Below are 112,301 nucleotides of genomic sequence, written 5' to 3' on the forward strand. Positions count from 1 at the left end.
CTTCCAATCGGTTATTAGGATATTGAGAAATACAATCAATAGTAAAGAAGTCGTTCACCCCATCTCTGTTTGGCGAAAACTCATTGTAAATCGTTAAACAATTAGGTGTCACCGAAGCTTCCGCTCTATCGTTATCTGGATTGGTATCTATTTGATCTAAAAATGCCAAGGTCACTACGTTCACATAATCGTTTACATCTACTACTTCAGCAGTAATCGTTAACGTTTCCGAAGAATTTCCTACAAATGTTGGAATACTCCAAACACCAACACTTTCATCATAATTTCCTGTGGATGTTGCCGCGCTTACAAATTCGTAACCACTCGGAAGAATCTCTTCAATACCCACATTGGTGGCATCTGCGACGCCAAGATTGGAAGCAGTGATGGTAAAGACTACGTTTCTACCAATGGTTGGACTAGTATTATCTACTGTTTTTTCCAAACCAATATCCAATACGACCCTTGGTAATATCTGTGCTTGATCTTGATCATCTTCGTTCGGATTTCCATTGCCAGGTGTAGAATCCACATCGGTTTCATTGGCAGCTGAAACTTCAGCAATGTTTACATAACTTCCGGACGGATTTACTGTTGCCGTAATTTCAAGTGTTTTCGATTCGTTATCGCCAAGTTCTCCGACGTCCCATATTCCCGTAGCGGCGTCGTACAGTCCGAATACATTATCTGAAACATAGGTGTAACCCGCTGGGAGCATATCCATCACTTGAACACCAGTTGCCGTACTCGGACCAGCATTACTTATAACAATAGTAAAAACGACCTCATCACCCGTGTCTGGACGAAGGAGATTAACTGTTTTAGTCAATGATAGATCAATTAAGGAAGCCGGTGTTACCGCAACTTCCGCATAATCGTCTTCTGTTGTAACTCCGTTTCCAGGTGTAGAATCGGGATCATTATTGTTAGCCACTGTAATTTCCGTAGTATTCAAATACTCATTTGCTGTTCCAGTAGCCGCATTTACACGGGCAACAATGGTAATACTTTGTGTACTGCCTGGTAGCATTGGGGCGCTTAAATCCCAAACTCCAGTGGAGGCATTATAAACACCATCTGTGGGGACTGCTCCAACAAAAGTAAAGCCAGAGGGCAGATATTCGGTAACCTCCATTCCCGTGGCAATACCCGGACCATCGTTGTTAATTGTAATTATAAATTGTACGTTTTCTCCCGTGTTTGGGGTAGGATTGTTTACCGTTTTAGTCAGTGATAAATCTGCAGCACTTGATGGCATTATGGTAATCGTTGATTGATCATCTTCTCCTGCTACGCCGTTTCCGGGAGTAGAGTCTGGATCCTCATTATCAGAAGCAATTAATTCTGCTGTGTTTACATAATTTCCAATAGCCCTAACGGTTGCAGTTATTGTTAAGGTAGCCGTAGCACCATTTGCTAAATCGCCAAGATCCCAAGTGCCTACATTTTCATCGTACGTTCCAGTTGATGCAACTGCCTCTACAAAATTGAGTCCGCTTGGCAAAATATCTCTCACTGCCAATCCTGTAGCGTCACTTACATTTGTTCCTCCATTGGAATTATTTAAAACTGAAATGGTATACGTAATTTCATCTCCTATTCCCGGCGTTTCGTTATCGACAACTTTTTCAACTTCAATATCCACTGGACGCTTCGGAAGAATGGCAATTCTATCATAATCATCCTCATTTACGTTTCCATTGTTCGGTGTAGAATTTATATCTTCTTGATCGGCCGCAGTAACTTCAGCAATATTCAAATACGTTCCAGCGTCGTTAACAGTTGCATTTATTTGTAAGAATATCGTTTCATCAACCCCAATTGTTGGAGCATTCCAAACCCCTGTAGCATCATTGTAAGCAATAGGTGCTGAAGAGGAAACAAAAGTGTATCCGCTTGGTAACAAATCGGTTACTTCTACTCCTGTGGCCTCACTCGGACCATCATTGGTGAGTGAAAGCGTAAAAGAAATCGTTTCTCCAATCTCCGGTTGAAGCTTGCTCACTACTTTATCTAACGAAAGATCGATAATAGCGTTTGGTATGATTTCAGCATCGTCTTGATTATTACTTAAATCAGGATCTGTTTGGTCTGCAGCTGTTATTTCAGCAACATTTAGGTAATTTCCTGTAGCATTTACACGTGCTACAATGGTTCCATTTACAGTTTCCCCAACGGTGATAGGTTGATTTAATAACCATATTCCAGTAGTTTCATCATAAATTCCTGTTCCGGTAGCTCCTACAAAGGTGTACCCGTCCGGTAATAAATCGGTCACCTCAACGCCTGTAGCGATGGCCGGGCCATTGTTGGTAACGTTGATAGAGAAATTAACCACGCTTCCTACTTCCGGTGTACCATTGTTAACCGATTTTTCGATTTGTAGATCCGCAGGAAAGATTGGCGTAAGGTTAATCGAACTATAATCATCTTCTGATGGGTCGTTGTTTGCTGGTACGGACTCTCCTATTTGGTCCTGATCAGTTACTTGCGCAGTGTTCACATACGAACCTACTTGCTGAACGGTAGCCGTGATAGTTAAAGTTTCCGTTACTCCTACAGGAACATCGCCTACATTCCAAGCTCCAGAGGCTGGCTCATAATCACCTACGGAAGTAGTATGGGTAACATACCCAAAACCAGGCTCGTTCAATTTATCCGTTACTATAACACCCGAAGCATCTTGCGGACCATCATTCGTAACAGTAACAGAAAACACAACCTCATCTCCAACAGTTGGGCTAAAATTATCAGGAGTTTTCACTACCACTAAATCTATTCTGGTTGGATTAGGTGTTATTTGCTCCTGGTCATAGTCATTTTCAGTGTTTGGTCCATTATTTGGTGTGGAATTTATATCTTCTTCATTTGCTGAAAAAACTTCAGCTACGTTAAGATAATCATCCAACGGGATAGGCTGTGAATCGTCATACAACAGAACTTTCGCTGAAATAGTTAACGTTTCTGAAGCTGAAACTGCCAAATCGCCAATATCCCAGATACCAGTTGCAGTATCGTAGCTTCCTCCAGCGTCATCACTTACATATTCAAGCTTCGCAGGAAGTAAATCTTTTACAGTAACTCCCGTAGCATCACTCGGACCATTATTAATAACTTGCACGGTAAATACTATTTCGTCCCCAATATCTGTATTATTGATATCTACATCCTTAATTAGTTCCAAATCAATCAATGGAATAGGCGTTACTTCTACTTCAGCAAAATCGTCTTCTGAATTTGGCCCGTTGTTTGGGGTAGAATCAGGATCTGGATTATCTGAAGCTGTAACCTCCGCTTGGTTTACATAATCCCCAGTTGGATTTACGGTTGCTATAATTTGAAGATTTTCAGATTCTCCAACACCTAAATTAGTATCAAGTGTCCAAACTCCCGTTGCGGAGACATAGCTCCCATCGGTTACTGTAAAACTTGAGAACGTATAACCGTTCGGTAGAATATCCGTGATTTCAACACCGGTTGCTGTGGAAGGTCCGTCATTTAAAACCGTAATTGAGAAAGTTACTTCACTACCAACAGTTTGTTCAGTTAAATCTACAGTTTTGGTTAAACTTAAATCTGAAGATAAAACAGCGCTTAAATCAACTTCATCTTGGTCATCCTCCGTGAGTAGGTTATTTCCGGGGGTAGAATCGGAATCGGTTTGTGTTAATCCGGTTAATTCTGCGACGTTTAAATATTCGTCGGGTACAGCATTACCATTGATTTGGGCAGTTATCGTGATTGAAATATCATCCCCTGCAGCAAGATTTCCAATATTCCATAACCCTTCATTTGTTCCCGTGTTAAATGTAAAACTGGTCCCAGTTGGAGCTGTATTAGATTGGTAATCTAAATTATCTCCCATTCTATCTTGTACTAATACCCCCGTAGCATCACTCGGACCATTATTGGAAACTTGAACCGTGAATGTTACAACATCGCCAGTAGTTACTGTTTGGATATCTGAAACTTTTGTTACCCCAATGTCTACTAAGTTTTGAGGAACTACATTAGCCACCGCTTGATCATCTTCGGTGGGTCTGTTATTGTTTGGAGTTGAATTAGGATCAAATTGATCGCTAGCGGTAACTTGCGCAGTATTGGTGTGAGACAATAAAGTACCATTTCCTTGTATCACTGTAGCCTCATACGTTAAAACTACGTTCGCTCCGTTAGCAATGGAAAGGTTATTCCAAGTCGCTGTGTTTCCGCTTGCGAATCCACCATTATTAACTGTTTGAAGTGTATATCCCGAAGGAAGAACATCTACAATACTTACTCCTGTAGCATTATTTGGGCCATCATTGGTTACTGTAACGGTAAAAGTTACATTGTCTCCCAATATAGGATTGAGTATACTTACCGTTTTGGTAAGGCTTAAATCTGCCACTTGAGGAGTAACCGAAATACTGGTTTCATCATCTTCACTTTGGTCACCGTCATCATTATCTGGCGAACTGTCGCTATCCAACTGATCCATTTCAGTAACTTGGGCCACGTTTAAGTATTCGTCTATAGTTCCCTTTGGCGCCAACACCTCCATAGTAACGACTGCCGTAAGGGAAGTTTGTGCAGGAATGTTAAATCCAGTCCATCGAATTGTATTTCCAGAACGTATTCCGTTGTTATTAATCGTAAGAATTCTGTAACCTGCAGGAACATAATCTTCTACGGTTACATTTGTAGCATCTACATTACTTTCATTTGTTAACGTAAGTGTGAAAGTTACCGTTTCGCCTACATTTGGATTGGCGTTGTCTACAACCTTTTCCAAAGAAAGGTCTGTTTGTGCCACGGGAACTGTTAATTCAGTTTCATCATTATCTGGAATTCCATCATTTAAATCATCTTCATCGGTGCTCACATTTGGATCACTATTCGGGTCTAAATTATTAGAGGATGTAATTTCAGCCACATTGGTATAATCCGTCCCTGTTGCATTGGGGAATGCTCGATAGGTCAATGTGCGGGTAAATCCACCGTTAAGCACTATCCCGCTCCACGTAATACTTTTATCACCTGGGTTATAAACGCCATTATTGTTTGCGGATCCATTTACAAAAGTGTATCCACTTGGAATGGTATCTTTTACTGAAATATCCGCCGCTCCTCCCGGACCATTATTTACCAAGTCTAAACGGAATATCACCTCTTCATTAATATTTGCTGAAGAAGCATTGGCAGATTTTGTAAGTTCTAAATCAGCTGGCTCCACAAGAACTACAGCTGAATCTTCATCGTCATCGGCAATGCCATCGTTCAAATCGTCATCATTGAAACCTGAATTTGGATCACTATCAGGATCCCTTTGGTCCGAAGCAATGATTAACGCCCTATTTTCAAAATTCCCTTCTTTTTTTACGGTTGCTTCAAATGAAAGGCTTTTTGTTTCTCCCAATGCTATCGATAAATCTTCCCAAACAATAGCTGAATTTCCAGAGTAATAAATTCCATTATCGGAAATGGTATTGTTGATAATCGTATATCCGTTAGGTAAAAGATCGGCAACAGTAACTCCAGTAGCATCTGAAGTTCCAGTAATATTGTTATTGAAAACTTCGATTGTAAAAGTAACTATATCCCCAGGAGATACCACGTTTGGTGTAAAGCGTTGTACACTAGCCGTTTTAGTAAGTTCTAAATCGGCACTTCCTATTACCTCAATTTTTACCACGTCGGATGAAACATCACAAACTCCATTTTCTATGGTCCAAGCAAAATAATAAGTACCCTTGATTATATCATTCACCGAAGTTTGTGGATTATTCGGGTTTGTAAATCTAGCAGGAGTTGGGCCATCCAACTGAGACCATGTTCCTGTACCCGTTGTAGGTGTATTTCCAGCCAAAATTAACGGCGTAAATTCTGCAATGGTTTGATTAGGTCCGGCATCTGCAGTAGTTGGTGATGCAAAAACTGTAACTTTCATTGAATCTTCATCAGTACAGCCTCCTTTTTCAGTGGTCCATAAAAACTCGTATTCCCCAGCTACTAAATTTAGAACAGCCGTATTTGGATTATTTGCATTGGCAAAATTAGGCGTATTTGGGCCACTTACCACCGTCCAAGTACCAATAGTTGGGTCTCCGCTAGGAAAATCCTCAGCATCTAAGGTAGTCGTTAAATTGGGAGCTGGCGCTATTAAACAAAGCTCTTGATCAGGGCCGGCATTCGCCTCAAATGGAGGCTCATCCGTAAAGGTAATATTCACGGTGTCTTCTTTGGGCGTACAAGCAGAAGGCGCCGGAAAAGGGCCTGTTGAAACCGTCCAAGTGAGCGTATAGGTTCCCAAAGCTGTTATATTTGAAATAGTAGTTGTAGGTGAATTTGGACTATCGATAATGGCATCTCCGTTGGAAGGATCCGTGGCAAATGTCCAGGTTCCCACTCCAGCCGTTGGTACAACGGCATTCATTTGTGCAGAAAGAACACAAGCATTATCCTGATCAGGCCCCGCATCGGGATCTGAAGGTTCTTGGAATACTGTGAGTCTAAACACATCTGATTCCGTAGTACAATTTCCAACGCTAAAATTCCATTCTAAAATATAAAATCCGGGTACTGTTAAATTTGTTACAGTCGTGGTTGGATTTGAAGGATCGGTGATAGCAGCAGCAGCACCGTTTGGTTGATCTGCAATTCTCCATTCGGCAGTTGCACCAGTCGGAGGAGCATTTCCATTTAAAGTATATGTATTGGTTGGATTTAAATCTGCTTGGCAAACCTGATCATCACTTCCCGCATTTGGAGGAAACTCTGGCAAACCACTATTGTTAATTGCTACGTCATCAGAAGTAATACAACCCGGCGTATCCGTCGTAAATCGAAATACGTAATCGGTTCCTGGTTCAATCTGTGCATTCGCTAGGTTTGAATTCCCACTTTGACTAATTACCGCATTGTTTCCAGTGGTAGATACTTGAGACCAAGTTCCTGTTGATCCTTCTTCTGCTTGAAGCGAAACATTAGTGGCATTACATAAATTTTTATCATTCCCTGCATTAGCGGGAGTAGAAATGGTAACAAGGGTTTCATCTGAACTGGCCGGGCAATTGGGATCTCCCTTAATAGACCAGATAAAAGTGTATTCTCCCGTTAGCAAACCCGTAACCGTAGTATTTGGATCATTAGGATCTGTAATTGTTGGTGTACTTCTTGCTCCTTCCGCCACACTCCAAGTTCCCGTTTCGGTATTTGGATCAAAATCGTTTGCTGAAAGTGTAACTGTGTTTCCGCCGTTACAAACTGTTTGGTCGGGTCCCGCAACGGCTTGTGTTGGAGGCAAACCAACGTTAATGGTAACTTGATCTGAATCAGTGGAACATTCCCCAGCGGAAACAGTCCATTCAAAAACATAAGAACCTGAAAAAGTAAATGTAATTTCGGTGTTAGGACTATTAGGATCTACGATGGTAAATCCTCCCGGTCCTAAAACTTGTGTCCACTCACCTCTCCCATTAGAGGAGTTCGCGGCCATGATAAATGAATTGGAGCAATCTGTTTGGTCCGGTCCGGCATCTGCCTCTGCCTCATCTTCAATCACAATCAAAACATCGTCTGAAGTATCTTCACAACCATTAGGGGAAGAAATGGTCCAGGTAAAAGTATATTCCCCGTCCCCTGGAATAGTTACCGATGTACTGGGATCATTAATGTCTGCAATCACTGGTCCGGAAGGGACTACCGTCCACGTTCCTCTCTCAATTAGTCTTGGTTCATTTCCTTGAAGGGAAATATCAATTGTTCCAGAAGGATAACATCTATCATCGCCAGCTTGGGCAGGTGTAGGTCCTTCGGTATCAGAAGTTGTAATTACCACTTGATCTACACTTGAGGTAATACAACTAGCGCTTTCACTGGTGATTAACCACTCGAGCGTATAACTTTGGTTTTCAACATCAAATCCGGTTGCTGTTGTATTGGGATCGTTTGCATCTGCAAAAACGACAGTTTGTGGCGTTCCATCGGGAACTTGTTGCCACGTCCCAACTTGACCAGGCTTTAAGTTATTTCCGGCCAATTGCACCTCGATGCCTCTACATATACCATTTTGGTCTGGTCCGGCATCCGATTCATCAGTTCTAATATTTTCTGAAACCACTACCAACACATCAGATTGTGTTGTTTCTGACGATACACAAGCACCTCCAGCGGCAGTTACCAAATAGCGAAAAACGTAATTACCAGGAACTAATCCTGAAACCTCTGTAACCCTAGCATACGGATCAATAAAAGTAGCATTGCTCGGCCCTGAAATTTGCGCCCATAGAGAAGTTCCTGATTCCACTTCGTTTCCTGTAAGCTCAGTAGTCGTTACACCACATTCCAATACTTGATTGGTTCCTCCGTTGGCTGGTGTCGGCGCTACAGCAACGGTTACGTTTATAGATGAAGTAGCCACATCACATTCCGAGAGAATATCTCCTGTTACCCTCCTTCTCAATGCAACATTATATGTTCCAGATTTCTCAAACATTAACAATAATGGTGATGTGTTTTCAAATGATTGGTATGGCGTAGGATAGGTAAATGCACCTGCAGGTCCACTAACTATACTGTATTCATTGACACCATTACCAGTGGTAGTAAACGGAATTTCTATATTTAATTCTCCACATTCCGCAATAATATCCATTCCATTATTAGCTTCAATTGATAAATTATTATCACTGTAGCTTACCGTAACATTCGTTCTAGTGGAACATCCCGTGTTTTGATTGGTTATTGTATAATCGAATTTGTAAGTATTGTTGTAGGATAAACCAGTCACTTCCGTAGTAGAACTATTTGGATTGGTAATATTGGCAGGAGGGCCACTTGTTTGTCTCCATAATACAGTTTCCCCAGCAAATTCTGGTTCATTTCCAACTAAGGTTGTTTGTGTAACGGATGGATTACAAAAAACTTGGTTATTATCAGCAACAGATGCTTTAGTCACATCTTGTGTGGCCTCATCAACTGTAATTGTTACCGTGTCGGAACCCGTAACGCAAGGACCCGAAACGTTCCATCGAAATACATAAACCCCTTCATAAAGCCCGTTAACTTGGGTGGTATTGTTATTTGGATCTACAATATTAGGTTGCCTCGGACCACTTACAAATTCCCACGTTCCTTGCTGACCTCCAGTACCATTTCCAGCGAAACTACCATCTAATTGAGTAGATTGAGAAACTGTGTAGCAACTGTTTAACGTTTTGTCGGGACCCGCATCCACGGGCTCTTCTCCCCCGTAATTTGTAATGGTTATTTCATCAAAGGTTTGGCAACGTTCGCCAGGAGCATATTCTGGACCGGTAATCGTCCATCGTAGGGTTGTTGTTCCTGCAGAAGTTTCAGAAAGATCTATGGTGGTGCTGTTCGAACTTGGATTATTTATGGTAACCCCTGCTCCATTTCCTCCCACTATGCTCCATTCCCCAACTTCTCCAGGGAAACTTGGAGGGTTTCCTGTTATTAAAGTTCCACCAGAGCTATCGGGGCAAGTTTCTATATCACTTCCCGCGTTCGCAACGGTAATATTTTGAACTGTTATTTCTACATCTTGGAATACGGCTACACCATCTTCGCAACCAGCTGTAAGTCTAAAACCATATGTGTTTCCACCAACAATTCCAGTAATTTCTGTATTTAAATTAGACGGATCGGCAATGGTAACTGATGGCCCTGAAATTTGACTCCAACTAGGTGCTGTGGTAATGTTTCCTGCGGAAGAACCAGAAAGATTAAATGTGGTTACATCTCCGCAAATAGTTTCATCTATACCCGCATTAACACTACAGTTTTGGGCTTGTAATTGGTAAATCCCGATACAAAAGAAAATAACTAAAAAAAAAGAGGATCTATAAAGAGGTGAACCAAAAAAGGGCTTTCTTGTTTTGAATAAAAAAAACAAAGAATAGTAAAATTTAGCCATGTAAAGTCGATTGATTTGTTAGTTAGATTTTAAATCAATGGCTGGGGGAAGTGTTAAGTAAATTTAAAAAAAATATTTTATAATCCGGTTTTAATAATAAACTCTTTTTGAATCGCTTTTAAAGTAAGGTCTTACCAGATTTAACAAGTTATTAAGCTTTGCGAACCAAAAGTATTACACATCCTTAGTATATTTGAAAATTCTATAACGCTAATTTTAACTCTACAAATGAAAAAAATTCTATACGCAGGACTTGTTTTTGCCGTAGCTTGCAATAGCGCTCAACAAAATAACAGTACGACTGTTACTAACAATTCATCTGATGATACTAATCGAATCGATTATGCGAAAACTATCACCGAAGAAGAATTAAAAGAGCATTTGTATACGTATGCATCCGACGAGTTTGAAGGTAGAAATACCGGTGAACCTGGTCAGAAAAAAGCTGTTGAATATTTAAAAGCTGAATATGAAGCGCTGGGAATCCCCGCAGCAAAAGGAGGTAACGATTATTTCCAAAAAGTTCCTTTGGAAATCAGCGGTGTTCCAACTGGGCAAATAAAAATTAATGGTCAGGAGTTTTCAATGGGTGAAGGTGTAATAAGCTTTTCTTCCGTAGCCAATAAAACTTTTGATATTGTTTACGCAGGTTATGGTATTGATACCGAGAAATATTCCGATTACAACAACATTGATGTGAAAGGAAAATACGTGCTTGTTAAAATTGGAGAGCCAAAAACAGACTATGGCAGCTACATACTTACGGGGACTAAAACTCCTTCCGTTTGGTCTAACTGGCGTGAAACACTTACAAAAAGAGTAGAAATTGCTCAAGAAAAAGGGGCGGAAGGTTTTATTTATTACGATGAAGATTTCTACAATCGTGCAAAAAGAAGATACGACCATTATGCTGAAAGAAAAGATGACGGACAAATATCTTTGAAAACGGATGAAAAGAAAATAGCAAACTTAATGGTAAACCAAAAAGTTGCCGAAGCATTGTTCAATGATATTGACACTGATAATAAGGCGAAGGAATTAGATGCTACCATTAGCTTAAACTTGCAAAACACAAACAGAGAGGTAGATTCCGAAAATGTAGTAGCCATTATCGAAGGGAAAAGCAAACCTGAAGAATATGTAGTTATTTCTGCGCATTTAGACCATGTTGGCGTAGATCCTAGTGGAGATGTTTACAATGGTGCTGATGACGACGGAAGTGGTACTGTTGCTATTTTAGAAATTGCTGAGGCTTTTAAAAAAGCTGCTGAAGATGGTAACGGCCCTGAACGCTCCATTGTGTTTCTACACGTTACGGGAGAAGAAAAAGGATTGTTAGGATCTGAATATTACTCGGAAAACCCTATTTTTCCCATGGAACAAACCGTGGCAGATTTAAATATCGATATGATTGGTAGAATCGACCCAAAAAGAGATGGTAATCGTAATTATATCTATTTAATCGGTTCTGATAAATTGAGTACAGACCTTCACGAACTTTCAGAAAAAGTAAATGAAAAATATACGCAAATTGAATTGGATTACACTTACAATGATGAAAACGACCCAAACCGTTTTTATTACCGAAGTGACCATTACAACTTTGCAAAGCACAATGTGCCGATTATCTTTTATTTTAACGGGACACACGACGACTACCACAAGGTAACCGACACTCCGGATAAAATTAATTACGACTTGCTAAAAAACCGAACCGATTTGGTATTCCACACCGCTTGGGAAATAGCCAACAGGCCGGAACGTTTGGTAGTAGATAAAGCTGTGAGTGAAAACTAGTACAAATATTCTTAACATAAAAGCCGAGTCCTTCGTTAATGAGTCGGCTTTTTTTTGTTTTGTAGCGATATTATAATGAATGATTTGACTTTATAAAATCAATTGAAAAAGATATAAAAAAAGCTGTCCCAAATAATGAGACAGCTTCTTTCATAGATCAATTGGTTAGTTGAGTTCTTTTATTTCAATTCAAACTCTGTTGATCCTAATTCTTTTAAATTTTGATCGTAAACTACAACACTGTATTTTCCTTCAGCAAAATCTTCCCCTTCTTTGTTTATAAAGTCACAAACGTCCAATACTGTATTTTCGTAGTAAAAACTGGAAGCTTTACTGTACGTTATGCTAATAGATTCGGAACTACCGTCTCCTTCTTTAGCAGCAACAGCACGTTCTCCAAGAATCACTCCTGCAGGATTTGTTACTTGAATATAGAACTGCTTCGCTCCAGGCTTTGTAATTTTATTTGCACCAACTGTATAACAAATCTTCAATTTATCTGCTCTTCGGTTATTATTAACAGAAACTATTTTTCCACTGTTACGCTCTTTTACCGCTTCAGCAGAAAACTTAGATAAACCTAAAGCTGCACCAGTTTCTACTACTTTAGAAAGCTGCGTGTTTTGCATAATCAAAGAATCGGTAAACATAGATTGCTCTTGTAAAGCAGTTTGCGTACTGTCTCTTTGCATAGCCAATAAAGTATTGGAAGCACGTAAAGAGTCATTTTGAGCTAACAAAAACTCGCGCTCTTTGGTAAGTTGTTGTACTTGTCTTCTGTACCGGGAAAGCGAACTAATATCTGCTTTCATAGTTTGTACAGAATCTATATAAGTGGCAATTTTATTTCTAGCTTCAACCAATTCTGCATTGGCAGATTCACTTTCAGAAATTGCTCTGTCGTAATCAGACTTTAAGTTATTTAAGTCTTCAATTACTAGGTTTTTCTCTTTGTTTAACTTCTCTGTCGTTTCTTTTTTACTACTGTAAAGGCTTGCAGTGTAAATAAGCGTACCTATTAAGGCGGCAGCCAATAAACCGGCAATCACCTTTAATCCATTATTAGATTTTGTTTCTGTCATAAGTTTGTTTTTTTTAAAATTTGGTTCAGCAATTTAACCAATCTTTTTTTAAATTGCCTTACAAATCTATATACGATTGAAAAACAAATTTAGATTATTTACATTTAACAGACAGTAAACTTTATTTCAACTGTTTGTAAAATCTTACTATTTTAATTAAACAAATTTCGCTTACATGGCAACAAATTTGGTTGTTTACGACCTTAAAAAAATAACTCCCTTAATAACGCCTAGAAAAGGCGAAGAAAAACTAGGAGAACACATCCAACTCCTACAAACCGATGAGCCTTTAAAAAATCAGCTTCAAAGTTCGGATGCGAAATACGTTTTATTGGGCATTCCAGAACATATAGGTGTAATTGGTAATTTGGGGAAACCTGGAACTGCGAATGCTTGGCAAGCATCTCTTTCTTTTATTCTTAATATTCAACATAATAAATTTACCAAAGGTTCTAAAATTTTACTGCTGGGTCATCTCGATTTCAGTAAAGACTTAAAAAGAATTGAATCTCTTGAAGGGGAAGAAAAAGTGGAAGAAGCTCGTAAGACCACAGCATCAATAGACAAGGAAGTGGCAAACCTTATCTATACTATTGTTTTCAACGGTAAAAAACCGATTGTTATTGGCGGCGGTCATAATAATGCCTACGGAATGATTAAAGGAACTTCTCTGGCGGATGGAAATGCGATTAACTGTTTGAATATTGATGCGCATACGGACTTTAGAAAAAGGGAAGGACGCCATAGCGGAAATGGATTTTCTTATGCGTACCACGAAGGTTTTCTAAAGAATTATTTTGCCTTCGGAATTCATGAAAACTATACTTCTAAAAAGGTTTTCAAAAAAATGGACAAGAATCCGGATATACAATACAACACTTTTGAAGAATTGTTCGTCCGAAAGGAAAAAGGACTGGATTTTGAATTAAAAGAAGCAATAGACTTTGTAAAATCTAGCAAATTCGGACTCGAAATCGATATGGACGCCATTGAAAATATGCCGAGCAGCGCCATGACCAGTTCGGGTTTGTCTCTCAACACCGTTCGAGAATTAGTTTTTTCAGCAAAAAAATCGAAAAACATTGCCTATTTGCATGTCTGCGAAGCAGCTCCAAATATTGATAATCCCCGGGAAATAACTCAGGTTGGGAAGGCAATTGCTTATTTAGTATCAGATTTTATTCGGAAGTAAATGCACGTGGAGATTATTCCTTTTCAGTCAAAATACGCGACTATCTTTAGAGATTTAAATGTGGCTTGGCTGGAAAAATACTTTGTAGTGGAACCGCATGATAAAGAGGTATTAAGCCGTTGCGAAGAAACGATTATAAACCCTGGTGGATATATTTATTTTGCTAAAGTTGATAATACCATTGTCGGGTGTTTTGCTTTAATGAAAATGTCCGATGGCGTTTTTGAACTTACCAAAATGGCGGTTTCCCCGGCATATCAGGGCAAAAAAATCGGTCAGGAATTATTAAAGTTCACTATTGAAACCGCTAAAAAAGAAAAGTTTAAACAACTTCTACTCTACTCCAACCGAAAATTGGAAAATGCTATTTACCTCTACAGAAAATATGGTTTTGAAGAAGTGACCTTAGAAAAGAACAATCCATACCAAAGGGCCGATATTAAAATGGTTTACAAAGGTATTTAGAAAAGAAAAGAGACTATCTAAAAAAGCAAATTATAATATTTTTACTGTTTTTATTCCTGAATACCTTGGACATACTGAAGCTATGTTCAGCACAGGCGCTCAGGTTGACAGCAGAGTTTTTAGCTTTATTGATAGTCTCTTTTATGAATTGAAATTGAATCTAATCCCGAATCAACTTTTTATACTTAATACGTTTTGGTGTTACATCAGCACCTAAACGTTTGCGTTTGTTCTCTTCATAATCAGAGAAGCTTCCTTCAAAGAAATATACTTCAGAGTTTCCTTCAAAAGCAAGGATGTGGGTACAGATTCTATCTAGGAACCAACGGTCGTGGGAAATAACCACCGCACAGCCAGCAAAGTTCTCCAAACCTTCCTCCAATGCACGAAGTGTGTTTACATCCAAATCGTTGGTAGGCTCATCCAACAGCAGCACGTTTCCTTCCTCTTTTAGCGTCATTGCTAAATGCAATCGGTTACGTTCCCCACCGGATAAAGCTTCTACTTTCTTATTTTGTTCGCTTCCGGCAAAGTTGAATCTGCTTAAATAAGCTCTGGAATTCACCTGTTTACCACCCATCATCACCAATTCTTGTCCGTCTGAGAAATTCTCATAAATAGACTTCGACGGGTCGATATTAGAATGCGACTGATCTACATAAGCTATTTTGGCAGTTTCACCAACTTCAAAAGAACCTTTATCGGGTTCTTGTTCGCCCATGATCATCTTAAAAATGGTGGTTTTACCCGCTCCATTCGGACCAATAATTCCAACAATACCTGCCTGAGGAAGTTTGAAATTCAAGTTTTCATACAAAAGCTTATCTCCAAAAGCTTTAGAAACCCCTTTTGCCTCAATAACGTTTGTTCCCAAACGAGGTCCGTTAGGGATATAAATCTCAAGCTTTTCATCCAACTTGTTTTGGTCTTCGTTAAGCAACTTATCGTAATTGTTCAAACGGGCTTTTTGTTTTGCCTGTCTCCCTTTTGGAGCCATACGTACCCATTCCAACTCGCGTTCCAAAGTTTTTTGACGTTTAGAAGCTTGTTTTTGCTCCTGTGCCAAACGCTTGGATTTTTGATCTAACCAAGAAGAGTAATTTCCTTTCCACGGAATCCCTTCTCCTCTATCCAATTCTAAAATCCATCCTGCAACATTATCCAAGAAATAACGGTCGTGCGTTACGGCAATTACGGTTCCGCTATACTGTTGTAAGTGTTGTTCCAACCACAATACCGATTCAGCATCCAAGTGGTTGGTAGGCTCATCTAGTAATAAAACATCGGGTTGTTGTAAAAGTAATCTACACAAAGCTACACGTCTGCGTTCCCCACCCGACAGTACGCTAATTGGCGTATCTGGTTCTGGCGTACGAAGCGCATCCATTGCTATTTCCAGCTTGGTATCGAGTTCCCAAGCATTGGTAGCATCTATTTTATCCTGAAGCTCCGCCTGTTTGTCCATAAGCTTCTGCATTTTATCTGCATCTTCATAGACTTCAGGCAAGCCGAACATATCGTTAATCTTGTTATATTCATCTAAAATAGAAACAGTTTCTGCAACCCCTTCCTTTACGATTTCAATAACTGTTTTAGATTCATCCAATTTTGGCTCCTGTGGTAAATACCCAACAGAATATCCATGCGAGAAAACGACATCCCCTTGATAATTCTTTTCTTCACCTGCAATAATGCGAAGTAAAGTGGATTTACCAGAACCATTAAGACCTAAAATACCAATTTTAGCTCCGTAGAAAAAGCTTAAGTAAATATCCTTAAGCACCTGTTTGTTAGAACTTTGATAAGTTTTGGATACCCCCGACATGGAGAATATCACTTTTTTATCGTCAGACATAAATTATGTTTTTATTTTTAATGTATTAAAATGATAACCTAAACTCTTCCTTTAAGGGCGTTAAAAACCCATGCAATCGCAAAAAATCCGACTCCTACGGCCGCAAAACCATAACCAGCAACTTCTCTGTATTTAAAGGCACCCAACGCTATTAACCCGAGTCCAACAATAATCATTATCCAAGTTGCCCAAGCCAATACTGTATTTTTGTTCATTCCCATTAGTATACTTTTTATTATTAAGGGTTCTCAATTTGCGACGGCAAATATCGCACAATTTAAGGAATTATTAGGCAATTAAATAACTCCTGATTTTGTATTTTAGCCAAAAAAGCAGGCCTTTTTAGTATATTTTTTTATTTTCAAAAGAAAGAAACGCTAATACAAAGCTTTTAATCATTTTCAAACAAGGGCATTCCATGGATATAAAATTCAATCAAAACGAAGATCATAACAGACTTTCTGTTTCGAGTTTAAAACAAAAACTGGCTAAAATTCATTTAGGTGGCGGTGAAAAACGTATTGAAAAACTTCACAGTCAAGGAAAAATGACCGCTAGGGAACGTATTGATTATTTATTGGATAAAAACACCAAAAGTATTGAAATTGGAGCCTTTGCGGGAGATGGTATGTACGAAGAACACGGTGGTTGTCCTTCTGGAGGAGTTGTTGTTAAGATTGGTTATGTAAATGGAAAACAATGTATTGTGGTTGCCAACGATGCTACAGTTAAAGCAGGCGCTTGGTTCCCGATTACCGGAAAGAAAAACCTTCGGGCTCAGGAAATCGCTATGGAAAACCGCTTGCCCATTATTTATTTAGTGGATAGCGCTGGGGTATACTTGCCCATGCAAGATGAAATTTTCCCTGATAAAGAACACTTCGGACGTATTTTTAGAAACAACGCCATGATGAGCAGCATGGGCATAACCCAAATTGCGGCGGTAATGGGCAGTTGTGTAGCCGGCGGGGCTTATTTACCCATTATGAGCGACGAAGCGCTAATTGTAGACAAAACAGGAAGCATCTTTCTTGCAGGAAGCTATTTGGTAAAAGCAGCAATTGGGGAAAGTATTGATAATGAAACATTGGGTGGCGCCACTACCCATTCTGAAATAAGCGGCGTTACCGATTACAAAGCCAAAGACGACAAAGATGCTTTGGATACCATAAGAAATATCGTGGATAAAATCGGTGATTTTGATACAGCAGGTTATAACCGAAAGAAAGCTGTAAAGCCTCTCAAGGACGAAAAAGATATCTACGGAATTATCCCAAAAAACAGAACCGAACAATACGACATGCAAGAAATCATCGACCGTTTGGTGGATGCCAATACATTTGAAGCGTATAAAGACGGTTTTGGAAAGACCATTATAACTGGCTACGCCCGAATTGATGGTTGGGCCGTTGGTATTGTTGCCAACCAACGAAAAGTGGTGAAAACCAAGAAAGGGGAATTGCAATTCGGCGGTGTTATTTATTCTGATTCTGCGGATAAAGCCACCCGTTTTATTGCTAATTGCAACCAGAAGAAAATTCCGTTGGTTTTTCTGCAAGACGTAACCGGATTCATGGTAGGAAGTAAGTCGGAGCATGGAGGAATTATTAAAGACGGCGCTAAAATGGTAAATGCAGTGAGCAACTCTGTAGTGCCAAAATTTACCGTGGTAGTTGGTAATTCCTACGGTGCTGGAAATTATGCCATGTGTGGCAAGGCGTACGAGCCAAGACTAATTTTTGCATGGCCAAGTGCCGAGTTAGCCGTTATGGGCGGCGCACAAGCAGCAAAAGTATTATTACAAATTGAAACCGCTTCTTTAAAGAAAAAAGGAGAAGAAATTACAAAAGAAAAGGAAGAGGAATTGTTCAACCAGATAAAGTCCAAATACGATGAGCAAGTTTCTCCTTACTACGCAGCAGCAAGGTTGTGGACAGACGCCATTATAGACCCACTCGACACCCGAACATGGATTAGCATGGGAATAGAAGCCGCCAACCACTCCCCTATTGAAAAGCCCTTCAACATGGGTGTTTTGCAGACTTGATTTGGGAGATATAAAGAGGTATAAAAGCGTGGAGGATAACATGAAAAAGCTCATTCTTGTCATTTTAGTAATTACTTTTACCTCATGTAGTCCATTTGAGGAAAAAGGAGTTTTGGATTATAAAGCAGAACTGACCGATTTGACTTCAAAACTTAATGATTATGACAATGGAATTTTTGACAGAGACTCTATGGATGAATTTATCATTGAAGAAGTTCGTAATTTGAACATTGATTTAATTATAAAAAATATTGGACAGAAAAACCTGAGCTATTCTGGATTTGTAGAGGAAAGCGACAGTCTAGTAATTTTCGTGAATAGGTCTGGCAGTATATTTAAGACAGAGAAACGAATAATTTATGATTTCAATAAGAGACCAAGGAATTTTGGAAATGATACTATTGTTGGTGCATCATACAGAATCGTACAATTAGACGAAAGATGGTATTACTCGGAAATTGGATTTGATTAAGAAATACTATGCACAACGATGATATAAATATTTGCTCGTCCTCAACTATTTCTAATACATGAAGCTTCTGGATTCACGGATTTTCTATTTTGGCTTATTTATTAAATTAGTGGTTTAAACACGGTTCTAATCATATACAAGCACGTTAGGCACAAACACAAGACCTTATGAAAAACATCTGCTATCTATTCTACTTTTTAATAATTTTTTATTCTTGCAAAGATACAAAAGACTCTTCTGATTATACTGTTCTTAAAGGAGGTACAGTGTTCATAGGTAATGGCAATTCTATTTCTGATGGGATAATTATCATCAAAAATGGAAAAATAGAAAACATTGGGAATAACAAAACTTCAATACCTGATAACGCAAATATTATTGATGTAACTGGAAAATTTATTACACCTGGTTTGATTGACTCCCATGTTCATTTCTTTCAAACCGGTTTTTTCGATTCTAGACCTGACGCTCTCGATTTAAGGGATAGCATAAACTATGAAAAAACACAAGATTATGTAAAAAACAATCCGGAAAGGTATTATGAAGCATATTTAAGATCCGGCGTCACAGGAGTATATGATGTCGGTGGGTTCTCCTGGAGCATTGAATTACAAAACTCAGCAGAAAACAACCTCTATGCTCCTCATATAGCAGCCTCAGGTATTCTTCTTACACCGGCATCAAAAGAAAGAGTAAAGTCATTTAACACAGCTAACGATAGTGTTTTAGTTCATCTTGAATCAGCTGAACACGGTAAAAGTGTAGTTAGACTCAATGATAGTCTTGGTTCAACTGGAATTAAAATACACCAATTATACCTTAATGACACAACCTTTATGAAAAATATGGTTGCTGTAAAAGAAGAAATAGCCAAGAGAGGGAATAAAATGATTGTTCATGCCACTACACTTGAGCAGGCAAAAGAAGCTTTAAAACTGTATGCAAAAGTTCTAGTGCACAGTGTTGAAGACAAAGAAATAGACGAAGAATTTATTAAACTAGCAAAAGCAAAAAGTATTATTTATTGTCCTACTCTAATTGTATCCAGAGGTTATTATAATGCTTACAGAGCAATTAATTATGATTTTAATATCCACGACCCTAATAATGTCGTTGATGCTAAAACGAAGAATTTGTTAATGACGGCAAATAGATTCTCCGAAATTGTGCCTGACGTTTTAAAATCTGATGAGTTTATTGAAAATTTTTATAAGCGTATTACAGAGGCAGAAAAAATAATGTCTATAAATCTAAAAAAAGTATACGAGGCACAAATTCCTATTGCGGTTGCAACAGATGCCGGAAATCCAGGAACCCTACACGGAATTTCAATATATAAGGAAATGGAAGCAATGCAAGAAGCTGGAATCCCAGCAAAAGATATTATTACAATGGCCACGCAAAATGGAGCCATCGCAATGGAAAGAGATGACGACATTGGTACCTTGGAAAAAGGAAAATTAGCTGATTTGGTTATCCTGAATAAAAACCCATCTGTGGACATTTCAAATATGAGGTCTATAACACACGTTATGAGAGGAGGGTTTCTTCATCCCGTAGAAAAACCATTTGAAGAAAATATGTTTGAATGAAACAACTGTCGCTTAGTGTATAGTCCATTGTTTTTCAATTTCTTACTGAAAATTCAACTCGTTTTGCTAAATTAGTTACGGCAGCGAAAAACCCTCACACACTTTTCAGCAACGAGCCATAAACAAAACAGTAATATTCAATTTGAGAAAATTAAGAATCATATCGATTTTAATTCTACTTTTTAGCTGTAAAGAAGAAGAGGAAAAAGTAATATCGGAATTCACCGAGCAAGATGCATATGAAATTATCAACACTCATTTTATTGGACAACTAAATAAATATGATGCAGACTCTACGATATATTGGAACAACAGACAATTAAGAAGTCCGGAATTCGAGCATACATTTATAGAATCTGATAGAATTTTAAATTTTACCGAAGTGCAAGCACCTTATCCAATTTTCACTTCTGAATATTGGAAAACGGAAAAAATAAAAGGTATTACCGTAGTGAAATGGAGAGAATACGATTTTTTCTTTAAAAAAAATGATTCTATTGATTTAGAAAAATTATGGCATTCCAAATTTAACTGAGAGTATATTCACAATGTTTCTTTTCCAATATATAATTCTGAAACTAAAATTGCGGTTATCAAAGATTTTGATTATCAACCATTTCTAATTTGTGGAACTGGATTAGTAAACTTTTATTACTATAAAAAAACAGAAAATGGATGGACGATTCTAAAGTAAAAAACTATTGCCTTCACTCTATTACCATAATTACCATGCCGATATTCATCCAAAAACTTCCCCAAAATCAATTCTAAAATTCAGCAATGCTCATTTAAAATACAACAATATCCACATTAAGTCCAACAATATGCTCTTTGTGTATTGCAAGGCCCATTTGAAATACAACAATATCCAATTAACGGGCAACAATACCCACTTAGTACACAACAATACTCACTTCATGTAAAGCAAGACCCGCTCGGTGGACAACAACACCCACTCCATGTAAAGCAATACCCACTTCGGGTACAACAATACCCACTTCATGTAAAGCAAGGCCCACTCAGAGGACTGCAATACCCGCTCCGCTCATTGCATAAACTGTTAAAATGTGTTAAATTAAATCCAATAGAAACGGAGCCTACCCCAAAAATGCCTTTTTTCAGAATTAATTAGCGCATCGCCTTGTAAACACTGGCTTCACGAATGATTTTACCATTATCGGTTTCTACAAAAGCATCTGTAAAGTAGATTTCTTTTGGCTGTTCATTCTTCTCCAGTTCCGAAGTTTTAGCAATTTTTTCTGCTAAACTTTTATCCACTTCACCTTCAACTACCAAAACCAACTTCTCCCCTAGTTCTTTGTCCTCAATTCCGTATACAAAATAGCGTTTGGAAATAGCCGTGCTTAGCTTTTTTTCAATCTGTTCTGGAATTAGTTTTAGTCCGCCAGAATTAATCACATTATCGTAGCGCCCTTTCCAATCGAATTGGTTTTCATCAATCAAATCCACAATATCGTTAGTAACAATAGTTTCTTCAGCAATAAAAGGAGCATCAATCACCAAACAATCCCTATCATCCAACGATATTTTTACATTCGGCATTATTTTAAAATGGGCATTTTCAATATCTTCTGTAGTCCTAAAATTATTAATCTGCTTGGCTGCAACATGAGTAACCGTTTCCGTCATTCCATAGGTTTCAAAAACCAATGTATTTTTCTGCTGAACGCTTTCAATCAATTCCTTTTTAACAGCTGCTCCACCTACAATTAATTGTTTTATTTGGTTGAGCTTATCTAATGAATTATACACCTGCAACGGAATCATAGCGGCAAAATCATAGTCCTTTTCCACCTCTTTCATCGGATGGAGTGTGGGCGGCACCAAATCAATTTCCAAACCGAGTATCATAGCCCTTACCAACATCATTTTACCTGCAATAAATTCCGCAGGCAAACAATGTAATGCTGAATCACCCACCGCTATATTGAAAAAATCTCCAGAAGCAATGGCTGAATTTACCATGAACTGTTTTTGCAATCGTATGGTTTTTGGAGCGCCGGTGGACCCGGACGTCTTAACAAAAAGATGGTCTTTTGGATTGAGCCAGTCCATTAAAAAATCTCCGATGGACTGTTCAAAAGGCTCTCCTTCCTTTATAAAGCTATAGGCTACTTCCATTAAGTCTTCCCGACTGTAATAGGTGCCATTTAGTTTAAAGCGTAGATGAACTTTATCAAAAGAAGGTATATTTTCCATACTAATTGTTTTAAAATCTCTTTTCGACGCTAAAATTAACACGGAATTGGTTGATAAAAAAGTTTACATGGAAATTGTTTCTTCCATTTTATCAACAGGCGTTGGTTTTTCTATGGTACCCGTTAATCGCTCTTTCCAATTGTTCCATTTGTAAATTTTAGCAAATAGTAGCAACAACAACGGGAAGATTATTAAAACCGGCACAAATACATCCCAGCCCAGTTCGGGGGAAGAAACGTCTTTATAGATAGAGTGGGTTTGAAAGGCGGTCCAATTGGCGGTAACCAACAAAGCGGTAATTAAATTATTCGCGGCGTGGAACCCAAGACTTAGCTCCATACCGTCGTCCATTAAGGTGATAATCCCCAAAAACAAACCTGTACCAATGTAATAGACCATTATTCCGTAGCCCAATTTGGAAACTTCTGGGTTGAACAAATGCAAACCACCAAAAATAAGCGATGTAAGCAATAATGGCGCCCATTTATTTAAGAACAATGCACCGAATCCTTGCATTAAATACCCCCTAAAAACATACTCTTCTAAACTGGTCTGTAAAGGAACCATGAGTACGGCAATTAAAAAAAGTATTAAGAAAGGGATTGGTTTAAAATTAAAAACATAATCTTCTTGGGAAACAAAATTTATATCGATGAGTGTTATCAATATCGTAAAACCGCCCCAAAGAAAGAAAGAAAATAATATGCGTTTCCAATCTACTTTTCTTCGTCCTGTGGTAAGTGAACGTAGCGACTGGTTATGCACTTTTTGCACTATAAAGAACAATATGGGCAGGCAAACGGCAAAAGGTAACAACAGCAAAAATAAATTGAGGTTTGGCTCTAGAGCTCCCATTATTTTAGTGTAATCGCCAGATGCAAGTACTTCTGTCTTGCCTTCAAACACAATGGCCAATGCAAAAGGTATTTGCATAAGCTGACTCATAATTATAAGTACAAAAGACCCCACTATGTACCTCCAAAAATCATATTTATAATTAAATACCTGTTCTATATACTTCAAAGTTCTATATGTTTAAAGGACGTACATCCCAGTTTTTATCAGTTTTATATTGAATGGTTCCGTTGGTTACTTCCAGCGGACTTTCAATATTGTTGGTATATAAACTACCTGTTCCTAAGCCTTGCGGCATTTTACTTTTCAAGGTAAATGTCCATTGGGCAATAGCATTCAAACCAATATTACTTTCCAACGCGCTGGTAATCCACCAACCAATATTTAATTCTTCGCAGAGGGTTATCCACTCTTGGGAGCCTCTAAAGCCGCCCACCAAACTTGGTTTTAAGATGATGTATTGCGGTTGTATTGTTTGTAGTAATTCCCGCTTTTTTGTTACAGAAAATACACCAATTAATTCTTCATCCAACGCTATGGGTAAGGGTGTGTTGGCACAAAGTTGCGCCATTTCCTTCCAATTCCCTTGTTTTATGGGCTGCTCGATGGAATGTATTTGTAATGCTGAAAGTCGTTCTAATTTCCTTTTTGCTTCGGAAGGGGAAAATGCTCCGTTTGCATCTACACGAAGTTCTATTTCTTCGGAAGAATAGTTTTTTCTGATGGAAGTGAGAATGGCCAACTCCTGTTCAAAATCAATCGCTCCAATCTTCATTTTTATGCAGCGGAAGCCTTCCTGAAGCTTTGCACTAAGCTGCTCCTTCATAAAAGAATCATCCCCCATCCAAATAAGTCCGTTGATGGGTATTGACGATTCCTCCTTTGCAAACTCCGAAGGAAATAAAACAAAGGGATTTTCACTTTGCAAGGATAAAAAAGCCTGTTCTACCCCAAACTGAATCGAGGGAAACTCCATAAGTGCTTCCCAAAGTTGGTCTTTGCCCAAGTGGATGTTGTTACACGTCCACTGCAACTTTTCTTCGTAATCGTCGCGGTCGTCTATACTTAAAGACCGGAGGATTCCGCACTCCCCGATCCCTAGCTTATTTTTATCCTTTACAATTATAAACCAAGTTTCCTTAGTTTTAAGAATGCCACGGGAAGTACCGCTGGGACGTTTAAATTCCAGTATGTATTTTTGATATGTTGCTTCCATTTACAGCTCTATACTTTCTCCAATTTCTAAAAGCATAAGGTCTTTATTGGCATCGTAGAATTGTTTTTTAGCCTCTTCGTGGTCTATTTCTATGTAACCAAAAGTATCAAAATGATAGCCCAACACTTTGTCGCATTTCACAAAATCGGAGGCGTGGATGGCTTCTTCGACACCCATGGTAAAGTTATCACCAATAGGGAGAATAGCTAGGTCGAGTTTGGTAAACAACGGAATCAATTTCATATCCATGGTGAGTCCGGTATCCCCTGCTATGTAAATATTCTTGTGCTCGCCTTCTATTACAAATCCGCCGGGCTGGCCGCCATACGTGCCATCTCCAAAAGAAGAAGAATGAGTAGCGTTTACATATTTTACCAATCCAAATTCAAAATCCCAACTTCCGCCGTGATTCATTGGGTGGGTTTCTATATCTTTTTCAGCGTAATAACTGGCAATTTCGGCATTAGAGATTACCACCGCACCAGTTCTTTTTGCTATTTTTTCAACGTCTAAAGTATGATCTTCGTGTGCATGGGTCACCAAAATATAATCGGCCTTTATGGCATCAATATCGATATGGGAAGCTTTTTCGTTTCCAGAAATAAAAGGATCTACCAAAATATGCACATCCTCTACTTGAATCCCGAGACATGCGTGTCCGTAAAATGTAATTTTCATGAAGCTGTTTTTTTAATCAATTAGTAATTCTTTCGGACTCTTTATGCAAAAGTCCTTAAATAAGTCAAAAAACTACTGACTGTAATAACTAAATTAATGAAAATTAATCGAAATAAAACCAAAAACGAACACCTTCTGGTACCTCATCTATTGTAAGCTTGGAACGAAGTTGGTTTGCCAAGCGAGAAATAAGGTTCATTCCCATAGAACCGGAGGACTTAATATCAAAATCTTCGGGAAGACCACAGCCATCATCTTTGTACTCAAATAAATACTGCTCGCCCTCTTTATTTAAATTTATAAAGATATTGCCCTCTTTACTTTCCTTAAATGCATATTTAAAAGAATTGGAAATTAATTCATTAAGAATAAGACCAATAGGAATTGCCCGATCGACATCCAAATCGGCTGTTTCGGCATTTATATGAAGCTTTATTCTATATCCAGACTGCTTGTACACCGATTGGATACTTGCTGCCAAAGACTCTATATATTCCTGCATTTTAATCACAGAAAGGTCTTCATTTTGATATAGTTTTTGATGGATTAGCGCCATTGCCTTTACCCTACTCTTTCCCTCTTCCAAAGCAGTAATCGCTGACTTGCTCTTGGTATTTTTTGTTTGAATACTCAACAAACTAGAAACTACCTGCAAGTTGTTTTTTACTCGGTGATGGATTTCTTTTAAAAGTGAATCTTTTTCCGTCAAGGAATTTTCAATAATCCTTTTTTGGTTTTCTATAAGTCGCTTGTTCTTTACACTTTTTATGTACGCGACAATAAGTCCAATAACACAAACCATACAAAGAATAAGAGCTGAGACGCTTAAGTAAATGGTCTTTTCCCTTTCCAGAATTTCCGTTTTATTCTTCTCCAGGTTTAAGCGTTGCCGCTCAATGGTTTCTTTTTGGTTTTTAAGGTCGAACTGTACCAGCAAACTCAACAACTGTTTCTTACGACTGCTGTAGTCAATGGAATCTTTAAGCTTTACATACTTCTTAAAAAATAAAGAAGCAGAGTCCGGATTGCTATCCTTCAGAAAAAAATTGGCCCGTAACCTATTGTAATTAATGGTATTGGTTTTCACCATTTTTTGGTCCATTACAATACTGTCTAAATAAGCTTTGGCAATCCCCAACCGATTGAGCTCTAGGTAACATTCTGCCAAACTACCCCATAGTTCTACGGTTTCTTTAGAATACTTGCCTTCGTCGCTTAATTTGGCTGCAGAAACACCTGCTTCCAGATAAGGAATAGCCTCTTCATATTCATTCTGAAACATCTTGCATTTCCCCAAATTGCTTTCAATTTCCCCCTTTAAAAACACTGCTTTGTTAAAATCACTTACCGTAACATCTTTGGTATTATTTAGATATGCATTGATGTTTTTCTTGGCAAGCGATATATTCTTCAGCGCCGTATAAAGCGAGCCGTCTTTTAGTAAATAAGCACCTAAGTCGTTATAATATCTGGCTTTATAAAGTTTATTTTGGGTGGTATCGAGTTTACTTTTGTTGCTAATAATGTATTCCATCATTGCCTGTCGGTAAAGTCCTAACTCGGCATACACGTCGTAAAGCACTATATTTTCCCCTAAACTTTTAAGCTTTCTTCTCGCCTCTAATTGTTTATCGTATAAGTGAAGTTCCCGATAAGTTCTGTCGAGCGTTTTTAAAACACTCACTTTAACATCCCTATCCAATTTACTGTTATTTTCGTATAAAAGTTCTGCTGTTAAAGCACTTCTGTCGTAATCCCCTACGTCGTAATAGAGTCTGGCCAACATACTTTTATATTTAAAAATGCTTAGGGAATCCTTATTTTTTTCGGCAATAGCCATGGACTTATTGAGAGATTCTATCCAGGTATAAGCAGAGCTCATTCGGTAGCGATCGTCTTCATAGAAAAAGAAATCAAATTTCTCCTGCGTGGTCGATAATTGTAAGAAATCCCCTAGAGGATCGTCCGTGGAAGAAGATTTAGTTTGCTGTCCGAAAGATGCTAAGAAAGAAAACATCAACAGGAGCAAAAAGAGGGTATTATTTTTAGTTAATTTTAGCAAGGTAACCGGTACTCTATATTAATTTTTATGCTTTAAAAAAGCCTAAACATTACATTTAGGCTTTTCTTCAGATAACTTATATAATAATTAAACCTCCAAGCGTCATTATTATATTATTAACATCTTAACAGCGGTGTAAACATACAGCTATTAAACCGAAATATTAAAATTTTGTTGTATAAGGATATAATTTTGTGGTAAAAAAAGTCTTACATTTAAAAGAATCCCTCTTTTACCAAAAGAAGTCTCTTTCTCTTTGGAAGTATTTTATTTTTATAAAAACGCCGATTTAAGGTATTGAAAATCTCTTATTTTGTTCGCTTCATTTTTAAAGGATTTTGCCGAGTATCAAAAACATCGTTAATTTCAACCCTGTTTTCCTGTTCGTTAATCCAGTATATTATCTTATAATTTTTATAAACTAAATATCTAAATTCTTGTTCTCTATCTTTTAGGAGCTCTTCTTCTTGTCCGATTCTCGGCTGGTACTTTAACTTTAAGGTTTCATCGATAATTCCATTAACGAGATGCTTAGCAATTGAGATTCCCATCTTTATATGGTAATACTCATAAATTTTTTCAAGTTCCCTTTGAGCAAAATCAGTCCAAAACAACTTTAATTCCATTTGTCAATCTTAGCCTTTAATTCTTCTGCTTCAATCATTCGACCATTTTTTGAATCTGCCATAGATTGATCAATTCGAGAATTAAACTCTTCAATAGACATTGGTTTTATATCTTCGTTATCCGAAATTTTGTTTCCTTGCTTCAATACTTTTTCTAAAAGCGCAATAACATCCTCACTTTCGATTCTTAAAAATTCTTTTATGAGCTCCAATTTTCTCGTTTGCAAATCCATTTCTAGCTTTTTACCAAAGATACAAAATTATCAATTTAGCCGTTGCGCTTATCCCCTATCATACTGTCTTCTGACAGGTATCACCGAGCGGTTTATCCTAGAAGTCCATATATAATAAGGAAAACAGCCTTCAAAACACCGTTACACAAGTTTACGACTAGCATCATAAAAGGGCGTCATTTTTTTGAACATAAGTTTCCTCTTTTTAAAAGAAAGTTGTAATTTTTGAAGATAAAAATTGCGGTTGGTTATGTTCAAAATTCATTTGTCTGAAAATAAAAAGGAATATTATTTTAATTTATTGGCACAAAACGGTCAGGTTATCTTAACAAGTGAACTTTACACCAGTAAAAGTAATTGCCAAAACGGTATTGAGTCGGTAAAGAACAATGCCAGTATTATGTCCAGATTCGAAAGAAAAACGGCTTCCAATGGGAAGTTTTACTTCAACTTGAAAAGTTCAAACGGACAGGTAATCGGGAGTAGCCAGATGTACTCTTCTGAAGCGGGCATGGAAAACGGTATTAATTCCGTAATAAACAATGCTCCACAAGCAACTGTGGAAGATACTACCATTTAAAAACAGCTAAAACTTTATTTTCTGAAGTACCTCCAGCACCTTTTCATGCATTGCTTGGGTGTAATCCAAATGTGTTACCATTCGCAATTTTCCCTGCCCCATATTAATAATGGAGATATTATTCTTGTGAAGGGTTTCCATGAAAAGGGAAATGTTCACCGAATTCTTTAAATAAAAAATCACGATGTTCGTTTCCACAGGATCGATGGCTTCAATAAACGAAGCCTCTTCTAAAACTCCTGCTAGTTCTTTTGCTTTTCGGTGGTCTTCCGCCAATCGATCCACGTGATTATCCAAAGCATAGATTCCCGCTGCCGCCAAATAGCCAGCTTGTCGCATTCCTCCACCAAGAACCTTTCGCACTCGCAGCGCTTTTTCCATAAAAGCTTTACTTCCCGTTAAAACAGATCCCACAGGGCATCCCAAACCTTTGCTTAAACAAACGGAAATGGAATCGAACACGCGGCCGTATTGTTCTGGCGTCTCATTTTTTGCTACTAAAGCATTCCACAAACGAGCGCCGTCAAGATGGAGTCCGAGCTTGTTTTCATCACAAACTTTCCTGATTTTTACAATTTCATCGAAATTCCAACAAGCACCACCTCCCCTATTTGCCGTATTCTCTAGGCTTACCAAGGTAGAAAGTGGACTGTGGTAAAAATCGGGTGGATTGATATTTTGCATCACATCTTCCGCTGTAAATTGTCCGTTTTTTCCATTAATCAACTTGCAAGACACCCCACTGTTAAAACTCACGCCCCCGCCTTCGTAATTAAAAATATGTGCATCTTTATCGGTAATCAATTGATCGCCCGGTTGGGTGTGCACTTTTATGGCAGTTTGGTTGGCCATAGTACCACTAGGGAAAAACAATGCAGCTTCCTTCCCAAACAGATTGGCTATCTTTTCTTCCAAAGCATTTACCGCAGGGTCATCTTTAAAAACATCGTCCCCGACTTCTGCATTAATCATGGCCTCCAACATGCCCGGAGTGGGTTTTGTAACCGTATCGCTAATTAAATTTATCTTCATGTGTTCTCTAAAAATTATTTTCTTCCGAAGGAAAAAACCGTAAACAAGCCTGATATAAGCCTTGTCATTGATCGTCTACCGCGCAATAAATCTCACCTAGTAAGTAAAATTATAAAAATGGTTTTGAGATACACTAAAATTTAGATTGAAATTACAGTTTACCGATTGGGAATTCCACAAATATTAGGTTTAAATTTTAATGATTAATCATTTAACCAATTGAATATTAGCAAAATATTATAATCATTTTTTAACATTTTTAGTATATTAAGAAAAAACAGGAATATGTCAACCAACACAAACACTACACACCCTATTTTTTCTTCCTACGAGCGAAAAGAAGGCTTTTTTGATGAAATATTTGATGAAAAAGGAAACCCCAAGGAGATTTACAAAAAGTTGTTTGAAATATATGGCGGTCACTCAATTGAAGATTTCATCAATTTGAACAATAAAGCAAGAGCCTCTTTTTTCAACCAAGGAATCACTTTTCAAGTATATGGGGATAATCAGGTAAAAGAAAAAATTTTTCCCTTTGATTTATTTCCCCGAATAATTCATCCATCAGAATGGGAAATTATAGAAAAAGGGGCTATTCAACGGAGTAAAGCACTCAACCTCTTTCTGCACGACATTTATCACGATAAAAAAATTATAAAGCAGGGAATTGTTCCTGCGGAAATGATAAGCTCTTCTGAAAACTATTTACATCAAATGATGGATTTGGATCCGCCCGGCGGAATTTATAACCATGTTTCCGGAACCGACCTTATAAAACATTCTGACGGAAAGTATTACGTTTTGGAAGATAACATTAGATGTCCGTCTGGAGTTAGTTACGTAGTTTGTAACCGAACGGCTTTAAAAAGAGCGCTCTTTGGCGTTTTTAATCATTATAAGGCTCACACCGTTACCAATTACGCGGAAAACCTGCTGGAAATGATGGAAAGTGTGAAACCCCACGGGGTGGATATTCCAAATTGCGTGGTGCTAACACCAGGTATTTACAACTCTGCATACTATGAGCATTCTTATTTGGCGAAAGCAATGGGAGTTGAACTGGTTGAAGGACGGGATTTATTTGTGGAAAATAACTTTGTTTACATGAAGACTATTACTGGACCGGAACGCGTAGATGTTATCTACCGAAGAATTGACGATCAGTTTATAGATCCATTTGAATTCAAGTCAGATTCTTCCTTAGGAGTACCAGGGCTGTTTTCTGTTTACAAACAAGGAAATGTTTGTTTGGTAAATGCACCTGGAACTGGCGTAGCAGACGACAAAGCCATTTATACCTACATGCCCGATATTATAAAATATTACTTGGATGAAGAACCTATTTTGAATAATGTGCATACCTACCATTGTAGCCGCCCCGATGAGCTTAAATACGTTCTTGAAAATATAGACAAGCTGGTGGTAAAACCAGTAGATGAAGCGGGCGGATATGGTGTAACCATTGGTAACAGACTTACTAAAGAAGAAATTAAAAATGTTCAAGAGCAGATTAAAGCTTCACCGAGAAAATACATTGCCCAACCCATTATGTCTTTATCGTTACACGCCACTTACATAGACGATAGCAAGTCTTTTGAGCCAAGGCATATCGATTTGCGCACATTCACTCTGCTGGGCAAGGATACCGAGTTTGTACTTAAAGGCGGACTCACTAGAGTTGCACTTCAAAAAGGAAATCTTATTGTAAATTCTTCCCAAGGTGGTGGATCTAAAGACACTTGGGTATTAAAAAAATAATCAAAATATATGTTAGCTAGAGTTGCCAATAACCTGTTCTGGATGGGTCGTTATATAGAACGTTCTGAACACACTGCTAGATATTTAAATGTGAATTATTTCTCTTCACTGGACGCGCCAAACGAAGTCTCTCAATCCAGGCAATTTGTTTTGCGATCTATGTTGAATATGGTAGGAGACCCAGTTAGTAATCCAAATACGCATTTGGATGAAAAAGAAGTTCTACACAACATTTCGCTAAACCAAAATAATTATTACAGTATTATCGCTTCAGTAAAACATGCAAGGGAAAATGCCAATAGCGCTAGGGATTTAATTTCGACGGAATTGTATGAAGCCATTAATAAATCGTATCATTTCGTGCTTAATTATCCTTCTGATTTTCTCACGGAAAAAGGATTATACGATTTTACAGTTAACATAAATGAAATGATGGCGGTTCTCAAAACCAAAATAAAAGGCACGTTGCTTCAAGATGAGATTTACGCTATTATAATGATGGGTGTTACCCTAGAGCGGGCCATTCAAATAATTAGAATTATTAATGCCAAATACGACGATGCTCTGGAAGCAAAAGATGAGCATTCGGCAGTTACGAATAGCTTTGAGTGGATAACACTTTTAAAATGTGCAGAATCTTACGATATGATGCGTAGGCATTATAAAAAAACACCCAACAACATAAACACATTGGAGTTTCTAATACTGAATCCTAATTGTCCTCGATCGGTAATGAACAGTCTTAATGAGCTATATCACCACATCCAGCTCTTGGACCAAAACAAATACCACAACAAGGATTCTACTTCTTTCTTGGTTGGGAAAATACGCGCCGAATACGAATTTAAAGTTATTGAGGAAATTAGTGATCAATTAAAGGATTTTGTGGAGAATATCTTAAATCAGTTAATTAGCATAAGCACGAAAATGGAGAACGAATATTTTAACTATTAACGTAAAATTAATGACCAAATGTATGTTGGAATCCCGTAAATTTACCCTCACTATTTTTATATATGAACTTGGAATACACCGTTCGATACCATGCTAGAAACCAGTATGAAACCCTGGTAAAAAGTGCTGTTTGGCAATTTTTAATCCAACCCGAAAATAACGATAATCAAACAGTGTTAGACGCCCATTTCTCCAGCTCCGTCGACGGCAGGGTGGATCCAACAATTAACGGACTCGGTTTTGAGGCTATTCGTTATTCCGTAGATATCCCTTTTAACGAAATTAACTTTGAAGCTTCATATAAGGTTATCAAAGAACCCATTAATCCATTCGATTTACTTCATCAGGAAAGGAAAAAAGACATGGAGGTCTTCAATACTTTAAAGTTTAAAGCTGACTTTGAGCCTTATTTAAGGGTTACACCCCTTACTCAGATAAGCGATAAATCAACATTTACATTTAATGCAGAAACATCCACTTTCAACCAACTTCAAGAGTTAAATTCTTGGGTGTATAACTACATTGAATTTCAAGCAGGGGTTACATCGGTGCAAACAACAGCTTCCAAAGTACTTAGTCTGGGCCGTGGGGTTTGTCAAGATTTCACTCATTTATTTTGTGCTATTTGTCGGGCCAACGGCATCCCATCACGCTATGTATCTGGTTATCTTCATCAAGGATTGGGCTACTCGGGAGACGCCCAATTGCATGCTTGGGCAGAGAGTTACCTCCCAAAAGTAGGATGGGTAGGCTTCGACCCAACCAACAATTTGCTCACAAACCAAGATCATATAAAAATTTGCCACGGGAAAGATTACCAAGATTGCGCACCATTAAAGGGAGTAATTTATGCAGTTGGCAATGGGAACAACTCCACGGAGCATACCGTACAGGTTTCCGCACAGCAGTAAATATTATTCTTTCCCCAAAAAAATATTATATCATTTTTAAAAGTATAGTACTTTTGAAGAAAATTATTTTTTATGATTACTACCGATCAGGTAAAGAGTCTTGCTGAAAGAGTTGCAGGTTTAAAGAAGTATCTAAATATAGAGCAAAAGTTGATTGAAATTCAGAATGAAGAGGAAAAGACTTTTGCACCCGATTTTTGGGATAATCCCAAAGAAGCTGAAATCATTATGAAAGAACTTCGTACTCAGAAAAAGTGGGTAGAAGATTACAACAAAGCCAATACCTTGGTAAACGATTTGGATGTACTTCTTGAATTTTATAAAGAAGGAGAGGCTACAGAAGAGGATATTACCAATCAATATACAAAAGCAAAAGACCTTATTGAAAGCATGGAGTTTAAAAACATGCTTTCTGAAGAAGGTGACCAAATGAGCGCTGTTTTGCAAATTACTGCCGGAGCCGGCGGTACCGAAAGTTGCGATTGGGCCTCTATGCTTATGCGTATGTACTTAATGTGGGGAGAGAAACACGGATTTAAAATTAAAGAGCTTAACCATCAAGAAGGAGACGTTGCTGGTATAAAAACAGTTACGTTGGAATTTGAAGGAGATTTTGCCTTTGGTTGGCTAAAAGGAGAAAATGGAGTGCACCGCTTGGTTAGAATTTCCCCGTTTGATAGTAACGCTAAGCGGCATACGTCGTTTGCCTCCGTTTATGTTTATCCGCTAGCAGACGATTCCATTGAAATTGACATCAACCCTGCCGATATTTCTTGGGATTTTGCCCGCTCCAGTGGTGCCGGAGGACAGAACGTAAACAAGGTGGAAACGAAAGCCATTCTTACCCACCACCCTACCGGAATTATAATTCATAATTCGGAAACAAGATCGCAGTTGGAAAACCGTGAAAAAGCGATGCAAATGCTTAAATCGCAACTCTATGAGATTGAATTGAAGAAAAGACAGGCCGCTCGGGACGAAATTGAATCTTCTAAAATGAAAATTGAATGGGGATCACAAATAAGAAATTATGTGATGCATCCTTATAAATTGGTGAAAGATGTGCGTACCGCCCACGAAACTGGAAATGTAGATGCTGTAATGGATGGAGATATTGATGCCTTTCTAAAAGCCTATCTCATGATGATGGGACAACAAGAAGATGAGGCATTATAACCCGCAAAATCATTTTAAATTATCTAATCATAGAAAGTAGCAATACAAAAAAAGTGTTTTTTAGAGCTGTATAGTTCATTTTTGCAGACATAACAAATTCAAAAAAATCATGATTAAAATATACCACAATCCGAGATGTAGAAAATCAAGGGAAGGACTTCAAATAATAGAAGAATCAGGAAAAGAATATGAAGTTGTAAAATACTTAGAAGATGTCCCTTCAGAAAAAGAACTACGGAAAATTCTAAATTGTCTCGATATAAAACCTATCAACTTAGTTAGGAAAAATGAAGCCATCTGGAAAGAAAACTACAAAAACAGGTCCCTTTCTGACGATGAAATCATTGAAGCCATGTTGGAAAATCCAAAACTTATTGAACGACCTATCGTATTAAAAAACAATGTTGCTGTTATAGGTAGACCGCCTGAAAATATTAAGTCAATTTTATGATAAGTTTAACCTAGTGTAGTGCATGCATCGTCTATTTTTGGGAACATCCTAACCTCAGGTGTTAAACTACTACTAATACAACTTTTATGAGATTCAGACTTTTCTGCCTCACGGCAGCAATTTTATGTACTACCTTTTTATTTGCCCAACGACCAAATAAAAATCAACAACAAATAACGGTGTCCGGTAAAGCTATAGATGCTGAAACCGGTCAACCATTGGAATACGCAACGCTGGTTTTGGAAAGTCTTGATATTCCTGGTGATGTAACGGGAGGCGTAACCGATTTCGAAGGAAACTTTTCCGTAGATGCTCCGGTAGGAAAATACAATATAAAACTGGAATATATTTCTTACAAACCGTATGTTTTGAACAATCAAAACCTTACGGCGGATAGAGACCTTGGCACTGTAAAACTTACATTAAATGTTTCTGAACTGGATGCTGTGGAGGTAACTGGAGAGAAAACCACCGTTGAAATCCGTTTAGACAAAAAAGTGTATAACATTGGTAAAGACTTAACTACCAGTGGTGGAACAGTTTCCGATGCTTTGAACAACGTTCCTTCTGTTACTGTGGATGTTGAAGGCGCTATTGCCCTCCGCGGAAATGAAAATGTACGTATCCTTATCAATGGAAAACCTTCTGCTTTGGCAGGTTTTGGTTCTACCGAGGCGCTTCGCCAGCTTCCAGCTGATGCTATTGAAAAAGTAGAGGTAATTACCAGTCCGTCTGCTCGTTATGACGCCGAAGGTACCGCAGGTATTTTAAATATCATTTTAAAGAAAGAAAAAACGTTAGGCTTTAATGGTTCGGTAAATTTAAACACAGGATTTCCAATAAGCAGCCAGACAAACGTTAACTTAAATCTTCGTACGGATAAGTTCAATGTCTTCACCACATTGGGTCACTTTTACAGAGAACCTCCGGGGAATGCTTTTTTCGACAATACTTATTTCAACTCCAAGTTCGATCGCATAATAGAAGATCGTGACTATACAAGGCAAGATCAAGGATTCAATATCAATCTGGGAATGGAGTATTTCTTAACGGAAACTTCTTCCATTACCGGTAGTTTCTTTACTCGATTTTCTGATGAAAAGGATGCTACGGAAAATAACACTGTTCGATTCATAAATAGTTCAGTAGATAGTCGAACTTTTAGAGAAGAAATTGAAAATGAAGATGATCAAACGTATCAGTTTTCTTTGAATTACACCAACGATTTAGATGAAGATGGACAGCAATTAACAGCCGATCTACAATATTCTAGGGACAAAGAAGTGGTAAACACCGATATTGACGAGAATCAGTTTTTCCCTACGAATGAATTAATTAACCGAGAGAAGGTTTTTGAAGACGAAAGGGAAACCGAATTCTTAGCACAGGTAGATTATGTTTTACCTATGGGGGAAGCTCAGTTTGAAGCAGGTGGTAGAAGTACGTACGAAAAAAACGTAAACGATTATCAATTGGATGTTTTTAATCCAAATAGCAATGCTTTTGAAACCAATATCAATCTTACCAACGAATTTACATACATAGAAAATGTAAATGCCATTTATACCCAGTATGGAAATAAATTTGGTAAATTTTCTTTTCTAGCCGGTTTAAGGTTAGAAAACACCAGATTACGAGGTAAAGTAGTTTCAGAAATAGATGAAGAAGAACTTTCCGATACTTTGGGTATTGACTTTGATCCCGATTTTGACAAAAAATACTTAAACCTATTCCCTACTGTAAATCTTACATACGAAATACAGGAAAATGAAAACATAACCTTGGGTTACAATAGAAGGATTAATCGTCCGCGAGGATGGTTTGTTAATCCGTTTCCTTCACGTTCCAGTAGAGCTAATATTTTTCAAGGGAATCCAGATTTAAATCCGGCTTTTGCAGACGCTTTCGATTTAGGGTACTTAAAGCGCTGGGATAAACTTACGCTAACTTCTTCCGTTTATTACCAACGGGAAACAGACGCGTTTGAAAGAATTCAGCGTGAAACAGGTCAAGAAACCTCAGATGGGATAGAAATTGTGAGCTCTATACCTATCAACCTCGCTACCGAACAACGATACGGAGGAGAAGTTGGGGTTATGTACAGTGGTATAAAATGGCTTCGCCTTAACGGAAGTTTTAACTTTTTTAAATTTGAAAAGGAAGGAGAATACGATGGTATTGATTACGGGGCGAGCAACACCAGTTGGTTTTCCCGTTTGAGTGCCAAAGTAAACCTTCCTGCCAAAATTGATTGGCAAACCAACGGATTTTATATGGGGCCGCGTGAAAACTCCCAAACAAAAACCGAAGGTATGGTATCTATAGACATGGCTTTCAGTAAAGATATAATGGATGACAATGCAACCATTTCCTTAAATGTAAACGATATGTTTAATTCTCGTATTCGCCGCTCATTTACGGAAGCGTTTAACGATATGGGAGATTTAACCTTTACTTCGGATAGTGAATTCCAATGGAGACAACGACAGTTTACGGTTTCCTTTATTTATCGTTTCAACCAGCCTAAAAACCAACGCGAAGAGCGTAGAGGCAATGACGGCAATGGAGATGATGGCGGTGAGTACGGAGGCGCTTAAGAAGCTTCTTCTTAGAAAATATAAAATGGTTAATCGTTAATTTATTTTTCGATTAACCATTTCTTTTTACAACCTTCTTTAAATACGTTTCTTATGGATTTAAAAAAAGTTGATTTTATTTCTGAAAGGAAAGCTTATTTTTCAATGAAAAGTAGCCCCGCCAGGACTCGAACCTGGATCTAAAGTTTAGGAAACTTCTATTCTATCCCTTGAACTACGGGGCCTCAGGATGATCAAAAATAATACAAAAATCGAAATCGCAAAACTAGTTTCTTTCTTTCGTAAACAATCCAATGAAGCTCAAATTCTACTGAGAAAACAGATATTTGCCCATTTTCTAATTGAAAGTTGCTCCCTACATTTTTCCGCTAATTTAAAGAGCGGAAAACTATAAATAGTATATTTACCAAAATTTTGCAGATGGACAAGAAAGTTACACCTTACGGTGATTCATCCCTTGGAAAAAAGGAACAAGTAACCAAAATGTTTGATACCATTTCTGGGAAATACGACGGTCTAAACCGGGTTATTTCTTTCGGAATCGATGTTAAGTGGCGGGAAAAAGTGGTATCTATGATAAATAATACCCATCCAGAAAGTGTTTTGGATATCGCTACAGGTACGGGAGATTTAGCTATAAATATGGCATTGCAAACTAACGCCAATAAAATTGTAGGTCTCGACATTTCCCCAGGCATGTTAGAAGTTGGAAAGCAAAAAGTTTCCCAAAAAAAACTTTCAGAAAAAATTGAAATGGTACTTGGCGATAGTGAAGCTTTACCTTTTGAAGACAATTATTTTGATGCTGTGACCGTGGCTTTTGGAGTTCGTAATTTTGAAGACTTGGAAAAAGGATTATCAGAAATTTTCCGCGTACTAAAAAAAGGTGGAATTTTTGTGGTATTGGAAACATCTGTTCCTACAAAACCACCCTACAAACAAGGATACAACATTTACACTCGTGGAATTCTTCCATTAATTGGAAAGGTGTTTTCTAAAGACCGTTCTGCATATGCTTATTTATCCAAATCTGCTTCAGTTTTTCCTTTTGGGGAAGATTTCAACAATATTTTACGTAAAATTGGGTTTACTAATGTAAAAGACCGTCCACAAACATTTGGAGTGGCAACCATTTATGAAGCGTACAAATAAAAAATAACCTTGACTAACTTAACCTGTATAATGAAAAAAGCACTCTTTTTAGTATTGTTTTCCATGTGTGGATCGCTCACACTTTTCGCTCAGTTTAAAGAAGACCCCATTCTTAACTTAGAAAACGAGGACAAAAAGCGTCTTAATTGGGGGTATTTTTTAGGGCTTAATCAGTATGATTTTAAATTCGATTACAACGAATACGACCCTGCACAAAATAAAACAGATGTACTGGTTGCAAAAAATTTTGGTTTTAATGTAGGACTTATTGGAGAGCTAAGGCTTAACGATTACTTCGACCTTCGCTTAGAACCAGGCCTTTATTACACACAGCGGGATTTAGGTTTTCCTGGATTCTCAGATGAACGTGATTTTCTTCGTGAAGTAAAATCAACTTACATCCATGTGCCGCTTTTAATAAAAGCAAGTACCAAACGGTTAGGGAATTTCAAACCTTATGTAGTCGGTGGCGTTTCTGCATCATTAAATTTAAGCAGTAATCAAGACAATGCTGAAGATAATAGCACGGGTACTTTCAGAATGAAAAAAAGCACATATTACTATGAGCTTGGCTTCGGAATTGATTTCTATTTGTACTATTTTAAATTTTCGCCGTCCATCCGAGGTGTTTTTGCTTTAACCGATGAACTGGTGCAGGACAACAATCCCAACAGTCAGTGGACATCCAATATCAATGGAATGTATTCCAGGGCTGTATTTATAAACTTTACTTTTGAATAGTTTTATTGCTGAAGAAATTATTTTCTGACATTTCTTTTTTTGAGATTTCCTAACTTCAAGTTTTAATGTATTTAATAGCTTGATGGTTATGTAATTTAACGGATACAAACTCCATGATATTTGTTCTAGTTTCTTTGTGCTGCTCAATATAATTCTGAAATCTTAATTCTAATTCCCCAACGCCCTCTCGTCTATTCCGCTAGTAACTTCAGAAGAAACTAAGTATCTTTGAAATCTAATTTTTTCAGAAGAAATATCATGAAGAATAAACTAAGGATTGTATTTATGGGTACTCCTGATTTTGCAGTGGGAACCCTTCAAAATATTTTAGAAAACGGTTATGAAGTAGTAGGCCTCATCACCGCGCCAGACAGACCAGCAGGAAGAGGAAGAAAAGTGCAACAATCTGCCGTTAAACAGTTCGCCCTGGAAAGAAATTTACCTGTTTTACAGCCCACCAACTTAAAAGATGAAAATTTTTTAAATCAATTAAAAGAGTTAAATGCAAACCTTCAGGTAGTTGTTGCTTTTAGAATGTTACCCGAAGTAGTATGGAAAATGCCGTCGCTGGGCACTTTTAACCTTCATGCTTCATTGCTGCCAGATTATCGCGGTGCTGCACCCATAAATTGGGCGATTATCAACGGAGAAACTAAAACTGGGGTTACCACCTTTTTTATAGATGAAAAAATAGATACGGGAGCTATCATTGAACAAAAAGAAGTTTCCATTGAGGAGCATGAAGATGCTGGGAGTCTTCATGACAAATTAAAGGCCACTGGAGCCAATTTGGTTGTAGATACGCTAGAAAAAATTGAAAAAGGAAAAGTAGAACCGCAAGTTCAACCAAAGGAAGAAGGTTTAAAAACGGCTTACAAACTAAATAAAGAAAACACAAAAATTAACTGGAATCAAAGTACACAAGAGATTTACAATCTAATTAGAGGGCTCAGCCCCTATCCTACTGCTTGGAGTTACTTAAAAAATGGAGAAGCCGAACCGGTAAATGTGAAATTTTATGAGGTAGAGAAAGAAATTGGAACACCTAACAGCGATGTTGGAAGTATTTTAATAGAAAATAATACGGTTCGTGTTTCTACGCTAGACGGATTTATCATCCTGAAAACAATACAGTTACCCGGAAAACGAAAAATGTCTATTAAAGATGTTCTGAACGGATACAAGTTCGAGGAAAATTCGAAAATGCTGTGAAACCGCATTATAGTTGGGATTCAGGAATAATAATAAAAACAAGGGTACTTTATCAACAATAAGCGGAAGTTATTAACAAAATCCTCGATTTCCTTTGATATTCCTTGCGTGGGAAGTAAATCCGTATAATTTTGTGTATCAAATTAAATAAATGTTTAACCGTATATTCATTTAAAATCTTTAAATTATGAACAAAACAGAATTAATCGATGCAATGGCTGCTGATGCAGGAATTACAAAAGCAGCAGCAAAAAAAGCATTAGAATCTTTTTTAGGTAGTGTAGAAAGTACACTAAAAAAAGGTGGTAGAGTTTCCCTAGTTGGTTTTGGATCTTGGTCAGTATCTAAAAGATCTGCAAGAGAAGGAAGAAACCCTCAAACTGGAAAAACTATTAAAATTGCTGCTAAAAATGTAGTTAAATTTAAAGCAGGTGCAGAATTGGCCGGTGCTGTAAATTAATTAAACAAGCTCAAAATAGTTACTAAAAGCGTCTTAATGGCGCTTTTTTTGGCTCTTTGTCCAAAAAAACTTACATTAAAATTTGACTATTCCTCTTTTTTTTATAGATTTAAAAGAAAAATTCGTGAGCTTATGGTTGCTTTAACTCCAAAGAAAGGCCATTTGCTAATTGCCGAGCCCTCCATAATTGGCGATGTAGCTTTCAACAGGTCAGTAGTATTGCTCGCCGAGCACAATAGTGAGGGATCAATAGGTTTTATTTTAAATAAGCCCTTAGAATTTCGCCTTAACGAGCTTGTTCCCGAAATCAAGAAATCTTTAAAAGTCTATAATGGTGGCCCTGTAGAACAGGATAACCTGTATTTTATACATAAAATTCCTCATCTTATTTCTAACAGCATAGAAATATCCAACGGAATTTATTGGGGAGGAGATTTTGAAACCATTATCGATCTTATCAATCAAGGCGATATAAAAGATTCTGAAATTAAATTCTTCTTAGGCTATTCGGGTTGGGATATGTTCCAACTTGAGAAAGAGCTTACCAGTAACTCTTGGGTGGTTTCTGAAAATAAATACAAAAGTAATGTAATTAAAAAATCACCGATGGACTTCTGGAAAGAAAAAATGCTGGAACTAGGCGGTGATTACCTTATTTGGTCCAACGCACCGGAAAATCCTATTTTAAATTAACTTATATAGAATTAGGCTAATCGAGCTCTCGCATTCAGTTTTCCAATTAATTGTTTAGCCTTATCATTTCCATACGTTTTTTTGCGGTATTTGGTAATGGAAGTAATCCCAGAGATAACATTGGTAGTAAACAATTCGTCTGCTTTTTGAAGCTCAAATGGTGAAATAGATTCTTCTTTAAGTTCTAAATCATCCGATTTTTCAATGATTTCTATAAGTTGCTTGCGTAAAATTCCGTTTAAGCAACCTTCAGAAATTGGCGGGGTTTTAAGTATGTTGCCTTTTACTAGAAATAGATTGCCGTTAGTAGCTTCTATCACGTTCTTTTTCTCGTTCAGCAACAAACAGTTGTCATAATCATTTTCTTTGGCGAAAATTCCTGCCAGCACGTTTAAAATCTTGTTATTGCTCTTTAAGGAAGCTAATAAACCCGAATTCACATAATGATCTTTAAACAACTCCACTTCGCAAGAAGAATCCTTTAAAATATAAAAAGGGTGCTCTAGCTCGACAGCCTCAATGATGTAAGTAATTTCATTATTTTCGGGCGTATAGAAACCTCCTGTATTTCTATAAACCGTAATTCTAATGCGAGCAGGTTTACTTTCCAAGCCATTTTCTTGAATCGTTCTTTCAATTTCCTGCTGAAGAAACTCCATGGTAAAACTCATAGGAATTTCCATACGCATGATACGCATGGACGCCATTAAACGAAGGTAATGCGACTCCCAAAAGAAAATTTTGTTGTTCACTACGCGAATGGTTTCAAACAAAGCATCGCCATAACGTAATCCACGATTCTCTTCATTTAAAAAATGGGTTCCTGCCGCTAGTATTTCTCCGTTAAAATTTACCATAAAAAAATGCCTTGAAAATTCAAGGCACAAATATACTTTTTAAGATTGTGGATTCCTAAGCAGAACCCAATACTTGTTTAAGATCTGAAATTTGATTCTCCCACAACATTTTCGCTTCATCCACTTCATCTTCATCGGTAAAATCTGTAACTACCAACGAAACGTCTTTTGTAATTTCATCGACTACAATTTTAATTTCAAAGAAAGTATCTTCATCACCTTCTACCCATTTAAATTTTACCAGTTCTCCACTCTTTTTACGAACTAATTTTGCTTGCTCTTCGGATCCATCCCAAATAAACGTGAAAAGCTCACCACGTGAATTTACATTGTCTGCAAACCATTCTGATAATCCTGAAGGGGTTGAAATATATTGATACAATAATTGAGGCGAAGATTGTATAGGAAATTCCAATTCATATTTTACTTTCTCTTCCATACTTTAAAATCATAATTTATAAAGCGACAATATAATTATTTCTGACTAACTAGATCAATTTTATTTAAAAAAATATTTTTCGTGTTTGATTTGATTAAGATGAATTTGTTTTTATATTTGCACCCGCATTCACAAAGCGATTGCGAAATAAAAATGGCGAGGTAGCTCAGTTGGTTAGAGCGTCGGATTCATAACCCGGAGGTCACGAGTTCAAATCTCGTTCTCGCTACAAGAAAAGATAAGGCTTCACAGCAATGTGGGGCCTTTTTTGGTTTATTGAATTACTGAATTCTTTTTAGAAATGGAATGAGTTAAAAAGAAAAAGAGATAAGGTTTATTACTTTTCGATAATCACGAGATAGCTGAAACCTAAAACTCCTAAACTCTCAACATTCAGTTTCTATCTTTTAATTGTTGATTTGTTAAGTTGCTGTGTTGTCTAGTTGCAGAGGTTCAAAGGTGCAAAGTTTTTCGTTGTTAGTTGTTCGACTAAACTAGAAACTTTAAACTAAAAACTCTTTAGACTACTAAAGTCATATCGACCATAGGGAGATATCGCATCCAGTTATTCAAAAGAGTAATGTGATTTCTCTGTCTCACTTTCAGTCGACTTCGAAATGACTTGAAACTTCAAACCTCTAGCTTCCAGCATCCGACTTCCGTCTTCCCTCTTTTTAGTTATTTAATGAAGTTTTTAGCTTAAATGGTCTCCTTTTTAGGTTAAAGGATGAAATTTTTAGGTGGTACACCCAAACTTTTAGGTAGAAGAGCTAAACGTTTAGGTTGTTCTTTAAAACTTTTGGGTGTTTTGTCTAATGTTTTAGCCTCAAGACCTAAAATTTTAGGTTCAGGACCTAAAAATTTGGCTTTGGGACCTAAAAATTGCCCGATTTTGCCAAAAAACTCTGTTTCAAAAGCTAAAAAGAATGTAATATCACCTAAACAGGTGGTTTTTGAACCCAAATGGTTGATTGTTGAGGCGTAAAGTTGAGTACGTCTTAAAAGTTGCCGAGCGTCAAAGGTTTGAGGGTTTAAAGTTTTTTTGATCCTTTTATTTCTAACAGATACAGAAAATTCAAACCACAAATCCTTCTAACTTACAGTATCTAGCTTTCAGCTTCTGACTTCCAACTTCTATCTTCTGTCTTCAAACAACTTTACAGAAGGTTGTTTTCGGCTATCCTCAAAGGTTTTTTTGGATCCTTTAAGTTGAAAAATAGGGATACAAAAAAAGGCCCCTCTTACGAGAAGCCTCTTGCTTTGGGTGGAAGACCGGTTGCCGACGCTAACGGTCGGCATCAAGACATTGATTCCTTGAATCAATCGTCTTGATTCGAACTATATTTTACAATAAATGATTCCAATCTGGAGCGATTAAGGTTCTTAAGCTTGCGTTCCAAACTAAGGGCCTCTTTTTTAGTGGCTTTTTCAATGGTTAACATTAGTTTCCATGGAGCACCTTTGGAAGTGAAATTTTCCAATCCAGAATTATGTCGGTACAAACGATCATTCATATCACGAGTAAAACCCTTGTAATATTTATCTAATTTTTCAGAATAAAGAATATAAACGAAATACATCACGGGAAGATACAAAAAAGGCCTCTCTTACGAGAAGCCTCTTGCTTTGGGTGGAAGACCGGTTTCGAACCGGCGACCTCTAGAACCACAATCTAGCGCTCTAACCAGCTGAGCTACAACCACCGTTTAATTGCGGATGCAAATGTAATCGATTTTATTTCTTTTGCAAAGAAAAAAGTAAGTTTTTTACACTAAATTATCTAACTCATTCACGCCCAGCAATCTTTCTGCGGTAAATCCTTCCGCATGCTCCACACCTATCAACCTTCCTAGATCCCGAGCCCTGTAATCTAAACTGTCAAAAAAGTTTTTACTGGTAATGGGCGTTTCCGGTTCTTTGCTTTTTGGGTCGAAAAATTGTGAGCTATATGCTTTTATAGCTTCCATTTTTGTATCTATAAATCCGCTAACATCTACTACAAAATCGGGCTCTAAATTTTTCCATTGAATATAATGGTATACATATTTTGGGCGCCAAGCTTCCTGTTTTTTTCCGTCGTGGGCCGTTTCAATTTTCATCAAACCGCTTAGAAAACAAGCATCGCTTACCAATTTACTACCCTTTGCATGGTCAATATGCCTGTCGTCTATGGAATTGCACAAAACAATGTCGGGTTTGTACTTTCTAATCATTTTAATTACTTCCAGCTGATGCTCTTTATCATTTATAAAAAAACCATCGGCAAAACGTAAATTTTCACGAACTTCAACCCCTAGTATTTTAGCGGCTTTAGCAGCTTCTTTATCTCTCAATTCAGCAGAACCTCTTGTTCCTAACTCACCTCTTGTAAGGTCTATAATACCGGCAGATTTCCCAAACTTTATTTCTTTGGCGAGTGTTGCGCCACAGCCTAATTCAACATCATCGGGATGCGAACCAAAAGCTAATATATCTAGTTTCATTGTTTATTTTAATTTAATAATTTGTTTCTGATACTCCATGACAACATTAAAATAATTACGCGAGTTGTATGTCAGTTTCATTACTCAAGTGCAGAAACTTTTGGAATTTCAAGTATAAGAGCGCTCTTTCATTTCTTTTGCTCGCCCAAAAGAAACGAAACAAAGAAAAAGGCGCCTTATCCAAGGAATTTTTTCGACCATGAAGTCGAAAAACCGAAATCAAAACTCCGCGTCGCTCCGTTCCTACACTCCTGATCTCGGAGCTTTTGATTGCTATTCTCGGGATAAGGAGCTTAACTAAAGTTGACATTTGATATCTAGAATGAATTTATGAACTTAAAAAATATTGATTCAAAAATAAGGGAATCTAAACTTAAATCAATATACTCTTTGCTTTTACTTTGGAAACCGCTTGTTCAAAGTCGGCTATCAAGTCCCGTTTATCTTCAATACCAACGGAAAGTCTCAAAAGGTTTTCGCTTATCCCTTGCTTTTTTCTTTCTTCCTGGGATAGCAACGCATGAGACGTTTTCGCTGGGGAAACAATTGTACTCTCTACCCCTGCCAAACTCATGGAAGGTTTTATAATTTCCAATGAATTTACAAACTCAACGGAGTCAATATCAGATTTTAATTCAAAAGAAATCATCCCGCCAAACCCACGCATCTGTTCTTTTGCCAACTCGTAATCCGGATGTGTTTTGAGTCCGGGATAATACACCGTATCTATCGCTTCATTTTTACTGAAGTATTTTGCAAGTTTTTTGGCATTCCGGTTTTGTGCCTTTACACGAATACCCAGTGTTTTTATACTTCTTTCTAATAGCCAAACGGTGTAATCACTTAAACTTCCACCGAGATTTTTCCCCAATGAAAAGATTTTTTCTATGTTTTCTTCGGAAGAACAAACGGCACCGGCAAGAATATCGCTATGTCCACCCAAATATTTCGTGGCGCTGTGAATAACAACATCAATACCGAAGTCAATTGGATTCTGATTTACAGGTGAGGCAAAGGTATTATCAATCATTGTAATCAACTGATTCGTTTTTGCCAACTTGGCAATCATCGTTAAATCGGTAATGCTTAGAAGCGGATTGGAAGGCGTTTCAATGAAAATAACTTTGGTATTTGGTTTTATCTTCTCTTCAAAATCTTTTTCTGACAGTCCTTCCGTAAAGGAAAAATCAATGCCAAACCTTTTTAGTTCTTCCACAACAAAATTATACGTACCACCATAAAGTACTTTTTGCAACACCACATGGTCGCCCGCCTTTAAAAATGCTAAAAGACTGGTGCTTACCGCAGCCATCCCACTCCCAAAAATAAGTGCAGATTCTGCGTGTTCCAGGGCCGCCAATTTCTTCGCCAGACCTATTTGGTTAGGCGTATTGAAATAACGCGGGTATCGTTTTACATCAACATTTTCGTACGCATAGGAAGTAGCTGTATAAATAGGCGAAACAGCTCCTTTGTATTGGTTGTCTTTCACTTCACCTAAATGCGTGCAAATGGTATTTAACATCAAATTTTTAGAATTCATAATTTCTGAATTGATTAATGAACTTACGACAAATAAGTTCGGGTATAAAATTCCTATAAAAACAACAAAAGCTTCAACTCTCTAAGTTAAAGCTTTTGTTATTAATATGTTATATTTTTTATGAAGTACTTTTTAGAACACTATTTTATGCCTTTTTGTACATCTTTTGATAGCGCCAGTAGCTTACCCCACCTAAAATCAATACGAAAGCAACGGAATAATAAACAAAGTTTGGTGTAATTACTTTATCTCCACTAGCGTACGAGTGCAATCCAGCTAAGTAGAAATTCACCCCGAAATAGGTCATCATAATGCTGGCAAAAGCAACAATACTGGCAAAGTTAAAGCCCCATCTTCCACGAAGTCCTGGAACCAAACGCATGTGGATTACAAATGCATATACCATAATACTTATTAATGCCCAAGTTTCTTTAGGGTCCCATCCCCAGTAACGTCCCCAACTCTCGTTGGCCCATTGTCCTCCGAGGAAATTACCAATGGTAAGCATGACCAAGCCTACGGTTAAAGCCAATTCATTAATTATAGTTAATTCCTGTATGCTTAATTCCATTTTGGCCTTGTTCTTCTTGGTAGTAAAAATTATTAAGAACAATGTTACCATCCCAAGAATCATCCCCATGGTAAACGGACCGTAACTTCCTACAATAACCGCTACGTGAATCATTAACCAGTAGCTATCTAAAACGGGCTGTAAATTGGCAACGGCAGGGTCTAACCAGTTCATATGGGCTCCAAAGAGAATAATTGCCGTTACAAAGGCCGTAGCCGCCACAGTTAAGTCACTTTTTCGTGCAAACAAAAGTCCGAGTCCCATAGTACTCCACGCCACATACAAAACACTTTCATAAGCATCACTCCAAGGAGCATGTCCACTTATATACCAACGGAAGCCTAATCCAGCTGTTTGAAGGGCAAACATGACAAAAATGGCGATTTTGGAAGCAAAAATGATTCCGCGTACCACCTTATTATCATTAAATATTTGCACGATAATAGCAGTAAACATGATTATACCAATCACCAAATACCAGATTAAAAGCTCTTGAAAAATATTAACTTCGTTATATAAAATTTCAGCTTCAATTTTATTGTCTGAAGGCATTACTTCTGATCCATAATTCTTTTGGTTCTGTTTAAACGCATCTAGAATCTTATCTGCTTGCGTATAATCCCCCGTACTTTTGGCTTGCTGAAGTGCCATGAGGTAAAACGGCAATGACTTATTAATGAAATTGGCATACAAAGAATCTTTCACTTTGTAATCACCTTTTTCATAATCTGGAGCAGATATCCATTTATTGTTTTCGCTGTTTGGCAACGGATAAATACGAAGAATATCACCCCCCAGCGCTTGATTGATAAGTCCTAATTTTAAATCGAATTCCCTAAACCCCTTTTGAAAGGAGTTTGGAGTATTTGTTGCATACGCTTCTTCTAAATATGGCGCCAATTTATAGTTTACTCCATCGAAGAAATCAAGAGCTTTTACATATTCCTGATCTTTAGGCACATCGATTACCGTACGGATACTATCATTTTTTGAAGTGATGTAAATAAAATCCACATTGTACCACAATCCTGGATTCTGAAGCATGGAAAGCAACGCTTGGTTGGCATCCATACCTTCAAAAGAATCGGATTTTGTAAGCTTACGCATTAATTCCGAAGCAAAAGTATTAACAGGTTTCATTCGGCCTTCGCTATCCTGAATAACTAATGAACCAAATTTAGCTGCATGCTCCTTGTTTACCACGGTTGTTTTGAGCAGAGAATCAACCTGAGCTTTAGTTGGAGCCGCCACATGCATATGCTCCTCTTCTTCCACTTGTTGATGATCGTGATCTTTACGTTCACTATGCATCGGGATATTTTGAGCAAAACCGTTGAACAGCGTGAAAAATACCACTACTGCCGTTAATTTTGCTTTTTTAGCTTTTACTTTATCGAGCATTTCGCCAAGGCTTTTAAAACGTGTTTTTCCGAAGAACATAATACCCATAAGTCCGGCATACAAAAAGAAATAGCCGATGTAGGTTATCCAAGTTCCCCAAAAATCGTGATTTACGGATAGAATCGTCCCTTTTTCGTCTGGATCGAATCCAGATTGGAAGAAACGATATCCTTTATGATCCAATACGTGATTCATATAAATATGATAATCAAATGAGGGATCATCATTTACGGTTACTTTGCTTTCGAAAGAAGAATATCCCTTTTGAGTTCCTGGATATTTTTTGGCAATAAAATCGTTTAAGGTAATGCTAAAGGGCAATTCCTTACGAATAGATCCATAAGAAAGATGAAATTTCAATCCGCCCACCTCTACGGTTTTAGGCTGAATCAAATGTCCAACCCCTCCAAGTAATTTCACTTGTTTGGTTTCTCCGTTACTGGAAACATCCAAAATAATGGCATCGGTTTGGTCTTTAACTTTAGTCTCTGATTCAACAACGCCGTACTCCCCTTTTATAGCCTTGTCCGGAAATACAAATTGCATTCCCGCAGCATTGTAAAGCGATCGGTACATTAGCGGCTGAACGCTATCTTTTATTACTGTTCCCTGCAATTGATCTGCCATTCGCATGAAAGTTCCATCAAAAGGAGATTGTAAGGTGCTTATAGAATCGTTAACCGTAATATTGATGGCTCCTTCTGTTGGTTTATTGTAGGCAAATAAAATATTGTGAATACTAGATACTTCTCCCTCTTTAAGATAGTGGTCATGTCTACTTCCACCGCCCGCTTCCACTATTTTCAAATAGGTGTCACCATCGGGAGTTTCTATTAAGCCTTCTTCTGCACCTTCAATAAAACCAGCATACGAAACTGTGAATGGTTGCCCATTAAAGTCGGATTTCCAAGGAAGTGAAGATTTAATGGCCTCTTTGGTGACCATAATTTCATCTTGAAGCGCTTTTCGTTTCGGTTCGCCGTTTATTTCACCATCAACAAAAGCAGAAACATACTTTTTCTGTGTAAGAATATAATCAGTAGAAGCGCCTTCACGAATAGGCATTGCACCTTCGTAACCTATATAACGGGTTACAAACGCCCCGAAAATTATTAAAATGAAAGACAAGTGAAGCAAAAGAACTGGCCATTGCTCCTTTTTAAACAATCGGTAACGTTTTATATTTCCTAAGAAGTTAATCATGAAAAGCAACATAATCACTTCGAACCACCAGGTATTATAAATCCAAATTTTGGAGGTTTCGGTGCTGTACCAGCTTTCAATAAAAGTACCAAATGCCATAGCAGTTGCAAATACAACAAAAAGAATGGCCATTAAACGTGTAGAGAATAAAATCTTCTTTAGGGAATCTAACATCAGTATAAAGTGTAATTTACCAATTGAATTTCAGTGCGCAAAAATAAGGCGATTTTCTCATTTTTTACGTTAAATTAGGATAATATTAGAAAATCCATAACGTAACTTGTTGTAACTTAGTGGTAGATAATTTTAAATATAACAATCATGAAAAATTTAATGATTATTATCTGCTCTCTTTTCCTTTACAGTGCCCATGCACAGACCGAACAGGACATGGTAGGCACCTGGAAATTGGTGAAATTCACCAAGCCTAATGGAAAAGAAAAAAGCATCAAGAAAGAGTTTGGTACTGCGGAAGTGTATCAAGTTTTTGAAGAAAATCATGATTTTACAAGCAAGATAGGTAATGAAACCTACCCTGGAACGTGGAAATTAACCAAGGATAATAAAGAACTTCAAATTGATTCAGGTTCCGGTCCTTTAAAATTTAAAGTAGAACATCTAGATTCCGAGAAGCGGATTATCTCTAATGGAATGCTCGGTACTCTTGAATATATGAAAACGCAATAGTTTAGTCATTAATTACAATTTTCAGAATTGGTTTTTATTATCTCTTCTGAAATTATTTCTCATTCAAACGCACACGGAAATGAAACTTTTCTTTTTTGTGTGCTTTTTTTGTTTTCCTTCATTTTAAAACAACTTTTTCATTAATACTACAGGAATAAATCTTTTGAATCGATACTTTGAACTTTCCTCTTCATTTTGTAACATTACATTTTGAACTATCTTTGAGCGTTTTCTTGAGATTTTTCAAGTATTTCTAACATAATCCGATTCCTAACAGTCGGATTCTAAACCCTTCAGAAGGGCATCAAACATATTTAATGGAAGAAGAGAAAGTAATTCAGAATAAGGAGCTTAGCATTTGGGAAGCATTGATTCCAGTGATTGTTTTAGTAGGTTTATTGGCATTTAATGTTTTTGTTTTTGGAGATGACGCTCTCAGCGGATCAAATCAATTTATACTTTTAATTGGTGGTGCAGTTGCTGCTATTGTAGGAATAGCAAACAAGGTTTCTTACGACCGGATGCTCGAAGAAGTATCCAACAATATAAAATCTACTGCTGGCGCAATCCTAATTTTACTTTTTGTTGGAGCCCTCGCTGGAACATGGCTCATTAGCGGAGTAATTCCTTCCATGATTTATTACGGACTACAAATCTTAAATCCGACTTTCTTTTTAGCGGCTTGTGTAGTTATCTGTGCTATTATTTCTATTGCGACAGGAAGTAGTTGGACGACTTCGGCCACTGTGGGTATTGCCTTGGTTGGGATTGGAGGCGCTTTGGGAATTTCACCTGGAATGACAGCCGGTGCTGTAATATCAGGCGCTTATTTTGGCGATAAAATGTCTCCATTAAGTGATACTACCAACCTCGCTCCTGCTATGGCGGGAACCGATTTGTTCTCGCACATACGGTACATGGCACTCACTACGGTGCCAACAGTTATAGTTACACTTATTATTTTTACCATCATTGGTTTAAATTTGGATACTACCAAAGTTCCAGATACAGCTGCATTGCTTTCGTCCATTGAAGAGTCTTTTTTTATTACCCCATGGCTTTTTATCGTTCCCGTTGTTGTTATATTCTTAATCGTTAAAAAAGCTCCACCACTTTTGGCGTTATTGATTGGCACCTTACTGGGCGGTGTTTTCGCTATTATTTTTCAGCCAGAAATTGTGAAAAACATTACAGGAGCAGACGAACTTACCTTTATATCTGGTTACAAAGGTGTTATGAACGCTATTACCGTAGATACAGCGGTAGAAACAAGTAATGAAAAGCTCAACGACCTATTCTCTGCCGGAGGTATGGCCGGAATGTTGGGAACCATTTGGCTAATTATTTGTGCCATGGTTTTTGGAGGTATTATGGATGCTATTGGCGCTCTTTCTAGAATAAGCAAAGCGTTGCTAACCGCTTTCGATTCGGTATTCGGACTTTTTGCAAGTACGGTGGCGAGTTGCTTGGCACTCAATGTAACCGCATCCGACCAATATTTGGCTATTGTTGTTCCTGGTAAAATGTATGCACAGGCATACCGTGATAAAGGTCTGGCTCCTGAAAACTTGAGTAGAACTTTGGAAGATTCGGGAACAGTAACTTCAGTTTTGGTTCCGTGGAATACTTGTGGAGCCTATCAAAGTGGCGTTTTAGGTGTAGATACTACTGCTTATATCGGCTATGCCTTCTTCAATTATTTGAGTCCGTTTATGACATTGCTTTACGCTGCCTTTCATATCAAAATAAAACAGCTAAACGAAAAATAATTATTCCCTACCGAAAACGGTTATTTTTTGACGATTGCTTAAATTAAACACCTTTCTTTTTGATTATCAGTAAAATTGATTGTTCAGAAGGAAAAGTATTGTCATTTCTTATTCTTATATAAGTTAATATAATTTAAAAACTATGGTTTGCTCTAGCATACTTCTTAAATTTGCTTACGAAGTTTAACAATAAATAAATCATAATAGATATGGCATTAGTAGGAAAAAAATTTCCAAATATAGCAGTGGATGCTATGAATGAAATGGGCGACACTTTTAAAGTTAATGTGTTGGAAGAAGCTATCAAAAACAAGAAAAAAGTTATTCTTTTCTGGTACCCGAAAGATTTTACATTTGTATGTCCAACTGAATTACACGCTTTTCAATCTGCATTAGGAGAATTCGAAAAGAGAAATACCTTAGTTATCGGTGCTTCTTGTGATACTCCAGAAGTTCACTTTGCATGGTTAAACACTGCAAAAGACAACGGTGGTATTGAAGGTGTTACGTACCCGTTATTAGCAGATAGCAACAGAAACCTTGCTAACATGCTACGCATTTTGGATCTTTCTTCTGAAACGTATAACGAAGAAACTGATTCTTACGTTTACGAAGGTGATAACGTAACTTTTAGAGCTACTTTCCTAATTGATGAAGATGGAAAAGTATTTCACGAAAGTGTAAACGACATGCCTGTAGGAAGAAACGTAAACGAATACTTGCGCTTAATTGACGCTTACGCTCACGTACAGAAAAACGGTGAAGTTTGTCCTGCAAATTGGGAAGAAGGAAAAGAGGCTATGAACGCCGACAGAAAAGGAGTTGCAGCATATTTAAGTTCTAACTAATAATAGTATGTTAGTAGAATTAGAAAAAGATAATTTAGCTGAATTGGTTGCAGAAAACGAAATCGTTTTGGTTCAATATTCTGCCGGATGGTGTGGTAATTGCCGCATCATGAAGCCAAAATTCAAGAAATTTTCACAGGAAGCGGAAAATGCAACTTTCGTAATTGCAGATGCTGAGAAATTTCCTGAGTCCAGAAAGTTAGCCAATGTGGATAATTTACCAACATTTGCTGCTTTTAAAAATGGTGAGGTTGTAAACCAAATTCAGACTAATAAAACAGACGTTTTAAAATCTTTTATTGATGAAGCTACCGGTAATTAAACAATTATCAAGTTTTATAGAATCCAACGACGAAGACTATGTGTTAGAAGCGATAGAAACGTTGGAAGCTATTACTGAAGTACCTTCATTGAAAGATGAAGAACTTGATGTAATTGGAGAATTAATTTCCAATATGTACGGTGCTTTGGAAGTCAATAAAATGATTAAAGAAGACGGAATGAGCCAAAAAGAGGCAGTAAATGCCTTTATGAAAAGAGTTTTGGGATCTATTGATAAATAGTCCAGAACCTTGGATGGGAAAAAATTTGAAAAAGTGCTTAAAAGCTACCTGAAAGGTGGCTTTTTTGTTTCGTGGTTTAATTTATGTTTTGAATTAACTCATTTATTTTTAAAGCTCCTTATCCACAGAATAGCAAACAAAAGTTCCGAAAACAGGAGCGAAGGCACGAAGCGACGCGGAGTTTTGATTGCGGTTTTTCGACTTAATGGTCGAAAAAATTCCTTGGATAAGGCGCCTTTCCTGCCTGTTCACCGCAGGTAGGCAGGTTCTTTGTTTCGTTTCTTTTGGGCGAGCAAAAGAAATCGACGTAGGAGATTCATGAATACAATTAAAGATAAATGGAAATTTAATGAACTAAATGAAAGAAGTTTTAAGATTTATAAAATTTAAATTGAATATTTATAAGCTTGGAGGTAAACTAAAGTCATTTTATTAATACCTTTAAACCTATAAACTAAACAAATTTTAATCAACATCATGGCAACAGTTACTTTAAAAGGAAACACAATTCATACTTCAGGAGAACTTCCAGCAAAAGGAAACAAAGCTCCTGCATTTACTCTAATAAAAACAGACCTTTCCAACGCTAGTTTGGAAGATTTTAAAGGATCGAAATTGGTTCTTAATATTTTTCCAAGTATCGATACAGGAACATGTGCAGCCAGTGTACGAGAATTCAATAAAAAAGCTACTTCGCTAGACAACACAAAAGTATTATGTATTTCAAGGGATCTGCCTTTTGCTTTGGCGAGATTTTGCGGTGCTGAAGGATTGGAAAATGTTATTTCTCTATCCGATTTTAGAAATCACAGCTTCGGAAAAGAATACGGGTTGGAATTTACCGATGGTCCATTGGAAGGCTTATTAAGCAGGGTAGTAATTGTTTTGGATGAAGATGGAAAAGTTATCCATACCGAACAGGTTTCCGAAATTGTGGATGAACCTAATTATGAAGCGGCATTAGAAGCTTTAAACGGGTAATGTCTTTTCTTAAAAACAGAATACACAGTATCAGGTACGCCTTTAAAGGGGTGTACCTTTTACTATCCACAGAACCTAGCATTCAGGTTCAATTTGGTATTGCCATACTTGTAACCATCGCCGGATTTTATTTTGGTCTATCTTCCACAGAATGGATTTTTCAAACTCTTACCATTGGTTTGGTAATGAGTATAGAAGGTATGAATACAGGCATTGAAAAACTAGCGGATTTTGTACATCCTTCACACCATAAAAAAATAGGGTTTATAAAAGACATTGCTGCAGGCGCAGTATGCATCGCAGCTGTTGTCGCCATAATTGTAGGCTGCATCATTTACATTCCGAAAATATTTTGAAAATATATCTCGAAACAATACGTTTGTAATTTGTATTTTTGCCACTAAACACAATGTAGCCAATGCCCAAAAAGAAGACGAAAACAACTAAAAAGACTTCCGATAAAAAAATTCCTACTTTTAAGATTTCCAATCAACAAAAAATAATTCTTGGGAGTTTGTTAATGCTCATCAGCATTGCTTGTTTTATCGCTTTTGTCTCCTTTTTCTCTACTTGGCAAGAAGACCAAAGTCTTTTAAAAGAGTTTGGCAACCGACAGGCGGAAGCTAAAAATTGGTTGAATAAATTCGGAGCCTCCGTTAGCCATTTCTTTATTTATAAAGGAGTGGGTATAGCTGCTTTTATATTCCCCATCCTTCTGTTTCAAACAGGTTTCTATCTGTTTTTGAATTACAGTCCAAAAAAACTTTTTAACCGCTGGTTTTGGGGTATTATTATTAGCATTTGGTTGGCTATTCTCTTCGGATTCTTTTCTGAAAGCGCTCCCCTTCTCGGTGGCGTGGTAGGCTTTGAAATGAATGATTTCCTAAGAGCTTACATTGGAAATATCGGTCTTGCTCTACTGCTTTTCTTTGTATTCATCACTTATGCCGTCGTAAGGCTGGGCGTTACACCGCAAAAAATTGCCTCTCTTTTCTACACTACACAAGAAGAGTTTAAAGCGGCTTTTAAAAACAATAAAACGAAAGCGGAAACAGATACAACGGAAGAAACGCCTTCTGAAGTAATCACGCAAAACGAAACTGCTCAAGTCACTCACGTTAATGAGGCGACTGTTGATACGACCTCGGATGTCGATATTGAAAACTCCTTTGAAGTAAAAATAGCTGAAGACGAAGAGGAAAGTACCCCGATTAGCACCATAAAACGCGAAACGATTGAAGATGACACCAGCGACCTGCAAATGGAGGTGGAAACTGTTGAAGAAGAAAAGGAAGAAACAGACAATCTTGCCGAAAAATTGGTAAAGGATTTTGGGGAATTCGATCCGAAATTAGCATTGAGCAATTATAAATTCCCCACGCTGGAACTCCTAAACGATTATGGTGCAGGAAGTATTACCATCAATCAGGAAGAGCTGGAGGAAAATAAAAATAAAATTGTTGACACGCTCAAGAATTATAAAATTGAAATTTCCCAAATTAAAGCTACCATTGGGCCAACGGTTACACTTTACGAAATAGTGCCGGCCGCTGGGGTTAGAATATCCAAAATAAAAAATTTAGAAGACGATATTGCCCTTTCGCTTGCTGCTCTGGGAATACGGATTATTGCGCCAATACCCGGTAAAGGTACCATTGGTATTGAAGTGCCTAATAAAAACGCTACCATCGTTTCGATGCGTTCGGTAATTGCTTCCAAAAAGTTTCAATCTGCAGAAATGGAACTTCCCATTGCTTTCGGGAAAAACATCAGCAATGAAACTTTTGTAGTGGACCTTGCTAAAATGCCACACTTGTTAATGGCCGGTGCCACGGGACAAGGTAAATCAGTTGGATTAAATGCGATTCTTACTTCTTTATTGTACAAAAAACATCCTGCGGAAGTAAAATTTGTGTTGGTCGACCCAAAAAAGGTAGAACTTACCCTTTTCAACAAAATTGAACGACACTTTTTGGCTAAATTACCAGATAGCGGAGAAGCAATTATTACCGACAACACTAAGGTGATAAATACTTTAAATTCTCTTTGTATCGAGATGGACAATCGCTATGAGCTTTTGAAAAATGCCATGGTGAGAAATATTAAAGAATACAATGCGAAGTTTAAAGCTAGAAAACTGAATCCGAATGACGGACACCAGTTCTTACCGTATATCGTTTTGGTAATTGATGAGTTTGCCGACCTAATAATGACGGCGGGAAAAGAAGTAGAAACTCCTATCGCTCGATTGGCGCAATTGGCAAGGGCAATCGGGATTCACTTGATTATTGCAACACAAAGACCTTCGGTGAATGTGATTACCGGTATTATTAAGGCCAATTTCCCTGCACGAGTAGCATTTAGAGTTACGTCTAAAATAGATTCCAGAACCATTTTGGATTCCCCAGGAGCCGATCAATTGATTGGACGTGGTGACATGCTTTACACACAAGGTAACGACCTTACCCGACTACAATGTGCCTTTGTTGACACTCCAGAAGTTGAAAAAATTACCGACTATATTGGCGGACAACGAGCCTATCCAGATGCCCATATCCTGCCAGAATATGTCGGCGAGGACTCTGGCACAGGACTTGATGTAGATATATCCGAACGCGACGCTTTGTTTAAAGAAGCCGCGGAAGTGATTGTTATAGCCCAACAAGGTTCAGCTTCTCTGCTTCAGCGTAAGCTTAAATTGGGCTACAACCGTGCGGGTAGAATTATCGATCAGCTGGAGGCAGCAGGCATTGTTGGTCCGTTTGAAGGTAGCAAAGCCCGTCAAGTACTCGTAACGGACATGGCGGCTTTAGAGCAATTGCTCAGTAATGAATAATAATTTCAGTAATAAAAAAATTAATAACAGATTTATAATGAGAACACTAATTTTAATAGCAACCCTTTTTATTTCAACCTTTACCCTCCAGGCACAAAGCGATGCAAAAGCAAAAGCATTGTTGGATGAAGTTTATAATAAAGTAAAAGGATACGACAATATTTACATCGAATTTAAATACGCCTTGGACAATTCTGCTGAAAACATCCACCAAGAAACTAAAGGAGATGTTACCATTCAAGGCGATAAATACGTGTTCAATTATTTAGGCGCTACCAAAATTTTCGACGGAAACAAAACCTACACCATTATTCCTGAAAACGAAGAAGTTGTTATCGAAAGTAACGGAGAAAATGGTGAAGAAGGAACGATTACCCCATCCAAAATGCTTACTTTCTATAAAAAAGGATACAACTATAAGTGGGATATTCTTCAAAACGTAAAAGGAAGAAATATTCAATACGTCGCTTTGACTCCCATCGATAGTAATTCAGAAATCAAAAAAATATTGTTGGGCATCGATGCGCAAACCAAGCATATTTACAATTTAATTGAAGTTGGCTCTAACGGAACCAAAACAACCATCACCGTAAATTCCTTTAAAACAAATGAGCCCATTTCTAAATCTTTGTTTACTTTCAACAAAGCAAAATATGACGATTTAGGGTATTACATTATTGAAAATTAAGCGTACAACACATTGAAAATTTTAGACCGGTACATATTATCGAGGTTTCTGTATAATTTCATCAGTTCTTTTGTGATACTGATGTTCATTTTCATTTTTCAGGCGATTTGGTTTTTTATTGACGAATTTGCTGGTAAAGACATTGACCTTATCATCGTTGGAAAGTTTCTATTTTACTACTCCCCCAACCTAATCCCCATGGTGTTGCCGCTAACGGTTTTGTTGGCCTCGATTATGACCTTTGGTGCCTTGGCAGAAAACTATGAGTTTGCGGCGATGAAGGCTTCGGGAATTTCCTTAAATCGCGCGATGCGTGGACTTATCATTTTTATTACTTTCCTGAGTATCGGAACTTTCTTCTTCGCCAATAATGTAATTCCTGCTGCGGAATACAAATCGTATAACCTCAGACGAAACATCGCTCAAATGAAGCCTGCTATGGCTATTTCTGAAGGAGCCTTTAGTACGGTTGGGGAAGATTTCAGCATGAAAGTGGATAAAAAACATGGGGATAATGATCAGTTGTTGGACAATGTAATTATTCACCAACTTACCGATGGCGGCATTAATGATAAGGTTATAAAATCGATTGATGGGGAATTGGTAAGTAATGAAAACTCTAATATTCTTCAACTCGTGCTTACCAACGGTAATTTTTATCAGGACGTAAAAGCTGAAAGCAGGGACAAGCGTGATAATTATCCTTTTGCTAAAGCAAGTTTTGAAAAGTACACGATTTTCATGGACTTGAGCAATTTGAACAATGTTGATTTGGAGGAAGAAAAAGTGAAGAACACCTTCAAAATGCTCAACGTTTCAGAATTAGATTACGCCATTGATTCTTTGGAAAAAGACAACCAAAAAATCTTTACTAATTTCGGAGAAAACGTTTATAAACGGACGGGCGCTTCTAATTTATCACTTAGAAACAGAGTAAACCGACCCAAAAAAGACAATGACAAAATAACCGTTGAGGATAAAGAAGCGGTACAGTCACTTATAAAAACGAATATTGATAGTGTTATTTCCCTTGTAGAAGATTATAGGCAGAATCAGTTGGTAGATATGGCGCTAAATACGGTTAAAAATACCAAATCTACCCTTGAAGGGAAAAAATGGGATTTAAACAGAAGAACAAAATTGTACAATCACCATATACTTTCCAAGCATCAAAAATATGCGTTGGCATTTACTTGCTTCATACTTTTCTTTGTTGGAGCTCCTTTGGGTGCAATTATTAGAAAAGGTGGGCTAGGATTGCCAATGGTATTGGCAATTGGTTTGTTCTTGAGTTATCACTTTATAGGGATTTTCGCCAAAAACTACGCAGAAGACGGCAGCATCCCGCCTATTGTGGGTTCTTGGTTGCCGACGGCTATTATGCTTCCGTTGGGAATTTTCCTTACACGACAGGCTACCGCAGATAAGGCCGTTTTTGATATAGGAAACTTGTTATCCAAGATATCCGGACTTTTCAGTTTTCTAAAGAAAAAGAAACCAGAAGTTGCAAAATAAGTATCTTTGAGAAAAATTTGCAATGAATTCAGATACGCTAATGGCTACATCAGCAATTAAATTAAATACCATAGAAGAAGCTATCAACGACATCCGAAAAGGAAAAGTTATTATTGTTGTTGACGATGAAAATAGAGAGAATGAAGGTGATTTTGTAGCAGCAGCTGAAAAAGTGACTCCAGAAATGATAAATTTCATGGCAACACACGGCCGTGGATTAATTTGTACGCCTTTAACCGAAAAACGTTGTAAAGACCTCGAACTACACCCCATGGTGGGCAACAATACGGACCCCATGGAAACTGCTTTTACTGTTTCGGTAGACCTTAGAGGATACGGAGTAACAACAGGTATTTCTGCCGGTGATAGAGCGAAAACCATTCAAGCATTAATCAATCCGGAAACCAAACCTTTTGAATTGGGCCGACCAGGACATATTTTCCCATTGGTAGCCAAAGAAGGGGGTGTTTTACGACGAACAGGCCATACCGAGGCTGCTATTGATTTCGCTAGACTTGCAGGATTGGAGCCTGCTGGGGTAATTGTGGAAATTATGAACGAAGATGGTTCGATGGCACGCCTTCCTGAACTATGCAAGGTTGCTGAAGAACTTGATTTAAAAATTGTAACTATTGAAGACTTGGTTGCATACAGAATGCAACACGATAGCCTTATTGAAAAAAAGGAAGACTTTGATGTAGAAACCCGCTTCGGAAAATTTAGGTTGCGTGCTTACAAACAAACTACCAATAATCAAGTACATATCGCGTTAACGAAAGGCTCTTGGAAATCAGATGAGCCCATTTTAACCCGTATAAATTCCACTTTGGTCAATAACGATATCTTAGGTACGCTTACCAGCAATGCTGATAAAAAACTTGATGATATGTTTAAACAACTAAACAAGGAAGGGCGCGGTGCCATTGTTTTTATCAATCAAGAAAGTCACTCTATAAATTTATTGAAAAGGCTTACTGAATTAAAAGAACTACAGGCAAACGGTGAAATGCGTGCGCCAAAAATAAACATGGATGCCAAAGATTTTGGTATTGGTGCCCAAATTCTTCACGACCTAGACATTTCTAAAATAAGATTGCTATCCAACTCCACACAAACAAAACGTGTAGGTATCATAGGCTACGGACTAGAAATCGTGGAGTATGTGAATTACTAGTTCTTTCTTTGGCTGAATAGTTAATTGGGTTTAAAAACTGCCAACTGAACACTGGCTACTTGCCAATTGAAATTTAAATTGATTTGAATTAAAAGATGATAGGTGATTATGATTTGATTATTTCTATCAAATCTTCCATTTCCTCCGATTTATTCTCAAAAATATGATCCAAAATTTTCTTAATACTTTCAACATCCCTATCGTTCATTTTATAATAAGTATATAAACTCGGATTTAGGCCTTTCAACAGTTTCTTCATTTTATTATTATTCAATATATAATACTGACCGCTTTTTAAATCTAATAAAACGTTATTATTCTTATTTGCAATAAGCATTCCTGTTAGGCCAAAGGTAGTGGCCAGAGCAGCAGTATTATCCGAATTGATAAATGTATCATTAAACAGTAAATAATCTTTTACCCGTTTGGTTTTAATGTAATGTTTATCACTTGAGTAAACCGACGAATTGATGTAAATAGAACTTCCATCGGAAAAAGCATAAAACTGAGGAGATTCCTTTAAATCGTTCTCAAAATAAACCTTATCGTCCTTTTCCTTAATTACTTTGAATTCTGAAAATGCCACAGCCTCATTGCTGTTAAGCTCCGAAAAAGAAGTGAAAAATCCAGCTTTTGGCGCTTCCGCTAAAATCTTGGAAGAAGGGACTTCTGATAGTATTGAAATTACAGTAGGATTGGAAATGGAATCTTTTTTTGTATTAAAACCAATAAATGCCTCATGTAGGATTTCACGTATCCTATCATCATGTTTCGAGGTCGCATCGATAGCAGCATTATGGCTTATACTATTTACATAAGAGTCTAACAAATAATATTTCTTCTCATCTATTTTTTTCAAAAAATCCATATTCAAAATTACGGTTCCCGTTTCACTAAACGCTGTGGTATGCTCCGAAATTAAAAATTGATTAATACGTAATGTAAGCTCTTCGTTCGATTCACTTTCAGAAAAAAGTTTTTCAAAATAACTCATTAAAACGCTGTGTAAACTATCAGTAAGTACAGCGGTGACATTTTTATTAAACATTCCTTTTTGCGCGAAACCGATATTATTTTTATAGATCCTATTGTCTATTACCTCAGTTATTCTAAATGATGTATTTATAGGTTGGATTTCGTTTACATCCAGTATATCTACAACATGCTCCTTTTCATCTGATTGAGAAAAAATAAATGTCGTGTTTAGTATAAGAAGAAGAAAAAGTAAAAGATTTTTGCTCATAATTGAAACTTTTTTAACGGACGAGCAAATAAATAAAATTAAATAATATCTTTTTCAGATTTCAAAAAAAAAGCAGCTAATTAAAGCTGCTTTTTTTATAATCGTTACTTATTCAGTTATTTAACCGTTTCCGGCACACTTTCCAGTACATTTTTCATTCTTTCTGCTCTTTGTTTAACCTCTTCCTCTGTCCAACTAAGCTTGATAAGTACCGAAATAGAACGACCTAACCATTTATCCGATTGGCTAAAATCTGCTTTGTGGTAATCAGGTAGCCCATTTTTCACCTCCTCCGGAAGTTTTCCTAAACTCTTTAGATCTTTTAAGTGATCCCATTTCTTGATGTAATGCCAATTATTGTCGAACCAATAAAAACATCCATCCACACCATTGGCAACCAATTCTTTTTGTGTCGTTCTGGCGGTTGCTTCATCTGGCATAAAAAATGTTAAGAAGGAATAGTTTTCCACGCCTCCTTCAGGTACCTTTCGCATGGTAACGCCCTCTACATTTTCAATCGCGTTTCTTAAAATGGTGTAATTTTTTTTCTGAATTTCAATAAACTCATCCAATCTTGCGATTTGAGCCAAGCCAACAGCTGCGTTTAATTCAGATATCCTAAAATTATATCCCAAAAACGGATGTGTTTCCGCTCCCCTATCATTCCCAACATGATCATGACCGTGATCGGAGTAATGATCGGCATTGGTTTTATAACGTTCATTATTGGTAATTACGGCCCCTCCTTCACCACAGGTAATCGTCTTTACGTAATCAAAAGAAAAACATCCTAAGTCTCCATAGCTTCCTAAGGGCTTTCCTTCAAAACTACCGCCAATAGCCTGACAGGCATCTTCCAATAATAATAAATTGTATTTCTTGCACAGAGAAGCCAGCGCTTTCAAATCAGCCATGGAACCGCACATGTGCACAGGCATAACCACTTTTGTTTTTTCAGTAATCGCTTCCTCAACTTTCTTCGGATCCAACGTCAAAGTATCATCAACATCAACCAAAACAGGTACAGCACCAATTGCAACAATGGATTCAAAACTAGCAACGAAAGTAAATGTAGGCATAATAACTTCATCACCTGCGCCTATTCCAGCACTCGCCAAAGCAACGGTTAAAGCGGAAGTTCCGCTACTTACCAACTGCGCATGTTCAACCTGCATTCTTTTGGCAATAGCCTTTTCTAGCTCCAAGGCTTTCCAATGTCCGTTTCTATTTCCGTCGAAACCATATCGCATTAAAACACCGCTCTCTAAAACATCGTTTACCTGCTTACGTTCCTGATCCCCAAAAAGTTCAAATCCTGGCATAAAAAATAATTTATTTTATACAAAGTTAACCAAAAGCTTTATGTCGAAAAAAGTTCACTGGTAAACTTTTATTAAAGTGTTTCACTAAAAATCAATCACACTGTCTTTTAACGGTTTACGAACCTTCTTGAAATTAGCAAACATATCATCTTCGGCGCGGTATCCCACGGGAAGTACCAAAACTGAGCTTAAATTTTTCTCTTTTAATTGTAATATTTCGTCATATTCATCTGGTGAAAAACCTTCCATAGGACAAGCATCAATACCTTCGATAGCGCAAACTGTCAACAAATTTCCTAAAGCCAAATACGCTTGATTTTTCGCCCAATTTTTAATCTCCTCAACGGTTTTCTTTTTGAAGTCCTTAATAAGAAAATCCTGAAAAGGTTCCAACACTTCATCAGGAGTATTTCTAACATGTTTCACCCGCTCAAAATAGCGTTTTATATACGTTTCATTTATTTCATCTTGAATACAAAGAATTAATACATGTGAAGCATTTTCCACCTGTTTTTGATTCCAAGAACTGGCGGTGAGTTTCTTTTGAATTCTTTTATCCGAAACAATCAACAAAGTAACGGGTTGTAACCCATAAGAAGTTGCAGTTAAGTTAAACGCCTTTTTCAAGGTATTCACTTTACTGTCTGCCAACAATTTTTCGTTATCAAATTTTTTAACAGCATACCGCCATTCCAAGGCTTCGATGATACTCATTACGATTCGTTTTACACAAAAGTAAGGTTTTACCTATTATTTAGTATTGTTCATCGTTATTTATTTCTAGGATTAGAAAAAGAATTTTCAAGCTCATTTAATTGATTTACAACTGGTAATAATAAATCCATAAAAAAAGTATATTTTAATCTTTCTGAATTCAAAAAAGGTTTCTATATTTGCACCCGCAAAGGAGAAATGGCAGAGTGGTCGAATGCGGCAGTCTTGAAAACTGTTGAGGGTCACACCTCCGGGGGTTCGAATCCCTCTTTCTCCGCTAGGAGCGCAACAAACTCCAACAAAATCCCGTAAACCACCAGTGTTTACGGGATTTTTCATTTTATACCATTTCAATTAAATTGAATTAATATCAATAAAAAGTGGACTAATTCGGTGTCACTAAAAACTTAAGATTAAGTGACACCGAATTGCTCTAAACCCCTTTATTTTAGTGCCTTTTGATGCTTTTTGAATTTTGCTATTCGGTGTCTAATTCGTACCTTTTTTTCAAAATTCGGTGTCACTTATGATTAATTCACTTTCCTTATTGTATTACATAAAAAAATCCAAAGCGGATTTAAACAAGAAATGTAACATTTACATGAGAATTACCATTGACGGAAAAAGGGCAGAATTCAGCGTCAATAGAAAAATTGAAGCTGATCGCTGGTTGGCAAAATCCGGTATGGCAAGAGGTTCCAACCCGGAAATAAATGAGCTAAACAATTATTTGACTAAAGTAAAAACAGCCATTCTTAATAAACATCAAGAATTTATTACCAATGAAAAAGCGCTTACAGCAGTTGCCCTAAGAGACGCCTATCTTGGAAAAAACAAAAGGTACAAGATGCTCCTAGACATATTTCAGGAACATAACGACAAAGTAGATAGCCTTGTAGGCAAAGATTTTTCAGCCGGCACAGCAGAACGCTACAGAACAGCAAAAAAACATGTTGAAGATTATATTAAAACTGAACTGAAACAAAATGACATTCCCGCTGTAGATGTAGATTACAAATTTATTACCGGTTTCGAATATTACTTAAAAACAAAAAGGAAGTGTAGCCATAATACGGCAATAAAATATGTTACCAATTTCAAAAAAATTATTCGCATAGCTTTGGCCAACGATTGGATTAAAAAAGACCCATTTCTTAATTGGAAAGTTCGCTTAAAGAATGTAGAACGTGAATATCTCACACAACAAGAAATAGGTACGTTATTAAACAAAGATTTCAAAGTCCAGCGTTTGGAACAGGTAAGGGACGTTTTTTTATTCTGTTGCTTTACAGGGCTCGCATACGCTGATGTTAAAAAATTAAGTAATAATGATATTTCTATTGGTATCGACGGCGAAAAATGGATTAAAACGAACAGGACAAAAACAAAATCAAAAAGTAACATACCAATATTACCTTTAGCTGGTATGATCTTGGACAAATATGCAGATAATCCGGATTGCCGTAGAGAAGGAAAACTTCTTCCTGTTTTAACCAATCAAAAAATGAATGCATACCTTAAAGAAATCGCGGATCTCAGCGGAATCAACAAAAACTTCACCACTCATATGGCTCGTCACACATTTGCTACAACCGTCACCCTTTCTAATGGCGTCCCTATTGAATCGGTAAGTAAAATGCTAGGTCATAGCTCACTTAAAACAACCCAACATTATGCTAAAATTTTGGATAAAAAAGTAAGTGACGACATGAACCTTTTAAAAAACAAACTTAGGATTACCAATTAAAATAAGTCAAAGGATAAATTTTTATCTATAGTGTATTCGACCATCATTAAATTCTAACAAAAAAAAGAGCCAGATTATTTCTGACTCTTTTGATGTGACCATTTTAATATACTGCTATTTATTTTTAAGGTCTTCTATCCTCTCCTGAATCCTCTCCCGTATATTTTATTATTTGGAAATCATTTGTAGCCGTTCCATTTAAATAATAGAAACATATGTTTTTTCAGGTTTTCCAAAGAGATAACACTTTAATTATTTTTTTTCTATCAATTCCTTTAGTTCAGCACTGGGCTCAAATATAATAGTAGGTGCTCCTCCTATAAGTTCTTCAGACCTTATTTTAATAATCCTTGACCCAGTGCTTTCCAAAAACTGAGGAACAATATTGTGAGGATATCTTAAAATATAATTTCCTTCTTCATCAAGACTTCCATTTCGTATGTAAGTCCCTTTTAAAAATTGTAGTTTCTGCTCTCTGGTCTTGAACTTACTGATTTTCAGGTGACCTGAATATATGTAAAAATCCTTGTCTTCTTTATCAGTATACATCACGTCCATCTTCTTAAATTTGTAAAAACTATGGAATTTATCGATATATTTTTCGGAATAAATAAAAGATGGTGAATTTTCATCGTTATCAGGAGTTTCAACACGAAAACGATTGATATCTAAGCCAGATTTTGGTATACCTACCATAAAGCTATCCAAAGCTTTTTTTTGACCACTGTAAAAATATGTTACCAAAAATCTTTTTTTCTTTGCATTCGGAATATATGTGTATCCCCAGAGATATAGGTCAGCCCAAGCAAGTAGCACATATCCAAGTATTTTTTATTGCTTTCTTAGGATAATCCAGTATTACAAAAAGCTGTAACTAGTAGCAATACGATTACCATATGATTTCTTTTCACTTCCATAAGCTAAAAACTTTCCCAATGGCTATCCAAGACTGATATTAAAATCGAAATCCATAACATATACAGTTTCGAAAGTAATAGAGCCTATTTGTGAAGCAACTACCAAAATTGCTATGAATCTTAACTCATAAATAGTCGCGTATCCAATAGTAATGACCTCCTTGACATTTAAAAGGTTCTTTTCAATCCTTTACGTCCTATAAACCACTTAACCTTGACGGTATATTTAGATTTATTGAATCCATCTCTCTAAAGTGGTAAATTTCATTGATTTCCACTGAAGTCTTTGTCTCATAATCTATTTTTCGATAAAAAATCAAGGAGCTATCCTTTCTTGTTGCTTCCAGTCCCATCAAAATTAAATTTCCTTTTGGATCTAATTCATAATATCTGATAATTAAATTTTTATTGTCCATGGTGTATTTACCCCACATATAAAGCTGGATATTCTTGCTTATAAAATTATAATTCTTGGGAGTAAACAAATCGTAATTCGCTAAAAAACAATCCGTTTTCCAAAAAGCATTTAATTCCGCTATTGAAACGTCCGAATAACAATACCTTTCATATTTAATATTGTGAATCTGATTTTGTCCTTCATTAATGAATACATTACTTTTAAAAAGGCCATTAGATAAAAAGACAATAGGATAAACGTTCTCTCTATCATTTAAATCTTTTACAATTTTATAATAATAACCATCCGTTCTTGGCCCATGTAATAGTTTAATTCCCTCATTTTTAATAAAATAAGGCTTTTGCTTTAAATGAAAACAAGATGAAAGTAGCAATAAGGGTAATATGCAAAAGCCCTTTATAATAATATTCATAAATTTAGGTATTTAAACTATTTAAAAATATCATTTAAACCATAGTAAAGTGAACCACCGTTTATGTTCAATTGACATCGATGGACATTTTCATTTTATTTTAAACATTAACCCATATTCGATTTAGGATCTAACGGATATAACAGTTTTAATAACTAATATTTATAGATTCAAATTAAAATGATAGTAATACACGAACATTGTATTCTTTAAATCCATTGCATTTTTAAACAAATAGTCAATTTGACCTATACATGCATATCCAATGATTTATCTATAATAGTATTTACTGTCATTACTTGTTAATGGAATTAGACTTCTAAGTATTTTCTTTACCCTAGTGAGTACAAATATTTAGGTAAATAAAAAACCTACGAATAGTATCATGAATATTTCTGAATATCATTCGCGATTAAATCTAATATTTCAACTTCGCTAATGGTTTGAAAATATGTGTTTGTTATTTTTTTCTTCATAAAAATTTCTTTTACTTTTTCAGTAACAATTATGAACCTAGTTCCCTTTGGCATAAAAATGTCCGATCTATCCCACTCTTTCATTTCTGGAAATAGACCTTTGTAATAAATTGCAGGTATCCCTCCTGGAACCAAGATTTTTTCAACCAAGTCAGATTTCTCAAAATTTAATCTACCAGATCGACCAATTACTGAAAAACCATAACATTTTGGAATTATTTCTCCTTTTTTACTGAATAACTCCACCTCAAAGTCTAACCAGCCTGATATTTTATATTGATTTAGAATGTTTTTTAATCTTTCTGAAATTAGAAATAAGTTTGCATAACCAGTGTCCAGAACCTCCCTTAATTTTGCCCCATTATCTTGTACAAATGTTACTGGAAAAGATATATTATCATAATCTCCCATTGCCAACCGCTCTGGTTCAGAAGGTTTATAATCCAATTCAAAACTAAACTTTCTTAAATTGATCGGAGAGGCTTGAAAGGTTGTCGATACCAATTTGCTACTTAACAAGAAAAATTTATTGTTGCCCTTAAAATACATTCTTATGTTAAATGTGTTTAATGAGGGAGTTAAGACTTGCAAGAGAGTAACGGTTCGAAAATCAGATCTTGCAAGCCATATTGCTCTAAAAAGTTTTTTAATTTTTGACTGACAACCAAAAGGGGTCTTGCATATCTTATCTTCATATTCCCATTATTTACAAGATTGGATAGCCCCATATGCTCCCAAGTGTTTAAAATATCATAATCTTGCATATCTATAAAAACTTGATCATTATACGTTAATTTTACTGGCTTTACTACCGTGGGTCTGCCGTTTTCAATCTTTCCCATAATTAATTCATTGAAATAGCCATTTCTTTTACAAGTTGAACATTGATTTTCTATTAATAAACCTTTGGTTAATTTGGCCTGGGGCAAACTTTTTATACCACGTAAGTGATAGTAAGGCAATATATCCCCGTTATCGTCCATAGTTTTTTTCAGACCCTCCATATTAATATTTTTAAATTCCGCTTGCTGGTATAGCATTTCAGAAATTATATAATCCCCATCAATGGTTTGAAATAGATCTTTGGAGATTATTTTTGGAAATTTGACTTTTAAATTCCCCGTTACTTGGGCAAAAGTCCCACATACTGCACATGCAGGAGGTAAATCATAATTGGTTCCACAATTTTCTCCACTTTTACCGATAGACTTGTTAATATATGTTAAAATGAAATACCCCATTTCTTTAATTTTTTTGAACTTCAAATAACTTGCCCTGCTTTATGTAAATTAATTAGAATGGTTAAGAGATCCAAGAGTCAAAAACGGCGATTACAATCCATGAACCGTAAACCTTTTTTAAGAAATACGAACTGCCATAAGCACTTCCTTTAGGCCTTATACATGTAAATGAAACAATGCAATGTTCAAATTTTTCATCAAATATTGGTTCACTTATGTTAAAAATTGAAGTGTCGTAATTCTTTTTAATCATTAATGAATCTATATCGTCTTTTGATATACATTTTTCAGATTTTAGATAATCTGATGCAAGCTCTGACTTTAAAGGAAAGATCGAATCCCAAGACCCTCCTCTGCTCTTTTCGGAAGAGCGATTCAGTTCTTCAATTATTTCTATTGGCACTTCAAGTCCAGAGCTTTCATTAAAATCCAAATATTCAAACCTAGTCCGTGGCTTTTCACAACTTATATAAATTTTTTTATTCATTGCGTTATCCGCCAGGACAACTCTAAATACTTCACTTTCCAATTCAAACTGAGCAAAGCAAAATATAGAATTAAAAATAATCGCAATAATCCATAATAATATTCTCATTTTAAGGAACTTTATATGATATATTCTTTGTCCACGAAAAATTCGTTTGACTACGATTTTAAAAATATTCTATTTCCAACTTTCTGGAAAGATTATCAAGAGACTGAAATACAGTGTCCTGTTTGGCTTGTGTGCTTTTTGCAGAAGAGCAATTGACACAAACCCGTTCCCTTAAAATTTGGTTTCCTGCCGTATCATAGTTAAATGATAATTTCTGCTGGTTGTATCCACTTATTGTGAGTAAAAAGAAAATGGTTAAAGTGATGGTTGTTTTCATAGTTTTAAAATAAATTGGCCAAATGTAAATTAAATTATGACACAAAATATTTTCTACCCATGTATTTCATCGTTTTTTTAGTTAAATTTTATGTTTTAAAATACTAAAAATCAATTTTTTAAACAAAAAAATACACTTCAAAAAAACTCAATTAATGAATTTAATCATGATTTTTTATCGAATAAATTTTCATAAAAAAAGCCGCTTCAAAATTATTTGAAGCGGCTTAATATTTAATGGACTAAAACGTATCTTTAAGACTCTTAATCCTTCCCTTCAGTTTCCGTTCACGTATCCTTCTTTCCTTGTCATAGGTGTCTTCCATATTCTTGACATCTTCTTTAAAATAAGCCTTCACTGCTTGGTAAAAGCAAATATTAAGAGGATTGTTCGTATGATTGCTTTCACCAAGATGTACCTTTTTGGAAAGACTGTACCTCACCAATCTCTGAAAAACTTCCGTACTGAAATGCTTTCTAAAGTTTGCCGCCATGGCCCCGCTATCCGTTGAATTACTATTACCAAAGAGGTCTTCGAAATGTTCTTCCCTATCCATATAATCCACAAAGTTCTCATAGAGCAAAATACTAAACGCCACCATCTCATCTTTGGAAAGTTCCTTTGGTACATCAATGTAACCTTTCTGTCGCACCATATCCACAACCTCTTCAAATTGACGGTTGTTCTCAATTTGTTTCTTTCGGACCTCGCGGTCCTGAATCTTGATTATCTGCTCTTCGGGCGTACAGTCCGCCATTTTACGTTTTTCCAAAGGCACCGAAACACTCCCAACATCTTTATCGTTCACTTCGAGAACCTTCACCAAGGCTTCCTTAACTTTAAAAGATTTGGGATGGAAAACAATACCTTTTCGGTATCCATTGTCCAACGAACCTTCAAAAATTTTCAGTTCTTCGGTATATTGCTCAAGGGATTTTGATAGCTTCTCCTTCAACCCATCTACCGAATAGGTAGCATCACCGTATACCTGCTTAATCCTTTCCATGGTAGGTTTTACAGGCTTACTCATTATCTCCACGTCATTTTTGAAGTAAACCTTAAACCCATGGTTTTCCATTTGGGAAATTATCAGTTGATTGACGCCCTCCCGAGCCCAATAGCTCTGAAAGTCAGGGATAAGCAGGACACCGTCTTTTTTGCACCGATCGATAAGGTTCAAAAGGGAATTGGTCCTTTTGTTTTCGAAGCAGGCTATCTTGGTGCAGACAATCCTATCCTCTCCAAAGAGATTCCCTTGATTGGCGGAATTGAAGGGACACTCGGTGCAGGCGCCCGCTTTTTCCACCAATTTGGCGTCCCCGATATCAAAGGGGGCTTCCAAAAGGTCAAAGGTTTTGTCCCTCACCATTCGTTCGACCCTATAGGCATCGAAATTTCCCTCCAATGCTTCCATCATCCATTGCTGTTCCCCAGGTTCAAAAAGCGCTACCCTGATCCCAAGGGAGAGGGTCATTTCCCCAATGCGGACAAATTCCTTAAAACCTTCAATGAGCCCGGCCAATTTCAGCCGTTGCCTTACAAAGTTTTCCGTCCTACCCAAGCGTTTTGAGATTTCACCGGGGCTATAAGCCTTACTTAAATGCGCAATGGCTTCTGCTTCTTCTGTAGGCTCAACCTCTTTACGTTGTAGGTTTTCAATGATCTGTACTTCCAAAACCTCGCCATCCTTAAAATCCATGACAATACAGGGAATCGTTTTTCTTTCGGCCAGTTTGCTAGCGCGGTACCTCCGCTCCCCCATCACGATGATAAATTTCCTTCCTTTCTTCCGAACGGTAATAGGCTGAAGCACCCCATGTTCCCGTATGCTATCGGAGAGCATTTTCAGGGAATCTTCATCGAAGGTCTTTCTGGGCTAGTCCGGATCTACCATAATCTTTTCCAATTCTAATTGTTGGACCTGTCCAACTGCGCCCGCCCCATTTCTGCTTGGCTTGTTTACACCTTTTGCCAAGGTACTTTTCTTCCCTTTGGCAACGCTCTTTACTGTTTTTTCCATGATTAAATGATTTTAGTTAAACAATAGGCAAGCGGCCCAAAACGGAAGACAAAATTTTGGAGCGGAAAGGAAACGGAATAAATGGGCAAGGGCTACGGTACGGGCTTTATGCCGTCCCTTTTCCGAGAAACATTTTGCGTGTTTACCTTGCATGCCATTGTGTGGATAAAATAATATAACCACTTTAGCATGTCAGGCTCCAAGCATCCAAGACCAATCCTTTAACTAAAAACAGGTATAATTACCTTATTTTGGCCGGAAAACACAGATTGTATCCAATATCGAACATGTAAAGAAACAGTCTTAATACCTCAGAACAACCTTCCTCCCTCCATTGAGTTCCTGCAGTTCAACCTCCAGTCTCTCCCTGTCGCCAAGGACGTATTTCGGCAATGCATATACAAATCGAAGCGATTGGCCGTTCCTTATATTTGAAAGGGGTTTGTAAATATAGATCGGTTCCATTTCGAGCCTTTGATGGGAGGCTTTTCGTTTTGGGTTGCCACTGACCTTATAGATCTTTAAAAAATCAACATCAAGGGCTATCCCTGATGTATTGGATACTTTCATCACCAAATAGGTCTCGGACCTGTGATAGACCAATTTTTGGAGCTGGACTTTAATCCCCTTCTTCTGTTTAACGGCCAACCTTTTGGGTTTGATTGTAAGCAAATATTTACTGAAGGACTTAACGTATTCGAAACTTCTGTCAATATTATCCAACTTCTTTTGCCCCAGTTCGGGCATATCGGAAAAAGGAATCTCCGTACCGATACTTTCCGTTTTTGGGATAAAATAATTCAGTTTTGAAAGTTTTTCCGAATACCTTATGATATAGGAATATACCTGCCCATCATCCGTAACGACCAGTAGATTGCTCTCTTCCCCGTCCTGCGCCTGTAACAGCCCAAAGTGTTGTTTTTTCTCTCCGTTATAGGTGAACACAAAATGGGTGGCCCCAGTAATGCCCTGTCGGATGGCCGATGGAAAGAACAGCGCCACATTTTTTTTGTTATTGGCAAATAGCGTGTCCAATACAGGTTGTGCTTCCAAAGAACCTGATAGTACCAAAGTTATAAGTACAAATAGTGTTTTCATCATTTACGTTTTAACAAGAGTTGGTAATTATCCATTACGGTCACCCTGACCTGTCGGTTGCCCCTTCTAAAAAGCTGTTTGATACCGCTTATTTGGGGCATCCCGGGTACGGTTATATCGTCCACCACATCCCCGATCACCTGCTTGCGCATATCTTCGCTAAAGCTGTTCTCTATATAGATCCCTTTACTTCCGTCTCCAATATCGTACGCTTCAAATTGGACGGAACGCCCACCCATATTTTCGATCTTGAGCAGGGTGCGGTTCGGCTTAAAACTGACAAAACCGTATACCAATGTGTTTCTATCAAGTGTAACCCCACCTATTTTGGCCGGCTTGCAAAGCCGCATACGCAATCTATGGTCCTGCCTTACCGTTTGGGTACCATCCACCCGGACCATTAATTCCCCGTCCGTTCTTCCCAAAAACCTATCGGGATTTTCCACGGGATCGGAAGCAAAGAACAACTGATGTTCCAGTCCCATTTCCTTTTCCCTATTTTTCAATTCCTTTTCATTATTTATCGAACCATCCTTTTTTGGCACATTAGGTTCCCGAACATCCTGGTCCATCGGTCCCGAGGACCGCCCTTTTGAATAGTTCTCTTCCATCTTCCTTAATGCCATCAGGTTTTGGCGCCGCTTTTCCCCCAGGAAATAAACACTGTCCATTAATCTTTTTTTTCGGATACTATCCCCGTCGGCATTATAATACCCAAGGGAATCCAATAAGGTTTCATCATAGACACTGGGGGCATTGGTTTCCCGCTCCTCCTTTAGGGCCTCAATGGCTTCCATTTTGCTGTCATACTGTTCTTGTCCTTCCCCAAGCTTGGGTACGGGCACTTGATTGTTTTCAATGGTATCCTCTTTTTCCTTTCCGAAAGTGACGATCCCATAAAAAACAATGAACAGGACCACGCTAACGACGATGAGGACCATTACGATTTTACTTTTCTGTACTTTCATAACCTTCAATTTTTCTAAGTGAATTTTCAAAATAGTCCGTAACCAAAAGGCCATGGGAATTGTGCGGGAAACTGCGCTCCACCCGGATCAAATTCCCACTGGATATAAGCTCGTATGTATCAGTTATATTTCCCCGATTGATCTGGAAGGTGGTCACCGTACTGAACTTGTAGGGTTCTCCTTGGGTTTCCACTTCGGATTCAATGTTCAACACCTCCTGTACAAGGGAGTATTGAAGGATCCGGTTATAAACGCCCTCTGCCTGCTTTTGGCGGAACAGGTCGCTCACCGAACTATCTCCCAGCCAGAGTGCCTTCCCTATCCTTTTTTTATAGTTATTTGCATCGAGGCCGTAAAAGTAGCGGTGGAATAGCTCCAAATGGGCCAAGGCCTCCACTTCAAAGTTTTCCCGTTGGTCGGTCACTTTCAATGGGACGACCTCCCCGTTGCTGCTTACCACAAAAGCATTGTTCCGGGATTCCCTGTGAACCTTAACGGTCATCAGGACGGATACAATACAGACCACGGCCGAACAGCCTACCGTTGCCAATACAATGAACCGGTTGGTACGCAGTACATCGAATATGTTTTTGTAAGGTGTTTTCATGTTTTATCAAATTTTACTTTTTAGGTACCTCCCGTAAACAGCCTTATAACAAAAGTGCTCGCCTTTCGGTAGAGCTTGAACTTGAGCAGCACGATAAACCCTATGGAGGCGCATTCGATGACAGGGGCAAAAAACTCGCTCCCCCAATCGGTCCCGAACAGGTCCGCCCAAAAGCCCGAATTGATCTCGGTATACAGGTTGTTCACGAATATATTGACCAAAAAGAAGGCGGGCACCAGCATATAAACCCCCGCATAGAGCTTGAAGAAAGTATAGGCCAATGACCTGAACTTTTCAAAAACGGCCAGGCTTATAACCAACGGAAAAAAGGCCTGCATAATTCCCAATAAAAAATACCGTTCCGCGAGGAAAAGGGGATAGATAAAAAGGTCCAACAGCCAAAGAACCACAGCTGCCATAAACGCTACCATTTTTAGGCCGTAAAGCGGTGTCACCAAAGCCTCGTATAAAATTGCCATGGCTTTTTTGGCGGCCTCCATGGCACCCACGTCCTGTTCCAGGTCCACATCCTGTAACTGCAACGGAAGGAGTGCCGGGGCCGTATCCCGATATTGGGTTTCAATGCCCACTAAAATGCCATCGAAAACGCCCAGTACCTGCGTGGAAAAAATGACCAGCAGCACGATGGCAAAATTCTTGGCCAGTTCCGTAGGCGTAAGCCCCCAGGTATGCCCCTCGGTGGAAGCGATCCCTTCGTTGTACTTTTTAAGGATATTGACCAAAAAGAAAAGCACGGCCAATGCCTTCATCCCCGTTATGGTGTACTGCGAGAAATCACTTCCCTTGATGGTCTGGAAGACCGTATCCACATATTCCAATCCTATCCCCAAAAACATATTTTTCTAGTATTGGATTTCCCTGTTGTTGATCCTTTCCTGCATCTTCCGAAAGGAAATGATTTCCCTATAGCGCCTGGTCTTATTCTCCACCTCGGCCACCATTTCATTGGACCGGGACTCGTAATCCTTCAGTACAACGGCCCGTTCCGCATCGGTCATCTTCAGATAATCACTGGTCAGTATTTTGTTGACATATTCGACACTCTCCATGGAGCGTTCAAGGATTTCATTGAAGGAACCGGTGACCCGAGAGATCTCATCGGGCCTTATGTACGGGGAATCCAGGATATCCCGTAAATCCCCTTGAACCATGTCAAAGAGCTGTCGGTTGTTCCTCACCAACTTCCCGACGGCATCCAATTGCTGGATAACATTGCTTACCTGTTCGATACGGTCTTTTTGCTTCTTCAGAAACTCAACGGTCTTCAAAAGGTTCGAGGTCTGCTTGGCGGATTCGATGAGCTGCTTTGCCAGACTTATGAAATTGGTATTGTCATACACCGGCATCCCCTGGGCGGTCGCACCGCTGGGCAGGCATAAAAAAATAAAGGATAATAATGGTATTAAGATTTTAATGTGATTTTTCATTGTTCTTTGGTTTTAGCGGTTGTATATTCTTTAATGGCCTTCTCCATATCATTTGTTTTTTCATAAATCCGCATTATGCGGTCGTTTTCGGTGCCGTCGGTTAGGTAGGCGGCGTAGACCTCCGGCGGCACTTCCAAACGGAAAATGTTGCTTTCCTTACCGATCTTGATGAAGATTTCCGTGTATTTCCGCTCACCGGTCAAATTGTTGCGCATGGAGCGCAATTGGTCCAGGTCATGGGAGGAAAGGTTCAATCGTTTCCGGAGTTCACCGTAGCCTTTTTCATTGCGTAGACTGTAAATGACCTGTGTGTTCTCCAATATACTCGCAGCAGTGGAATTGTTCGGCAGTTGATTGATGGATTGCAGGATGATCCCGATCGCCCCGTTCTGTTTCCGGATGGCCTGGTAGTAGAACTCCACACTCTCCAACACATTATCGAACTTCAATTGTTTGGCGAACTCATCGAAAAGGATGATGCCCCTTTCGGAACGGTTGCGCCAAATGGTGCGCTGTACGGCGGATTTGATAAGCTTGAGCATCACCGATAGGATTTCCCTATTGTCTCGGACCTCGTCCAGCTCAAAAACGACCATACGCTTGTCCTCAATCCTATAGGTCTGGTCAGCATCTGAACTGAACAAAAAGCTATAAAGTCCTCCTTCAACATATTCCGATAGGATATGGAGGAAACCATAGGTACTGAAATGCATTTCCTGGATACCAAGGTCCTGGATCAGGTTTTCCCTGTTCCTATCGACAAATTGGTACAGGGAGGCCAGAGAGTGGTTTTTACGGACCTTGCCATAATAATGTAACAGTACTTTTTTCATGGCCACTTCCCTACCCTTTGTGGCCGTTTTTCCTTCCGCCAGCAGTTCCAACAGGAATACGGAAAGATCCTCCAACCGCTCCGGGGTCAGATCGGACTCACCGGAAATATAAAAAGGGTTGATCCCAAGGTTTTTTCCCTGTTCGTACCGCAATATAATGTGGTCATCGGGATAGAGTTTGGCAAATTTGGCATAGGATCCCCCCAGGTCGATAATCACCAAACGGACACCTTCCTCAAAATACTGCCGCAATATATTGTTGGCCAAAAACGATTTGCCTTCCCCTGTGGGTGCAAAAATGGCGAAGTTACTGGCCTTGATACGTTTCTTTTTCGCATCCCAAACATCCTTAAGGACGGGAATGTTATCCTGCCTGTCATTGAAGATAACACCTTCCGTATCGGAAGTGTAATTGGTGCTATTGATCCAAAGGCAGAGCGCATGTTTAAGATCGGACACATATAGGTCTTCATTGGAAAAGTTGGACGAAAAACAGGGATGGGAATTCAGGAAGTAGTGCTTGCGTCCCTCCCCTTTCGGACAGTAGGGCAAAATATCAAGTTCCTTGAATTCCGCTTTCAGCTTGGAGGCCATACCATCAAGTCCTTCCGCACTTTCCGACCAATATACCACGTTCAGATGGCCACGGATAATACGGGAACTATCGTCCCCGTTGATCCGATCCACAATATGGCGGATCTTTTTAAGGACGACCCTGTTTTGTGTCCCAAAATTGGAACTTTTGGAAAGTTCCTCTATTTTCTTATCAAGCAGCTTTCGCCACTTGTGTTTATCGTCAAGATAAAGGATATGGTTGACAATATGGTTTTCGTCCAGATAGGGCCCCAGCCCATCTATTGACCCCTGATGGAAACTGGAACCATCGGAAGTGAACCTGTCATTGATCCTACTGGTCTGGACGTCCTCTCCAAAGCACAGTTCACTGTTTACCGCCATTACATCAAAATGATGGTCCCCGATGGAAATCCCCTTTTTCTCCAGACCGATATCCGTATCAAGCCCCTCATTGAAGCCGTTGAAATAGGAATGGGTCAATTTAAGGATGACATCGCTATGGATCGGTTCCAATCCGATCTTGGGCCCATTATTGATAAACGAAACGGCATCGCGCACCGCTTGCATGAACCCACTCGTCCGATGGTCCAGCTTTTTGTGGATCCCGTCCTCCACCTTTTTAAAGGGATTGATGTATTTACCGGCTTTCAGGGTTTTGTTCAGCGGCAGAACAAAGAACAGGTAGCTATGGTGTTCCATATATTCCCTGTCCTTGAAGTAATTGTAGGTCGCCTTTTGAAGGAAAGTTTCGTTCGGTAGGTTTTCACCGGTATATCTGCATTTTCTGTAGACATCCTGTTTATGGATGACCGTTCCCTTGGGCAGGGACTTGAACGCCTGGAACCAGCTCCCGTGCAACTTTTCAAAATCGCTTTCCGATAGGGAATATATTTCAGGGAGCCTAACCTTATAGCAAAGCATTACGTTCCCGTTGGAGACGAACACCATATTATCCTCAATTGTTAAAATGGGATGGTATGCCGAAAAATTAATCGTCTTCATAGTTCAGTGGGCTCTGTTTTTTATTGCTTATATATTTTGGAAGGACACTTTGAAAATGGAACGGTCCCGATTTTTTGGAAAGCTTCGATAGAATTATATATAGCGCCATGTTCCAAATAAATACCCCTACGATCGCACCCAGGCTGAAGGAAAAAATAATGAACAGCAACGAGGCAATGACCGAAACCATTTGCAGCGCAAAGAGGGCCAGCGGAAGTCCCAGTACCATGGCCTGTTTACGGATGTCCCTATAAGGTTTGAACCTTTTCATTATACCACGATACCTATCAAATACGTAAAGATCCCTACCACCGCCCCGGCAATGAGTACAAAGACCAGTACCCGGGTGATCCCTTTTTTCAGGTCAGCATTCTCCCCGAAAAAATGTCCCGCATTGAAAAGGAACCCAACCAGAAAGATGACCCCAAGAATTATTGGGAAAATGGAACGGATCGTATCGGAGATATCGGCAACGGAATCTTCAATGCCCCCGATCTGGGCGAACATCGTATTGGAAACCAGAAATAATAATAACGTTGAATGGATTGCTTTTTTCATATCAAAATGGTTTTAAAATTGGCTTGGTTTTGATATTCAAAAGTTAATACAGGAAAGGATTCAATCTGCTGTTTATTAGATATTTGTGGATGAAATATTCCTAAATAGGTATTGTTATTATTTGGTTATAAACGGATTTAATTTTAATGGAAAAATCGAAAAGAGATGTTGATAAGTGGGACAGTCGAAAACGTACCAAAAGGTTAAAAACGTCAGATCCGGCGGGAAACAAAAATAAAAATTATAGATATAGGCTTCTATATACCTGTAAAAGTGTATTTATTAACACACATAATCGGATTAATTCCGATTATGTGTGTTTTATTTGACAAATTTTTGGTATCTTTGAATAAGATAATCGGATAATTTACGACTATCCCATTAAATATTGACAATATGGATTTTAGGACAATGATAAAAGGATATACAGAGACTCCAATATCAAGACATTTAATTTTAGGTTTGCTCAGCGATTATAAGAGCCCGAACGATAAAATCAGTGAATTGATTAAAAGCAAAGAGCTCATTTCCATTAGAAGGGGATTGTATATTATCGGTCCAAACGTGGACCTGCCATCACCGGAACCGTTTTTAATAGCGAACCATTTGAGGGGACCGAGTTACGTTTCCCTCGAATCGGCACTATCCTATTGGAACATGATACCGGAACGCACCTATGAAGTAAGCTCCGTTACTTTAAAAACTTCAAAATCATATAAAAACCCCGTTGGCCGGTTCAGCTACAAACAAGTAAAGGCCCCGTATTATTCCTATGGCATAAAAAATATAGAATATTCGTCAAAACAGACCGTATTAATTGCATCGCGCGAAAAGGCATTGTGCGATAAAATTGTACTGACACCAAAAATTAACCTTAGGAGTATTAAACAAACGTTTTCATTTTTAACGGAAGACCTTCGGATGGATAGTGAAACTTTAAGCTCACTGGACATAAACGTATTGGAATCATGGGCACCGGATGCCCCAAAAAGAAGCAGTTTGGAAATGCTCATTAAAACCCTAAAGAAACAATGATAAAAGAATGGATAGAAGAATATGGACCCTGTAACGAGGAAGAGATATTGTCCGCACTCCGAGAGATAATGCAGGAAATCACATTGGCAGGTCTCTCAAGGACAGACTTTTTTGAGAGGGCAGCTTTTTATGGTGGGACGGCCCTACGCATTTTTTATGGATTGGACCGTTATTCGGAAGACTTGGATTTTTCTTTATTGAAACCAGATGCCGCTTTCTCAATTGAGCCTTATTTTAAAACGATACAGGATGAATTTAAGTCCTTAGGACTTACTGTTAGCATTAAAGAAAAGAAAAAAAACTTACAGAGCCCTATAGATTCTGCATTTCTGAAAGCCGAAACCATATGGCAGGAAATCATCCTTGAGGATATCATCAAAGAGACAGGCGTACGTTCCAACCGGACCTTGAAGATCAAAATAGAAGTCGACCGTCAGCCCCCATTAAATTTTCAAACCGAAGAAAAACTATTGATCCGTCCTTTCTCTTTTTATGTTAAATGTTTTACCAGATCAAGTTTGTTTGCCGGCAAAATGCACGCCCTACTATTTAGAAAATGGAAAAACAGGGTCAAGGGAAGGGATTGGTACGACCTGGAGTGGTATATTAAAAAAGGTATTCCGTTGGATATGCAACATTTTCTGGCGAGGGCAAAAGACACAAATGACTGGCAGGAGGACAGCATTACCCAAGAACAAATAATAACCCTACTGGATCGTAAAATCGAATCGGTGTCTTTTGATAACATTAAAGAAGATGTGATCAGGTTTATTAAAGATGATGATGCCTTGAATATCTGGAGCCCGAAATATTTCAAAGAATTGGCACATAAACTTAAGTTCAGCAATTAATCGTAATGGGACCATTGCATTTAATAGAGGCAGCGATTTAAGTCATATCAAAATGGTTTTAAAATTGGCTTGTTTTTGATATTCAAAAGTCAGTGCCGGAAAGAACTCAATATGCTATTTATCGAATATTTGCGGATAAAATATTCAATAATGAATTTTAGTTTTTATTTGTGCTATATCCTATCAAAGTCTATGGTTTTTTGAAATCCTTCTATTGAAAACCTAAAAAGCGGATAGCCAAAAGACTTCCGAAACCCTCAGATTTCAAATGACAGGTTTTAAAACTTTGTATTATTGGAACGGAACTATAAAAATGAAGTCCACCGTAGCAAAGAAAAATCAATCCCATGATAGGGTTCAAAGGTTTCCAAAAATAAAAATTGAAGGTTAGCTAAAAATGCGAGAGGTATATTTAGAGGAATACTCCACTGGAGTCATATCCGTATATTTTTTGAAAACATCCCGAAATGCCTTGGCATCATTATATCCAACTTCGTACATAACCTCATTTACTGTTTTTCTTCCACCTTCCAATTGTCTTTTTGCGGCTTCCACCCTAACCCGTTGGTGATATTCCAAAACACTGTTCATAGTTGCTTTTTTGAACCGTCTTTCAAAAGTACGACGCCCAAGTGAAACCATTTCGGAAAGATCGTTGACGGATATTTTTTCGTGGTAGTGCCGTTCCAGATAGTCCTGTGCCTTTAAAACCTTTTTATCATTGTGCGACCTTTGCCCTGCAAACACCATGAACGGTGACTGGCTGCTGCGGTCTATATCAATCATAAATGTTTTGGCGGCCAGTATGGCGGCTTCCCGCCCGGCATATTTTTCAATAATATATATGATAAGGTTGGTAAATGCATAGGCTCCGCCACTTGTATAGATTCCGTCATATTCAGTAACAATTTTTTCGTCCACCAGGTCTACTTTAGGGAACAGTTCCCTGAACACATTGGCAGAAGCCCAATGGGTCGAACACGGCTTACCGTCCAACAGTCCCGTCGAGGCCAAAAAGAAGGATGAAATACAGAGACTAACGATTTCAGCGCCTTGCTTGTAGTGCTTGACCAGCCAAGGGTTAAGCTCCCTATTATCCTCAAGGCTTTGTTGAAATTCGGAATGAATGGCAGGAAGTACGATCAAGTCGGTCCTTTCAATATCGGAAAGTAGGACTTCCGGTGCCAGTGCAAACAATCCCCCTTTGGAATCGGGGCTTTTTTCCAATCCCACAAGCTGGATACGGAACAAAGGTGCTTCACGTGGTGTTTTATAGGTTTCATTAACCCACGTCAGCATTTGATGTGTCCCGGCAATATTCACCGCACTTACATTCCCCTTTGGAACGATGATGGAAACATGCTTCATCTTAAATATTATTGCAATACAAATATAATTTTTTCCCTTGTCGCAATCAACCCTCTATATTGTCGTAATTGCACAACATGACCAAGCGGTTAACCTTATATCTTTGTGTAAACAACTGACAGGCAATGAGAACCAATATCATATCGGATTTTAGGACAGCGACCACTGAATTTGTGGAACTGCTCCATTCCCTATCGGAAAAACAGTTAAACAGTCCTACAAGCGGAAATGATTGGACCGCCGGCCAGATAGGCGACCATATTTTGAAATCGTACAATGTAATGACCATCCTTCATGGACCGATAAAACCGACCTCCCGTGATCCTTACGAAAAATTGCCCCCTATAATTGAAATGTTTGCCGATGATACCATCAAAATGGAAGCACCTGCCGAGGTGGTACCGGAGTCAGGATATATACACAAGGAAAAACTCATTAAAGGCCTTCAAGAAAGGATAGCGGAACAGAACGAGGTATTGGAAAACGAAGATCTAAGGGTATTGTGCACTGCTTTCAAATTACCGGGTTCCGAAGACTATTTCACCCGATTGGAGTGGCTGGGATTCAACTTGGTCCACACGCAAAGGCATATTCGACAATTAAAACGTACCATTGAAACAATTAAAAACCCTAACCAATGAAAACAACCGCCAGTAGGGCCATTCAAAATGTTTGGCTCAACCTACCCGTAAAAGATCTCGAAAAATCCAAGCAATTTTTTAGGGACATTGGGTTCCGTGAAAACCCCATGCATAGTGAAGTACCTCACCTAGGTAGCTTCTTGGTGGGCGAAAAGGACTTCGTCCTTATGCTCTTTCCCGAAAATGAAATAAGCGGTTACACAGGGCTACCGGTCAACGACACCCACAAAACAAGCCAAATGCTCATAAATATCGATGCACAGAGCAAAGAGCAGGTTGACGCCTTTGCTGAATCGGTAAAAGGAGCGGGCGGCAATGTCTATTTTGAGCCCAAAGAAGTCCAGGGGTGGATGTATATCACCAGTTTTGCAGACTTGGATGGACACCGATGGAGTATGCTATATATGGATTCGGAAAAAATGCCAACACCATAAGGTAACGGTAAGTGATACCACCGAATTTAAAAAGAACGTCCATTCCATAAAAACATGTGATTTCCGTAGCTTTAACCGATCATGAAATTTGAGTGGGATATAATACCAAGATTTTCCTACCAAATTTTAAATCCAAAATATACTATCAAAACCAATCAATATGAAAAACAAAATCCTATTTGTAATAAGTTTATTGTACGGGCTACTGTTCATTAACAGCGGTCTAAACAAATTTTTCAACTACATGCCAATGCCGGATGAAATGCCGGAAAGGGCCTTTAAAATGTTTGAGGCCATGATGGAAATTACCTGGTTGATTCCGTTACTGGGCGTTTTTGAAATCATTGGGGGCATTTTGGTGATTATCCCACGCTGGCGTGCATTGGGGGCACTTATACTTGTGCCTATTGTGGTAGGCATTGTTCTTCAACACCTCACATTGATGATGGGTCTTCCGATGACCATCATAATTGCAGCAGTCCAACTATGGATCCTTCTCGATAACCGTGGTAAGTATTTACCACTTTTTAAAAAAGATAAAAATTTTGTACCACCTAATCAAAACCAATCATGAAAAAACAATTATATGTGAACCTTCCAATTGAAAACTTGAAACGTTCAAAGGAATTTTTTACAGCCTTGGGATTCACCTTTAACGAACAGTTCTCCGATGAAACATCAACAGCTATGATCGTTGATGAGGGCATCGTTTTTATGTTGTTGGAAAAAGAACGCTTCCAATCCTTTGTACCACATAAAAAAGTGGCCGAACTGGAAAAATCATGTGCCGCTATCAATGCCATTCAGCTGGAATCGAAAGAGGAAGTAGATAAAATAATGCAAAAAGCCATAAGTGCAGGTGGCAATGAATATAGAGAAGCGCAGGACCATGGGTTTATGTTCGGCCGTGCTTTTGAGGACCTGGATGGAAACCTATGGGAATTTTTCTGGATGGATGTTTCCCAAATGCCCGAAGGATAAATTCAAAATAATAAATCCTATAGAATAATCGTTTAAAAGCCATGTAATCTACATTGAATCCATTACAATGAAATGCCTCTTTTTGATAATATCGGTTATCCTTTTGAACAGCTGCAATTCCAATGAAGTAACCTATGGCAACCATACATCGGATGTTTTACGTATCGAAAAAATAAAGGATAATGTATACAGGCATACCTCATATTTACGTACGGAAACCTATGGGAAAGTTCCCTGCAACGGTTTGATCTACATAAATGGCAATGAAGCCATCATATTTGATACGCCAACCGATAATATGGCTTCTACCGAATTGATCGAATGGATTGGCAAAAAGGATATTAAAGCGGTTGTGGTAACACATTTTCACGAAGATTGCCTAGGAGGCCTTGAAGAATTCCATAAAAAAGGGATTCCCTCCTTCGCCTCAAAAAGGACCATTGAACTCGCCAAAAGAAACAATCACGTTGCTCCCAAAAGCGGCTTTGATATAAGAAAGGAGTTCAAAATTGACGGTATGAACGTGTATGCGGAATTTTTCGGGGAAGGCCATACACGTGATAATGTTGTAGGTTATATTCCAAGTGAAAAGGTTCTCTTCGGTGGCTGTTTGATAAAAGCAATTAAAGCAGGAAAAGGTAACCTTGCCGACGCAAATACAGCGGATTGGGCCACAACTGTACAAAAAATTAAAAATGATATCAAAGATATTGAAATCGTTGTTCCCGGTCATGGACAGCACGGTGGTTTAGGGATACTGGATTACACCATTGAGCTTTTTTCAGAAAACTAAAAAGACGTTTTAAATTATTTTCTTTTATCCCTACTCCTTTTATCGAAAGCAATCAAATTAAACAGCTCCCGCATCCGACTACGGACCCTGTTGCCGTAGCGTTCCTCCAATTCATCCGCGTTCAGGTTCGTAGTGGCATGCGTTTTTAGTCTGTGCTTTAAGAACAGCTCATATCTGGACAACAGAATCTCTCCCACCACGTTACAATCCTTTCCAAAATACCTGCCCGTGGGTTCCACCCCCAGATCATCAAAGCAATAGAACTGGTGGTCGCCATACTGCTCAATAATCCGGTACCCGATATTATTGAAACCGAAAACTATATTCCTTGTGGGGATAACCTCATAGGGACGGAAATGGGGAACCATGTGTTTCAAGAGCCGCATCATGGATGTTTTACCGCACCCAACGGGACCGGTAAGCAAGGTCCCTTTATTGATATCGATCCCGAATTTATCGTATCTTGCCTTGTCCCTTATAAAATAGTAAAGGAGTTCGAAAAATATCTTAGATAAAGATGATGTACAAATATTAGGCCGATACAAGTAACCGGATTCCTCCTTTTACTTGATTGGTCACTTTATTTGTATTTACAATATCAAATGCAATCACTTCGTTTTGGGATAAATCAAAATGGGGTATCTGTAACTCAAAATCCGTTTTAAGGGCATACTTATTCATTTCACGGTACATTTTCAAAACTTCTTTCTTCTTATCGCCAACTCCCTGCTCCTTTCCCACGAAATAACGATTTAACATATCGTGAATCTTTCTCTGTTCCCCTGTGCCCATTCCTTTTTTAACATTGGAACCTACAAGTATTCCCGCTTTTGTTGTTCCCGTTTTAAGACTTCTACCGTCTTTCTTAGCAGTAATTTTTGGTGCTCTCAAGAATTTTTTAAAGGCTGTATTTACTACGAGTTTTTTATTTTTCATCATCGGGTGTCCCAACTCTAACAAATCCTTCTCGGTTATAGGTCTAATTTGTATCATTTCTTCTGCCATTGGCAAATGAATAAGTTGAAAAGAGTAAGGCATATTTTGCTGTGCAATATTTAAGTTTAATTGAGCAACATGCCGATCTATTCTGGGATCTAACCCATAGTCCTGCACAGGAATATCTTGCGGTGCAAAAGAGAATACCCTTGCGAACAAGCATCGGTGTCCCGATTGAGTATTTGAAAAAGTGTGATCCAGTGTGGTTGTATTCGTACTCATGGGAGACATCCATGTAGATGTAACCCCTAACAGATCTGAATACCTTGTATCAAACCCTAAGCTAGGGGTTGTTAAGAAGAACTCTACCTTTGCACTTGGTACATGAAGATCACCTGCATTTCTTAGGTCACAGTTGATTCGATATGGTTTGCCCGCGTCCAGTTCCCTGGTATAGGATCCTAGGCCAGACAGAGGTGCTACTTTGATATCTGGTGAAACCCAATGCGGAACATGGGAGAATGGTCTGTTGCCATTATCACCTTCAAATGATCGTACATAAAGGTATGAACTTCCATTAAAGTCTTCAGGTGGCTTTTCATCTTTTTTAAACTTCCTAAGCATGTACAAATACCTTGCTTTATTCCATTTCTTATGTTTGTCTAAATCCCCCTGCATTTCTTTGAAGGATTCTATAAACTTCTTTAGTTTTAATTTATCACTCATTTTTCAAAAATTTAAGTTGAACCGGTATTCCATCTGTATTATCAACATCCAAAGGATTTGGGAACTCTTGATCATTGGTTACCCCACTTTCACTCACTTGGCTCCAACACAAATAGCCATAACCACGATCCGCATCCAAATTGAAATCAGGAATGCGCTTCCCGGATTTCCATTGATCATATAAGCGTGAGCTCAACTCCATGGCATTCCCTAAACTAAACCTTTTCGCCAACTTTTTCTCAAATTCCAGTTCATCGACTTCAAGATCGCCCAACGCTACAAGTTTATCTAAAACTCCTTCCGTAAAAGGTATTTTTCCAGCTACGTAAAACATTGAGTCCTTGTCCAAATAGCTCGGCAAACCTGCAAAAACGCTTTTTAACTCAGAGCCGGTAATGGGATATATTAGGTGATCTTCAAGACCTAGTTCATCCTCCGTCATAGCTTCAAGATAATCATCAGGATGATCATCCCATCGCAAAAGTGGCATGCTTCCATAGTAATTATAAGCTGTCTTATTTCTCGGATCAGGTATATTGGGCCTGCCATATTGGGCAAGTATACTGTCCGACATATGCTCTTTCATTGGAAATGCTAATCCATTGAGTGCCACTCCTAATCTGAAATTTTGAAACGCATTATATATTTGCTCATACATTAAGGATGCTGCAGCTCTAATAGTACTGGTACCCATTGTGAGAAGTCCACCGGCAATAGCATCAGCGATGGCCGCTGCTGTGGCCAAAGCGGCAATTATAAGTGCTGCCAAGAAAATAAATAATCCAAGAATCCCAAAGTCTCCCGCAGTATCTGCTGCGTCTTCGACAAAATCGCCTATATCCCCTAAATTATCTTTAGCCTTTTCCCAAACCTCCCTTAATTCTGCAGAAAAGGAGTATGGTGTAGGTTCCGGTAAGGTCCCAGACTCCGTAGTGCTCTTAAACCATTTGAACCACAGTCTATACGTGTTATTAACGTCATCTGCATCAATAGCGCTGCCAAATTCTGCTCCAGGATTTCCATCCAGATCAAAAACTTGATTTATGGTGTCCGCTATTAATTTCGATAGGTCAGGTGGCATTGAAGTATTAGGATCAGGTTTATCATTTTCGGTATCGACAGTCCCTGTATAATTAAAATTGTAGAGTGCATGTAACTTCGAACGGTTAAAATCCACTCCGTCATAATTTAACATATTTAATACATCCTGATAGTTCTCTCCAGTCTTATGCCGTTGTCCGTGGGACCTATAAGGTCCTCCTGACACCAGATTCACATAGGGATGCCCTACTGTATCTCCGGCCACATGTGTTAAATAACCGAGAGCATATAAATGTAAAGGACTGTCCATATCCTTGGTTTGCTCAAGTAATGATTGGACAAATTTTCCTGTTTTTCTGTAATGCAGTGCATCAAACCACCACCATTTCTCCCCTGAAGGCACTCCATCTCTATAGGGGTGCTCAAATAAATCAAAAAGGTCATATTGTGATATAAACTTCTTGACTGCCTCCATCAACGTTTCCATCATTCCAGTCAATACCTGATTAATGTCTCCGAAAGTCTGTTCTAATTCCGATAAAAAAACAGAACTTTCTGTAATTTCATCTACTGTCTCTTCAATTTCCTCAAGCATTTCCCAAAACTCCGAAGGTAATAGCTCCTTTAGTTCTTTAACCAAATTATTAATGAAGTCCGTAACCTCGAAGTAAACCTCAGCGATATCACCTATTGGCCCGGGCATATCCTTGGTATTGAAAAAGAAGAAATCTGGCCCTTGGCATCCCAAATACAAATAAGGGTGATTTTTTGGATCTGCTAGCAAATCCTTTAACTTGGTTCGTTGCGTTTCCGATAGATGTTCACTGAACCCTTTGGAATACTGCAATTGATTTTTGATCTTTTCTACGATCATGTGATGAATGGCTGGTCCTGGCATAATAATTTAATTTTAAAGTTTATGAATATACTATCCAATTGAAGTCATCATATAGCATACTCTTCCCGTATCGGAAAAGGCAAAAGAATCATTCATTTGTTAAAAAGATCCTATATTTCAGGTAAAGGGGTAGTAAATAAAAGATGCTTCAAAATGCATCTGCAATTATTTCATAATTTAGCTATCAAATACTTTGAATTTAGAGGTACCCATACTTAAAAAATAGAGCCTTCAACACCCTAAATTAACCGAGTGGGACAAGCGTCCATAGCCATTTCCTCGTCTATTTCGCAGTAGCTGAAAGGATTGTTGGGAATGCTTTCGGAAGCTCTTCCCGAAAGTGAGGAACTGCGCACCCACCAAAGAACATTGGCACCTTCATCATACTCCCTCCGCACCATATTACCATTTACGGTTATCAAGTCTCCAACACTGATGGTATTCCCGCTATTATCTTCTGGAGTTGTTTCTCCACTAGCAGCTTTACCAATCTGACCACCAACAAAGGCTCCTATCAAGGCGGCTACGGCGGCTAATAGTGCTGCAACAATAAGGGCTAGAATACATAATATTATCGTTGCACAACCAATGGCAGCAGCTGCTACCGCTGCTATAATTAATCCTCCAACAGCCCCGACGCCAGCCCCGACAAGTGAACCTGTACCTGCATCGCATACCCGTTTTGTATAAAAATAACATCGCATTAATTCAGAGCGTCTTGGCGTTGGCTCCTCAGTACAAAAAACTTTCGCTCCGCCATCCTCGACTACATCCCAATAATTGGATTTTACGACCACTTCTATTCGATCGTGCATTGCCGTAAAAGGAAAAAGCTCATCAGTGAAGGAATTAAAATCCTGAACTACTTTTTCGACAACTCCAGCAATACATTCTGTTAAGCCATTTGTACCTACACACCTATCCAAATTATACATCCCGATAGTTATAATTATTGCTATGCCGACTATGGCAGCAATAATAACTCCGCTGGCTGCCGCTCCTAAGCCTACCGCTATCCCGCCTACAGTTTCGGCAGCTTTTAACCCACCGGCAATTCCTCCAGCTATCCCCGCTATAGTACCAACTATGCTGCCTATTCTACTTATTGGTTCAGGAATGACATCAGAAGTGGGTACCCCACAAACAGGTCTTCTCGCTATACAGGCCATCTTTAACGTTTTTTAATTAAACAATCTATTTATTCGGCATAATACAACCCCCACTAAAACGCCTACTACAATTCCCAACATCCAAGCCAGGTAAAACAGGGTTAATGCATTTGATATATATACGGTTAAAAAACAAGTAATCAAGCAATTAATGAAGATACCGAGGGCTACAGAGCTAAATGTCAACCGTACTAACAGGCATAGCATCAACACTATCACAATCCATGTAAAAGCAGTGAATAGTAATGATGCATATAGCACCTCTTGATCACTGAAAAAGAGACCCGTTCTGACAATATCCAGAAACGTAAGAAAAGTTCCAGTAGTCGCACCCGCTATTAATCCCGTATTGCCACAAATTCCGATTCTTTTTGTAAGAATATTGAAATAAGTGAATATTGCTACAATTGCTTTCATTTCACGTATATTTTAGTTATCAATCCTTATCAAACGTGTTACCCCTCCTATTAATTCCCCACTTGCCAACCTGCCAACAACCGTGACTTGACGATTGATAATTGAAGATGGCGTTCCGGTTAAAAACCCTGGGATTGTAATTTCCAATTCTATCAAAACCTGTTCGTAAGGCAAAAACACCTTTGAACTCATGGATAATTCTGCTAGAACATCTGTTGGCATAACACTAAGTTGAATTTCCCGCGTAAAGTTGGAATCGTTAATTACGGGTATTTTTACTTTGAATACCTTACCTGACTCACTGGTATATCCCCCATCATGAACCTGAGAGCCAGTGTTGTTAATACTCTTTGGATCGTTTGGATGTTCTATGGCTATAAATACTCCAACTCTAGGGTCACCATTAAGGGTTTCTTGATATAAGGGAAACAGAAGTTGAATTTGACTATTTGGAGCAATATTTACCACTTTGGTAAGTCTTGGCGTAATTTGTGTACCTATACCGAAAGGGGCAGTGCCGTAATGAACTTTAGCATTGATAGCTGGAGTATCAGAAGAAAGATTTCTAACAGTTATGGCTGCTTCTTCCCTTAAACGAAAAGGCGCCCAACTATTGGTTGTAATATCCGGACTGTCCCATGAAGGAACATTTCCTAAACTTAACTGCTCAAGTTGACTGTATATAGCAAGATCCGGTTTGGAAATAGGAGAGTCAACATTGACGTTATCGCAACCTCTTGGTTTTTTCCTTGTTTTTCCACCACATTTACATCTTTTGAATATAGCGGTCTGTTTTACTTGTTTGGTTTCCATTAGTTTCAATTTAAAGACTCCAAAATTTGCTCAAAGGGAAAAATCCTTTGATATTAAATTTCTGAACTAAAGGTAACCATAACAACAATTGAACTCAAGAGTATAAACCCTTGAAAATCAACCGTAAAAACCCCCTTTTTTATAAAATCATTGTTTAGACCCTTAAATATGTTTTCACTTTCTTTTATCCTTACTTTTTTTATCAAAAGCAATTAAATTAAACAGCTCCCGCATCCGGCTACGGACCCTGTTGCCGTAGCGTTCCTCCAGTTCATCTGCATTCAGGTTCGTAGTGGCATGCGTTTTTAGTCTGTGCTTTAAGAACAGATCATACCTGGACAACAAAATCTCACCCACCACGTTGCAGTCCTTTCCAAAATACCTGCCCGTGGGCTCAACCCCCAGATCATCAAAGCAATAGAACTGGTGGTCGCCATACTGCTCAATAATCCGGTACCCGATATTGTTGAATCCGAAAACTATATTCCTTGTGGGTATAACTTCATAGGGACGGAAATGGGGAACCATGTGTTTCAAGAGCCGCATCATGGATGTTTTACCGCACCCAACGGGACCGGTAAGCAAGATCCCTTTATTGATATCGATCCCAAATTTATCGCAACTTGCCCTGTCCTTTATAAAATAGCAACAGAGTTTATACAGTATTTCACGGTCCCCGGAATAGATCTTGAATTTCCTGCCGAAAAGGAGTTTTCCTTTGGCCTCCAAATACACCAACATTTTATCAAAATCGTATTGGACATAGCCTTTTTTGGGCTCACCCAAACAGAATTGAACACCCCCTTCTATGATGATATGTGGATGGTCGAGCTTCATAAGGGTTCATTGTAATTTTTATCGGCACTAGTTTTGAGGTTGTCCCGAAATTGAACAGGTTCGGAATGTTTGTTTCTGTTTCCGGATCGGTTTAAATCCGATTCTTTAAAAACGTGCTGTTTGTTTTTGTTTTTAAGGTTTTTCCTAGTTTGTATATGTTTGTTTATAGGTATCAGTGCTTGTTCACTGCTTGTTCGTTTTTTGATGGGGCTGTCGTTTACAGCTTGTTTAGGACCTGTTCCAAAATTGAACATCTTGATGCTACTGCCCTTGAAAGGATTGTGCGAGGGCATATACAGAATATACTTCCAATGGCTGAGCTCTTTGATGCATTTATGGTAAGTGGCCGTTGACCCTATTTTGGACAGCTTCATCACCTCTTCCCTATTGATAAAAAACTCCTCCCTGAAGTAATTACCGTTCCAACACTGGAAAAGTGCCAGGTAGAGACTGATGTGGGTCGGGTTCAGCCTACCGTCCTTGGAAAATTGATCAAAGACGCTGTTCAGGTGCTTGATGTAATTGATCCCCTCCGTGGTCATAGCGTATTGTGCACCCGGTTGTTCTCCAGTACATTCTTGATTTCCTGGTAGTCATAATACAGGATACCGCCTACTTTGGTGTAGGGAAGTGTCCCGTTGATCCTCATGTTCTGTAGGGTACCCGGTGAAACCCCAAGCAGTTTCATCACCTCGGGGGACCTGAGCCATTTTTTAGTAGGGTTTCCGCTTTGGGACTGAAATAGTTCTTTGATCTCTTCCATCAGTTCCATTTTGAACTGGTAAAGATCATCGGTGGTTATAATGTTTGTCGGCATAATTGAATGGTTTTTAATAAGGGACCACCGTATTACTATCACCTAATTTCGATGGCCCCTTTCGATTTGACTTTCGTTGTACAAATTTGAAAAGGATGCATGGAAGTTTTTCGGTATACGTTCGTAGTTACGTCATTATTTAACATTTGCATAAAAACCTCCCAAATGCCAATAATGAAACATGAAAAAGAGGTGATAAACACCCCTATGGACAACACAAATTGTAACACGTAACCCTGATTGGGTTACGGAATTAGAACTCATCGTCAATTTCCATTTTCGCTTTGAACTGGTAGGTCAGGTTTTCCAGAAAACGTGCCCGAAGCCCTTTCCTGGCCTTTATTTCAGAGTAGGTTTTGTAGACATTGTCCAATTCGACCCCGAACAGGTTTTCAAATGCACTGGTTATACTCTTGATGTCCTTCTCCCCATAATTAATGGCTTTGGACGAGTGCAGTGCATAAATGAGCTCCGTAAGGGCCGCTTTCGAGGCCGTCCATTCCAGAACCTCCCTTTTCCTTGTGGCTTTGCCAGTTCCATTGACCGGATTGTGGTATCCATTCATTCTTTTCTTGACATACCGTACCAATCTTTTCATGCCCTCTATCCTGGCCCATAGCATATCGTGCGAGGTAAAGAACTTTGGATCGAGATAACAGGATTCGGGAAGTGCATACAGTGGAAATACCTGGTGCTCCCTTGTAAAATATTGTTGGTCCAGGTATTGCATGTCCTGCTCCATGTAATTTGCAAAATCGGCATGTTTCTGAAAGAATTTATTGATCCTTCGCACGGTTTTGTTCAAAAATGCCAATTGGTATTTGGCACCGACTTTCGGCATGAGCAGCTCACAGTTCCGGACTTCACTGAAATACACGAGATAGCTCAATGGAAGTACTTTCACCTTTTTAAAGAAAACGATTTCCTCCTTTCTATTTTCAAACCCAAATTCTTCCATCGAACGCTTTAGTCGGTACAGTGCATCATTGCACAGATAAACCCCTTCATTTACCCGTGGCATGCTCAATTCGGAATGTTTATCGATTTCTTTTACTTGTTTTAGGAACTGTTCAATAATTGGTTGGTATTTATCATTCATCCTGCCTCATGTTAGTTTTGAAATGGAATGCATAGAAAGCTAAGGGTAAGAAAGCGGCAATGTTAAGCAAGCTCTTCCATGAAGCCCATCAGCTCCATTGCGTAATTGTCCTTGGCCTGGATATAGGCGACCTTGGGCACTACCGTGGCCCCCATTTTTTTCTTTTCGAAGGCTGCGGTCATTCCAAAATCAATCTTGGTAAAACCACTTTCACCGGCCCGTTTTACCGTTTGGAAAAGGAGTTGCCTGTAAACTCCATGGGAGTGCGCAAAGCCATAGTCCATTCCCACAAAGGAAGGCACATATGTTTTCGTTCCATTTTTATAGCAGAACATAACGCCCACTATACGATCTTCATCCATCTTGCTGAATTGTTTCTTTAAGGTCAACGTAATGAACTCCCAGTTGGGATGGGAGGACATCCACCCCAGCATTTTGTAGGGGAACGCAAATGTGTTGAGTCCCAAATTGTTTTTTCTTACCTGTTCCAAAAGGGAATAATAAATCTTCCCTTTATCCTTACCGATCCGTTGCAGTATTTCTACCTTAAAATGATCGGTAAATACGGCAACGTCATTTCTAAAATGCCTTCTGGATCTCGCCGAAAGCCCGGTTACATAAGTTTCAACATTGGCCCATTCCAGGTTTTCAAGGATACTGGCGTCCGGCATCGAAACTTTGACGTAACCCTGATTATGGAACATTTCGTTCAAAACATCATTGGACCTAAAATCCCTCAGTACGATCATTTGCGGGTTCAATTTTTGGTCCAAGCGATCGAGTTCGGCAAACATGGCATGCAGGGCATCCCGCCATCGCGGATGGTCCTTGTCCAAAAACAAATGGTCACCTTCGGTAAAAAGTGAGCCCATGCCCAATACATCGGAAACCATGTAATCCGGCTGACTTTCCCGTATCCTTTCAATCTTTTCGGAAACCGATTTCGGCGCCAACATATCCTCTTTCCAAAGGGCATGGGTGAAAAAAGTGGCCAGGATCGGTCTGCCCATTTGATCGGAAACCATCAGGTAATGGAAGGACCAGTTGTTATGTTTGGTTTTATTGCCTGAAAACACCTCTTCCAAAAAAGCCAATCCTTCCCAATCGAATACCCCATGACCGTTAAAAATACCGTTCCAAATACTTTTCTGGATCTGTTTTATCGATCGGAAAACATCGACCTTCAATCCTTCTGGGACATTTGAATCGCTTGTCTTACTGCTCACAGATAACAAACCAAATGCCTTGCGAACCTTGGCATCCGTGGTATAGGTATCCTCCAGGGCCTTGGGATAATGGAATTCCATCGCCTGCACCAAAGCTTTTATTTCCTTGGGATGGTTGTGCCTGGAAATGGTAATGCGCACCCCAGTGTTCTTTACGGGAACTGCAGGGAATATACCAAGATTGACAAAAAAACCCTCTTGCATCAATCGGTTGACAAAGTTGTATCCGGTAATGGGCATGCCCGTGCCTATATAAAAAACAGGGGAACTGTTTCGGTCGATCAACGGTAGATCGGTTTTTTCAAAAAGCCCATTAAAAAGTTCGATCCGCTCCAATAGCTCTTTCTGCAGCCCGTATATCTCATCGGTCAGGTGGATCGTGGCCGAAGCGGTGGCAGCCGCTACCGATGCCGGGTCCAATTGTGCAGAAAAGGTCAAGGGCCCGCCAAAGGTTTTGATCTTATGGTACATTTCCCTATTTCGGCATACCAGAACAGAACCGCTCGCCCCGAACGTTTTGCTTAAGGTACCGAAGAGCAGTACATTTTCCGGGAGCTCCTTTAATTTGTCCATCACAAAACCGGTACCGTGCCGCCCTGCCCAGCTCATTCCGTGCACATCATCAAAATAAATATGCAATTGGGAATACTTTTTGGCCAGTTCCATCAGCTGAAGTACGGGCGCCTCGTCCCCGTACATGGAATATACCCCATCGGCCATGTACCATATCCTTTGTCTCCCAGGGGACAGTTTTTTGATTTTGTCCTCCAACATTTGCAAATTGTTATGGCGGATCATCTCAATTGGAACCGATCTTAATTTCAATATTTTTGCAGCACTTTGAACGCTCCAGTGCACCTGATGGTCCAGAATAATCGCATCCCTATCGGAAACCGCGCTGGGGATTACCCCCATATGGCCCAAAGTACTGTTTTTGGTAATGATTACGGGTTGTCCGTACATTTCACCTATTTTCTCTTCCAACTCCCGATACAGGGGATGGGAAATGTAGGTCTTCGAAAGCGGAAATTGGGTGCCGTATTTTAAAATTGCATCCACCGCTGCTTTTTTAAGACGGACGTCCTGTTCCAGTCCCAAATATCCCGTAGTACCGAAATGGTACATGGATTTGCCCTTTACTTTAATGTGCCTTCCGGAGAAGTTTTCGTCCTCGGCATACAGGTGCAATACTCCCTGTTTTTTGGCATCGGTAAACACATCGTTTACGGTATCCAGAAAATTGTTGTTCTTAATTTTTGCCATAGCTTATCAATTAATATCAATTTAAACTAAACAAAATCAGTCAATTAAAGAATCATCCAGCGTATCCCAGGCGTACTTAATCCTTTTTGGATATTTAAAAATCCGTTTTGGATAGTTTTTACCTGTTTCGAACATATTCTGTGGATAGTTGATAATATAAATTCACTATATTAATAAACCAAAAGAGAAAGTACCATGGAAGAAAGCATGGAAAATGACTATGCCAATTTGTGGATTAAGGACGGTATCCTTTACTTTAAATACAAAGATCACGTCCACATCGACCTTAAAAAGTCAATTGAAATCGTCTCCGCAAGATTGGCACTGCAAAAAGGCCTTGAATACCCTATACTCTCTGATATCACCGGTGTTAGGGAGTTGAGCAAGGATGCCCGAAGCTATCTGGCTTCGGAGGGGTCCGTACTCAGTAAGGCCGTAGCTTTTGTAACCAACAGACCCGTTTCCGGAAGGATATCAAAAATGTTCGTGGAGAACTACAGGCCTTCAGTGCCCGTTAAAATCTGTAACAGCACCGAAGAGGCCATTACTTTCCTAAAAACATTTGTGGATGATTGACCTTAATGGTAAATATCGGTTGGAACAGGCCTACGAGCTCTTACTGCAGATTTCGCAGGGAAACTTTCACTACCGTATTCCGAGAAGCGATTCCGATGATGAAATGGAAGCTTTGATAGTTTCCCTGAACATGATGGCCGATGAAATACAGGATTCCTTTTTTCATCAGGGCTATGTCACCAAAGACGATTCATTGCTTGTCACCAATCAGGTGATCATTATCCTGAACCAAAGAAATGAAATCATTTCCATTAATAAAGCCGGGGCCAAATACCTAAAATACAACAAAAGAAACCTTAAGAACCGAAGCATCCAAAAGCTGTTATCACAGGATTCACAAAAGACCTGGCAACAAACCATAAAAAAGATCAGCAATAATAATCCCAAGGAAGTCACTATTAAATTGAACTTTTTATCCAAAACCAATTTGTCCGTTCGGACGATCTGCACGGTAGTTTCATTAAAACCCATGATAAAGGATTCCAATCATTTAATGGTGACCTTTCCAATATTCAAAACAAAAAGAGCGCATTTCCATCAGAAACTTAGGGCAAGAATCCACAAGAAATCAAATGCCAGGGAAACCAATAGCAAGGCTAAAAGAAGGAAACCGAAACTGACCCATTCCGATATCAGGATACTCCAAAAAGTTGGGGAGTATATCCGTAACAACCTCGACAAGTCCTTACCGTCCCTATCCTCTTTGGCACTGGACCATGGAACCAATGAATTCAAGTTAAAACATGGCTTTAAGGAACTCTATGGTATGACGGTCCTACAGTATCTGAAAAAGGAAAGGTTGAACAGGGCCCATGTCCTGGTGATGAACACCGACAGCTCCGTCAAGGAAATATCCCAGGTCCTTGGATTCAAGCAGCCCAACCATTTCAGCAGGGAATTTAAAAAGTTTTTTGGCTACACTGTTCGTGATTGCCGCTCCTTAAAACACTCTTGAAACAGATAATACCTTCGGGATAGGATTTAATACCCCATGGATATATTTATCCATTTAATTTTAAACCATTAATAATCAAAACAATACAATTGATTTGAAATGGTATCAAAAATATAGTAAGCGATTTGTTATCCCAACGGTATATCTCTTTATCCTACTCTTTACCTATACCGCGATAAGCAAACTTTTGCACTTTCAGGGGTTTAAATGGCAATTGGAACGGTTTCCATTTATTGGCACCTATGCCATGTGGGCAGCGCCGGTTATTCCATTTTTTGAACTTTTTGCAGTTTTACTGTTATCCTTAAAATCCACCCGAAAAAAAGGATTAAAAGCAAGTACATTGCTACTTATCCTCTACTCCATTTATATCGTACTGGTGCTTTCTTACAGTAATGACATCCCCTGCTCCTGCGCAGGGATTTCCAGGCACTTAAGTTGGACACAACAATTGATGATCAACATCATAGGGGTTGTATTGCTCCTACTAGCCCTAAGAATTTACAAAAAAAACGAAACAACAAACTATCTAGATAGCCAAGGGGCATCCGAAAACCTTAAACAGAGTAGGAATCATTTTTAAAACACAAAACTTATGAAAACCAAAATTTTTAAATCCGTACTGCCATTCTTCGCAGCTGTGTTTGCGATTGGACTGGCCTTTGCCACTGAGGCAAAATCCGTAAACGATCCCGCCTATTATGACGATCCCAACATTCCAGGTATCCAAACCTTGGAAGAAGGGGTTGACTGTCCGACAGAGGGAATCGTTGAATGTACCCACAATGGTTTCCAGCTGTACGCGGATCCGGGACTAACAATGGAACTCTATAAAAGACAGTAGTCCCAGAACTAAAGAGTCCCAGATTAGAGGTGTCCCCAAGACACCTCTTTTTTAATCATCCCAAATATGAACTAATTTAATTCCCTCAAATGAAATAGCAGGATGTTTATATGCCCATAGGTTACTTGATCCATTGGTTTTTCCAGACATTGCTGCAGTTCCATCCGTAACGACATTAAGCTCTTCATAAACAGACTTTTCGTCGAATTACTATACCCCACGTTGGCCATATCGTTCGTTTGGTTTCCCTTTAACGTGGCAATACCCAATAGGGTTTCCACATACTTGCGCTGTAATTCCTGCTTTCTTGCCCCAATACTTACGTAACTTTCCTTTAGCTCCCGAAAAAGTTCCCATTGCAGTTCTTGCAGTAACCATTCAGCGGAAACTTCAATCCCTAGATTCTTATCCATATACTCCAACCTCTTGAACCGTTGGGCGCGTAATGCCTCAAATAACAACTTTTCCTGATATTCCAGCAAAGGGTCGGGATAGATGGAATATCCCACTTTACCAAGGGCTTTGGGATTAATTAGCCAACTGGGCGGTGAAAAGGTATGGGTAACAAAATAATTCAGTCCCCTATCTTGCTCCCCTGCAGGAATGGGTACATAAATATCCCCGCTTTGGGAACCTGATTTATAGTGTACCTCATATCCTCCAACAAGGGACAGTACACGCTCCATTTGTTTGTACCAATGTTTAAGTACCTTTTCGTAAAGCCGTTCCATTTTCCCATAATTCTTTTGGGTTTCATTGACCTTTGGAAAAAGTTGGACAACACGTTCCAGGTTTTTAAGTCCCAGTTCCGTACTTGCTATCGGATCCCTGTTTTCAACTACCTCATTGGTAGACCCCGGTCCAATAATTTCAAAAGCACTGGTATGGAAGCGATACCACGGTACAGTATCCTGTTCCCTTATTATGGACTCTAGGGAATCCTTTTCTGCCTCCCTCGAAATGCCGCTAAATGGCCTATAGCCCCATCGAATACTGTAGATATCCGCAGGCCCCACCTTCTGTATCAAAAGCTCGGGAGGAATGCTGTCCTCAGGCTGCACAATATAGTTTTCGCGGGCATAGGTCATAACGCTGGGCGTATGGCCCATTTCCTGTAGCCAATCGATATCCCTCATTTTTTCAAAAGGGTAGGCATATTCCCCATAGTTCCCGTCCAAAAGGCCAAAGGCATGACCCGTTTCATGGGAGACGAGTTCCCGAAGGAGCTCTCCGGCCAGTTCCTCGGAATACGGAAACTCAAGGGCGCGGCCGTCATTTGGGGCGCACTTCACAAAATAGTTCTCCACCAACGATTGCACAGTGGATGAAATTATGATATTTGCTTTTAAGATTTCCCCAGTGCGGATATCTATGACTTGGGAAACAGTGCCGGAATGTACATTTTCAAATCCCCTTACCTTTCTATGGTTTCCCCAAATTATCTTGCTGTTATGTAGACTGTTCATTTCCAACTCCGAATCATCAGCAGAAGCAATCTTAACCACAATCGCGTTTTTAAACCTGGCCGCTTCAAACGCCGGTAACCAGTCAAGAATCCCTTTTTTGATGTACGGCACCCATTTTTTCGGGATATCGGAAGGGATCACAAAGGTTATGGGCTTAATGGGTTCACTGACGGATAATTCTTTCTGCTTTTTCTCCAGTCGCCATCTCGTTATGTTCGCTGCAAGATGATCCCCTTTGGGTCCCAAAAATCCTTTTCTGGTTTTGGTATCATGGTCAAAACCCATACGGTGGTCGAACGCTCTGGATTCCATAGGTGGCGGCAACAGATAGAAATTGTAATCCACCTTTTCCTCCCATGACATTTCCTTATTGGATTTTAACTGTCCAGTCTCAACCAAGAGCTCATTTTCCAAAAACCGTACCCCCACAATACTCGAATGTTCCACCAAAACTGGATCATTACCGCCCTTTTCCCAAGGGGTCAAAATTTTATCGAAAAACAAATCGGTAGCATTGATCCAAAATAGATCTTCACTGCTCTTGGACACTTCAATGGGAAACACCCCGATTATTTTTTTATCCACATAGGAATCCCCATCAACAGGTATGGTTACTCCCGCCGTTGAATATACCCTTGGCATCACCAAATAGAGCCTGTCGTCCACCTGCTGCCACTCCACTTGGCGGTAGTATACAAAGTTGTCATGTGCATTCTTTATAAATAGCATGGGTGTTCCCATAAGGTGTTTGGGAATCCCTAAATACAGTTGCTTACCTTCCAACTTCGCCTTTATAAATCCTTTGTCCCCAAAAGGTCTTGCCGCCCTACGAAAAGAATTAAATTCTTTCGTTACATTCCTACCATGGCCCACGAAAGGGAACAGTACCATAAAGGCCAACATATAGACGCCCATTTTCATAGCAGCGGTTTCTTTGGAATGCTTATTAATAACCTTCATTTTGCGGCCTTAGGTTTGGGTTGATTTCAAGTTCGTTCTCGGGTATCGGCCATACCACATGGGTAGGTTTCCAGTTCGGTTTGATGGTCGATAAAACCTCCCCAGCCTTTCCACTTCGTTTCAGATCAAACCAACGGTGGCCATTCTCCGCAAAAAGTTCCGTGAAACGTTCCGCCTGAATAGCCTCCAATAATGTCTCTTTATCCATCGCGGACGTTCCGTCCAAACCAGCACGCTGCCTAATGGTATCCAAGTCCTGCCGTGCTCCCGTAAGGTTGCCCATATGTGCCCGGGCCTCCGCACGGATCAAATACTGCTCGGCCAAACGGAAAACGATGGAATATTCCAAGGATTCCGTTTCACTGAGTGTTGCTTTGTATTTATAGGGGAATTGCAAAGTGGTCGCTCCATCATTACTGGTAAAACTCCCCACCCATTCTTCACGTCTTAGGTCTCCTTCCTCAAAAGCTTTCAAAAGGGTTTCGGTAAGGGCATATTGCTGTCCGGGAATGGCTAGGATCACAAAAAGATTTGCCTCCGGGGCGTTCTTTCTATCGACCCCTTCGGGCATAAGCTGCCAGATCGTTTCCCTTGAGCCTTTTAAAAAGACTTTTTCCAACTCCGGTTCCAGTATAAACGCATCGATAAGTTGTGTGGCCGTGGCATTTGCCTGCTCCCAATTTCCCGTGTAAAGATATATTCGGGATAAAAGGGCATTGGCTACATGCCTATTGGGAATCACCTTTTCCCCAGTTGCGTCCGTGGTTCCCAGCATATCCACTGCCATCATAAGATCGGTTATGATGTGGTAGTATACCTCATGGCCGGGCAGCCTTGCCACCGAATTATTGATCCGGTAATCCGTTGTGGTAATATAGGGTATGTCACCATAGATCCCCACAAGGATACTGTGCACATAGGCACGAACAAAAAGCGCTTGCCCCATAAACTCTGACTTTTCTACCGATGTTAGCCCTTCGGAGGATTCCACACCTTCCACTATGGCATTGGCACTATAGATAACCCTGTAGGCATTTACCCAGTATTTTGAAACCGATTCGTTTATCGGCAATATATTATGAATGTAAATAGAGAGATCATTTGGATCAGCCAAAAAATAATCCAGTTCATCTGAATAGATCCCCATATCGGCACTTAAACTGTAAGTACCTATCCCCTGGCCCCTTAGCATTTCATATAGGTTGGCAAGGGCCGATTCCACGGTGGAGGCATCCTCAAAAACGGTCTGGGAAACCAGCGTATTTTTCGGCGGTTCCACTTCTACGAAATCGGAACAGGAAACTACGGACATTTGAAATAGGGCAAAAAGGATAATTGTAAAAAGAAATGAACATTTCCGCTTCGATAGGATGATAGTATTGATATTATAGATTTTCATAATCATAAATTTTAAAGGTTAAAAGCCAATCTGGGCACCAAGGGTAATCTGTCTCAAAGGCGGCAGGAACAACAGGGAAAACTGCTCTGGATCGGGCCCTTCAAATTGGGTCCATGTCCATAGGTTCTGCCCCTGCAGATAAAGGTTCACGTCCCATTTTCCGGCATAATCCATAGGCAACCGATAACTGAGCGAAACGTTCCTCAGCCGAAGGAAAGTGGCATCCGAAATGGCCGCATTGCTTAAACTTTGGTAGGAACGGCTCGGCACCAAACTATAATTGGCCCCACTGGTCGCCATCATATGGGTGGTGACATCCCCAACTTCCTGCCATCTATCCAATACCCTTGGGGTATTGTTGTCTATCAGCCCAGGAGCCGAACGGGTCCTAAAGTGGTTGTAGTTTTTCTGGCTCTTAAATTGAAAGAATATGTCAAGGGAAAGATTTTTATAGGTAAAGGTATTCCCCAATCCGCCATAAAATTTGGGCGCCAAATCCTCGATCCATTGCCTGTCCTCCAAACTGGTTATTTCCCCGTCATTATTATAATCCTCAAACGTATACATACCTGTCTGCGGATCCACGCCCAAAGCATTGTAGAGACGCGTGATTGTCAAGGGCTCACCAATGATATAACGGGAGGCAAAGGCAGAGTTTTCAAGATCGGGAAATTCCACGAGCTTATTTTTCGGTACCGTAATATTAAAAGTGGTCTTCCATTGAAAGTCCTTGTTCCGTATGTTCATAGTTCGGAAATCGATTTCCAATCCCGTATTCTCAACGGTAGCATCAAAATTCCCTGTCAAACTATTAAATCCCGTAGTGGCCGCCAAAGGGACCCCGATCAATTGATTTGAAGAACGGTTCCGATACCATGCTGTATTGAAGAGTACCCGATCGTTAAAAAAGCCAAGTTCCAATGCCAGTTCCAGTTTTTTGTTTACTTCCCAACCAAATAGGGGATTGAATATCCCACTGGGTTCCAGTACCAGTACCCCATTGTAATTGTCACCGGTCACATTATAGGTATCCAAGAACTGGTAGTCCCCAATATTATCACTGCCCGTAGTACCATAGCTCCCCCGTAGCTTTCCGAAGCTGAGCAACCTGCCATCCCTTAAAAAGGGTTCTTCGGAAAACAGCCAAGCACCACCTATGGCAACGAAATTCCCATATTGCCTATCGGGTCCAAACCTGGAGGATCCATCCCGGCGCCCTGTAATGTTGAGAATATAACGCTCCTTGAACGTAAGATTGAGACGTCCAAAAAAGGCCTGATAGTTATATTCACTGTCACTGGCATCCCTAATCTGCACCTGAGAGGCTGCCGCAAGATTGTATATCAAACCGTTATTGGGAAAACCGGTTCCCTTTACCACCAACTGCTCAGTGGTTTGCTTCTGAAAGGTACTTCCCAACAGAATATCCACCCCGAAGTCGCCCCACTCCTTCTGCCATTGCAATTGGGGTTCCACGATCCAGGAATCCCTATTGGATTCATTGGTGGTAATTGAGGAATAGCCTTGTGGGGTAAACCCAAAACGTGGGTTTCTCGCCGTATTGGGCAGTAATTTATAGGAGTCCAATTGATAGGTATTGTAGCCAAAATTGACCCGTGCCGTAAGGCTTGAAAGCAGTTTATAGGAAACCCCTACATTGGCTATAAGGGTATTGATCCTGGCATCATACTCCTCCAATAAAGAAGCCAAAGGATTGTCCCAACTGTTGTTTTCCCAATTTAGCTGTCCATCATCATCGTAAAGTTCGGGAGCGTTGGGCGCCAACCTATATGCCGCACGGGTAAGGTCCGTACGTGGCATTTGGTTATGCTCCTTGGTATAGTTGACCGTCATCTGAAGTCCGAAACGGTCATTGTTCGATCGATGGTTAATATTGCTATGGACGGACACCTTTCCGTACTTCGGATCCCCCGGAAACACAGTGGTCTCGTTCTGTACAGCTCCGCTCAGCAGGAACTGGGTATTATCGCTACCTCCTGATATAGAAAGCTGCCCAATATTCCTATAAGCTGTTCCGCCAATAAGTTCCTTCTGCCAGTCGGTATACCTGTCCTGGTCCCACATCAAAAGTTCAGGATACCTAGAGGCATATTGCGGATCATCCAAACGCTCCCCAAACCCATCATTAACGATACCTTCCCTACGGATCTCAAGGTACTGATCCGTATCCATAAGATCCAAAAAATGCGACACCCGTCCAAGGGAACTGCTTAGGTTTACATCGATACGGGTAACACCCGATTTCCCTTTCTTGGTCGTAATAAGTACCACCCCATTGGCACCACGTGAACCGTAAATTGCCGTAGCATCCGCATCCTTAAGTACTTCAATACTTTCAATATCGGTAGGGTTAATCGCATTGAGCGGACTTATGTCCCCTTGGTTGATCGCCGCAGACAGTTCGGAAGCCCCAAGGGACTGTGAACCGTAGGGTACCCCATCCACAATATACAAAGGCTCGGTTCCTCCATTGATGAAATTTCTACCTCGGATCTGAATATCATAGCCACCACCGGGGACACCGGAGTTCTGAACAATGTTCACTCCGGACATATAGCCCTGCATGGCACCCAGGGGATTGTTCACCGGTTGTTTTTCTATATCCACCGCATTGATACTACTGATATTGCCCGTCCGTTCCCGCTCGGAAACGGTATAGTAGCCCGCATTCACGGTAACCTCCCCAAGATCGATAATATCGGGCTGCATTACTACGGTAAGGCTTTCGGCATTGCCGACCACTTTTTCCAGTGTTTTAAAGCCGATATAGCTAAATGTCAAAACATCAGACGGGGCGGCCACTATGGCAAAGGCACCCTCGCTGTTTGAGAAAGTACCTTGAGAAGTACCCTTTACCTGAATATGCACTCCCGATATGGGAATACCATCCTTGTCGGAGACCACCCCTGAGATCTGATGTTGAAAAACAGCTAATTCAAACTTGAGGAATTTACTTTCCGCATTCCCCATTACGGAATGCACGGTTAAAAAAAGGACGATAAGTACCCATAAAAGTGGGCACCTATCCCCTATTACACATTTTTTTTGCATAATTTTGAGTTGTTATTAGTTAGACATCGTTTAATTAATACCAAGGCCTTCCGGGAGCTTCCAACTATCACGGGAGGTCTTGTTTTTTTTACCATTACCATAAAGGCAATAGAGGATCTACCTGATATTTCAAAACGAATTATCAAGTGCAGGCTGTGGGGAAACCAATTAAAAATAAATGCTTACTGCTGACATGGCCGGATACCATGAAAAAGAAAATACGTGAATTATAGGACTCAAGAATATATAAGTACCGGAATAAAAAGTTTTATTGGGTATCCTATAATTTAAAATAATTATATCGGGTTTTTAGGCTTTTTCTTAAAAAGAATATCAAAAACAGTTACCCCAACCCTATGGTCTAGACAACTAAAATTCAACAATCCTGTATTTAAAATAAAATTAATCAACTTTTAAAATTACATGAATAAAATGCTTAAAACCCTTTGTCAGTCTAGCCTTAAAGAACAAAAACAACTTTTAAACAAAAAGCTAAACCGTTAATTGATAGTCAAATATAATAAAAATATCAATAAGTTGGGGTTTATCCCAACTTATATTTCTTCTAATGTTGGCAAATTGCTTTTAAAGTACTAGAAATGGATATTAAAAGTGATTTTCTCAAAGAGATTGGAAAAAGGATTTCTGAACTAAGACTAAAAAATAACCAAACTCAAAATGATTTGAGCTTTTTGACAGGGCTAGAAAAATCTGAAATTAGTAAATACGAAAAAGGTAAAATTAACTTAACGATGACTACTCTGTTAAAGTTAGCCGCAGCACTAAAAGTGCACCCAAAGGAATTACTAATTTTTGAATTCAACATTGAAAAGTACAAAATTGATTATTAAATATTCATAAAATTAGAAATCTATTCCTACTATCTATTTCTCTATAATTTGTTTTAAGATAATTCCTTACTAGTTTTATATTCTCTTGGTATATAAATAAAAAACATTTGATAAAGCTTACTTATATTTTTAATCCGTATTTGGCATACAGTCCTCAATTGTTTCCTCGATTACTTAACTAAGATCTATTGAATTTTGTGTTATATTTGAATGGTATACAAACGCTAGTATGTTTATGACTTAGTTGTGAGCAATATAGATCAACCTTAAAATAAAAATTTACAAAGAAATATTATAACTTTAATAATATTTGAAAGCAAAATTTGCATTCGATGGGGCAATTACGAAAACCATAAGTATAACTAATAGTTGAACATAATACTCTAGAAAATAGGGATTATTGCACACTAACGTTGCAAAGCACAAACCATGCCTTAAAGCTCTATTAAAGGGTAAAGCACTGATTAAAAACAACTTAAAAAACCAATAGCGAAAGTTATTTATCAGCAACATGCGTATATACAACCGTTGCCATCCATTTGAGAAAAACGAATTGCATATTAATATTTTTAGGAATTGGAATTAATTTCTGCTTCTCTCAAACTGAATCTGAAAAACGATTTGGATTGACCGAATTTGACTCAAAAAAACACGACCGAATTTATCGAGTTCAAATTGAGGATTATCAAAATGTAGAATTGATTGATTTTAAAAATGGCGAATTTAAAGGAGCTCTTACTCATTCTGTTTGGACTACAAATAGAAAAGGAATTAGAAAAGATAGTATAATTCAAAAGATTGCGATTCCAATTTCAATGTTGGAAAAACTGATTTCGGAACTGAATAATAACGGATTTGAAAACCTAAAAGACTGTAACGAAGTTGAGAACTGTATTAGCGGATTAGACGGAACAACAACATTTTTTAAAACAATTAAAGATGGAGAAATAAATTCTGCATCATATTGGGAATTAGAATCTGACTATTATTACAATCAAAATAAAGTAAAATTACCAGCAGAAGTTATAAAAGCAAGAAAACTGATTTCGATAATCAACAAAGAATTTGACTTGAAAGAAGAATTTCAGAACTTTTTAAACCGACTTCCGAATGGACGTTATTCGTACAGTATGCTGATAATGAAAAAAGAATAAAAAAACGTATGGCAACACCGTGTATAATTCATTGCTAGTTATAGCCTACTTACGAAAGTCCTCACGGACTTTCTATCTGTGATTTATTTACTAAATTTAGTGCTTAAACCACGCAACGAAATCATACACAAACACGTTAGCAGTAAGCTAAAAAAACAACGATATTGATTTGAAGAAAGATAAACGCTCTGAATTATACAAAGACTATCCTGAACTTATAGAAGGGAATGTCATAATGGAAAAAGCTAATTCCAAAATCACTATTTATTCTGGTACTTTTTTAATTAAAGATGACAAAAATGAGCTAAAAATAAACGGAGAAATACATTTTTCTTGGTTTCCAAGTTCAGGAACATATTTCTCTGGTATTCCGACTGAAAATGGAATAGATACTTTTAAAATACTAAACGGAATAAATTCTTTCGAGATTATAATTAACGACTTAATATTTGGAAATGGTTTTATTACAAACTCAACTATACAAAGCTTTAATGGAGAATCAAAAATTAAAGGTGTAATGTCTCAAGAAGCTGTTTCTGGAGACAAAAGTATTTCTGTTGACTCAATAAAATTTAGCGTACCAAATCTTCGAAGCTTTCTTGGAATAACAGTCAAAAAATTAACTGAACAAAATAGTTATACTGGTAGAAATAGACTCAAACTTGAGAACGAAAAATATTTAATTTCTATTGATAAAGCAGAAAATTATAGTGACTTAAAGAATAATTTAAGAGAAAATGGTGGTTATATTATTCTTTATAATGGATTACTAAAAAGTAAAAAGGGAGCGATTAGTTTTGAAGAATCTAAAGAAATATTTCATTGTTTAAATACATTCTTGACTTTCTTAAATGGCAGAAGAGTTTCAGCCCTTTTTGCAACTGGTCTTTTTGAAGATAAATCTATTTGGTGTAATTATACAGACTATTACGTTGACATATATAAGGACTGTACTTCTTGGCCACAAGACCATTCGATTATGGGTCTTGAAAAGATTTGGGGCAAATTTAGTGAGCTTTGGAAAGATAAAGAGGATAGAAATTTCTTAACTTCAGTAATTCATTGGTATGTAGAAGCAAACAATAATTCTGGTTTTTCCGAAGGAGCAATTATTATGGCTCAAACAGCTTTAGAGCTCTTGTATAATTGGTGGATAATTGAAAATAAAAAAATAATTATCGGAAAAGACTCTGAAAACATAAATGCTTCGAATAAGATAAGATTACTATTATCTCAATTAGAAATTGACCATTCTGTGCCAACTGGATTAACAAACCTACAAGAATTCGTAAATAGTGAAATTCAAATAATAGACGCTTGCGATGCTGTTGTACAAATACGTAATGCCATAGTCCATTCACAAGAGGAAAAAAGAAAAAAATTGAGTTCAATAAATTTCAGAGCGAAATATGAGGCGTTGGAACTTTGCATATGGTATATTGAAATGGCATTATTAGGAATTTTAAAATATGATGATACATATTACAATAGAACATCCAAGGAATTTGTAAAAAGCAAAGCTGTTGAATTTGTACCTTGGTCTGATAAGAAAATCCAATAAAGCCTACTGCTAACACCGTGTATAATTCATTGCTAGTTATAGCTTACTTACGAAAGTCCTCGCGGACTTTCTATCTGTGATTTATTTGCTAACTTTAGTGCTTAAACACGCAACGAAATCATACACAAACACGTTAGCCATAATTTAAAAAATGACCGTACTTACAGCAAATCAAGTAAATGAGCTTTGTGTTTTTATAGAAAACCGAATTGAAAAAAATGGATGCGACCATTCTCTAAAAAACACATTCGAATGGGCTGAAAAAAACAGAATTAATAAAGTTGACTTAATTGATATTTTGGAATCTAATGGGGGATTTTTTGACTGCGAAATGACATTCAATTTACCAGAAGATTGTGATTTAGAACTTGAACCTGACAATAAAAAAGCAGATTCAAAAAATCCTTTCAAAATACCTCTGAATTTCCAACAAGCCGAGAACAAAGTTTACACAAAAGCAATATTTTCAAATTCGGAATACGGAAACAATAATTACACAAAAAATGGAGAATTACTGATTCCAGCACATTTTGGATTTAAACCAAAAAAGCGAGTTAGAAAAAGTATGCACTTTTTTAACGGAACTGAATCTGAATTACCAACTGAAATCGGAATTGTTAAGGAAATTGAACCGACCACTGGAAAGGAATTTGCTAAAAAAATTCGAGATTTAAAATTGGAATCTTTTGCAAAATTTTCAGAGAGAGATGCGGAATATTATTTCTCAAGAATAGAAAAAATAGAAATTGGAAAGCCAATGGGAACACATTTTATGGAACGAACTGGAATTGGCGGAACGAAAATTGAATTGAAAATACATAAAGTAATATTTAGAAAATAAAAACTATGGCTAACAATGGCTATAATCAATTGCTTGTTCTCGCCTACTTCTGAAAATCCTCGCGGATTTTCAGTTTGGTGTGTACTTGCTAAGTTTCGTGCTAACCCACGCAACTGTTCATAGCCCAACCGTTATGCACAATAATTTACTTACGGAGGACACAATTCGTTTTTCCCAGGCTGTCCACAAGTGCGGATTTTATTGGAGGGAAGCGGAAACTGACTTTATGGAAGTTTTACGGGCAAGCTTTTTCGATTGGCATCGTGGGGAAGTTGTACTTACCGGTACGCATGTAAGCGAACAAAAAGCTTAGTCAAGGTAGCGTAAATATTTGACAATGTCAAGTGTTGAGCGGATTGACCCTTGCTCCAATAAAAAGGCCAAGGAGGCGCCACGCGTTGCTGACGGTACATATCGTGGATATAAACCATAAGCAACGTTTGGGAAAAAAATTGAGAAAATTTGGCGCATACAGCGAAAAAGTAAGTAAATTACAGTGCATAACACTGTGTATAGCCTATTAAAACAGGCCATACACTTGACCGTTACCTGCAAGCTGAAAAATGAAAAACGCAATTGTGATATTAATCTCGATTTTGACATTGTCCTCCTGCAGTGGAGAGATTGACCTTGACAAAAAGAAAAAAACGGAATTGACTTTTGAACAATTACCAGCGGAATTAAAAGAGATTTACGGAACGAATTTTCGAGTCGCAAATGATACGACTGATTATTACGTTTATTCACTTGACAAAAATTATGAATTGACTCATCATTGGACTGGAATGAATAAACAACTGCTGACAAAAGGATTTAATCATCACTTTGTAATTAACGAAAAGAAATTTAAACTTGGTGCGAATCAAGGCGACCCTTTTGTTTTACGGAATAAAAAACTCTACTACTCGACCGAATTGAATTTAGGCGAATATAATTTTGAAAAAGCAAAGTTTATTGAAATTGATTTGACCGAATATCTCTACAAATGAAAAAAAGCCAGCAGGTAACAATGTATAACCGCAATTACGGCGGATTCGACTACGTCCGAATCCACTCGGAATTGCTAACGTGTGTGCTAAACCGAAAATAAACGCATAAAAACCCGTAACTGACGGTTATACGTATTCCAAGATCAAATCCTAATTAAATCTATTTTTTTATTAAGCTGCATATTGATTTAAAACAACATATGGAGTTCCTCTTTTTACAACAGAAAATGCTC

At 38.4% G+C, this 112,301-nt stretch carries 97 protein-coding genes, 4 tRNA genes and 2 pseudogenes (1 of these 103 cut by a window edge); 51 read left to right on the plus strand and 52 right to left on the minus strand.

Annotation, left to right across the window (positions count from 1 at the left end; translation table 11 throughout):
• On the minus strand, window positions 1-9,916 hold the 5' portion of the coding sequence (locus tag NDQ75_RS11305) for a PKD domain-containing protein (RefSeq protein WP_202027587.1). 176 nt of this gene lie to the left of the window's left edge; 9,916 of the gene's 10,092 nt are visible here — the first part of the coding sequence; the start codon lies at window positions 9,914-9,916; its stop codon lies off the left edge, out of view.
• Between the two features lie 228 nt (window positions 9,917-10,144).
• Here NDQ75_RS11305 and NDQ75_RS11310 point away from each other — a divergent pair, with 228 nt between their 5' ends.
• Window positions 10,145-11,713: a M28 family peptidase gene (locus NDQ75_RS11310; RefSeq protein ID WP_202027588.1), complete on the plus strand. Its 1,569-nt coding sequence runs from the start codon at window positions 10,145-10,147 to the stop codon at window positions 11,711-11,713.
• Between the two features lie 179 nt (window positions 11,714-11,892).
• On the opposite strand, the gene NDQ75_RS11315 is transcribed toward NDQ75_RS11310, so the two are convergent.
• Window positions 11,893-12,795: a hypothetical protein gene (locus NDQ75_RS11315; protein ID WP_202027589.1), complete on the minus strand. Its 903-nt coding sequence runs from the start codon at window positions 12,793-12,795 to the stop codon at window positions 11,893-11,895.
• Between the two features lie 175 nt (window positions 12,796-12,970).
• On the opposite strand from NDQ75_RS11315, the gene NDQ75_RS11320 reads away from it, so the two are divergent.
• On the plus strand, window positions 12,971-13,987 hold the full coding sequence (locus NDQ75_RS11320; protein WP_202027590.1) for a formimidoylglutamase: 1,017 nt from the start codon (window positions 12,971-12,973) through the stop codon (window positions 13,985-13,987).
• Window positions 13,988-14,452 carry a GNAT family N-acetyltransferase gene (locus NDQ75_RS11325; RefSeq protein ID WP_202027591.1) on the plus strand — a complete coding sequence of 155 codons (465 nt, stop codon included), beginning with the start codon at window positions 13,988-13,990 and terminating at the stop codon, window positions 14,450-14,452.
• A gap of 160 nt (window positions 14,453-14,612) precedes the next feature.
• Here the strand turns inward: NDQ75_RS11325 and ettA are convergent, their stop codons facing one another.
• On the minus strand, window positions 14,613-16,307 hold the full coding sequence (gene ettA / locus NDQ75_RS11330) for an energy-dependent translational throttle protein EttA (protein ID WP_202027592.1): 1,695 nt from the start codon (window positions 16,305-16,307) through the stop codon (window positions 14,613-14,615).
• A 38-nt stretch (window positions 16,308-16,345) separates the two neighbouring features.
• Complete coding sequence (locus NDQ75_RS11335) at window positions 16,346-16,522, minus strand: CAL67264 family membrane protein (protein WP_202027593.1); 177 nt, start codon at window positions 16,520-16,522, stop codon at window positions 16,346-16,348.
• Window positions 16,523-16,725: 203 nt separating this feature from the next.
• On the opposite strand from NDQ75_RS11335, the gene NDQ75_RS11340 reads away from it, so the two are divergent.
• From NDQ75_RS11340 to NDQ75_RS11355, 4 genes are all read left to right on the plus strand, one after another.
• A complete protein-coding gene (locus NDQ75_RS11340) occupies window positions 16,726-18,354 on the plus strand; it encodes an acyl-CoA carboxylase subunit beta (protein ID WP_202027594.1) in 1,629 nt (542 codons plus the stop codon).
• A 40-nt stretch (window positions 18,355-18,394) separates the two neighbouring features.
• Entirely contained in the window at window positions 18,395-18,826 is a 432-nt protein-coding gene (locus tag NDQ75_RS11345) for a hypothetical protein (protein ID WP_202027595.1), read from the plus strand.
• A gap of 167 nt (window positions 18,827-18,993) precedes the next feature.
• Entirely contained in the window at window positions 18,994-20,418 is a 1,425-nt protein-coding gene (locus NDQ75_RS11350; protein ID WP_202027596.1) for an amidohydrolase family protein, read from the plus strand.
• 142 nt (window positions 20,419-20,560) lie between these two features.
• A complete protein-coding gene (locus tag NDQ75_RS11355) occupies window positions 20,561-20,953 on the plus strand; it encodes a hypothetical protein (protein WP_202027597.1) in 393 nt (130 codons plus the stop codon).
• Window positions 20,954-21,546: 593 nt separating this feature from the next.
• Here the strand turns inward: NDQ75_RS11355 and NDQ75_RS11360 are convergent.
• The 7 genes from NDQ75_RS11360 to NDQ75_RS11390 all read right to left on the minus strand — a co-directional run bounded on the left by NDQ75_RS11360 (window position 21,547) and on the right by NDQ75_RS11390 (window position 28,308).
• Window positions 21,547-22,638: an AMP-binding protein gene (locus tag NDQ75_RS11360; RefSeq protein WP_202027598.1), complete on the minus strand. Its 1,092-nt coding sequence runs from the start codon at window positions 22,636-22,638 to the stop codon at window positions 21,547-21,549.
• Window positions 22,639-22,701: 63 nt separating this feature from the next.
• Complete coding sequence (locus tag NDQ75_RS11365; protein WP_242513625.1) at window positions 22,702-23,661, minus strand: CPBP family intramembrane glutamic endopeptidase; 960 nt, start codon at window positions 23,659-23,661, stop codon at window positions 22,702-22,704.
• A gap of 4 nt (window positions 23,662-23,665) precedes the next feature.
• The gene (locus NDQ75_RS11370; protein WP_202027599.1) at window positions 23,666-24,709 is read right to left on the minus strand and encodes an o-succinylbenzoate synthase; all 1,044 of its coding nucleotides are present in this window, start codon (window positions 24,707-24,709) and stop codon (window positions 23,666-23,668) included.
• Complete coding sequence (locus tag NDQ75_RS11375; protein ID WP_202027600.1) at window positions 24,710-25,387, minus strand: metal-dependent hydrolase; 678 nt, start codon at window positions 25,385-25,387, stop codon at window positions 24,710-24,712.
• 103 nt (window positions 25,388-25,490) lie between these two features.
• Window positions 25,491-27,404, minus strand: coding sequence for a tetratricopeptide repeat-containing sensor histidine kinase (locus tag NDQ75_RS11380; protein WP_202027601.1), 1,914 nt, complete (start codon window positions 27,402-27,404; stop codon window positions 25,491-25,493).
• 353 nt (window positions 27,405-27,757) lie between these two features.
• Complete coding sequence (locus tag NDQ75_RS11385) at window positions 27,758-28,075, minus strand: type II toxin-antitoxin system RelE/ParE family toxin (protein ID WP_202027602.1); 318 nt, start codon at window positions 28,073-28,075, stop codon at window positions 27,758-27,760.
• Entirely contained in the window at window positions 28,066-28,308 is a 243-nt protein-coding gene (locus NDQ75_RS11390) for a hypothetical protein (protein ID WP_202027603.1), read from the minus strand. The genes NDQ75_RS11385 and NDQ75_RS11390 overlap by 10 nt, the downstream gene beginning before the upstream one ends.
• A gap of 250 nt (window positions 28,309-28,558) precedes the next feature.
• On the opposite strand from NDQ75_RS11390, the gene NDQ75_RS11395 reads away from it, so the two are divergent.
• On the plus strand, window positions 28,559-28,888 hold the full coding sequence (locus NDQ75_RS11395; protein ID WP_202027604.1) for a YegP family protein: 330 nt from the start codon (window positions 28,559-28,561) through the stop codon (window positions 28,886-28,888).
• A gap of 6 nt (window positions 28,889-28,894) precedes the next feature.
• Here the strand turns inward: NDQ75_RS11395 and NDQ75_RS11400 are convergent, their stop codons facing one another.
• The gene (locus NDQ75_RS11400; protein ID WP_202027606.1) at window positions 28,895-29,920 is read right to left on the minus strand and encodes a threonine aldolase family protein; all 1,026 of its coding nucleotides are present in this window, start codon (window positions 29,918-29,920) and stop codon (window positions 28,895-28,897) included.
• A gap of 285 nt (window positions 29,921-30,205) precedes the next feature.
• Here NDQ75_RS11400 and NDQ75_RS11405 point away from each other — a divergent pair, with 285 nt between their 5' ends.
• The 6 genes from NDQ75_RS11405 to NDQ75_RS11430 all read left to right on the plus strand — a co-directional run bounded on the left by NDQ75_RS11405 (window position 30,206) and on the right by NDQ75_RS11430 (window position 37,767).
• Window positions 30,206-31,678, plus strand: a complete 1,473-nt coding sequence (locus tag NDQ75_RS11405; protein ID WP_202027607.1) for a circularly permuted type 2 ATP-grasp protein — start codon at window positions 30,206-30,208, stop codon at window positions 31,676-31,678.
• A 9-nt stretch (window positions 31,679-31,687) separates the two neighbouring features.
• Window positions 31,688-32,632: an alpha-E domain-containing protein gene (locus tag NDQ75_RS11410; protein WP_202027609.1), complete on the plus strand. Its 945-nt coding sequence runs from the start codon at window positions 31,688-31,690 to the stop codon at window positions 32,630-32,632.
• 62 nt (window positions 32,633-32,694) lie between these two features.
• Complete coding sequence (locus NDQ75_RS11415; RefSeq protein WP_202027611.1) at window positions 32,695-33,543, plus strand: transglutaminase-like domain-containing protein; 849 nt, start codon at window positions 32,695-32,697, stop codon at window positions 33,541-33,543.
• Window positions 33,544-33,615: 72 nt separating this feature from the next.
• Window positions 33,616-34,719 carry a peptide chain release factor 2 gene (prfB, locus tag NDQ75_RS11420; RefSeq protein WP_202027613.1) on the plus strand — a complete coding sequence of 368 codons (1,104 nt, stop codon included), beginning with the start codon at window positions 33,616-33,618 and terminating at the stop codon, window positions 34,717-34,719.
• Window positions 34,720-34,828: 109 nt separating this feature from the next.
• Window positions 34,829-35,170 carry an arsenate reductase (glutaredoxin) gene (gene arsC, locus NDQ75_RS11425; RefSeq protein WP_202027615.1) on the plus strand — a complete coding sequence of 114 codons (342 nt, stop codon included), beginning with the start codon at window positions 34,829-34,831 and terminating at the stop codon, window positions 35,168-35,170.
• Window positions 35,171-35,256: 86 nt separating this feature from the next.
• Entirely contained in the window at window positions 35,257-37,767 is a 2,511-nt protein-coding gene (locus tag NDQ75_RS11430) for a TonB-dependent receptor domain-containing protein (protein WP_202027617.1), read from the plus strand.
• 152 nt (window positions 37,768-37,919) lie between these two features.
• On the opposite strand, the gene NDQ75_RS11435 is transcribed toward NDQ75_RS11430, so the two are convergent.
• Window positions 37,920-37,991 (minus strand) — tRNA-Arg (locus NDQ75_RS11435).
• 196 nt (window positions 37,992-38,187) lie between these two features.
• Here NDQ75_RS11435 and ubiE point away from each other — a divergent pair.
• From ubiE to NDQ75_RS11460, 5 genes are all read left to right on the plus strand, one after another.
• The gene (gene ubiE / locus NDQ75_RS11440) at window positions 38,188-38,919 is read left to right on the plus strand and encodes a bifunctional demethylmenaquinone methyltransferase/2-methoxy-6-polyprenyl-1,4-benzoquinol methylase UbiE (RefSeq protein WP_202027619.1); all 732 of its coding nucleotides are present in this window, start codon (window positions 38,188-38,190) and stop codon (window positions 38,917-38,919) included.
• A gap of 30 nt (window positions 38,920-38,949) precedes the next feature.
• The gene (gene porT, locus NDQ75_RS11445; RefSeq protein WP_202027621.1) at window positions 38,950-39,660 is read left to right on the plus strand and encodes a type IX secretion/gliding motility protein PorT/SprT; all 711 of its coding nucleotides are present in this window, start codon (window positions 38,950-38,952) and stop codon (window positions 39,658-39,660) included.
• A 258-nt stretch (window positions 39,661-39,918) separates the two neighbouring features.
• Window positions 39,919-40,872, plus strand: a complete 954-nt coding sequence (fmt, locus tag NDQ75_RS11450) for a methionyl-tRNA formyltransferase (RefSeq protein WP_202027622.1) — start codon at window positions 39,919-39,921, stop codon at window positions 40,870-40,872.
• A gap of 187 nt (window positions 40,873-41,059) precedes the next feature.
• Window positions 41,060-41,332: an HU family DNA-binding protein gene (locus NDQ75_RS11455; RefSeq protein ID WP_178952245.1), complete on the plus strand. Its 273-nt coding sequence runs from the start codon at window positions 41,060-41,062 to the stop codon at window positions 41,330-41,332.
• 132 nt (window positions 41,333-41,464) lie between these two features.
• Complete coding sequence (locus NDQ75_RS11460; protein ID WP_202027624.1) at window positions 41,465-42,025, plus strand: YqgE/AlgH family protein; 561 nt, start codon at window positions 41,465-41,467, stop codon at window positions 42,023-42,025.
• A gap of 11 nt (window positions 42,026-42,036) precedes the next feature.
• On the opposite strand, the gene NDQ75_RS11465 is transcribed toward NDQ75_RS11460, so the two are convergent.
• Both NDQ75_RS11465 and NDQ75_RS11470 read right to left on the minus strand, forming a co-directional pair.
• Window positions 42,037-42,882 (minus strand): aminotransferase class IV, encoded by an 846-nt coding sequence (locus NDQ75_RS11465; protein ID WP_202027626.1) that lies wholly within the window; start codon window positions 42,880-42,882, stop codon window positions 42,037-42,039.
• Between the two features lie 55 nt (window positions 42,883-42,937).
• Window positions 42,938-43,321, minus strand: a complete 384-nt coding sequence (locus NDQ75_RS11470; RefSeq protein ID WP_202027628.1) for an START-like domain-containing protein — start codon at window positions 43,319-43,321, stop codon at window positions 42,938-42,940.
• Window positions 43,322-43,476: 155 nt separating this feature from the next.
• On the opposite strand from NDQ75_RS11470, the gene NDQ75_RS11475 reads away from it, so the two are divergent.
• Window positions 43,477-43,550: transfer RNA gene (locus tag NDQ75_RS11475), tRNA-Met, on the plus strand.
• Between the two features lie 498 nt (window positions 43,551-44,048).
• Window positions 44,049-44,306 (plus strand): hypothetical protein, encoded by a 258-nt coding sequence (locus tag NDQ75_RS11480; RefSeq protein ID WP_202027630.1) that lies wholly within the window; start codon window positions 44,049-44,051, stop codon window positions 44,304-44,306.
• Between the two features lie 334 nt (window positions 44,307-44,640).
• Here the strand turns inward: NDQ75_RS11480 and NDQ75_RS11485 are convergent, their stop codons facing one another.
• From NDQ75_RS11485 to ccsA, 5 genes are all read right to left on the minus strand, one after another.
• A complete protein-coding gene (locus NDQ75_RS11485) occupies window positions 44,641-44,901 on the minus strand; it encodes a GIY-YIG nuclease family protein (RefSeq protein ID WP_202027632.1) in 261 nt (86 codons plus the stop codon).
• 48 nt (window positions 44,902-44,949) lie between these two features.
• Window positions 44,950-45,025: transfer RNA gene (locus NDQ75_RS11490), tRNA-His, on the minus strand.
• 62 nt (window positions 45,026-45,087) lie between these two features.
• A complete protein-coding gene (gene bshB1 / locus NDQ75_RS11495; protein ID WP_202027634.1) occupies window positions 45,088-45,804 on the minus strand; it encodes a bacillithiol biosynthesis deacetylase BshB1 in 717 nt (238 codons plus the stop codon).
• A gap of 373 nt (window positions 45,805-46,177) precedes the next feature.
• Window positions 46,178-47,347, minus strand: a complete 1,170-nt coding sequence (locus NDQ75_RS11500; protein ID WP_202027636.1) for a trans-sulfuration enzyme family protein — start codon at window positions 47,345-47,347, stop codon at window positions 46,178-46,180.
• Between the two features lie 145 nt (window positions 47,348-47,492).
• Entirely contained in the window at window positions 47,493-50,696 is a 3,204-nt protein-coding gene (gene ccsA, locus NDQ75_RS11505; protein ID WP_202027641.1) for a cytochrome c biogenesis protein CcsA, read from the minus strand.
• Window positions 50,697-50,843: 147 nt separating this feature from the next.
• On the opposite strand from ccsA, the gene NDQ75_RS11510 reads away from it, so the two are divergent.
• The 11 genes from NDQ75_RS11510 (at window position 50,844) to ribB (ending at window position 61,583) form a co-directional block, all read left to right on the plus strand.
• Window positions 50,844-51,209, plus strand: a complete 366-nt coding sequence (locus NDQ75_RS11510; protein WP_202027643.1) for a lipocalin family protein — start codon at window positions 50,844-50,846, stop codon at window positions 51,207-51,209.
• A gap of 317 nt (window positions 51,210-51,526) precedes the next feature.
• Window positions 51,527-52,978: a Na+/H+ antiporter NhaC gene (gene nhaC, locus NDQ75_RS11515; protein ID WP_202027644.1), complete on the plus strand. Its 1,452-nt coding sequence runs from the start codon at window positions 51,527-51,529 to the stop codon at window positions 52,976-52,978.
• 209 nt (window positions 52,979-53,187) lie between these two features.
• Complete coding sequence (locus tag NDQ75_RS11520; RefSeq protein ID WP_202027646.1) at window positions 53,188-53,826, plus strand: peroxiredoxin; 639 nt, start codon at window positions 53,188-53,190, stop codon at window positions 53,824-53,826.
• Window positions 53,827-53,833: 7 nt separating this feature from the next.
• On the plus strand, window positions 53,834-54,148 hold the full coding sequence (locus NDQ75_RS11525; protein ID WP_202027648.1) for a thioredoxin family protein: 315 nt from the start codon (window positions 53,834-53,836) through the stop codon (window positions 54,146-54,148).
• On the plus strand, window positions 54,129-54,389 hold the full coding sequence (locus NDQ75_RS11530; protein WP_202027650.1) for a DUF6952 family protein: 261 nt from the start codon (window positions 54,129-54,131) through the stop codon (window positions 54,387-54,389). Before NDQ75_RS11525 ends, NDQ75_RS11530 begins: the two co-directional genes overlap by 20 nt.
• Window positions 54,390-54,866: 477 nt before the next feature.
• Window positions 54,867-55,370 (plus strand): thiol peroxidase, encoded by a 504-nt coding sequence (tpx, locus tag NDQ75_RS11535; RefSeq protein ID WP_202027652.1) that lies wholly within the window; start codon window positions 54,867-54,869, stop codon window positions 55,368-55,370.
• A complete protein-coding gene (locus NDQ75_RS11540; protein ID WP_202027653.1) occupies window positions 55,370-55,726 on the plus strand; it encodes a diacylglycerol kinase in 357 nt (118 codons plus the stop codon). Before tpx ends, NDQ75_RS11540 begins: the two co-directional genes overlap by 1 nt.
• Before the next feature lie 62 nt (window positions 55,727-55,788).
• The gene (locus NDQ75_RS11545; protein WP_202027655.1) at window positions 55,789-58,206 is read left to right on the plus strand and encodes a DNA translocase FtsK; all 2,418 of its coding nucleotides are present in this window, start codon (window positions 55,789-55,791) and stop codon (window positions 58,204-58,206) included.
• A 37-nt stretch (window positions 58,207-58,243) separates the two neighbouring features.
• Entirely contained in the window at window positions 58,244-58,894 is a 651-nt protein-coding gene (locus NDQ75_RS11550; protein WP_202027656.1) for a LolA family protein, read from the plus strand.
• Between the two features lie 81 nt (window positions 58,895-58,975).
• Window positions 58,976-60,409 (plus strand): LptF/LptG family permease, encoded by a 1,434-nt coding sequence (locus tag NDQ75_RS11555; protein ID WP_242513626.1) that lies wholly within the window; start codon window positions 58,976-58,978, stop codon window positions 60,407-60,409.
• A gap of 22 nt (window positions 60,410-60,431) precedes the next feature.
• Complete coding sequence (ribB, locus tag NDQ75_RS11560) at window positions 60,432-61,583, plus strand: 3,4-dihydroxy-2-butanone-4-phosphate synthase (protein WP_202027658.1); 1,152 nt, start codon at window positions 60,432-60,434, stop codon at window positions 61,581-61,583.
• Between the two features lie 106 nt (window positions 61,584-61,689).
• Here ribB and NDQ75_RS11565 read toward each other — a convergent pair whose 3' ends face one another.
• From NDQ75_RS11565 to NDQ75_RS11575, 3 genes are all read right to left on the minus strand, one after another.
• A complete protein-coding gene (locus NDQ75_RS11565; RefSeq protein WP_202027659.1) occupies window positions 61,690-62,826 on the minus strand; it encodes a hypothetical protein in 1,137 nt (378 codons plus the stop codon).
• A 116-nt stretch (window positions 62,827-62,942) separates the two neighbouring features.
• The gene (locus tag NDQ75_RS11570) at window positions 62,943-64,148 is read right to left on the minus strand and encodes a DegT/DnrJ/EryC1/StrS family aminotransferase (RefSeq protein WP_202027660.1); all 1,206 of its coding nucleotides are present in this window, start codon (window positions 64,146-64,148) and stop codon (window positions 62,943-62,945) included.
• 84 nt (window positions 64,149-64,232) lie between these two features.
• Window positions 64,233-64,862, minus strand: a complete 630-nt coding sequence (locus NDQ75_RS11575) for an NAD(P)H-dependent oxidoreductase (protein ID WP_202027661.1) — start codon at window positions 64,860-64,862, stop codon at window positions 64,233-64,235.
• Window positions 64,863-65,054: 192 nt separating this feature from the next.
• On the opposite strand from NDQ75_RS11575, the gene NDQ75_RS11580 reads away from it, so the two are divergent.
• Both NDQ75_RS11580 and NDQ75_RS11585 read left to right on the plus strand, forming a co-directional pair.
• A tRNA-Ser gene (locus NDQ75_RS11580) sits at window positions 65,055-65,139 on the plus strand.
• Between the two features lie 249 nt (window positions 65,140-65,388).
• A complete protein-coding gene (locus NDQ75_RS11585; protein ID WP_202027662.1) occupies window positions 65,389-66,609 on the plus strand; it encodes a site-specific integrase in 1,221 nt (406 codons plus the stop codon).
• Window positions 66,610-66,861: 252 nt separating this feature from the next.
• On the opposite strand, the gene NDQ75_RS11590 is transcribed toward NDQ75_RS11585, so the two are convergent.
• The 15 genes and pseudogenes from NDQ75_RS11590 to NDQ75_RS11665 all read right to left on the minus strand — a co-directional run bounded on the left by NDQ75_RS11590 (window position 66,862) and on the right by NDQ75_RS11665 (window position 80,055).
• On the minus strand, window positions 66,862-67,425 hold the full coding sequence (locus NDQ75_RS11590) for a hypothetical protein (protein WP_202027663.1): 564 nt from the start codon (window positions 67,423-67,425) through the stop codon (window positions 66,862-66,864).
• Window positions 67,426-67,723: 298 nt separating this feature from the next.
• A complete protein-coding gene (locus NDQ75_RS11595) occupies window positions 67,724-68,356 on the minus strand; it encodes a hypothetical protein (RefSeq protein WP_202027664.1) in 633 nt (210 codons plus the stop codon).
• A 383-nt stretch (window positions 68,357-68,739) separates the two neighbouring features.
• Complete coding sequence (locus NDQ75_RS11600; protein ID WP_202027665.1) at window positions 68,740-69,243, minus strand: imm11 family protein; 504 nt, start codon at window positions 69,241-69,243, stop codon at window positions 68,740-68,742.
• 167 nt (window positions 69,244-69,410) lie between these two features.
• Window positions 69,411-70,097, minus strand: a complete 687-nt coding sequence (locus NDQ75_RS11605) for a hypothetical protein (protein WP_202027666.1) — start codon at window positions 70,095-70,097, stop codon at window positions 69,411-69,413.
• Window positions 70,098-70,134: 37 nt separating this feature from the next.
• Window positions 70,135-70,668, minus strand: a complete 534-nt coding sequence (locus tag NDQ75_RS11610; protein WP_202027667.1) for a hypothetical protein — start codon at window positions 70,666-70,668, stop codon at window positions 70,135-70,137.
• A 58-nt stretch (window positions 70,669-70,726) separates the two neighbouring features.
• A complete protein-coding gene (locus tag NDQ75_RS11615) occupies window positions 70,727-70,945 on the minus strand; it encodes a hypothetical protein (protein ID WP_202027668.1) in 219 nt (72 codons plus the stop codon).
• A gap of 241 nt (window positions 70,946-71,186) precedes the next feature.
• Window positions 71,187-72,809: pseudogene (locus tag NDQ75_RS11620) on the minus strand (ParB/RepB/Spo0J family partition protein); the annotation flags it as partial.
• Between the two features lie 12 nt (window positions 72,810-72,821).
• Entirely contained in the window at window positions 72,822-72,965 is a 144-nt protein-coding gene (locus NDQ75_RS11625) for a hypothetical protein (RefSeq protein ID WP_242513628.1), read from the minus strand.
• 303 nt (window positions 72,966-73,268) lie between these two features.
• The gene (locus NDQ75_RS11630) at window positions 73,269-74,063 is read right to left on the minus strand and encodes a DUF4138 domain-containing protein (RefSeq protein WP_202027738.1); all 795 of its coding nucleotides are present in this window, start codon (window positions 74,061-74,063) and stop codon (window positions 73,269-73,271) included.
• Window positions 74,063-75,004 (minus strand): conjugative transposon protein TraM, encoded by a 942-nt coding sequence (traM, locus tag NDQ75_RS11635; protein ID WP_242513629.1) that lies wholly within the window; start codon window positions 75,002-75,004, stop codon window positions 74,063-74,065. The genes NDQ75_RS11630 and traM overlap by 1 nt, the downstream gene beginning before the upstream one ends.
• 7 nt (window positions 75,005-75,011) lie before the next feature.
• Window positions 75,012-75,638 carry a conjugal transfer protein TraK gene (locus NDQ75_RS11640; RefSeq protein WP_202027669.1) on the minus strand — a complete coding sequence of 209 codons (627 nt, stop codon included), beginning with the start codon at window positions 75,636-75,638 and terminating at the stop codon, window positions 75,012-75,014.
• Window positions 75,639-75,658: 20 nt separating this feature from the next.
• The gene (locus NDQ75_RS11645; protein WP_202027670.1) at window positions 75,659-76,495 is read right to left on the minus strand and encodes a hypothetical protein; all 837 of its coding nucleotides are present in this window, start codon (window positions 76,493-76,495) and stop codon (window positions 75,659-75,661) included.
• A 6-nt stretch (window positions 76,496-76,501) separates the two neighbouring features.
• A complete protein-coding gene (locus NDQ75_RS11650) occupies window positions 76,502-77,086 on the minus strand; it encodes a conjugal transfer protein (RefSeq protein ID WP_202027671.1) in 585 nt (194 codons plus the stop codon).
• Window positions 77,083-79,497, minus strand: a complete 2,415-nt coding sequence (locus tag NDQ75_RS11655; protein WP_202027672.1) for a TraG family conjugative transposon ATPase — start codon at window positions 79,495-79,497, stop codon at window positions 77,083-77,085. The genes NDQ75_RS11650 and NDQ75_RS11655 overlap by 4 nt, the downstream gene beginning before the upstream one ends.
• 270 nt (window positions 79,498-79,767) lie before the next feature.
• Window positions 79,768-80,055, minus strand: coding sequence for a hypothetical protein (locus NDQ75_RS11665; protein WP_202027673.1), 288 nt, complete (start codon window positions 80,053-80,055; stop codon window positions 79,768-79,770).
• 396 nt (window positions 80,056-80,451) lie between these two features.
• Between NDQ75_RS11665 and NDQ75_RS11670 the strand changes: the two genes are divergently transcribed.
• The gene (locus NDQ75_RS11670) at window positions 80,452-81,090 is read left to right on the plus strand and encodes a type IV toxin-antitoxin system AbiEi family antitoxin domain-containing protein (protein WP_202027674.1); all 639 of its coding nucleotides are present in this window, start codon (window positions 80,452-80,454) and stop codon (window positions 81,088-81,090) included.
• Window positions 81,087-81,941 carry a nucleotidyl transferase AbiEii/AbiGii toxin family protein gene (locus NDQ75_RS11675; RefSeq protein WP_202027675.1) on the plus strand — a complete coding sequence of 285 codons (855 nt, stop codon included), beginning with the start codon at window positions 81,087-81,089 and terminating at the stop codon, window positions 81,939-81,941. Before NDQ75_RS11670 ends, NDQ75_RS11675 begins: the two co-directional genes overlap by 4 nt.
• Window positions 81,942-82,328: 387 nt before the next feature.
• Here NDQ75_RS11675 and NDQ75_RS11680 read toward each other — a convergent pair whose 3' ends face one another.
• Window positions 82,329-83,240, minus strand: a complete 912-nt coding sequence (locus NDQ75_RS11680; RefSeq protein WP_242513631.1) for a GlxA family transcriptional regulator — start codon at window positions 83,238-83,240, stop codon at window positions 82,329-82,331.
• 194 nt (window positions 83,241-83,434) lie between these two features.
• On the opposite strand from NDQ75_RS11680, the gene NDQ75_RS11685 reads away from it, so the two are divergent.
• The 5 genes from NDQ75_RS11685 to bla all read left to right on the plus strand — a co-directional run bounded on the left by NDQ75_RS11685 (window position 83,435) and on the right by bla (window position 86,158).
• Complete coding sequence (locus NDQ75_RS11685; RefSeq protein ID WP_202027677.1) at window positions 83,435-83,950, plus strand: DinB family protein; 516 nt, start codon at window positions 83,435-83,437, stop codon at window positions 83,948-83,950.
• Window positions 83,947-84,384: a VOC family protein gene (locus tag NDQ75_RS11690; RefSeq protein ID WP_202027678.1), complete on the plus strand. Its 438-nt coding sequence runs from the start codon at window positions 83,947-83,949 to the stop codon at window positions 84,382-84,384. Before NDQ75_RS11685 ends, NDQ75_RS11690 begins: the two co-directional genes overlap by 4 nt.
• Before the next feature lie 160 nt (window positions 84,385-84,544).
• On the plus strand, window positions 84,545-84,958 hold the full coding sequence (locus NDQ75_RS11695) for a DoxX family protein (RefSeq protein WP_202027679.1): 414 nt from the start codon (window positions 84,545-84,547) through the stop codon (window positions 84,956-84,958).
• Window positions 84,955-85,365 (plus strand): VOC family protein, encoded by a 411-nt coding sequence (locus tag NDQ75_RS11700; RefSeq protein WP_202027680.1) that lies wholly within the window; start codon window positions 84,955-84,957, stop codon window positions 85,363-85,365. Before NDQ75_RS11695 ends, NDQ75_RS11700 begins: the two co-directional genes overlap by 4 nt.
• 67 nt (window positions 85,366-85,432) lie before the next feature.
• Window positions 85,433-86,158 carry a subclass B1 metallo-beta-lactamase gene (gene bla, locus NDQ75_RS11705; protein WP_202027681.1) on the plus strand — a complete coding sequence of 242 codons (726 nt, stop codon included), beginning with the start codon at window positions 85,433-85,435 and terminating at the stop codon, window positions 86,156-86,158.
• Between the two features lie 14 nt (window positions 86,159-86,172).
• On the opposite strand, the pseudogene NDQ75_RS11710 reads toward bla, so the two are convergent.
• The 10 genes and pseudogenes from NDQ75_RS11710 to NDQ75_RS11755 all read right to left on the minus strand — a co-directional run.
• Window positions 86,173-86,652, minus strand: a pseudogene (locus tag NDQ75_RS11710) (ATPase); the annotation flags it as partial.
• Window positions 86,653-86,689: 37 nt separating this feature from the next.
• Entirely contained in the window at window positions 86,690-87,820 is a 1,131-nt protein-coding gene (locus NDQ75_RS11715; protein WP_202027682.1) for a hypothetical protein, read from the minus strand.
• Window positions 87,813-89,759, minus strand: a complete 1,947-nt coding sequence (locus tag NDQ75_RS11720) for a zinc dependent phospholipase C family protein (protein WP_202027683.1) — start codon at window positions 89,757-89,759, stop codon at window positions 87,813-87,815. Before NDQ75_RS11720 ends, NDQ75_RS11715 begins: the two co-directional genes overlap by 8 nt.
• 239 nt (window positions 89,760-89,998) lie before the next feature.
• Complete coding sequence (locus NDQ75_RS11725; protein ID WP_202027684.1) at window positions 89,999-90,928, minus strand: hypothetical protein; 930 nt, start codon at window positions 90,926-90,928, stop codon at window positions 89,999-90,001.
• A 429-nt stretch (window positions 90,929-91,357) separates the two neighbouring features.
• Window positions 91,358-92,158 (minus strand): hypothetical protein, encoded by an 801-nt coding sequence (locus NDQ75_RS11730; RefSeq protein ID WP_202027685.1) that lies wholly within the window; start codon window positions 92,156-92,158, stop codon window positions 91,358-91,360.
• Window positions 92,159-92,332: 174 nt separating this feature from the next.
• On the minus strand, window positions 92,333-92,995 hold the full coding sequence (locus tag NDQ75_RS11735) for a P-loop NTPase family protein (protein ID WP_202027686.1): 663 nt from the start codon (window positions 92,993-92,995) through the stop codon (window positions 92,333-92,335).
• Entirely contained in the window at window positions 92,992-93,537 is a 546-nt protein-coding gene (locus NDQ75_RS11740; RefSeq protein WP_202027687.1) for a hypothetical protein, read from the minus strand. Before NDQ75_RS11740 ends, NDQ75_RS11735 begins: the two co-directional genes overlap by 4 nt.
• Window positions 93,534-93,812, minus strand: coding sequence for a helix-turn-helix domain-containing protein (locus NDQ75_RS11745; protein WP_202027688.1), 279 nt, complete (start codon window positions 93,810-93,812; stop codon window positions 93,534-93,536). Before NDQ75_RS11745 ends, NDQ75_RS11740 begins: the two co-directional genes overlap by 4 nt.
• A 253-nt stretch (window positions 93,813-94,065) precedes the next feature.
• The gene (locus tag NDQ75_RS11750; protein ID WP_202027689.1) at window positions 94,066-94,911 is read right to left on the minus strand and encodes an RteC domain-containing protein; all 846 of its coding nucleotides are present in this window, start codon (window positions 94,909-94,911) and stop codon (window positions 94,066-94,068) included.
• Between the two features lie 62 nt (window positions 94,912-94,973).
• Window positions 94,974-97,400, minus strand: coding sequence for an aminotransferase class I/II-fold pyridoxal phosphate-dependent enzyme (locus NDQ75_RS11755; protein ID WP_202027690.1), 2,427 nt, complete (start codon window positions 97,398-97,400; stop codon window positions 94,974-94,976).
• Between the two features lie 195 nt (window positions 97,401-97,595).
• On the opposite strand from NDQ75_RS11755, the gene NDQ75_RS11760 reads away from it, so the two are divergent.
• The 4 genes from NDQ75_RS11760 to NDQ75_RS11775 all read left to right on the plus strand — a co-directional run bounded on the left by NDQ75_RS11760 (window position 97,596) and on the right by NDQ75_RS11775 (window position 99,775).
• On the plus strand, window positions 97,596-97,976 hold the full coding sequence (locus NDQ75_RS11760) for a DUF7793 family protein (RefSeq protein ID WP_202027691.1): 381 nt from the start codon (window positions 97,596-97,598) through the stop codon (window positions 97,974-97,976).
• Entirely contained in the window at window positions 97,969-98,931 is a 963-nt protein-coding gene (locus NDQ75_RS11765; protein WP_202027692.1) for a helix-turn-helix domain-containing protein, read from the plus strand. The genes NDQ75_RS11760 and NDQ75_RS11765 overlap by 8 nt, the downstream gene beginning before the upstream one ends.
• Before the next feature lie 94 nt (window positions 98,932-99,025).
• Window positions 99,026-99,514, plus strand: a complete 489-nt coding sequence (locus NDQ75_RS11770) for a MauE/DoxX family redox-associated membrane protein (protein WP_202027693.1) — start codon at window positions 99,026-99,028, stop codon at window positions 99,512-99,514.
• A 12-nt stretch (window positions 99,515-99,526) separates the two neighbouring features.
• Complete coding sequence (locus NDQ75_RS11775) at window positions 99,527-99,775, plus strand: DUF6520 family protein (protein WP_202027694.1); 249 nt, start codon at window positions 99,527-99,529, stop codon at window positions 99,773-99,775.
• Between the two features lie 71 nt (window positions 99,776-99,846).
• Here the strand turns inward: NDQ75_RS11775 and NDQ75_RS11780 are convergent, their stop codons facing one another.
• From NDQ75_RS11780 to NDQ75_RS11790, 3 genes are read right to left on the minus strand one after another with little or no spacing between them, the layout of a single operon-like run.
• Window positions 99,847-102,201: a zinc-dependent metalloprotease gene (locus NDQ75_RS11780; protein WP_202027695.1), complete on the minus strand. Its 2,355-nt coding sequence runs from the start codon at window positions 102,199-102,201 to the stop codon at window positions 99,847-99,849.
• A complete protein-coding gene (locus NDQ75_RS11785) occupies window positions 102,188-103,600 on the minus strand; it encodes a RagB/SusD family nutrient uptake outer membrane protein (protein ID WP_202027696.1) in 1,413 nt (470 codons plus the stop codon). The genes NDQ75_RS11780 and NDQ75_RS11785 overlap by 14 nt, the downstream gene beginning before the upstream one ends.
• Window positions 103,601-103,618: 18 nt before the next feature.
• Window positions 103,619-106,672 (minus strand): SusC/RagA family TonB-linked outer membrane protein, encoded by a 3,054-nt coding sequence (locus NDQ75_RS11790; RefSeq protein WP_202027697.1) that lies wholly within the window; start codon window positions 106,670-106,672, stop codon window positions 103,619-103,621.
• A 599-nt stretch (window positions 106,673-107,271) separates the two neighbouring features.
• Here NDQ75_RS11790 and NDQ75_RS11795 point away from each other — a divergent pair.
• The 6 genes from NDQ75_RS11795 (at window position 107,272) to NDQ75_RS11820 (ending at window position 112,068) form a co-directional block, all read left to right on the plus strand.
• The gene (locus NDQ75_RS11795; protein ID WP_202027698.1) at window positions 107,272-107,523 is read left to right on the plus strand and encodes a helix-turn-helix domain-containing protein; all 252 of its coding nucleotides are present in this window, start codon (window positions 107,272-107,274) and stop codon (window positions 107,521-107,523) included.
• A gap of 626 nt (window positions 107,524-108,149) precedes the next feature.
• Complete coding sequence (locus NDQ75_RS11800; protein ID WP_202027699.1) at window positions 108,150-108,677, plus strand: hypothetical protein; 528 nt, start codon at window positions 108,150-108,152, stop codon at window positions 108,675-108,677.
• Between the two features lie 169 nt (window positions 108,678-108,846).
• Window positions 108,847-110,238, plus strand: a complete 1,392-nt coding sequence (locus tag NDQ75_RS11805; protein WP_202027700.1) for a hypothetical protein — start codon at window positions 108,847-108,849, stop codon at window positions 110,236-110,238.
• A gap of 151 nt (window positions 110,239-110,389) precedes the next feature.
• Window positions 110,390-111,079 (plus strand): DUF2695 domain-containing protein, encoded by a 690-nt coding sequence (locus NDQ75_RS11810; protein ID WP_202027701.1) that lies wholly within the window; start codon window positions 110,390-110,392, stop codon window positions 111,077-111,079.
• Window positions 111,080-111,212: 133 nt separating this feature from the next.
• Window positions 111,213-111,392: a hypothetical protein gene (locus NDQ75_RS11815; RefSeq protein ID WP_202027702.1), complete on the plus strand. Its 180-nt coding sequence runs from the start codon at window positions 111,213-111,215 to the stop codon at window positions 111,390-111,392.
• A gap of 250 nt (window positions 111,393-111,642) precedes the next feature.
• Window positions 111,643-112,068, plus strand: coding sequence for a hypothetical protein (locus NDQ75_RS11820; protein ID WP_202027703.1), 426 nt, complete (start codon window positions 111,643-111,645; stop codon window positions 112,066-112,068).
• Window positions 112,069-112,301: the final 233 nt, after the last annotated feature.

It is taken from the genome of Galbibacter mesophilus (assembly GCF_023721415.1).
Lineage (GTDB): Bacteria > Bacteroidota > Bacteroidia > Flavobacteriales > Flavobacteriaceae > Galbibacter > Galbibacter mesophilus.

What these genes read in the sequence shown, in the direction of transcription:
- NDQ75_RS11310 (WP_202027588.1), top strand. Translation starts at nt 10,145, where the DNA reads ATGAAAAAAATTCTATACGCAGGACTTGTTTTTGCCGTAGCTTGCAAT.
- NDQ75_RS11315 (WP_202027589.1), bottom strand. Translation starts at nt 12,795, where the DNA reads ATGACAGAAACAAAATCTAATAATGGATTAAAGGTGATTGCCGGTTTA.
- NDQ75_RS11320 (WP_202027590.1), top strand. Translation starts at nt 12,971, where the DNA reads ATGGCAACAAATTTGGTTGTTTACGACCTTAAAAAAATAACTCCCTTA.
- NDQ75_RS11325 (WP_202027591.1), top strand. Translation starts at nt 13,988, where the DNA reads ATGCACGTGGAGATTATTCCTTTTCAGTCAAAATACGCGACTATCTTT.
- ettA (WP_202027592.1), bottom strand. Translation starts at nt 16,307, where the DNA reads ATGTCTGACGATAAAAAAGTGATATTCTCCATGTCGGGGGTATCCAAA.
- NDQ75_RS11335 (WP_202027593.1), bottom strand. Translation starts at nt 16,522, where the DNA reads ATGAACAAAAATACAGTATTGGCTTGGGCAACTTGGATAATGATTATT.
- NDQ75_RS11340 (WP_202027594.1), top strand. Translation starts at nt 16,726, where the DNA reads ATGGATATAAAATTCAATCAAAACGAAGATCATAACAGACTTTCTGTT.
- NDQ75_RS11345 (WP_202027595.1), top strand. Translation starts at nt 18,395, where the DNA reads ATGAAAAAGCTCATTCTTGTCATTTTAGTAATTACTTTTACCTCATGT.
- NDQ75_RS11350 (WP_202027596.1), top strand. Translation starts at nt 18,994, where the DNA reads ATGAAAAACATCTGCTATCTATTCTACTTTTTAATAATTTTTTATTCT.
- NDQ75_RS11360 (WP_202027598.1), bottom strand. Translation starts at nt 22,638, where the DNA reads ATGGAAAATATACCTTCTTTTGATAAAGTTCATCTACGCTTTAAACTA.
- NDQ75_RS11370 (WP_202027599.1), bottom strand. Translation starts at nt 24,709, where the DNA reads ATGGAAGCAACATATCAAAAATACATACTGGAATTTAAACGTCCCAGC.
- NDQ75_RS11375 (WP_202027600.1), bottom strand. Translation starts at nt 25,387, where the DNA reads ATGAAAATTACATTTTACGGACACGCATGTCTCGGGATTCAAGTAGAG.
- NDQ75_RS11380 (WP_202027601.1), bottom strand. Translation starts at nt 27,404, where the DNA reads ATGTTTTCTTTCTTAGCATCTTTCGGACAGCAAACTAAATCTTCTTCC.
- NDQ75_RS11385 (WP_202027602.1), bottom strand. Translation starts at nt 28,075, where the DNA reads ATGGAATTAAAGTTGTTTTGGACTGATTTTGCTCAAAGGGAACTTGAA.
- NDQ75_RS11390 (WP_202027603.1), bottom strand. Translation starts at nt 28,308, where the DNA reads ATGGATTTGCAAACGAGAAAATTGGAGCTCATAAAAGAATTTTTAAGA.
- NDQ75_RS11395 (WP_202027604.1), top strand. Translation starts at nt 28,559, where the DNA reads ATGTTCAAAATTCATTTGTCTGAAAATAAAAAGGAATATTATTTTAAT.
- NDQ75_RS11400 (WP_202027606.1), bottom strand. Translation starts at nt 29,920, where the DNA reads ATGAAGATAAATTTAATTAGCGATACGGTTACAAAACCCACTCCGGGC.
- NDQ75_RS11405 (WP_202027607.1), top strand. Translation starts at nt 30,206, where the DNA reads ATGTCAACCAACACAAACACTACACACCCTATTTTTTCTTCCTACGAG.
- NDQ75_RS11410 (WP_202027609.1), top strand. Translation starts at nt 31,688, where the DNA reads ATGTTAGCTAGAGTTGCCAATAACCTGTTCTGGATGGGTCGTTATATA.
- NDQ75_RS11415 (WP_202027611.1), top strand. Translation starts at nt 32,695, where the DNA reads ATGAACTTGGAATACACCGTTCGATACCATGCTAGAAACCAGTATGAA.
- prfB (WP_202027613.1), top strand. Translation starts at nt 33,616, where the DNA reads ATGATTACTACCGATCAGGTAAAGAGTCTTGCTGAAAGAGTTGCAGGT.
- arsC (WP_202027615.1), top strand. Translation starts at nt 34,829, where the DNA reads ATGATTAAAATATACCACAATCCGAGATGTAGAAAATCAAGGGAAGGA.
- NDQ75_RS11430 (WP_202027617.1), top strand. Translation starts at nt 35,257, where the DNA reads ATGAGATTCAGACTTTTCTGCCTCACGGCAGCAATTTTATGTACTACC.
- ubiE (WP_202027619.1), top strand. Translation starts at nt 38,188, where the DNA reads ATGGACAAGAAAGTTACACCTTACGGTGATTCATCCCTTGGAAAAAAG.
- porT (WP_202027621.1), top strand. Translation starts at nt 38,950, where the DNA reads ATGAAAAAAGCACTCTTTTTAGTATTGTTTTCCATGTGTGGATCGCTC.
- fmt (WP_202027622.1), top strand. Translation starts at nt 39,919, where the DNA reads ATGAAGAATAAACTAAGGATTGTATTTATGGGTACTCCTGATTTTGCA.
- NDQ75_RS11455 (WP_178952245.1), top strand. Translation starts at nt 41,060, where the DNA reads ATGAACAAAACAGAATTAATCGATGCAATGGCTGCTGATGCAGGAATT.
- NDQ75_RS11460 (WP_202027624.1), top strand. Translation starts at nt 41,465, where the DNA reads ATGGTTGCTTTAACTCCAAAGAAAGGCCATTTGCTAATTGCCGAGCCC.
- NDQ75_RS11465 (WP_202027626.1), bottom strand. Translation starts at nt 42,882, where the DNA reads ATGGTAAATTTTAACGGAGAAATACTAGCGGCAGGAACCCATTTTTTA.
- NDQ75_RS11470 (WP_202027628.1), bottom strand. Translation starts at nt 43,321, where the DNA reads ATGGAAGAGAAAGTAAAATATGAATTGGAATTTCCTATACAATCTTCG.
- NDQ75_RS11480 (WP_202027630.1), top strand. Translation starts at nt 44,049, where the DNA reads ATGAAATTTTTAGGTGGTACACCCAAACTTTTAGGTAGAAGAGCTAAA.
- NDQ75_RS11485 (WP_202027632.1), bottom strand. Translation starts at nt 44,901, where the DNA reads ATGTATTTCGTTTATATTCTTTATTCTGAAAAATTAGATAAATATTAC.
- bshB1 (WP_202027634.1), bottom strand. Translation starts at nt 45,804, where the DNA reads ATGAAACTAGATATATTAGCTTTTGGTTCGCATCCCGATGATGTTGAA.
- NDQ75_RS11500 (WP_202027636.1), bottom strand. Translation starts at nt 47,347, where the DNA reads ATGAATTCTAAAAATTTGATGTTAAATACCATTTGCACGCATTTAGGT.
- ccsA (WP_202027641.1), bottom strand. Translation starts at nt 50,696, where the DNA reads ATGTTAGATTCCCTAAAGAAGATTTTATTCTCTACACGTTTAATGGCC.
- NDQ75_RS11510 (WP_202027643.1), top strand. Translation starts at nt 50,844, where the DNA reads ATGAAAAATTTAATGATTATTATCTGCTCTCTTTTCCTTTACAGTGCC.
- nhaC (WP_202027644.1), top strand. Translation starts at nt 51,527, where the DNA reads ATGGAAGAAGAGAAAGTAATTCAGAATAAGGAGCTTAGCATTTGGGAA.
- NDQ75_RS11520 (WP_202027646.1), top strand. Translation starts at nt 53,188, where the DNA reads ATGGCATTAGTAGGAAAAAAATTTCCAAATATAGCAGTGGATGCTATG.
- NDQ75_RS11525 (WP_202027648.1), top strand. Translation starts at nt 53,834, where the DNA reads ATGTTAGTAGAATTAGAAAAAGATAATTTAGCTGAATTGGTTGCAGAA.
- NDQ75_RS11530 (WP_202027650.1), top strand. Translation starts at nt 54,129, where the DNA reads ATGAAGCTACCGGTAATTAAACAATTATCAAGTTTTATAGAATCCAAC.
- tpx (WP_202027652.1), top strand. Translation starts at nt 54,867, where the DNA reads ATGGCAACAGTTACTTTAAAAGGAAACACAATTCATACTTCAGGAGAA.
- NDQ75_RS11540 (WP_202027653.1), top strand. Translation starts at nt 55,370, where the DNA reads ATGTCTTTTCTTAAAAACAGAATACACAGTATCAGGTACGCCTTTAAA.
- NDQ75_RS11545 (WP_202027655.1), top strand. Translation starts at nt 55,789, where the DNA reads ATGCCCAAAAAGAAGACGAAAACAACTAAAAAGACTTCCGATAAAAAA.
- NDQ75_RS11550 (WP_202027656.1), top strand. Translation starts at nt 58,244, where the DNA reads ATGAGAACACTAATTTTAATAGCAACCCTTTTTATTTCAACCTTTACC.
- NDQ75_RS11555 (WP_242513626.1), top strand. Translation starts at nt 58,976, where the DNA reads ATGTTCATTTTCATTTTTCAGGCGATTTGGTTTTTTATTGACGAATTT.
- ribB (WP_202027658.1), top strand. Translation starts at nt 60,432, where the DNA reads ATGAATTCAGATACGCTAATGGCTACATCAGCAATTAAATTAAATACC.
- NDQ75_RS11565 (WP_202027659.1), bottom strand. Translation starts at nt 62,826, where the DNA reads ATGAGCAAAAATCTTTTACTTTTTCTTCTTCTTATACTAAACACGACA.
- NDQ75_RS11570 (WP_202027660.1), bottom strand. Translation starts at nt 64,148, where the DNA reads ATGCCAGGATTTGAACTTTTTGGGGATCAGGAACGTAAGCAGGTAAAC.
- NDQ75_RS11575 (WP_202027661.1), bottom strand. Translation starts at nt 64,862, where the DNA reads ATGAGTATCATCGAAGCCTTGGAATGGCGGTATGCTGTTAAAAAATTT.
- NDQ75_RS11585 (WP_202027662.1), top strand. Translation starts at nt 65,389, where the DNA reads ATGATTAATTCACTTTCCTTATTGTATTACATAAAAAAATCCAAAGCG.
- NDQ75_RS11595 (WP_202027664.1), bottom strand. Translation starts at nt 68,356, where the DNA reads ATGAATATTATTATAAAGGGCTTTTGCATATTACCCTTATTGCTACTT.
- NDQ75_RS11600 (WP_202027665.1), bottom strand. Translation starts at nt 69,243, where the DNA reads ATGGGAGATTATGATAATATATCTTTTCCAGTAACATTTGTACAAGAT.
- NDQ75_RS11610 (WP_202027667.1), bottom strand. Translation starts at nt 70,668, where the DNA reads ATGAGAATATTATTATGGATTATTGCGATTATTTTTAATTCTATATTT.
- NDQ75_RS11615 (WP_202027668.1), bottom strand. Translation starts at nt 70,945, where the DNA reads ATGAAAACAACCATCACTTTAACCATTTTCTTTTTACTCACAATAAGT.
- NDQ75_RS11625 (WP_242513628.1), bottom strand. Translation starts at nt 72,965, where the DNA reads ATGGAAAAAACAGTAAAGAGCGTTGCCAAAGGGAAGAAAAGTACCTTG.
- NDQ75_RS11630 (WP_202027738.1), bottom strand. Translation starts at nt 74,063, where the DNA reads ATGAAAACACTATTTGTACTTATAACTTTGGTACTATCAGGTTCTTTG.
- traM (WP_242513629.1), bottom strand. Translation starts at nt 75,004, where the DNA reads ATGGTCCTCATCGTCGTTAGCGTGGTCCTGTTCATTGTTTTTTATGGG.
- NDQ75_RS11640 (WP_202027669.1), bottom strand. Translation starts at nt 75,638, where the DNA reads ATGAAAACACCTTACAAAAACATATTCGATGTACTGCGTACCAACCGG.
- NDQ75_RS11645 (WP_202027670.1), bottom strand. Translation starts at nt 76,495, where the DNA reads ATGTTTTTGGGGATAGGATTGGAATATGTGGATACGGTCTTCCAGACC.
- NDQ75_RS11650 (WP_202027671.1), bottom strand. Translation starts at nt 77,086, where the DNA reads ATGAAAAATCACATTAAAATCTTAATACCATTATTATCCTTTATTTTT.
- NDQ75_RS11655 (WP_202027672.1), bottom strand. Translation starts at nt 79,497, where the DNA reads ATGAAGACGATTAATTTTTCGGCATACCATCCCATTTTAACAATTGAG.
- NDQ75_RS11665 (WP_202027673.1), bottom strand. Translation starts at nt 80,055, where the DNA reads ATGAAAAAAGCAATCCATTCAACGTTATTATTATTTCTGGTTTCCAAT.
- NDQ75_RS11670 (WP_202027674.1), top strand. Translation starts at nt 80,452, where the DNA reads ATGGATTTTAGGACAATGATAAAAGGATATACAGAGACTCCAATATCA.
- NDQ75_RS11675 (WP_202027675.1), top strand. Translation starts at nt 81,087, where the DNA reads ATGATAAAAGAATGGATAGAAGAATATGGACCCTGTAACGAGGAAGAG.
- NDQ75_RS11680 (WP_242513631.1), bottom strand. Translation starts at nt 83,240, where the DNA reads ATGCTGACGTGGGTTAATGAAACCTATAAAACACCACGTGAAGCACCT.
- NDQ75_RS11685 (WP_202027677.1), top strand. Translation starts at nt 83,435, where the DNA reads ATGAGAACCAATATCATATCGGATTTTAGGACAGCGACCACTGAATTT.
- NDQ75_RS11690 (WP_202027678.1), top strand. Translation starts at nt 83,947, where the DNA reads ATGAAAACAACCGCCAGTAGGGCCATTCAAAATGTTTGGCTCAACCTA.
- NDQ75_RS11695 (WP_202027679.1), top strand. Translation starts at nt 84,545, where the DNA reads ATGAAAAACAAAATCCTATTTGTAATAAGTTTATTGTACGGGCTACTG.
- NDQ75_RS11700 (WP_202027680.1), top strand. Translation starts at nt 84,955, where the DNA reads ATGAAAAAACAATTATATGTGAACCTTCCAATTGAAAACTTGAAACGT.
- bla (WP_202027681.1), top strand. Translation starts at nt 85,433, where the DNA reads ATGAAATGCCTCTTTTTGATAATATCGGTTATCCTTTTGAACAGCTGC.
- NDQ75_RS11715 (WP_202027682.1), bottom strand. Translation starts at nt 87,820, where the DNA reads ATGAGTGATAAATTAAAACTAAAGAAGTTTATAGAATCCTTCAAAGAA.
- NDQ75_RS11720 (WP_202027683.1), bottom strand. Translation starts at nt 89,759, where the DNA reads ATGCCAGGACCAGCCATTCATCACATGATCGTAGAAAAGATCAAAAAT.
- NDQ75_RS11725 (WP_202027684.1), bottom strand. Translation starts at nt 90,928, where the DNA reads ATGGCCTGTATAGCGAGAAGACCTGTTTGTGGGGTACCCACTTCTGAT.
- NDQ75_RS11730 (WP_202027685.1), bottom strand. Translation starts at nt 92,158, where the DNA reads ATGGAAACCAAACAAGTAAAACAGACCGCTATATTCAAAAGATGTAAA.
- NDQ75_RS11735 (WP_202027686.1), bottom strand. Translation starts at nt 92,995, where the DNA reads ATGAAGCTCGACCATCCACATATCATCATAGAAGGGGGTGTTCAATTC.
- NDQ75_RS11740 (WP_202027687.1), bottom strand. Translation starts at nt 93,537, where the DNA reads ATGACCACGGAGGGGATCAATTACATCAAGCACCTGAACAGCGTCTTT.
- NDQ75_RS11745 (WP_202027688.1), bottom strand. Translation starts at nt 93,812, where the DNA reads ATGCCGACAAACATTATAACCACCGATGATCTTTACCAGTTCAAAATG.
- NDQ75_RS11750 (WP_202027689.1), bottom strand. Translation starts at nt 94,911, where the DNA reads ATGAATGATAAATACCAACCAATTATTGAACAGTTCCTAAAACAAGTA.
- NDQ75_RS11755 (WP_202027690.1), bottom strand. Translation starts at nt 97,400, where the DNA reads ATGGCAAAAATTAAGAACAACAATTTTCTGGATACCGTAAACGATGTG.
- NDQ75_RS11760 (WP_202027691.1), top strand. Translation starts at nt 97,596, where the DNA reads ATGGAAGAAAGCATGGAAAATGACTATGCCAATTTGTGGATTAAGGAC.
- NDQ75_RS11765 (WP_202027692.1), top strand. Translation starts at nt 97,969, where the DNA reads ATGATTGACCTTAATGGTAAATATCGGTTGGAACAGGCCTACGAGCTC.
- NDQ75_RS11775 (WP_202027694.1), top strand. Translation starts at nt 99,527, where the DNA reads ATGAAAACCAAAATTTTTAAATCCGTACTGCCATTCTTCGCAGCTGTG.
- NDQ75_RS11780 (WP_202027695.1), bottom strand. Translation starts at nt 102,201, where the DNA reads ATGAAGGTTATTAATAAGCATTCCAAAGAAACCGCTGCTATGAAAATG.
- NDQ75_RS11785 (WP_202027696.1), bottom strand. Translation starts at nt 103,600, where the DNA reads ATGAAAATCTATAATATCAATACTATCATCCTATCGAAGCGGAAATGT.
- NDQ75_RS11790 (WP_202027697.1), bottom strand. Translation starts at nt 106,672, where the DNA reads ATGCAAAAAAAATGTGTAATAGGGGATAGGTGCCCACTTTTATGGGTA.
- NDQ75_RS11795 (WP_202027698.1), top strand. Translation starts at nt 107,272, where the DNA reads ATGGATATTAAAAGTGATTTTCTCAAAGAGATTGGAAAAAGGATTTCT.
- NDQ75_RS11810 (WP_202027701.1), top strand. Translation starts at nt 110,390, where the DNA reads ATGACCGTACTTACAGCAAATCAAGTAAATGAGCTTTGTGTTTTTATA.
- NDQ75_RS11815 (WP_202027702.1), top strand. Translation starts at nt 111,213, where the DNA reads ATGCACAATAATTTACTTACGGAGGACACAATTCGTTTTTCCCAGGCT.
- NDQ75_RS11820 (WP_202027703.1), top strand. Translation starts at nt 111,643, where the DNA reads ATGAAAAACGCAATTGTGATATTAATCTCGATTTTGACATTGTCCTCC.